Annotated in this window: 100 protein-coding genes and 1 pseudogene (2 of these 101 running past the window's edge); 66 read left to right on the forward strand and 35 right to left on the reverse strand. The window is 62.2% G+C overall.

Annotated features, from left to right (window positions below):
* A protein-coding gene (mexE, locus tag J3P79_RS12400) for a multidrug efflux RND transporter periplasmic adaptor subunit MexE (RefSeq protein ID WP_434610926.1) crosses the window boundary here: on the reverse strand, nt 1-239 show its 5' portion. The gene continues 1,015 nt to the left of window position 1, outside the view; 239 of the gene's 1,254 nt are visible here — the first part of the coding sequence; the start codon lies at nt 237-239; the stop codon falls past the left edge of the window.
* Between the two features lie 211 nt (nt 240-450).
* Nucleotides 451-1,212: a substrate-binding periplasmic protein gene (locus tag J3P79_RS12405; RefSeq protein ID WP_434610929.1), complete on the reverse strand. Its 762-nt coding sequence runs from the start codon at nt 1,210-1,212 to the stop codon at nt 451-453.
* A 655-nt stretch (nt 1,213-1,867) separates the two neighbouring features.
* Between J3P79_RS12405 and tssB the strand changes: the two genes are divergently transcribed.
* The 22 genes and pseudogenes from tssB to J3P79_RS12515 all read left to right on the forward strand — a co-directional run bounded on the left by tssB (nt 1,868) and on the right by J3P79_RS12515 (nt 29,319).
* Nucleotides 1,868-2,371 (forward strand): type VI secretion system contractile sheath small subunit, encoded by a 504-nt coding sequence (gene tssB, locus J3P79_RS12410; protein WP_434610931.1) that lies wholly within the window; start codon nt 1,868-1,870, stop codon nt 2,369-2,371.
* Between the two features lie 37 nt (nt 2,372-2,408).
* On the forward strand, nt 2,409-3,944 hold the full coding sequence (gene tssC / locus J3P79_RS12415) for a type VI secretion system contractile sheath large subunit (RefSeq protein ID WP_434610934.1): 1,536 nt from the start codon (nt 2,409-2,411) through the stop codon (nt 3,942-3,944).
* A 23-nt stretch (nt 3,945-3,967) separates the two neighbouring features.
* Nucleotides 3,968-5,320 carry a type VI secretion system baseplate subunit TssK gene (gene tssK, locus J3P79_RS12420; RefSeq protein ID WP_434610937.1) on the forward strand — a complete coding sequence of 451 codons (1,353 nt, stop codon included), beginning with the start codon at nt 3,968-3,970 and terminating at the stop codon, nt 5,318-5,320.
* Entirely contained in the window at nt 5,317-5,985 is a 669-nt protein-coding gene (gene tssL / locus J3P79_RS12425) for a type VI secretion system protein TssL, short form (RefSeq protein WP_434610938.1), read from the forward strand. The genes tssK and tssL overlap by 4 nt, the downstream gene beginning before the upstream one ends.
* Nucleotides 5,986-7,282: 1,297 nt before the next feature.
* Nucleotides 7,283-7,558, forward strand: a pseudogene (locus tag J3P79_RS12430) (OmpA family protein); the annotation flags it as partial.
* A gap of 174 nt (nt 7,559-7,732) precedes the next feature.
* Nucleotides 7,733-8,224: an Hcp family type VI secretion system effector gene (locus J3P79_RS12435; protein ID WP_434611446.1), complete on the forward strand. Its 492-nt coding sequence runs from the start codon at nt 7,733-7,735 to the stop codon at nt 8,222-8,224.
* A gap of 145 nt (nt 8,225-8,369) precedes the next feature.
* The gene (locus tag J3P79_RS12440) at nt 8,370-10,205 is read left to right on the forward strand and encodes an AAA family ATPase (RefSeq protein WP_434610941.1); all 1,836 of its coding nucleotides are present in this window, start codon (nt 8,370-8,372) and stop codon (nt 10,203-10,205) included.
* A gap of 11 nt (nt 10,206-10,216) precedes the next feature.
* A complete protein-coding gene (locus J3P79_RS12445; protein ID WP_434610943.1) occupies nt 10,217-11,032 on the forward strand; it encodes an AAA family ATPase in 816 nt (271 codons plus the stop codon).
* Nucleotides 11,029-13,407 (forward strand): type VI secretion system Vgr family protein, encoded by a 2,379-nt coding sequence (locus tag J3P79_RS12450; protein ID WP_434610946.1) that lies wholly within the window; start codon nt 11,029-11,031, stop codon nt 13,405-13,407. Before J3P79_RS12445 ends, J3P79_RS12450 begins: the two co-directional genes overlap by 4 nt.
* A gap of 32 nt (nt 13,408-13,439) precedes the next feature.
* Complete coding sequence (locus tag J3P79_RS12455; protein ID WP_434610948.1) at nt 13,440-15,683, forward strand: hypothetical protein; 2,244 nt, start codon at nt 13,440-13,442, stop codon at nt 15,681-15,683.
* Nucleotides 15,684-15,765: 82 nt separating this feature from the next.
* On the forward strand, nt 15,766-16,185 hold the full coding sequence (locus J3P79_RS12460; protein WP_434610950.1) for a glycoside hydrolase family 19 protein: 420 nt from the start codon (nt 15,766-15,768) through the stop codon (nt 16,183-16,185).
* Nucleotides 16,175-16,774 carry a hypothetical protein gene (locus J3P79_RS12465; RefSeq protein WP_434610952.1) on the forward strand — a complete coding sequence of 200 codons (600 nt, stop codon included), beginning with the start codon at nt 16,175-16,177 and terminating at the stop codon, nt 16,772-16,774. The genes J3P79_RS12460 and J3P79_RS12465 overlap by 11 nt, the downstream gene beginning before the upstream one ends.
* Before the next feature lie 48 nt (nt 16,775-16,822).
* Complete coding sequence (locus tag J3P79_RS12470) at nt 16,823-17,086, forward strand: PAAR domain-containing protein (protein ID WP_434610953.1); 264 nt, start codon at nt 16,823-16,825, stop codon at nt 17,084-17,086.
* 107 nt (nt 17,087-17,193) lie between these two features.
* A complete protein-coding gene (locus tag J3P79_RS12475; protein ID WP_434610954.1) occupies nt 17,194-18,321 on the forward strand; it encodes a hypothetical protein in 1,128 nt (375 codons plus the stop codon).
* A gap of 9 nt (nt 18,322-18,330) precedes the next feature.
* Complete coding sequence (locus J3P79_RS12480) at nt 18,331-21,666, forward strand: ImcF-related family protein (protein ID WP_434610956.1); 3,336 nt, start codon at nt 18,331-18,333, stop codon at nt 21,664-21,666.
* Nucleotides 21,667-21,789: 123 nt separating this feature from the next.
* Entirely contained in the window at nt 21,790-22,935 is a 1,146-nt protein-coding gene (locus J3P79_RS12485; protein ID WP_434610958.1) for a sterol desaturase family protein, read from the forward strand.
* Nucleotides 22,932-24,518 (forward strand): type VI secretion system protein TssA, encoded by a 1,587-nt coding sequence (gene tssA, locus J3P79_RS12490; protein ID WP_434610960.1) that lies wholly within the window; start codon nt 22,932-22,934, stop codon nt 24,516-24,518. Before J3P79_RS12485 ends, tssA begins: the two co-directional genes overlap by 4 nt.
* A gap of 22 nt (nt 24,519-24,540) precedes the next feature.
* Nucleotides 24,541-26,310: a type VI secretion system baseplate subunit TssF gene (gene tssF / locus J3P79_RS12495; RefSeq protein WP_434610962.1), complete on the forward strand. Its 1,770-nt coding sequence runs from the start codon at nt 24,541-24,543 to the stop codon at nt 26,308-26,310.
* Nucleotides 26,274-27,371, forward strand: coding sequence for a type VI secretion system baseplate subunit TssG (tssG, locus tag J3P79_RS12500; RefSeq protein WP_434610965.1), 1,098 nt, complete (start codon nt 26,274-26,276; stop codon nt 27,369-27,371). The genes tssF and tssG overlap by 37 nt, the downstream gene beginning before the upstream one ends.
* The gene (tssJ, locus tag J3P79_RS12505) at nt 27,352-27,888 is read left to right on the forward strand and encodes a type VI secretion system lipoprotein TssJ (RefSeq protein WP_434610967.1); all 537 of its coding nucleotides are present in this window, start codon (nt 27,352-27,354) and stop codon (nt 27,886-27,888) included. The genes tssG and tssJ overlap by 20 nt, the downstream gene beginning before the upstream one ends.
* Nucleotides 27,889-27,891: 3 nt before the next feature.
* Nucleotides 27,892-28,341, forward strand: a complete 450-nt coding sequence (tssE, locus tag J3P79_RS12510) for a type VI secretion system baseplate subunit TssE (protein WP_434610969.1) — start codon at nt 27,892-27,894, stop codon at nt 28,339-28,341.
* A gap of 165 nt (nt 28,342-28,506) precedes the next feature.
* Nucleotides 28,507-29,319: an oxidoreductase gene (locus tag J3P79_RS12515; protein ID WP_434610971.1), complete on the forward strand. Its 813-nt coding sequence runs from the start codon at nt 28,507-28,509 to the stop codon at nt 29,317-29,319.
* A gap of 9 nt (nt 29,320-29,328) precedes the next feature.
* Here the strand turns inward: J3P79_RS12515 and J3P79_RS12520 are convergent, their stop codons facing one another.
* The 6 genes from J3P79_RS12520 to J3P79_RS12545 all read right to left on the reverse strand — a co-directional run bounded on the left by J3P79_RS12520 (nt 29,329) and on the right by J3P79_RS12545 (nt 34,889).
* On the reverse strand, nt 29,329-30,585 hold the full coding sequence (locus J3P79_RS12520; protein ID WP_434610974.1) for an FAD-dependent oxidoreductase: 1,257 nt from the start codon (nt 30,583-30,585) through the stop codon (nt 29,329-29,331).
* Nucleotides 30,582-30,818: a 2Fe-2S iron-sulfur cluster-binding protein gene (locus J3P79_RS12525; RefSeq protein WP_434610977.1), complete on the reverse strand. Its 237-nt coding sequence runs from the start codon at nt 30,816-30,818 to the stop codon at nt 30,582-30,584. Before J3P79_RS12525 ends, J3P79_RS12520 begins: the two co-directional genes overlap by 4 nt.
* On the reverse strand, nt 30,811-31,926 hold the full coding sequence (locus J3P79_RS12530; RefSeq protein WP_434610980.1) for an NAD(P)/FAD-dependent oxidoreductase: 1,116 nt from the start codon (nt 31,924-31,926) through the stop codon (nt 30,811-30,813). The genes J3P79_RS12525 and J3P79_RS12530 overlap by 8 nt, the downstream gene beginning before the upstream one ends.
* Nucleotides 31,923-32,855, reverse strand: a complete 933-nt coding sequence (locus J3P79_RS12535) for a 4-hydroxyproline epimerase (RefSeq protein WP_434610983.1) — start codon at nt 32,853-32,855, stop codon at nt 31,923-31,925. The genes J3P79_RS12530 and J3P79_RS12535 overlap by 4 nt, the downstream gene beginning before the upstream one ends.
* A gap of 109 nt (nt 32,856-32,964) precedes the next feature.
* On the reverse strand, nt 32,965-33,636 hold the full coding sequence (locus J3P79_RS12540; protein WP_039588308.1) for a GntR family transcriptional regulator: 672 nt from the start codon (nt 33,634-33,636) through the stop codon (nt 32,965-32,967).
* Nucleotides 33,637-33,722: 86 nt separating this feature from the next.
* Nucleotides 33,723-34,889 (reverse strand): MFS transporter, encoded by a 1,167-nt coding sequence (locus J3P79_RS12545; protein ID WP_434610987.1) that lies wholly within the window; start codon nt 34,887-34,889, stop codon nt 33,723-33,725.
* Nucleotides 34,890-35,021: 132 nt separating this feature from the next.
* Here J3P79_RS12545 and J3P79_RS12550 point away from each other — a divergent pair, with 132 nt between their 5' ends.
* Both J3P79_RS12550 and J3P79_RS12555 read left to right on the forward strand, forming a co-directional pair.
* Nucleotides 35,022-36,437, forward strand: coding sequence for a PLP-dependent aminotransferase family protein (locus J3P79_RS12550; RefSeq protein ID WP_434610990.1), 1,416 nt, complete (start codon nt 35,022-35,024; stop codon nt 36,435-36,437).
* 80 nt (nt 36,438-36,517) lie between these two features.
* Nucleotides 36,518-38,659 carry a TonB-dependent siderophore receptor gene (locus J3P79_RS12555; RefSeq protein ID WP_434610993.1) on the forward strand — a complete coding sequence of 714 codons (2,142 nt, stop codon included), beginning with the start codon at nt 36,518-36,520 and terminating at the stop codon, nt 38,657-38,659.
* Between the two features lie 52 nt (nt 38,660-38,711).
* Here the strand turns inward: J3P79_RS12555 and J3P79_RS12560 are convergent, their stop codons facing one another.
* On the reverse strand, nt 38,712-39,446 hold the full coding sequence (locus J3P79_RS12560) for an SDR family NAD(P)-dependent oxidoreductase (RefSeq protein ID WP_434610997.1): 735 nt from the start codon (nt 39,444-39,446) through the stop codon (nt 38,712-38,714).
* Nucleotides 39,447-39,666: 220 nt separating this feature from the next.
* Complete coding sequence (locus J3P79_RS12565) at nt 39,667-39,873, reverse strand: tautomerase family protein (RefSeq protein WP_434610999.1); 207 nt, start codon at nt 39,871-39,873, stop codon at nt 39,667-39,669.
* A 125-nt stretch (nt 39,874-39,998) separates the two neighbouring features.
* Between J3P79_RS12565 and J3P79_RS12570 the strand changes: the two genes are divergently transcribed.
* Nucleotides 39,999-40,922 (forward strand): LysR substrate-binding domain-containing protein, encoded by a 924-nt coding sequence (locus tag J3P79_RS12570; protein ID WP_434611001.1) that lies wholly within the window; start codon nt 39,999-40,001, stop codon nt 40,920-40,922.
* A gap of 62 nt (nt 40,923-40,984) precedes the next feature.
* Here the strand turns inward: J3P79_RS12570 and J3P79_RS12575 are convergent, their stop codons facing one another.
* The gene (locus tag J3P79_RS12575; protein ID WP_434611004.1) at nt 40,985-41,416 is read right to left on the reverse strand and encodes a nuclear transport factor 2 family protein; all 432 of its coding nucleotides are present in this window, start codon (nt 41,414-41,416) and stop codon (nt 40,985-40,987) included.
* Nucleotides 41,417-41,672: 256 nt separating this feature from the next.
* Nucleotides 41,673-42,569 (reverse strand): LysR substrate-binding domain-containing protein, encoded by an 897-nt coding sequence (locus tag J3P79_RS12580; protein WP_434611006.1) that lies wholly within the window; start codon nt 42,567-42,569, stop codon nt 41,673-41,675.
* A 96-nt stretch (nt 42,570-42,665) separates the two neighbouring features.
* Here J3P79_RS12580 and J3P79_RS12585 point away from each other — a divergent pair, with 96 nt between their 5' ends.
* From J3P79_RS12585 to nahK, 4 genes are all read left to right on the forward strand, one after another.
* On the forward strand, nt 42,666-43,940 hold the full coding sequence (locus J3P79_RS12585) for a glucarate dehydratase family protein (protein ID WP_434611009.1): 1,275 nt from the start codon (nt 42,666-42,668) through the stop codon (nt 43,938-43,940).
* A gap of 353 nt (nt 43,941-44,293) precedes the next feature.
* Complete coding sequence (locus tag J3P79_RS12590) at nt 44,294-45,478, forward strand: porin (RefSeq protein WP_434611011.1); 1,185 nt, start codon at nt 44,294-44,296, stop codon at nt 45,476-45,478.
* A gap of 216 nt (nt 45,479-45,694) precedes the next feature.
* Nucleotides 45,695-46,858, forward strand: a complete 1,164-nt coding sequence (gene nosP, locus J3P79_RS12595; protein ID WP_434611013.1) for a nitric oxide-sensing protein NosP — start codon at nt 45,695-45,697, stop codon at nt 46,856-46,858.
* A complete protein-coding gene (gene nahK, locus J3P79_RS12600; RefSeq protein WP_434611015.1) occupies nt 46,788-49,430 on the forward strand; it encodes a hybrid sensor histidine kinase/response regulator NahK/ErcS' in 2,643 nt (880 codons plus the stop codon). Before nosP ends, nahK begins: the two co-directional genes overlap by 71 nt.
* A gap of 46 nt (nt 49,431-49,476) precedes the next feature.
* Here nahK and J3P79_RS12605 read toward each other — a convergent pair whose 3' ends face one another.
* From J3P79_RS12605 to J3P79_RS12630, 6 genes are all read right to left on the reverse strand, one after another.
* Nucleotides 49,477-50,142, reverse strand: a complete 666-nt coding sequence (locus J3P79_RS12605; RefSeq protein WP_039588789.1) for a response regulator transcription factor — start codon at nt 50,140-50,142, stop codon at nt 49,477-49,479.
* A 53-nt stretch (nt 50,143-50,195) separates the two neighbouring features.
* Complete coding sequence (locus J3P79_RS12610) at nt 50,196-50,729, reverse strand: PQQ-dependent catabolism-associated CXXCW motif protein (RefSeq protein ID WP_434611017.1); 534 nt, start codon at nt 50,727-50,729, stop codon at nt 50,196-50,198.
* A 96-nt stretch (nt 50,730-50,825) separates the two neighbouring features.
* Complete coding sequence (locus tag J3P79_RS12615) at nt 50,826-51,617, reverse strand: ABC transporter permease (protein WP_434611019.1); 792 nt, start codon at nt 51,615-51,617, stop codon at nt 50,826-50,828.
* Nucleotides 51,614-52,345, reverse strand: a complete 732-nt coding sequence (locus J3P79_RS12620) for an ABC transporter ATP-binding protein (protein WP_434611021.1) — start codon at nt 52,343-52,345, stop codon at nt 51,614-51,616. The genes J3P79_RS12615 and J3P79_RS12620 overlap by 4 nt, the downstream gene beginning before the upstream one ends.
* A complete protein-coding gene (locus J3P79_RS12625) occupies nt 52,342-53,331 on the reverse strand; it encodes a YVTN family beta-propeller repeat protein (protein WP_434611023.1) in 990 nt (329 codons plus the stop codon). The genes J3P79_RS12620 and J3P79_RS12625 overlap by 4 nt, the downstream gene beginning before the upstream one ends.
* Before the next feature lie 26 nt (nt 53,332-53,357).
* Complete coding sequence (locus J3P79_RS12630; RefSeq protein ID WP_434611025.1) at nt 53,358-54,524, reverse strand: ABC transporter substrate-binding protein; 1,167 nt, start codon at nt 54,522-54,524, stop codon at nt 53,358-53,360.
* 275 nt (nt 54,525-54,799) lie between these two features.
* Between J3P79_RS12630 and J3P79_RS12635 the strand changes: the two genes are divergently transcribed.
* Both J3P79_RS12635 and J3P79_RS12640 read left to right on the forward strand, forming a co-directional pair.
* On the forward strand, nt 54,800-56,056 hold the full coding sequence (locus J3P79_RS12635) for a HAMP domain-containing sensor histidine kinase (protein WP_434611027.1): 1,257 nt from the start codon (nt 54,800-54,802) through the stop codon (nt 56,054-56,056).
* Nucleotides 56,053-56,691: a response regulator gene (locus tag J3P79_RS12640; protein ID WP_198726615.1), complete on the forward strand. Its 639-nt coding sequence runs from the start codon at nt 56,053-56,055 to the stop codon at nt 56,689-56,691. Before J3P79_RS12635 ends, J3P79_RS12640 begins: the two co-directional genes overlap by 4 nt.
* Before the next feature lie 162 nt (nt 56,692-56,853).
* Here the strand turns inward: J3P79_RS12640 and J3P79_RS12645 are convergent, their stop codons facing one another.
* Together J3P79_RS12645 and exaA are read right to left on the reverse strand one after the other, a co-directional pair.
* On the reverse strand, nt 56,854-57,498 hold the full coding sequence (locus tag J3P79_RS12645; RefSeq protein WP_434611029.1) for a pentapeptide repeat-containing protein: 645 nt from the start codon (nt 57,496-57,498) through the stop codon (nt 56,854-56,856).
* 132 nt (nt 57,499-57,630) lie between these two features.
* Nucleotides 57,631-59,487 (reverse strand): quinoprotein ethanol dehydrogenase, encoded by a 1,857-nt coding sequence (gene exaA, locus J3P79_RS12650; RefSeq protein ID WP_434611031.1) that lies wholly within the window; start codon nt 59,485-59,487, stop codon nt 57,631-57,633.
* A 252-nt stretch (nt 59,488-59,739) separates the two neighbouring features.
* Between exaA and pedF the strand changes: the two genes are divergently transcribed.
* The 11 genes from pedF to mqo all read left to right on the forward strand — a co-directional run bounded on the left by pedF (nt 59,740) and on the right by mqo (nt 72,395).
* The gene (gene pedF, locus J3P79_RS12655; RefSeq protein WP_434611032.1) at nt 59,740-60,201 is read left to right on the forward strand and encodes a cytochrome c-550 PedF; all 462 of its coding nucleotides are present in this window, start codon (nt 59,740-59,742) and stop codon (nt 60,199-60,201) included.
* Between the two features lie 5 nt (nt 60,202-60,206).
* Entirely contained in the window at nt 60,207-61,082 is an 876-nt protein-coding gene (locus tag J3P79_RS12660; protein WP_434611034.1) for a substrate-binding periplasmic protein, read from the forward strand.
* A gap of 9 nt (nt 61,083-61,091) precedes the next feature.
* A complete protein-coding gene (locus tag J3P79_RS12665) occupies nt 61,092-61,847 on the forward strand; it encodes a quinoprotein dehydrogenase-associated SoxYZ-like carrier (RefSeq protein ID WP_434611036.1) in 756 nt (251 codons plus the stop codon).
* Nucleotides 61,848-61,863: 16 nt separating this feature from the next.
* The gene (locus J3P79_RS12670) at nt 61,864-62,799 is read left to right on the forward strand and encodes a quinoprotein relay system zinc metallohydrolase 1 (protein ID WP_434611038.1); all 936 of its coding nucleotides are present in this window, start codon (nt 61,864-61,866) and stop codon (nt 62,797-62,799) included.
* Between the two features lie 171 nt (nt 62,800-62,970).
* The gene (locus J3P79_RS12675; protein WP_434611040.1) at nt 62,971-63,834 is read left to right on the forward strand and encodes an alpha/beta fold hydrolase; all 864 of its coding nucleotides are present in this window, start codon (nt 62,971-62,973) and stop codon (nt 63,832-63,834) included.
* Nucleotides 63,835-64,033: 199 nt separating this feature from the next.
* Nucleotides 64,034-65,809 (forward strand): PQQ-dependent methanol/ethanol family dehydrogenase, encoded by a 1,776-nt coding sequence (locus J3P79_RS12680; RefSeq protein WP_434611042.1) that lies wholly within the window; start codon nt 64,034-64,036, stop codon nt 65,807-65,809.
* 176 nt (nt 65,810-65,985) lie between these two features.
* A complete protein-coding gene (gene exaC / locus J3P79_RS12685) occupies nt 65,986-67,506 on the forward strand; it encodes an acetaldehyde dehydrogenase ExaC (RefSeq protein ID WP_030138944.1) in 1,521 nt (506 codons plus the stop codon).
* A 183-nt stretch (nt 67,507-67,689) separates the two neighbouring features.
* Nucleotides 67,690-67,761 carry a pyrroloquinoline quinone precursor peptide PqqA gene (gene pqqA / locus J3P79_RS12690; RefSeq protein ID WP_003243383.1) on the forward strand — a complete coding sequence of 24 codons (72 nt, stop codon included), beginning with the start codon at nt 67,690-67,692 and terminating at the stop codon, nt 67,759-67,761.
* Nucleotides 67,762-67,890: 129 nt separating this feature from the next.
* Complete coding sequence (gene ercA, locus J3P79_RS12695; RefSeq protein ID WP_434611046.1) at nt 67,891-69,048, forward strand: alcohol dehydrogenase-like regulatory protein ErcA; 1,158 nt, start codon at nt 67,891-67,893, stop codon at nt 69,046-69,048.
* On the forward strand, nt 69,032-70,402 hold the full coding sequence (locus tag J3P79_RS12700) for an ATP-binding response regulator (protein ID WP_434611049.1): 1,371 nt from the start codon (nt 69,032-69,034) through the stop codon (nt 70,400-70,402). Before ercA ends, J3P79_RS12700 begins: the two co-directional genes overlap by 17 nt.
* A gap of 352 nt (nt 70,403-70,754) precedes the next feature.
* Nucleotides 70,755-72,395 carry a malate dehydrogenase (quinone) gene (gene mqo / locus J3P79_RS12705; protein WP_434611051.1) on the forward strand — a complete coding sequence of 547 codons (1,641 nt, stop codon included), beginning with the start codon at nt 70,755-70,757 and terminating at the stop codon, nt 72,393-72,395.
* Nucleotides 72,396-72,446: 51 nt separating this feature from the next.
* Here the strand turns inward: mqo and J3P79_RS12710 are convergent, their stop codons facing one another.
* Nucleotides 72,447-72,896 (reverse strand): Rrf2 family transcriptional regulator, encoded by a 450-nt coding sequence (locus tag J3P79_RS12710; protein ID WP_434611053.1) that lies wholly within the window; start codon nt 72,894-72,896, stop codon nt 72,447-72,449.
* 134 nt (nt 72,897-73,030) lie between these two features.
* Between J3P79_RS12710 and J3P79_RS12715 the strand changes: the two genes are divergently transcribed.
* Nucleotides 73,031-73,930 carry an NAD(P)/FAD-dependent oxidoreductase gene (locus J3P79_RS12715; protein WP_434611054.1) on the forward strand — a complete coding sequence of 300 codons (900 nt, stop codon included), beginning with the start codon at nt 73,031-73,033 and terminating at the stop codon, nt 73,928-73,930.
* A 3-nt stretch (nt 73,931-73,933) separates the two neighbouring features.
* Here the strand turns inward: J3P79_RS12715 and J3P79_RS12720 are convergent, their stop codons facing one another.
* From J3P79_RS12720 to J3P79_RS12730, 3 genes are read right to left on the reverse strand one after another with little or no spacing between them, the layout of a single operon-like run.
* Nucleotides 73,934-75,241 carry a CitMHS family transporter gene (locus J3P79_RS12720; RefSeq protein ID WP_434611055.1) on the reverse strand — a complete coding sequence of 436 codons (1,308 nt, stop codon included), beginning with the start codon at nt 75,239-75,241 and terminating at the stop codon, nt 73,934-73,936.
* A gap of 51 nt (nt 75,242-75,292) precedes the next feature.
* Complete coding sequence (locus J3P79_RS12725) at nt 75,293-75,616, reverse strand: AtuA-related protein (protein ID WP_434611057.1); 324 nt, start codon at nt 75,614-75,616, stop codon at nt 75,293-75,295.
* Entirely contained in the window at nt 75,616-76,965 is a 1,350-nt protein-coding gene (locus J3P79_RS12730; RefSeq protein ID WP_434611058.1) for an acyclic terpene utilization AtuA family protein, read from the reverse strand. Before J3P79_RS12730 ends, J3P79_RS12725 begins: the two co-directional genes overlap by 1 nt.
* Nucleotides 76,966-77,066: 101 nt before the next feature.
* On the opposite strand from J3P79_RS12730, the gene J3P79_RS12735 reads away from it, so the two are divergent.
* Nucleotides 77,067-77,933, forward strand: a complete 867-nt coding sequence (locus tag J3P79_RS12735) for a LysR family transcriptional regulator (RefSeq protein WP_434611059.1) — start codon at nt 77,067-77,069, stop codon at nt 77,931-77,933.
* Nucleotides 77,934-77,971: 38 nt separating this feature from the next.
* Here the strand turns inward: J3P79_RS12735 and J3P79_RS12740 are convergent, their stop codons facing one another.
* Nucleotides 77,972-78,823: a CAP domain-containing protein gene (locus tag J3P79_RS12740; RefSeq protein WP_434611061.1), complete on the reverse strand. Its 852-nt coding sequence runs from the start codon at nt 78,821-78,823 to the stop codon at nt 77,972-77,974.
* Between the two features lie 195 nt (nt 78,824-79,018).
* Nucleotides 79,019-79,792 carry an L-iditol 2-dehydrogenase gene (locus J3P79_RS12745; protein ID WP_434611062.1) on the reverse strand — a complete coding sequence of 258 codons (774 nt, stop codon included), beginning with the start codon at nt 79,790-79,792 and terminating at the stop codon, nt 79,019-79,021.
* A 214-nt stretch (nt 79,793-80,006) separates the two neighbouring features.
* Here J3P79_RS12745 and J3P79_RS12750 point away from each other — a divergent pair, with 214 nt between their 5' ends.
* A complete protein-coding gene (locus tag J3P79_RS12750) occupies nt 80,007-80,951 on the forward strand; it encodes an AraC family transcriptional regulator (protein WP_434611064.1) in 945 nt (314 codons plus the stop codon).
* 43 nt (nt 80,952-80,994) lie between these two features.
* Here the strand turns inward: J3P79_RS12750 and J3P79_RS12755 are convergent, their stop codons facing one another.
* Entirely contained in the window at nt 80,995-82,767 is a 1,773-nt protein-coding gene (locus J3P79_RS12755; protein ID WP_434611067.1) for a sigma 54-interacting transcriptional regulator, read from the reverse strand.
* Nucleotides 82,768-83,051: 284 nt separating this feature from the next.
* On the opposite strand from J3P79_RS12755, the gene J3P79_RS12760 reads away from it, so the two are divergent.
* The 6 genes from J3P79_RS12760 (at nt 83,052) to J3P79_RS12785 (ending at nt 92,083) form a co-directional block, all read left to right on the forward strand.
* Nucleotides 83,052-84,524, forward strand: coding sequence for a benzaldehyde dehydrogenase (locus J3P79_RS12760; RefSeq protein WP_434611069.1), 1,473 nt, complete (start codon nt 83,052-83,054; stop codon nt 84,522-84,524).
* A 71-nt stretch (nt 84,525-84,595) separates the two neighbouring features.
* A complete protein-coding gene (locus J3P79_RS12765) occupies nt 84,596-85,363 on the forward strand; it encodes a coniferyl-alcohol dehydrogenase (RefSeq protein WP_434611071.1) in 768 nt (255 codons plus the stop codon).
* A gap of 64 nt (nt 85,364-85,427) precedes the next feature.
* Nucleotides 85,428-87,077, forward strand: coding sequence for a DUF1302 domain-containing protein (locus tag J3P79_RS12770; protein WP_434611073.1), 1,650 nt, complete (start codon nt 85,428-85,430; stop codon nt 87,075-87,077).
* 15 nt (nt 87,078-87,092) lie between these two features.
* Complete coding sequence (locus J3P79_RS12775) at nt 87,093-88,454, forward strand: DUF1329 domain-containing protein (RefSeq protein WP_434611074.1); 1,362 nt, start codon at nt 87,093-87,095, stop codon at nt 88,452-88,454.
* 52 nt (nt 88,455-88,506) lie between these two features.
* Nucleotides 88,507-89,610, forward strand: a complete 1,104-nt coding sequence (locus tag J3P79_RS12780; protein WP_434611076.1) for a WD40/YVTN/BNR-like repeat-containing protein — start codon at nt 88,507-88,509, stop codon at nt 89,608-89,610.
* A gap of 52 nt (nt 89,611-89,662) precedes the next feature.
* Nucleotides 89,663-92,083 carry an efflux RND transporter permease subunit gene (locus J3P79_RS12785; RefSeq protein WP_434611077.1) on the forward strand — a complete coding sequence of 807 codons (2,421 nt, stop codon included), beginning with the start codon at nt 89,663-89,665 and terminating at the stop codon, nt 92,081-92,083.
* Nucleotides 92,084-92,127: 44 nt separating this feature from the next.
* On the opposite strand, the gene mhpT is transcribed toward J3P79_RS12785, so the two are convergent.
* Nucleotides 92,128-93,354 carry a 3-(3-hydroxy-phenyl)propionate transporter MhpT gene (mhpT, locus tag J3P79_RS12790; protein ID WP_434611079.1) on the reverse strand — a complete coding sequence of 409 codons (1,227 nt, stop codon included), beginning with the start codon at nt 93,352-93,354 and terminating at the stop codon, nt 92,128-92,130.
* A 312-nt stretch (nt 93,355-93,666) separates the two neighbouring features.
* On the opposite strand from mhpT, the gene J3P79_RS12795 reads away from it, so the two are divergent.
* The gene (locus J3P79_RS12795) at nt 93,667-94,971 is read left to right on the forward strand and encodes an OprD family porin (protein ID WP_434611081.1); all 1,305 of its coding nucleotides are present in this window, start codon (nt 93,667-93,669) and stop codon (nt 94,969-94,971) included.
* Nucleotides 94,972-95,047: 76 nt separating this feature from the next.
* Here the strand turns inward: J3P79_RS12795 and J3P79_RS12800 are convergent, their stop codons facing one another.
* Nucleotides 95,048-95,536 carry a MarR family winged helix-turn-helix transcriptional regulator gene (locus tag J3P79_RS12800; protein WP_434611082.1) on the reverse strand — a complete coding sequence of 163 codons (489 nt, stop codon included), beginning with the start codon at nt 95,534-95,536 and terminating at the stop codon, nt 95,048-95,050.
* Nucleotides 95,537-95,749: 213 nt separating this feature from the next.
* Here J3P79_RS12800 and J3P79_RS12805 point away from each other — a divergent pair, with 213 nt between their 5' ends.
* From J3P79_RS12805 to J3P79_RS12820, 4 genes are all read left to right on the forward strand, one after another.
* On the forward strand, nt 95,750-96,580 hold the full coding sequence (locus J3P79_RS12805) for a p-hydroxycinnamoyl CoA hydratase/lyase (protein WP_045156060.1): 831 nt from the start codon (nt 95,750-95,752) through the stop codon (nt 96,578-96,580).
* An 87-nt stretch (nt 96,581-96,667) separates the two neighbouring features.
* On the forward strand, nt 96,668-98,116 hold the full coding sequence (locus J3P79_RS12810) for an aldehyde dehydrogenase (protein WP_434611084.1): 1,449 nt from the start codon (nt 96,668-96,670) through the stop codon (nt 98,114-98,116).
* Nucleotides 98,117-98,260: 144 nt separating this feature from the next.
* Nucleotides 98,261-100,138 carry a feruloyl-CoA synthase gene (locus J3P79_RS12815; RefSeq protein ID WP_434611086.1) on the forward strand — a complete coding sequence of 626 codons (1,878 nt, stop codon included), beginning with the start codon at nt 98,261-98,263 and terminating at the stop codon, nt 100,136-100,138.
* Nucleotides 100,139-100,287: 149 nt separating this feature from the next.
* Nucleotides 100,288-101,001 (forward strand): GntR family transcriptional regulator, encoded by a 714-nt coding sequence (locus J3P79_RS12820; RefSeq protein WP_434611087.1) that lies wholly within the window; start codon nt 100,288-100,290, stop codon nt 100,999-101,001.
* A gap of 27 nt (nt 101,002-101,028) precedes the next feature.
* Here the strand turns inward: J3P79_RS12820 and J3P79_RS12825 are convergent, their stop codons facing one another.
* The 3 genes from J3P79_RS12825 to J3P79_RS12835 all read right to left on the reverse strand — a co-directional run bounded on the left by J3P79_RS12825 (nt 101,029) and on the right by J3P79_RS12835 (nt 104,093).
* The gene (locus J3P79_RS12825; RefSeq protein ID WP_434611089.1) at nt 101,029-101,979 is read right to left on the reverse strand and encodes a PDR/VanB family oxidoreductase; all 951 of its coding nucleotides are present in this window, start codon (nt 101,977-101,979) and stop codon (nt 101,029-101,031) included.
* The gene (locus J3P79_RS12830; RefSeq protein WP_434611091.1) at nt 101,976-103,061 is read right to left on the reverse strand and encodes a Rieske 2Fe-2S domain-containing protein; all 1,086 of its coding nucleotides are present in this window, start codon (nt 103,059-103,061) and stop codon (nt 101,976-101,978) included. Before J3P79_RS12830 ends, J3P79_RS12825 begins: the two co-directional genes overlap by 4 nt.
* A gap of 126 nt (nt 103,062-103,187) precedes the next feature.
* Complete coding sequence (locus J3P79_RS12835; protein ID WP_434611093.1) at nt 103,188-104,093, reverse strand: LysR substrate-binding domain-containing protein; 906 nt, start codon at nt 104,091-104,093, stop codon at nt 103,188-103,190.
* A gap of 156 nt (nt 104,094-104,249) precedes the next feature.
* Between J3P79_RS12835 and J3P79_RS12840 the strand changes: the two genes are divergently transcribed.
* The 9 genes from J3P79_RS12840 to J3P79_RS12880 all read left to right on the forward strand — a co-directional run bounded on the left by J3P79_RS12840 (nt 104,250) and on the right by J3P79_RS12880 (nt 110,891).
* Nucleotides 104,250-105,374, forward strand: a complete 1,125-nt coding sequence (locus J3P79_RS12840; RefSeq protein WP_434611096.1) for an NAD(P)/FAD-dependent oxidoreductase — start codon at nt 104,250-104,252, stop codon at nt 105,372-105,374.
* Nucleotides 105,364-105,693 carry a (2Fe-2S)-binding protein gene (locus J3P79_RS12845; RefSeq protein ID WP_434611097.1) on the forward strand — a complete coding sequence of 110 codons (330 nt, stop codon included), beginning with the start codon at nt 105,364-105,366 and terminating at the stop codon, nt 105,691-105,693. Before J3P79_RS12840 ends, J3P79_RS12845 begins: the two co-directional genes overlap by 11 nt.
* Nucleotides 105,686-107,059, forward strand: a complete 1,374-nt coding sequence (locus J3P79_RS12850) for an FAD-dependent oxidoreductase (RefSeq protein ID WP_434611099.1) — start codon at nt 105,686-105,688, stop codon at nt 107,057-107,059. The genes J3P79_RS12845 and J3P79_RS12850 overlap by 8 nt, the downstream gene beginning before the upstream one ends.
* Entirely contained in the window at nt 107,056-107,406 is a 351-nt protein-coding gene (locus J3P79_RS12855; RefSeq protein ID WP_434611100.1) for a RidA family protein, read from the forward strand. Before J3P79_RS12850 ends, J3P79_RS12855 begins: the two co-directional genes overlap by 4 nt.
* A gap of 147 nt (nt 107,407-107,553) precedes the next feature.
* Nucleotides 107,554-108,330 (forward strand): ABC transporter substrate-binding protein, encoded by a 777-nt coding sequence (locus J3P79_RS12860; protein WP_434611448.1) that lies wholly within the window; start codon nt 107,554-107,556, stop codon nt 108,328-108,330.
* 65 nt (nt 108,331-108,395) lie between these two features.
* Entirely contained in the window at nt 108,396-108,821 is a 426-nt protein-coding gene (locus J3P79_RS12865) for a GlcG/HbpS family heme-binding protein (protein WP_039588380.1), read from the forward strand.
* A gap of 98 nt (nt 108,822-108,919) precedes the next feature.
* On the forward strand, nt 108,920-109,756 hold the full coding sequence (locus J3P79_RS12870) for an AraC family transcriptional regulator (RefSeq protein WP_434611103.1): 837 nt from the start codon (nt 108,920-108,922) through the stop codon (nt 109,754-109,756).
* Nucleotides 109,757-109,810: 54 nt separating this feature from the next.
* Nucleotides 109,811-110,413 (forward strand): LysE family translocator, encoded by a 603-nt coding sequence (locus J3P79_RS12875; RefSeq protein ID WP_434611105.1) that lies wholly within the window; start codon nt 109,811-109,813, stop codon nt 110,411-110,413.
* Between the two features lie 151 nt (nt 110,414-110,564).
* On the forward strand, nt 110,565-110,891 hold the full coding sequence (locus tag J3P79_RS12880; RefSeq protein ID WP_039588383.1) for a four-helix bundle copper-binding protein: 327 nt from the start codon (nt 110,565-110,567) through the stop codon (nt 110,889-110,891).
* Between the two features lie 64 nt (nt 110,892-110,955).
* Here J3P79_RS12880 and J3P79_RS12885 read toward each other — a convergent pair whose 3' ends face one another.
* From J3P79_RS12885 to J3P79_RS12895, 3 genes are all read right to left on the reverse strand, one after another.
* Nucleotides 110,956-112,407 (reverse strand): MFS transporter, encoded by a 1,452-nt coding sequence (locus J3P79_RS12885; protein WP_434611107.1) that lies wholly within the window; start codon nt 112,405-112,407, stop codon nt 110,956-110,958.
* 147 nt (nt 112,408-112,554) lie between these two features.
* Nucleotides 112,555-113,508: a class I SAM-dependent methyltransferase gene (locus J3P79_RS12890; protein WP_434611109.1), complete on the reverse strand. Its 954-nt coding sequence runs from the start codon at nt 113,506-113,508 to the stop codon at nt 112,555-112,557.
* An 81-nt stretch (nt 113,509-113,589) separates the two neighbouring features.
* On the reverse strand, nt 113,590-114,270 hold the full coding sequence (locus tag J3P79_RS12895; protein WP_434611450.1) for a murein L,D-transpeptidase catalytic domain family protein: 681 nt from the start codon (nt 114,268-114,270) through the stop codon (nt 113,590-113,592).
* 162 nt (nt 114,271-114,432) lie between these two features.
* Here J3P79_RS12895 and J3P79_RS12900 point away from each other — a divergent pair, with 162 nt between their 5' ends.
* On the forward strand, nt 114,433-115,343 hold the 5' portion of the coding sequence (locus J3P79_RS12900) for a L,D-transpeptidase family protein (RefSeq protein WP_434611111.1). The gene runs 652 nt beyond the window's last position; only the first 911 of its 1,563 coding nucleotides appear in the window; its start codon is at nt 114,433-114,435; its stop codon lies off the right edge, out of view.

The following is a 115,343-nucleotide window of genomic DNA, read 5'->3' on the forward strand; positions in this document are numbered from 1 at the left end:
GTGAAAGCGACTTCATCGATCTGCCCCGAGACCCGCGGTCGGATCTCGACGGTTTCCGGTGCTTCCAGGCGTCCGGTGAATTCATCCCATTCGTTGACGGGTTGCTCCAGTACCTTGGCCACGCTGACTTTGGCCGCCGGCATGGAAGCTGCCGTGTCGGGGGTCTTGCCGCACGCGCTGATCACCAGCACTGCCAACAGTGCGAGGGGAAAGCGCAATTTAGAAAGTGAATGTTCCATGGATAGCATCCGCCAAGTGTATTGAGATGGGCGGATGATGCGTGTCGAGGCACAGAGGAACGAATCGAATGAAACAAAGGTAACTATCATTCGGAATGATATAAGCCATCGACGGCCCCTCTATTGCGGGGGCTTCGTTAGTGGGCTATCAATCCGCTTGATATCCCTTCAGGTGGGCTGCCGTCCAATTGCCATGGTGCACTCAAGGCGGTCAAGGCAGATAAATGTCATGGATACGCTCGATCTCTCCCTCCTTGCGCAACGCTTCCACGGCACCGCGCAAATCCTCGACGAGTTTCGCCGAGCATTGCCGGGAGCATGCCAGATAAAGGTCGGCACTGCTGCCAACAGGACTCATGAGCAATTTGCGCTTGGACACTTTCGGCCAGATATAACGGCTCTCGGGGACGCCGTTGAACCAGGCGTCGATACGCCCCATCAGCAGCAGTTGGGCGGGGTTGTCACCAATGGCCAATGGATAGATCTGCTCATCACTGAAGCCCTCGGCGCGCAGGATATCCTCTTGTGCGCTGCCAAGGCCGACGCCGATCTTGCGGTAGGTTTCCTTCGCTTGGGCGAAGCTGTTCACCCGCCGTTCGAGACTGAAGAAGGCTCGCTCCATGGGCAGGATCGAAGCGATCCAGGTAAAACGATCCTCACGAATGGGGATGCGCGAAAGGGGAGCGATCAGGTAATCGCGCTCCTCACTGACGTGCTTTTGTGCCCGAGCCCAAGGCAGCACATGGATCTTCACCGCGTAGCCGGCCTTGGTCATGGCCGCCACGGCGACATCGCCAACAACTCCGTAGCCCCTGGGATCGTTGACGAATGTCAGCGGAGGCGCATCGGGGATGTGCAGCTCCAGTTCCAGCGACTCAGCGTCCGCGTGAGCCAGCACCAGCGGCGGCATCAATAGACAAAGCCCCAATAGCGCCTTGCTGGACAGAATCGAAACGCGCTTGCTCGGGGTCATGATGGGTACTTCAGGCACTGAAAAATAATGTGTCCGTTCTACGGTAGGCGCCGTGAACAGATGCTGCAGGCCAGTCTTATAAAGGCAGCTCACCCGAAATGGCTTAGCCACACTCGTTTTATCTGGAGACGTCAGGCTCTGTACCAAATGTATCCGCACTCACCCATACTGCGTTGAAACGGGGCTCGGAATGCTCATGTACTCCAGTACACTGCGCTTCCTCGCCCCGTTTCGCCTTGTCTGGCTTTCGCGCGAACACATTTCGTACAGGCCCTAGTCGGTTGCATTTGGCCTGACTGCGTGTCCTTGAAGGTATAGATCATCCGGGCGACAAAAGCTTGGAACTTTGCGTCTTGTGGCCGGTTCCTGGAAACGGATGCCAAGAAGACGGGCTTAGCCATAAATAGCGTTGTTCCTTCTCGCGTCTGTAATTCTTTTCCTACATGCGTATTATTTTCGAGCAAATCGTAGGCCTGTTCTGTAGGGCCTTGACCTCCCTTTTGTGAGCCAATTCCTTTTTGTCCAGACGGGTGCTTTTAGCCTTTCCGGCCTTGCACTTCGCGCCTACATTCAGTCAGTGGAAAGCGCGGATGCAGGATGCAGAGCAACGATGATATTCAAATCATTGCCTTGACATTATTTCAAAGGAGGAAGTATGGCTTCATACAGTTTTCAAAATGAAGTGCCCAAGAGTCGGGTCAATATCAAACTCGACTTACACACCGGGGGCGCACAGAAGAAGGTTGAATTGCCTCTAAAGCTGATGGTGATGGGTGACTACAGTAACGGCCAGGAGCAGCGCCCATTATCCGAGAGGGCTAAGGTCAATATCGATAAACACAACGTTGATAGTGTCCTGGAGGAACTCTCCCCACGCCTGACGTTCGTTGCGCACAACACGCTGATGGATGATGAAGCGGATATAACCGTCGAACTGTGCTTCCAGCGCATGAAGGATTTTGAGCCGGAGCAGGTGGCACGCCAGATTCCTCAGCTGCGGGCGCTGTTGGCCATGCGCAATCTGCTGCGCGACCTGAAGTCGAACCTGCTGGACAACATGACCTTCCGTCATGAGTTGGAACGCATCCTTCAGGATGATGCACTCAGTGATGAACTCCGAACTGAATTGGCCGCATTGGCGCCAAAAGAAGCCCGCTAATTCATTTCGCCGCAAGGCCAGAAGAGTAACTAAATATATGTCTCTTGAAAGTTCTAACGTGCAATCGCGCGGCGCTACAGTGTTGGCTGAAGATAAGGGTGTTTATGCGGCTTTGTTCAGCAAGATCAACCTGAGCCCCGTTGCTGAGCTGGGCAGTATCGAAACGTTCCAGCACGCCGAGGCGTTGTCCGAGGCTTCGGTTGATGAGCGGGTCACGGCCGCTGTCAGTGTGTTTTTGAAGTTGCTCAAGGAGTCGTCGCAGAAAGTAGAGCGGTTGGACAAAGTCCTCCTCGACGAACACATCGCCTCGCTGGACATGCAGATCAGCCGTCAGCTCGACGCGGTCATGCACCACCCTGATTTTCAACGGGTCGAATCGACCTGGCGCGGCGTCAAGTCCCTGGTCGACCAGACGGATTTTCGCCAGAACGTGCGCATTGAATTGCTGGATATCCGCAAGGCTGACCTGGTGCGCGACTTCGAGGATGCCCCTGAAATCGCCCAGAGCGGTCTGTATTTGCATACCTATACGCGCGAATACGATACGCCGGGCGGGGAGCCGATTGCAGCCACCATCTCCAACTACGAATTCGACCGCAGCCCGCAGGACATCGCCTTGCTGCGCAATATCTCGAAAGTGGCCGCCGCGGCCCACATGCCCTTTATTGGCTCGGTGGGGCCGGCGTTCTTCGGCAAACAAACCATGGAAGAAGTGGCCGCTATCAAGGACATCGGCAACTACTTCGATCGGGCCGAGTACATCAAGTGGAAGGCGTTCCGTGACAGCGACGATGCGCGTTACATCGGCCTGACCATGCCACGGGTCTTGGGGCGTCTGCCCTATGGGCCGGACACCATTCCCGTGCGCAGCTTCAACTACATCGAAAACGTCAAGGGCCCCGATCACGACAAATATTTGTGGACCAACGCGTCCTTTGCCTTTGCCGCCAATATGGTCAAGAGCTTTATCGCCAATGGTTGGTGCGTGCAGATTCGTGGGCCTCAGTCGGGTGGCGCGGTCACGGACCTGCCGATCCACTTGTATGACCTGGGGACCGGTAATCAGGTCAAGATTCCTTCCGAGGTGATGATTCCAGAAACTCGCGAGTTCGAATTCGCCAATCTCGGCTTCATTCCCTTGTCGTATTACAAGAATCGCGACTACGCCTGCTTCTTCTCCGCCAGTTCGGCCCAGAAACCCGCGCTGTACGACACGCCGGACGCCACCGCCAACAGCCGCATCAATGCTCGCCTGCCCTATATCTTCCTGCTCTCACGTATTGCCCATTACCTGAAGTTGATCCAGCGCGAAAACATCGGGACCACCAAGGATCGTCGCTTCCTGGAGTTGGAGCTCAATAAGTGGATCGGCGGGCTGGTGACCGAAATGACCGATCCGGGCGATGCCCTGCAGGCCTCGCATCCCCTGCGTGATGCCAAGGTGACGGTGGAAGACATCGAGGACAACCCCGGTTTCTTCCGGGTCAAGTTGTACGCCGTGCCGCATTTCCAGGTCGAGGGCATGGACGTCAACCTATCGCTGGTTTCGCAAATGCCCAAGGCGAAAGCCTGACTTAATCCCGAGGATACGACGCCATGAAAATCGATCGTCCCTTGTGGACGTCCGGCACCCTATTGTCTGCGCAACAGTTTCAGCAACAGGCGCGCTGGAACGCCTGGGCCAACGAACAGCTCGCCAGCCTCGTCGCGGCCCATCCCTGGGGCGTGACGGCGGTTGAGTTCGACGCCGACGCATTGCGCCTGGGCAAGCTCAAGGCAACCCGCCTCAACGTGCGCATGCCCGACGGCAGCCTGATCGACAGCGACCGAGTTGATCGCCTGCCGCCGGGGCTGGAGTTGTCGCGGTTGATGACCGACGCCGCCGGGCAGGCGCTCGTGCTGCTGGCCTTGCCCTTGGAGCAGGCCAACGGCAACAACTGCTTGATGCAGGAGGGGCGGGCTGAGCGACCCACTCGCTATCGCCAGGACTGGCGCCCCGTACAGGATCTGTATACCGACGAAGTCCAGTCGATCGCTGTGCTGGAACACGCGCTGACACTGCGTCTGGACAAGGACGACAATGGCGATTACCTGACCTGTCCCATCGCGCGCCTGGTGCCCGAAGGGCAGGGCAGGTGGGGGCTCGACCCGGCCTACGTGCCGCCCTTGCTCAGTTTTTCCGCGCACCCGGGGCTCCTGGTCCAGTTGGAGAATCTGCTGACGCAGCTGTCGGCCAAGCGACAGCGCCTCATGGGCATGCGTCGGGAAAGCAACCAGCGCATGGCCGATTTCGCCGTCGCCGATGTGTCGTTGTTCTGGTTGCTCAACGCCTTGAACACCTATCAGCCGGTGTTGGCTGATCTCAAGGCCTATCCCCAACGCCACCCCGAGCAGGTCTACATGGAGCTGGCCAAGCTGGCCGGCAGCCTGCTGACGTTTTCGCTGGAACACGACATCGACCAGATCCCCGCCTATCGACATGAACATCTGGAAACGGTGTTCCCGCCGCTGATGCGCTGTATTGCAACGTTGCTGGAAGCCAGCCTGCCATCGCGCGTCATCGCGCTGGCGCTGGCGCAGAGCGCCAATCGCTGGCAAGTCACGCTCAATGATGCCCGGCTCTGTGAACCCGACGGCGCTGACTTTTACCTGTCGGTGCGTTGCCAGTTACCGGCGGCACAGCTTCAGGATCAGTTTCCCCGCCTGTGCAAGGTCGGCGCGCCAGCGGAGGTCGACGACTTGATCAATGCGGCGCTCGATGGCGTCCCGCTGAAGCCCCTGAGCCATGTGCCGGCGGCCATCCCGCTGCGCCTGGAAAACCAATACTTCGCCCTCGACCTCGGCCACCCCAAGGGCCAAGCCATGCTGGCTTCGGGGACTTTCGCTTGCTACGTGCCCAGCACTTTGTCGCAAGTCCAACTTGAACTGTTTGCGGTGCTACGCACATGACGCTGAACTTCTCGAAAAAACCAAGCGCAATGGTGCCTGATATCGATGCCTTGCTCCAGGACAGCTATTTGCTGGTGGTCCAGTTGCACCAGGGCCTGTCGGTGCCGGACACCAATGCACTGCAACAGCTTTGCCTGGCCCAGGTCCAGCAAGTTCGAGAGCAACTCGAACTGCAAGCCATGGATCCGCGCGACATCGAGCACATCAACCATGCCCAATGCGCGCTGCTAGATGAGGCGGTGCTCCTCTGTACCCGAGGCGAGGTACGGACTGAATGGACCCGTGAACCGCTGCAGGCCAAGTTGTTCAATCGCCACCAGGCCGGTGAGTTCCTCTACGAGGACATGCGCCTGGTGCTGCGCGAACCGTCCCCGGATCCTCGGGTGCTGACGGTGTTTCATCGGGTTCTCATGCTGGGTTTCAAGGGTCGTTACACAGACCTTGCCGACCCTGAGCGCGAGCAGGTACTGGAGGCCCTTGATGAACGGGTTCTCCCCCTGAACATCTGCGCAAACCTGGTGACTCGCAAGGGCAATCGCCTGGCCTGGTACCCATCCCCTTGGATACACGGCCTGACGGTGGCGCTGCTGCTCGCCGGCGTCTGGTGGACGATGGATCACTGGCTGGCCGGCGTGGTTGCTTCCCTCATGCCCGGCCAGGCGTGAGGGGCCTATGACAATCCAGTTGCAACGAGTCCTTTGGCTATGGGCCGGGATGCTTGTCCTGGCATTGCTGCTGATGCTCCCGCTTGCCGCGTGGATATGCGCGGTCGTCGTGGTGGGCATGGTGAGCGTCGCGGCGGTGGGGTGGGTCGTGGGCAACCGTCGTGCCGCCCGTTTGCGCGAGTCGGTGAAACTCGCCGCCAACGTGTCCATGCCCCCAGCCTCGTTTCGTCAGCCTGTGGTGTTGGTCTGCGGCGATGGCCTGGAGGGTTTGTTCGGCAGCATTGCCGACCATCAATTGGCCGTACGGGTGACCCACCAGGGTTGCTATGTACGCGTACCGGCCCTCGATCTGTTGCCGAACGTGACCGAGAGCATCCAGGCCTTGCGCCCGGGGTGGGGCCCTCAGCTTAGCGTTATGTTCATCATCAATCCTGCGGCGCACAGCGATGAAGCTGAACTGGCGGGGCGGATACGGACGTTTCGTCATCAAGCCACGCTGGCGGGCAGGCAAGGTGCGTCAATGCCGTTGACCCTGGTGAGCTATTTCCATGCGTCGCGGGGCGAGGCTCCGTGGTTCTGTTGGACCGGTGGGCAGCCGACGCCTCGCGTCCTTGATGCCGGAGCCTGCGCCGATCTGGCCGACTGGCTGCAGCAACCCACCGACTCATCATGGCGAGCGATGCGGATGCAGGCCGGCGTGCAGTTGGAAAACGCAGCTGCCTGGTTGCATAAGGTAGTGCTGCCGCACTTCAACGCATGTACTGCCGGCACTGATCAAGGCTCGACGGTGTGCTGGGCGGTCAGACCGGTACCGGAACTGCCTCAAGCCCTGGAAGGAAACCTTTGGGCGCAATGGCTACGCAAGAAGGTGGCGCTGGCCGACCCCAGGCCAGCCGTCACGAACGCGATGTTGCCGTTTCCGGACCCTCTTCTGAGCCTGATTCCCCTGCGCGGCCAACGTACATCGGTGCAGCGTGCCGGCATCATTGCGATATGGATGTTCGCACTCGCCGGTGCGGTCGCCCTGGCCAACTCAGCGTGGCAGAACACTTTGCTGGTGCGCCAAGTCACAGACGATCTGCGCCGTTACGCGCCGCGCCTGGTGGAATCGCAACCGCACCGAACATCCCGCTGGCACCAGGAAGCCGAGGCGATCCTCGGTGAGGCCGCGCATCGCCTGGACACCTATCACCGACATGGCGAGCCCCTGGCGCTGGGCCTGGGGCTGTACCGCGGCGCCCCTCTGCGTGAGCCGCTGCTGGCGGCACTTTCCCATCGCCGGGCGCCGTCCGGGCCTATGGCTTTGCCGGCGTCCGAGCCGTTGAGGCTGGACAGTTTGTCGTTGTTCAGTCCAGGCAGCGCGCGGCTGAAGCCGGACGCTACCAAGGTGTTGATCAAGGCCCTGGTGGGAATCAAGGCCCAACCCGGCTGGCTGATCGTCATCGCCGGGCACACCGATGCCACGGGCGATACCGCGCAAAACCTCCGGTTATCCCGCGAGCGTGCCGCCGCCGTGCATGAATGGATGCTGCGCATGGGCGGCGTTCCCGACAGCTGTTTTGCCGTGCAGGGGTTCGGCGCCAGCCAACCGATTGCCAGCAATGACACCGCGGCGGGGCGCGCAGCCAACCGTCGTGTCGATATCCGTCTGGTACCTGAAGCGGGTGCTTGTGCATTGCCCACGACAGGGACCGACAGGCAACCCCCGTCGCATCCCGCGACGTTCAACTATGAAAAGGAGCTTCACATGGCAATTCCCGTTTACCTCTGGCTGCAAGATGACGGCGGCGCGGAGATCAAGGGTTCGGTGGACGTGCAAAAGCGCGAGGGCAGCATCGAAGTCGTCGCCCAGGACCACAGCCTGTACATCCCGACCGATAACAACACCGGCAAGTTGACGGGCGCGCGGGTCCACACGCCGTTCCTGTTTTCCAAGGAAATCGACGCTTCCAGTCCCTACCTCTATAAGGCCGTGACCAAAGGCCAGACCCTCAAGAGCGCCGAGTTCAAGTGGTATCGCATCGATGATGCGGGGCAGGAAGTCGAGTATTTCATCACCAAGCTGGAGAGCGTCAAGGTGGTGAAGGTCGCGCCAAAAATGCACGACATCAAGGACCCGACCAAGGAGAAGTACAACCATTTGGAACAGGTTGAGTTGCGCTACGAAAAGATCACCTGGACCTACAAGGACGGCAACATCATCCATTCCGATTCCTGGAGCGAACGCCAAAGCGCCTGACGCGCGGGGCATCGACAGGCCGCCTGGCCTGTCGATTGCCGGTGTGTTGGGTTGAGCGTCCGTTCGCGGGCGCTCAGCCAAGCACATCCGCTTTTTGTCCGGCGCTTGCCCGACCACCACCGAAACCTGCACAAGGATGCCACCCATGGTACAGAGCCCCACGCGTCTGCTTCGTCGTCTGAATCCCTATTGTGCCCAAGCCCTGAGCGATGCGGCGTCGCTGTGCCAGAGCCGTGCCCATGGGCAGATCACCATCGAGCACTGGTTGCTCAAGTTGCTGGGGCAGGGCGAGGGCGACCTGACTGTCATCGCCCGCCGTCACGAATTGGACCTGGAGGCGCTTTGGTGCGGTTTGCTCAGTCACCTCGACACCTTGCCGCGTTGCGTCCAGGCCAAGCCGCAGCTGTCGGAACCGTTGCAGCAACTGATCAAGAATGCCTGGTTGCGCGCCTCGCTGGATGACGACAACGACCGGCTGCGCTCCGCCCATTTGCTAGGGGCGCTGATGGATGCGCCCGGCCTGCTGGCCTGCGACGCGGCCTGGCCTTTGCTCAGCCTTGGCGAGTCGCAATTGCAGCGGTTGTCCGGGTTGCTGGATCAAATATCCGATGAGCGTCCCAGCGAACAAGAGCTCGTCGTCGTGGGCGGGACGGACGGGGTATCGAGCGAGCCTGCCGCCGGTAGCGCCAGACCTGATGCACGGCAGGCGCTGCTGGACCGGTTCACCCAGGACCTCACTGCCCAGGCAGCGGAAGGACTGATCGATCCGGTGTTCGGTCGCGACGATGAAATACGCCAGGTCATCGACATCTTGAGTCGCCGACGCAAGAACAATCCGATCCTGGTCGGCGAGCCCGGCGTGGGCAAGACCGCGTTGGTCGAAGGGTTGGCGCTGCGCATCGCCCAAGGCGACGTGCCGGACAGCCTCAAGTCGGTCAGCGTGCGTGCGTTGGATCTCGGATTGTTGCAGGCCGGCGCTGGGGTCAAGGGCGAATTCGAGCAACGCCTCAAGAGCGTGATCGACGCGGTGCAGCACTTCGAAACCCCGATCCTGCTGTTTATCGACGAAGCCCACACACTGATCGGCGCCGGCAACCAGGCGGGAGGCACCGACGCGGCAAACCTGCTCAAGCCTGCCTTGGCCCGCGGCGAGTTGCGCACCATCGCCGCCACTACCTGGAGTGAGTACAAACAGTACTTCGAGCGTGATGCGGCATTGGAGCGACGCTTCCAGCAGGTCAAGGTCGACGAGCCGGATGACGCCAATGCCTGCCTCATGTTGCGCGGGCTCAAGGCCCGGTACGCCAGCCACCACGGTGTGCACATCCAGGATGCGGCGGTGCAGGCTGCCGTCAGCCTGTCGCGGCGCTACCTCACGGGGCGCCAATTGCCGGACAAAGCCGTCGACCTGCTGGACACCGCCAGCGCACGGGTGCGCATGAGTGTCGATTGCGAACCCCAGGCGCTGGTCCGGGTCAAGGCGCGGCAAGTCGCCCTGGAGCTGGAACGCCAGGCACTGGAGGCGGACCGGGGCCTGGGCGGTAGCGTCGACACCGAGCGGCTGATGCAAATCGCTGCGCAACACGGCGAGTTGGAGCATGCTCGGGTCGAACTGGAGCGCCAATACAGCCAGGTGCTCGATTTGTCCCAGCAGTTGCTCGACGCTCGTGAGGCGCAGCCCATGCAATGGGCTCAATGTACAAGGTTGCAGCGACAACTGGATGTAATCCAGGGCCAGCAACCGTTGCTTTCCCTGGACGTTGATGCGCGCAGCGTGGCTGAGGTGATTGCCGATTGGACCGGCGTGCCCCTGGGCAGCCTGCTCAAGGACGAACAAACCAACCTGCTGGAGCTGGAACAGCAACTGGCCGAGCGTGTCATCGGCCAGGCCCCGGCACTCACTGCATTGGCCCAGCGTCTGCGGGCAGCCAAGACAGGGCTCACCGATGACAAGGGCCCCTGGGCGTCTTCCTGCTGGTAGGCACCAGCGGGGTGGGCAAGACCGAAACCGCCCTGGCCCTGGCCGACAGCCTGTTCGGTGGAGAAAAAGCGCTCATCACGCTTAACCTTTCCGAATACCAGGAAGCCCATACCGTCAGCCAGCTCAAAGGCTCGCCGCCTGGTTACGTGGGTTACGGCCAGGGCGGTGTGCTGACCGAAGCCGTGCGCCAACGACCCTACAGCGTCGTGCTGCTCGACGAGGTGGAAAAAGCCCACCGCGACGTGCTCAACCTCTTTTACCAGGTTTTCGATCGCGGCTTCATGCGCGACGGGGAGGGGCGCGAGATCGACTTTCGCAACACCGTCATCCTCATGACCTCCAACCTTGGCAGCGATGCGTTGCAGACCTGCCTGCTGGAGCAACCCGACGCATCGGACAGCGCGCTGCATGAGCTCATGCGACCGATCCTGCGCGAACACTTCCAGCCGGCCCTGCTGGCGCGCTTCCAGACCCTCATCTATCGGCCGCTGCATGTCGATGCCCTGCAATGCATCGTCGCCATCAAGCTGGACCAGGTGGCCAATCGTTTGCAACGCCACTATGGCTTGGACTGCGAGATCGACGACGCCCTGAGCGAGGCCATGGTTGCCGCTTGCCTGCTGCCCGATACCGGGTCGCGCAACATCGACAGCCTGCTCAACGAACAAATCCTGCCGGTGCTGAGCCAACAGTTGCTGCAACGTCGGGCGGCGCAGCTGCGCACGCACGGGGTGCACCTGGGTTATTGCCAGGAGGAGGGGATTACCCTGCGTTTCGTCGATGGCGCGGACGCCACCGGGACTGTCGCCATGGAGGCCGCGCAATGAACATGCCCATGCCGACCTTCTTCGACCACAGCCGCCACACCCTGCGAGTCTCCGACCTCGACGCCCACCTCGACGTCCTGGCCTTCACCGGCGAGGAGCACCTGAGCCGTCCCTACCTCTACCGCATCGAGTTCACCTGCACCGAGCACGACCTGGCGGCCACCGACGTGCTCAACCGGTGGGCTCATTTCAACCTGTACCCCGTGCCGCCACCGCCGACGCCCAGGGGCTTCACACCGCCGGTGATCAAACCGTTGCGCTCGTTTCATGGCGTGATCTCAGGCTTCAGGCGCCTGTCCGGCTCCAACGACGAAGCTCGCTACGAAATCACCCTGCGACCGCGTTTCGCGCGGCTCGCACGGGGCAAGCAATTCAGGATCTACCAGCAGCAGTCGGTGCCCGAGATCGTCGAGCACATCCTGCGCACGCGCCATGATTTCCGGGGCGAGGAGTTCTATTTCAACCTGGTGCGCCAGTACCCCCGGCGCGAGCAGGTCATGCAGTACGACGAGAGCGACCTGGCCTTTGTCGAGCGCCTGCTGGCCGAGGTCGGCATCTGGTACCGCGTCACCAGCGACGATCGCCTGCACATCGACGTGGTGGAATTCCACGACGACCAGCGGCACTACCAGCGCGGCGTCAAGTTGCCGTGTCGCCCGCCGTCCGGCTTGACCGCCGATGGGCAGGACGCGGTCTGGAGCCTGCAGACCGCCCACCAGGTGGTGGAAAAGAACATCAACTTTCGCGCCTACCATCACCGCGAGGCCCATGCCTTTCTGGACGGCGAAGTCGACCACACCCGAGGCGCCAAGGGCACCTACGGCGAGGCCTATCACTACGCCGAACCCTACACGGTGCTGGGCGAGCGCTATGCCCTGGACGAAGACCTGCAAAGCGAAAGCGGTTTCTTCTACGCCCGCCTGCGCCACGAACGCTACCTCAACGACCAGACCCGACTCAGCGGCACCACCAGCAGCGCCACCCTGGCCCCGGCGCAGCGGCTCGAAATCACCGGCGGTGCGCCAAAGGCCTTCGAGCCCGGCGCGGTGATCGTCAGCCTGCGCACCGAAGCGGCCCGCGACCGCAGCTTCATCGCCACCTTCCAGGCCATTCCCTACTCGGAAACCGTGTGCTTTCGCCCGGCGCTGCTGCCCAAGCCGCGCATGAGCGGCACCATCCCCGCCCGCATCAGCCACCCGGTGGTCAACCCGCCGTACGCCGACCTCGACTTCGAAGGCCGCTACAAAGTGCGCTTCCTGTTCGACCGCGACACCTGGCAAGCCGGCCGCGAAAGCGCCTGGCTGCGCCTCGCCCGGCCCTACGGCGGCGACACCCACGGCCTGCACTTCCCGCTGCAGGCCGGCACCGAAGTGGCGATCGCCTTCGAACACGGCGACCCCGACCGCCCCTACATCGCCCACGCCCTGCACGATGACCGCCACCCGGACCCGGTCACCGCGCGCAACGAACGCCGCAACGTCCTGCGCACCCCGACCAACAACAAACTGCGCCTGGACGACACCCGCGGCCAGGAGCACATCAAGCTCAGCACCGAACACAGCGGCAAGAGCCAGTTGAACCTGGGGCACCTGGTGGATGCCGAGCGGAACAAGCGTGGCGAAGGGTTTGAACTGCGCACCGATGGCTGGGGGGCGATTCGCGGTGGCAAGGGGGTGTTTATCAGTGCGGATGAGCAGGCCAAGGCCAAGGGCGACGTGCTGGAAATGAGCGCGGCGACAGACCGGTTGCAGCAGGCCGTCGATCAGTTGGACAGCCTTTCCAGCGACGCGCAGGCGAGCCAGGCCGAACCCGCCGACGTGCAAGCGCAACTGGCGTTGCTCAGGCAAGACCTCGAACAGCTCAAGACCTCCGTCCTGCTGCTCAGCGCTCCCCAAGGCATCGCGCTGACCAGCGGCAAGCACCTGCAACTTGCCGCGCAACACAACCTGATGCTCAACGCCGGCGGCCAGGCCGACCTCAGCGTGGTCAAGCGCCTGTTCATCGGCGTGGGCCAGGGGATGAGCCTGTTCGTGCGCAAGCTGGGCCTCAAGCTGATCGTCAACCAGGGGCCGGTGATGGTGCAGGCGCAGAACGACCGATTGGAACTGATGGCCCGTCACGGGCTGGACATCAGCAGCACCGAGGACGAAATCCGCATCGTCGCGAAAAAGAAAATCACCCTCAATGCAGGCGGCAGCTACATCACGCTGGATGAGGGCCTCATCGAGTCGGGGACGCGGGGGGATTTTGTCGTGAAGTCGGCGAATTTCGAATATGTGCAAGAGGCTACCGAACAGGCCGCACCACTGAAAACACTGCCTGAGCTGGCTGAACACGACGCTAGATCCGCAGCGCTAACGGACTTCTCCGGTTGATCCCGCCCACGAAACCAAAGGCCAAATAAACCATGCTCAACTCACTGCTTCGCCTTTTCGAACGCTCCGACAATCGCAGGGGTTCAAGACCCGATCAAGCGGGTCCTCCCATCTGGCCGACGCCGGATACCAGGCCCATCAACGCCCCTTCGCCGCTTGAACATCAGGATGTCGGGCTGTCGCCAGTCAACACCTGGAGCCACCCCTTCAAGGACAGAAACCACCCATTGCTGCACTTGACTCAACTGGCCAAGGCCACGGCGGGTTACTTCCCACTGGGACGCAATGGCCTCTGGCATGGCGGCGTGCATTTCGACGGGGGCACCGCAAGCCAGTTCGATCAATCCAGCGTGCACTGCCTGGCCGACGGAGAAGTGGTGGCGTATCGCATCGATCAACACGCACCGACCACGGCCTACCAATTCAACACGCTCGTCGTGAACAAACCCTTCTCGCGAAATTTCGTGCTCGTGCGTCATCTTTTGCAGCCACCGAAAATCAAGGGCAGCCCGGACACACCGCCCAGCCTGATCGTCTACAGCCTGTACATGCATTTGCAGGACTGGGCGGCTTACCAGCAAGACCCAGCCCTGACGCGCCCGAGTTTCTGGCCTGAGGGGCAGACCCGTTGGGTGAAGGAAACGGTACAAGACATATTCTACGGTCGCTCCGAACAACGCGGCCTGAACGTGCGCAACATGGCCCGTCAAGGCAAGGTGCTGACATTCCTGCCTGCCGGCGCCGAGGTAACTGTCAGCGGCGACGGTGAATTCCGCAAACTGGAAAATACCCTTGGACCGGAGGTTTTGATCGATACCGAAGGTGCGCTGCGCGGCTACCTTTCTGTCTATTTCCTGGAGCTCATTTCTGCAAATCAGTATCGCGTCAGGAGCCGTAGCTCGCTGAATGTGCGTGCCGAAGCGAATCTCCTCAGTGAAATTCTTTTGGAATTGCCGTCGGGCACCGAAGTGACGATCAGTGGCGAAGGCGAATTCCGAAAGCTGGAGCGCGTCAACCAATACGTCCATTACCCCTCGTTGCGAGGGGAGCTGGAACCGCTGGCGAATGATCGAGTGGTGGTGCTGGACGAACCGGTGCCTATCAAGGCCGGAGATCTGATCGGCCACATCGGCGAGTACCAAAGCTACAACGCTGATCGCCCGGAAAACAAACTGCACCTGGAAGTATTCAGCGAACAAGACGTGCGCGCCTTCCTCAAAGCCAGTCGCGCCTGGGCCGAACGGTTGCCCAAGCGTGACAAGACTTGGCTGAAGCTCGCCAAGGGCACCCCCGTATTGGCGCATCAAGATGATTACAACACCACGCGCCCCCCACATTTAGCGAGAGCCAACCGCTTCAGCGACGCCGACCTGTTGGTTCCCAAAAGCCTGCTCGATGACTTACCGGACAAATACAAGATCGCCGTCTTCGACACGCCTGAACGAAAAGCACAAAACTGGTACCGCCTCGATGGCCTGCTGAACGATGGCGACAACGCTGCGCTGGACGGTTGGGTATGCGAAGAAGTTGGCGTGACGCCATGGGTCAATCCCTGGTCATGGGACGGCTACGAAGTGATCTTCGACTACTCGTCCCCCCGAGAACACCTGGCCTCCTTCCACCGCGCCGTGGACCGTTTCAGCGGCGCGCAACTGGAACGCTACGGCCCGATGGCCGACGCGGGCGACAAAGGGCCGGTCCAGCGCCGACTGTTCGACATCATCGACCGCAACCACGACGGCAAGATGACCGCCGAAGAGCTGCAAACAGCCCTCAACGTACCGGCCCACGCCCAATCGATCTCACAACTGATCGTGCTCAAGGAAAGCGAATGGTTCCACCGCCCGCAAAAGTGGGATGCCTTGGACGAACTGCTCGGCCATAGCGGCTCGACGCCGCATGTGAACTGGTTGGCGGAGAAAGAGCGGATCAAGGCGTTGTGTTGGTGGGATGAGGTGATGGAGAAGGTTGGGCTGCCGGAGGACGGGAAGGTTTATCACTTTCATCCGGTGGGGGTTGGGGGCAATTTCAAAGATGCTGGCTCTATTTTTACCCTGGAAATGCTGAACAAAATATATCCGGGGCTTGGCTTGAACAGAAATTTGGACTTAAAAGAAATCGTTAACGAGTTAAATGAGCATCTTGAATTTTATAAATTAGAGACCCCACTAAGAAAGGCTCATTTTTTTTGCGCAAATTCTCCAAGAGACCGGGCCAACCCTCGTAATAGAAGAGAATTTTGGCTATGCAGCAACATCGCTAGTACAGATATTTAGTTATTTTAGAAACAACCCGAACAAAGCTGATGAGCATGGCTACGAAATCAAGCTGGGAAAGAAAAAGGCAAACGGGGTGCGCATGACTCGAACCGATTATGAAGCTATAGCAAATGGAGCGTACGGATCACGAGCCGAACTAGGCAATCGAGGCATTTCAAGTGGTGACGGCTGGGCCTATCGTGGTCGAGGGCTTAAGCAACTAACAGGGCGTAATAACTATATGGAGTTTCAGAGATGGCACCGTCAAAACTCGGTTCAATGGCCGGATGATGATTTGGACTTCGTCGAGAACCCAGACTTGCTGACGACAATGAAATACGCAGTTAGATCTGCTGCAAGCTTTTGGATCAACAATAACCTATATAAGATCGCAGATAAAGGTCCCCACCCAGAAATTGTGGACAAAATCACTAAAATAGTAAACAGCAATACGGATAGCTATCTAGAGAGAAGAAAGCATTTTTCACAAATTTGGCGAGATATCTTTTATGCCGACTAAAGCCAGATGCGCCTCGCTAATACTCTCAGCCTTTTCTTCGGAGGCTTGGGCAAGCGACCCCAATGTTGAAATCAATACAACCCTGTGTCGAGAAGGCGAAACCATTTATATAAGCTGTGCATTTGATGGAGGTCTCGACCAAGACACCTACGAAGGTGAGGTAGCTTCCATTTGTGCTAAAAACAACACATCCCCCGACAAAGGCTATGTGCAATATCGTTATGGAACCCCGACGTATGGCTACAAACAAGAAAAACTAGAGCTGCAATATCCAGAGGAGCAGAGGCCGCCGAATGGTGTTTTTAATATTTATATATCTAGCCACCCAAAAAGTCTCGGCACGGCTATTGCCTTCCAACGAGGCGCATATACCTACTCATTCGAGAGCCTTGGTGTAACGGAGTACAGAGTTGTCGTCAGAAAAGGGAATGGAGTGATTTTTAACAAGCAATGCACTCTACCGGGAAAAAACTATTTAACAGATAAGGCATACCAAGGCATCGAGCAGACAAACACGGACCAAGACATGAAAAGCGCATTCGGATCGACACCACTGCCAAGGAGGTTTTATGTACAACCGCCGAATTAAAAAAATCGAAAGAGGATAGAAATCAGATTTTTAACAAGGAGAAACAACATGAAAAACATCATCCGAATCGGCGACAAAAACTCAGGAAACGGCACCGTCCGATCAGGTTCAACCGTCATGAAGTTCGGCGGTATCGGTGTCGCTCGGCAGGGCGATCCGGTGGATTGCCCGGTGCCGGGGCATGGGCGCACGGTCATTGCCGAAGGTCATCCGACGTTCAAGGACAATGGCGTGCCCGTCGCCTTTGCCGGGCATCTGTGCGCCTGTGGCTGTGCACTGATTTCATCGATGCCTGGCGTGGGGGCCCGTTAATCATGCCGGTGCGAATGGATGACATCCCGGTCTTGGCGCCTAGGCCGGTACGGCCACGGGCCAGGCTTTGGCTTGGGTTATTGGTGTTTTGTCTGTTGTTGGGAGCTGTGGGCGTTTTGTCGCTCGGCCCCGAAGCGTTGCACCAGAATCCTGAAGTTTCCTGGGGCCTGGCTTTGGGCGTGCCGTTGCTGGGGTGGTGTGCCCTGGGTTTCGGGCGGACGTTGCTGTATCTCGGCGAACAAGCGGTAGCCGATGGTTGGGATCAGGCACGACAGGCGGACCTTGTCCAAAAAAACCGTCAAGGAAGGCGATTGCTACAGGTGTTGAAAGTCGACTTGCATACCGCCCTGCGCGCCCCCGGCGACGAACCTGCAGTGCAGTTGAAGGCTTTGCAGAGTGGCATCAAGGCGCAAACGATGCAGCCTTCAAGGCTCGTTTCGTCATCGTCATGCCACAGTCGTTTACCGGGCGATGGGGCTGAAGATCTCGAACCGTTGTTGCTGCGAACGTTGCAACAGGTATTGGAGGAATTGGCCCCTACCCTGGCCCAGTTGCCTGACTATACGCGGCTGGGGCTGCTGTTGGACGTCGATAGCGGCTTGTCGCGTTCCGGGTGGGACCGGACGTGGGAGCAGGCATGGCAAGCGTCGGCTATCCGCCAGGCACCGGTTCTACTCGAAGGCAATGGCTTGGATGCGTTGGATCAATGGCTCGATCAGCGCTTTTATGAGGAAGCTGTGCTGCTGGTCATCGGATTGCAGTTTGCACCGAGACAACCCGAGGGCACGGCGGAAGTGATCGCCGGTTTGTTGCTCGGCAATCAGCTGGCGCAAACCAACGTGGCACCCGTGGCTTTGCTCCACCGCCCGGAGCAGGAGCACCAACCTTGTCCCGACGCGCTGCATGCTGCCGCGACGCAGGCAAGTGCCTGGGTACCGGTAGAGTTCAAGGCGATCCCGCAGGTCTGGCGGGCGGGTATTGATGCGCAACGTCATACAGCCGTGGACAGCGTATCCACCCAGTTATCGATACCGATGCAGCACGAGCATGGGCTCCATGACTTGGACGCAATGCTGGGGAGCCCAGGCAAAGCTTCGCCATGGCTGGCGATTGTAGCGGCGACGCAAGCCATTCAGGTTGGCGCGGGGCCGCAGTTCATTTTCAGCGGCAATGGCCGCGCTGACGCCAGGCTTTGGGGCATGGCATTGACGCCTGCGCCTTCCCTCCCGGAATAGGAAATTCGAATGCAGCTGCGAAGTTTTATACGTGTATGGACGGTGGCCAGCGGGATGTTGCTGATTTGCGCAGCCTTGGGCGCTGTGATGTGGCGATACCCTCAGTCGCTGGGCGTTCAGCCTGATAGTGACCTTCAGGCGCTCGGATTGCTGGGAATATCCACGATGGCGCTGGTATTGGTGTTGTTCCTGGGTGGATTCAATTTTCTAGGCAACGTCTTGGGCCGTTCGGCTTATCGAAAATATCAGACGGACACCAGCCCGCCACCGACGCTCAATAAGGTCGAGCCCCATTCGATGAATGAAAAATCGTTGATTGAGCTCCGCGAAACCCTCCGCCACCTATACGGCCCCCTCTGGCGCCACAAGGTCCGCCTCCTGCTCATCGTCGGCGAACCCACCGAGATCACCGCCATCGCCCCGCAGTTGGCGGATAAAAAATGGCTTGAAGGCCAGCGCACCGTGTTGCTGTGGGGCGGCAGCCTCCAAGAGAGTCTGGAAAATCCTGTGCTCGACCCATGGCTCAACCTACGCCGATGGCGTCCATTGGACGGCGTGGTCTGGGCACTGACCCCGGAGCAAGTCTGCGATGCAGTGGCGCTGGCCAAGGGCATGCGCCATTTGCAGGGGTTGGCGCGGCGGATGCGCCGGCAGTTGCCGTTGCACTTGTGGCAGGTGTGCGAGGCGACGTGGTCGCAGGAGGGTCGCGAGCGTCAGCCGGTGGGTTGTCTGCTGCCGGCGAAGGTCACGTCGGCAGCGCTGGTGGATTGCCTGGAGGAACTGGTCGAGCCTTTGCGTCGCCAGGGCATTGCGCAGATGAAGCTCAATAAGCAGATGCACCACGATTTCCTGCTGCGCTTGTCCCGGGATTTGCAGGCCGATGGCATCGCCCGCTGGCGTCAGGCGCTGGCGCCGTCGTTGAGTGGATTCAATCCGGGGGTGAGGCTGCGGGGGCTGTGGTTCAGCCAGCCGCTGCGCGGGACTGAAAATGCTGAAGGCGAGCATTTCTGGTGGCCGGATCCGGTGTGGCATGGCGTTCAGCGTGACAAGGCTGTCGGCGCGCGGCTGGGCTGGGGCGCGCCGCGAGTCGTTTCTGTGCTGTTCCTGGGGTTGGCGCTGGTGGGGGGCGCTGGGATGGTGATGTCGTTTGTCAGCAACCGGGCGCAGATCGTCCAGGTGCAGGCCGTGTCGACGGCGTGGCAGCAGGCATCGACCCCGGAGGCACAATTGCTGGCGCTCAATGAACTGGTCCACGTGCTGGCGCGCCTGGATCACCGCGTCGCATACGGGGCACCGTGGTATCAGCGCTTTGGCTTGAACCGCAACCAACAGTTGCTCGAAACGCTCTGGCCGCGTTATGTCGAGGCCAATAACCGCCTGGTGCGCGACCCGGCGGCGGCACGCTTGCGTGAGCAACTGGAGGCGTTGGTCAAGCTGGCGCCGGGCAGTCCCGAGCGCGTCGAGCGCTCGACGGTTGCCTACGATCAGCTCAAGGCGTACCTGATGATGGCGCGTCCGGAAAAAGCCGAGGCGCAGCTTCTGGTCAAGACGCTTGCCCAGGCTGATCCCACCCGAGAGGGCGAGTCAGCCGGGCTCTGGCGAACACTGGCGCCCGGCTTCTGGCAGTTCTACGCCGAGCAACTGGCCGCGCACCCCGACTGGCGCATCGAGGCCGACCCTCGGTTGGTGGCGCAGGTGCGCCAGGCCTTGCTCGACCAGTTGGGCCAGCGCAACGCCGAGGTCAGCCTGTACCAACAGGTCCTGGACGACGCCGCCCAGCATTATCCGGCCCTGGGCCTGGCGCAGATGGTCGGCGACACCGAGGCCGCCGGGCTGTTTTCCAGCAAGGCCCGCGTGCCGGGGGTGTTCACACGCCAGGCCTGGGAGGGCCAGGTGCGCCAGGCCATCGACGACATCGCCCAGGCGCGGCGCGAGGAAATCGATTGGGTGCTCAGCGACAGGCCCGGCGAGGCCGATCCCCGATTGACCCCCGATGTGCTGAAGAAGCGCCTGACCGAGCGCTATTTCCAGGATTACGCCAGCGCCTGGCTGGGGTTTCTCAACAGCCTGCGCACCCGCCAAGCGAAAAACCTGGATGGGGTGATCGACCAATTGACGCTGATGAGCGACGTGCGTCAATCGCCGCTGATCGCGCTGCTCAACACCCTGGCCTATCAAGGCCAGGCGGGCACTCGCGCACCGGCCCTGAGCGACTCGCTGATGAAGTCCGCGCACAAGCTGATCGGACCGGAGACGGCGCCGCTGATCGACCCACGGGTGGATTTGCCAGGTGGACCGCTGGACGCCACCTTCGGACCGCTGCTGGCCCTGGTCAAGGGCGGCACTGACAATTTGAGCCTGCAGGCCTACCTCACCCAAGTGACCCGCGTGCGCCTGAAACTGCAACAGATCAGCACCGCCAGCGACCCCATGGAAATGACCCAGGCATTGGCGCAGACCGTGTTCCAGGGCCGTGGCATCGACCTGACCGACACCCAGTCCTATGGCCGGTTGATGGCGGCGAGCCTGGGCGCGCAATGGGCCGGCGTTGGCGAAACGCTGTTCGTGCAGCCGCTGGAACAGGCTTGGCAGCGGGTGCTGCAACCGTCGGCGGCGGGCCTCAACAGCCAGTGGCAGCGCTCGATCGTCGAGCATTGGAACGCGGCCTTCGCCGGGCGCTATCCGTTCGCCGCAACGGCCAGCGACGCTTCGCTGCCGATGCTGGGGCAGATGATCCGCGCCGACACCGGGCGCATCGAACGCTTCCTGCACAGTCAGTTGAGCGGCGTGCTGCGCAAGGAGGGCAACCGCTGGGTGGCCGATCCACGCCATGGCCGTGGCTTGCGGATCAATCCGCAGTTCCTCGCGGCGGTCAATCAACTGAGCGACCTGGCCGACGTGCTCTACACCGACGGCGGCCTGGGCTTGAGCTTCGAGCTGAGCGGCAAAGGCGTGCGCGATGTGGTGCAGACCACGTTCATCCTCAACGGCGAAAAACACGAGTACTTCAACCAGAAGGAACGCTGGCAGCGCTTCGGCTGGCCGGGACGCAGCGATTATCCCGGGGTCAGCCTGACCTGGACCAGCGTCCACACCGGCGAGCGGCTGTTCGCCGACTACGCCGGCACCTGGGGGCTGATCCGCTTGCTGGAACAGGCCAGGTTCACGCCACTGGACGACGGCGACAGCCGCTATCGCATGGTGCTCAAGGCCCCCGATGGCCTGGGCCTGACCTGGCACCTGCGCACCGAGCTGGATGCCGGGCCGATGACCCTGCTGAAGTTGCGCGGGTTCAAGTTGCCGGGGCGGATATTTCTGGAAGGACGCGAGGCGGCGGAGGGCTAGGCCCGCGAGAGGAAAATGAGTCTGCTTGGATTGATCGTTGGAGGGATCCATTGGCGCCTGGCTCTCCGTCGCGCTGAAGCGACAGGAGAAATACCGCTCGGCTTCAAACAAAAAGGATAGGTAATGCACAAGATCAAAACTTATTTACAGAAACATGGACACGCTCCTTTCATATTTGGCGAAGGGCGCATCAGTGGCTACATCGGTGCCACCTTGGGATTGTTGAGCTTGCTCGCAGTGTTTTGCTTCCTGCTGCCGGAGTGGCTGACGACCAGTGAATTGCGCGAGGTTTACGACGAGCAATTCGCCCGGTCGCTGTTGCTGCTCGGGTTGATCCTGTCGTTCAGCTTGGGCACGTTGAATATAATGCTCAACGGCCATAAGCGCTTGGGTGTTACGGCTATTGTCGCTTCCGGTCTGGCCATGGTCCTCGGTGGGACTGACATACAGGTCGATGCCATCGGTAAGACACCTTACTCCTTGGGGCTGGATTGGTTCGTACTGGCGCTCCTGATATCTGCGGCGGTATTTATCCCGCTGGAAAAGTTGTATGCCAAGGATCCGGAGCAGAACATCCTGCGTCCCCATTGGCGCACGGACCTGGGCTATTTTTTCGTCAGCCATATGCTGGTGCAATTCATCCTGATTTTCATCACGGCTTCCTCAAACTTCATGGCGGGATGGGCGGTTTCCCCGAACCTTCAGGAGAACGTCCAGAGCCTGCCTATGGTCGTACAGTTTTTTCTCGCGGTATTGGTGGCTGATCTGGGGCAGTACTGGCTGCATCGCCTCTACCACGTGGTGCCTTGGTTATGGCGAGTCCATGCTGTCCATCATTCAAGTACCGCGATGGATTGGCTGGCCGGTTCGCGGGTCCACTTCGTTGAAATTTTATTAACGCGCACAGGTGTACTGGTGCCGTTGATGTTGCTGGGTTTCGCTGCGCCTGCATTGAATGCCTATGTGGTCCTGGTTGGCATTCAAGCCGTACTGGCCCACGCGAATATGCGAGTCAACGCGGGCTGGCTGGAATTCATTCTTGTACTTCCCCGATATCATCACTGGCACCACGCCCGTCATGCGGACTACATCTATAAAAACTACGCGATTCACCTGCCGCTGATAGATATGGTGTTTGGAACGTTCAAGTTACCTGTGAAGGATTGGCCGGCCCGCTACGGTGTATTCGGCAAGCCGTTGCCAGACGGCATCGTGCGGCAGCATGGATACCCGTTCCGGAAGCCCGTGTCCGAGAGCTCCAAGTCATGAGCCTGCAAAGCTTGATTACCCGTTGCCTGGGAGCGCGCGACGCGGTGGCCATTGCCCGTGAAGAGACCGCACGCTGGCAGCCCTGGTTACAACCGATCAGCGAAGCTTCACCCGTCGGCGACGACCCCGGCTATGACGATGACTTCCAGCGCATGCGCGAAGAGGTCGACAAGTTGTCCGGTGCCGATGCCGAGCGAGTGGCGAAGCTGGCCGAGAAGCTGCTGACCCAGACTTGCAAGGATCTGCGCGTGGCGACCTATTACGTGTGGGCGCGCTTGCACAGGGACGGTGAAGCGGGGCTGGCCGATGGGCTGGGTCTGCTGGCGGCTTTGCTGGAGCGGTTCGCCGACAGCCTGCTGCCGGCGCGTCCCAACAGTCGCAAGGTGGCGCTGCAATGGCTGGCCGGCGGCAAGGTGCTGGATACCCTGTCGTTGTATCCAGAGGTGGTCAGGGCCGAGGCCGAGCGCACGGCCGCGGCGTTGGCCTGGCTGGAGCAGGGCCTGGCGGCGTGGCCGGAGGATCAACGCCCTTGCCTTGGGGCATTGCATGCGGCGCTGTCTGTCCGTCTGGCTCAATCGGGCGGCGTTGCGGCCGTGGTCCCGCAGAATGCGGCCAACCAGGACTCGAATGCCCAGGCAGGCGCGCCGACAGTGCTCGCGATCAAGTCCGGCCGGGATCTGTTGGACCATGGCCGGGCCTTGGCCGGCTATTTGCGCGACCAGCCCCACGGTTGGCTCGCGGCCCATCGGCTGATGAAAAGCCTGCGCTGGGACACCGTGCATCAAGCGCCGCCCGAGGACGCCGATGGCAATACCCGGCTGACGCCGCCGAGGGCGGATTATCGGGCGCAGCTCAAGCGTCTATACCTGCAGCAGGGCTGGCGCCAGTTACTCGATCAGGTGGAGCGGATCTATGCCGAAGGCGTGAATCACTTCTGGCTGGACTTGCAGTGGTACGCGTACCAAGCCTTGAGTAAACAACCCGCGCCACAGGATGGCTGGGCCGATGTCATCCAGCGTGACCTGGGCATGTTGCTCGATCGGTTGCCGGGGTTGGAGCTGCTGCGCTGGAGTGACGGCACGCGCTTCGCCGATGAGACCACCCTCGAATGGATTGCCCAACACGTCAGCCGCAATCGCCCTGGACAATGGCAGCCTGCTGCATGCCCGGTGCAGGGCATCGGCGATGCCGACATCTTGTCATGGGAAGGCGAAGCCCTGGCGCAGGCCGACAGGGCAGGGGTCGAGCCCGCGCTCGCCTGGCTGGCGTCGCGCCCGGAGATTCATGGCGGGCGGCAACGTTGGCTGCTGCGGTTGCTGATGGCCCGGGTGGCCGAACAGTTCGGCAAGACTGATCTGGCCATCCATCTGCTGGGGGAACTGGACGCCGCCGCCCAACACCACGACCTGCGCGTGTGGGAGCCCGAGCTGTATTTCGAGGTCAAGGCTCGCCTGCTCAAGCTGCTGCGCTTGAAAGCCCAGCGCAATGACACCGACAAACCTGCCCTGGCCCGCCGCATGGAAGCCTTGCTGGCGGCGCTCGTAGCCATCGATCCAATACGTGCCGCAGTGCTGTGCGGCTGACCCTCATTGATCAGGATTCTTTATGGACATGGACAATCTGACACTGCGCTATTTCGACGCCGAAATGCGCTACCTGCGCGAGGCCGGCAAGGAATTCGCCGAAGCATTCCCGGACCGGGCGGCGCACCTTAACCTGGACAAGCCGGGGGCTCGGGACCCCTATGTGGAACGACTGTTCGAAGGCTTTGCGTTCCTGATGGGGCGACTGCGAGAGAAGCTCGACGATGACCTGCCGGAGCTGACCGAAGGCTTGGTGAGTCTGTTGTGGCCTCATTATCTGCGGACCATTCCGTCACTGTCGATCATCGAACTGATGCCCGATCTTGCGCAGATACAGCGCAGCGAACGGATCGCCCGAGGGTTCGAGATCCTGTCGCAACCCATCGGGCCGCAGCGCACCCGTTGTCGCTACACCACCACGCAAGACGTGACGCTACAGCCGCTGGCGTTGGTGTCCGTGGAGCGCGACCAGGAACCGGACGGCCGCTCGCTGCTGCGCTTGCGTTTTGCCCGTAGCGCGTCCGTCCCTTGGGCAGAGATCGACCTGAGTCGCCTGCCGTTGTACTTGAATGCCGATGCGCCGCTGGCCAGCGCGCTGCACCAAGCCCTGACCCTGAACAGGCAGGCGATGTACGTGCGCGTGGCAGGGCAGCCTGGCCGCACATCCGTGGACGGCTACTTCGCGGCCAAGGGGTTTGCCGACGAGGACCGGCTGTGGCCCAAGGGCGACAGTGCCTTCAGTGGCTACCAGTTGCTGCTGGAGTACTTCACGTTCCGGGAAAAATTCATGTTCGTCACCCTTTGCGGGTTGGATCAACGGGTGATTGAATCCGCCGCGCCCTGGTTCGACCTCGAAGTGGTGCTGCGCGAACCCTGGCCTCATGCCTTTGACCTGGGCGCCGAACACATCCGCCTGCACGCCGTGCCGGTGATCAATCTGTTTGTGCTGGAGGCCGACCCGCTGGAGCTCGACCCGTTGCAGACCGATTACCTGCTGCGTCCGATGCGTTTGCAGGATGGTCATCTTGAAATCTATTCGGTGGACGAAGTCACCGCATCGAAGGACGACCAGCGCCTGGACTACGTGCCATTCACCAGCTTCCGCCACAAGGGTGGCATGCTGCGCGACGAAGCCCCGGAACGTTATTTCCACACCCGCTTGAAGCGGGCCGCCAATGGCTTGCATGACACCTGGCTGATCCTGGGCGGCGAAGGCTTCGACGAGGATCGCCTGCAGACCCCTGAACGCCTTTCGTTAAGCCTGACCGGTACCCATGGCCAACTGCCGCGCAAGGCGTTGCAGGGCACCGTACTCGATACGACGGTGCAGTCGACCCAGTTCGGCCTGCGGGTGCGTAATCTGTGTGCCCCGACGTTGCCATGCTATCCGCCCAATCGCGACCGCTTTCATTGGCGCATCCTCAGCCACCTGGGCTCCAACTTCCTGCCGATGCTCGACAGCGCCGAGGTGTTGCGCGGGACGTTGGCGTTGTACGACTGGACGGGCAGCGAGCTCAACCGGCGCAGGCTGGCGGCGATTGTCGAGGTGAGTCATCACCTGGTCCAGCGCTTCGAAAAGGGCTTCCTGCTACGAGGGGTGGATATCGAAATCACCCTGGACGCCAACGGATTTTCGGGGGAGGGCGATATCAGTCTCTTCGGCGAAATGCTCAACCGCTTCTTTGCGCTCTACGCGGACATCCATTTGTACACCCAGCTCACGCTGGTTCTTCAACCTACTGGAGCGTGCCTGCGATGGAGCGAGAACCACAGCCAGCGAATTCCCGGTTGAACGCCGACGGTTTGCTGGATACGTTGCAGGAGCGGGTGGCCGAGGCCAGCGTGTACCGTCTTTGCCAGTTGCTGGAACAAGCGTTGCCCAACCAACCGCTGCTGGGCAGCACCGCGCGCCCGGCGGACGACCCGGTGCGTTTTCGACCCGATCCCGGCATGGGCTTTCCAGCGGGCGAGCTGAAAGGGATCGAGTTCGATCAGCAAAACCCGCGGCGTCCGGCGACGGTACGCACTCGCGTGCTGGGATTGTATGGCGTCGACTCGCCGATGCCGACGGCGTTCGTGGATGACATCGCGCAACGCCGGGAAGGCCATGAAGCGCTGGAAGCTTTCCTGGACATTTTCAATCACCGGATCTTCACCCAGTTCTACCGGATCTGGCGCAAGTATTCCTACCCGGCGACCTTCGCAGCAGGCGGCACCGATGCGACATCGCAATGCCTGCTGGGCCTGATCGGATTGGGCATTCCCGGCACCGCGCGGCACGTCCCTACGCCAATGTCGCGTTTTCTCGCGTTGCTCAGCGTCATGCGCCTGCCGACCCGCAACGCAGAAGGCATCGAGGCGCTGGTCAAGCTGCTGGCGACCCACACCCAAGCGCGAGTCAGCCCGCATTGGCCGCAGAAGATTGCATTGCCGCAGCCGGCGAGTCTTCACCCGTCCCGCCCGGTAAGTTTGTCTGTGGGTACGCCGCTGGGTGGTGTCGGGCGAGACGTCAACAGCCAGTTGCGCCTGGTGCTGTCCACCGATGACGCTCGGGAGGCCAACGATTGGTTGCCCGGCTCAACGCTGCACCGCGACTTGCTGGTACTGCTGCGCGTGTACCTGGGGTGGCGTTGCAGTGCGACGCTTCACTTGACGGTCGCGGTGGGCAGCCTGCCGCCGGCAGTCTTGGGGAATCCCCGAATACGTCTAAGCATGACCGGTGTGCTGGGTTTGGGAACAGACAGCTGGCAGGTGAAAGAACACGACAGGATCACGATCAATCTGGGCCGCTACCAAGGCCTCTCGACCCATTCTCGGAACAGGGAAACACAGCATGTCTCGTACTCTTTTTAATGTTTTGACACTGATGGCGATGGCCTTGGCGCTGGGCGGGTGTGGATTGACCCAGACCGTCACGCACGGCACCGCGTCCGCCGCCGAGACTGTCTTTCATAGGCAGGTGAAAACCCTGCATCTGGATTTCAATGCGCGCGCGACACTGAACACCGACACTGCGGACATGAGCGTCTTGTCGCTGCCGACCCTGGTCCGGGTGTATCAGTTGCGCGACAGCAAAGCGCTGGACTTGGCCACCTACGAGGGCTTGGTGAGCGGTGACGAGGGGCTGCTCGACGGTGCATTGCTGGACAAGCGTGCCGTGGTGGTGAAACCCGGGGCAGGAGCGCAGTTGAGCGTACCGATGGACCCGCAGGCGCGGGTGGTTGCGCTTGTGGGCTTGTTTCGCAGTCCCGACGCCCAATCGGATACCTGGCGCTTGATGCTGACGCGCGATGACCTGGACCCGGATCGGGCCCGGCTCATCGAGATGGGGGACAACCAACTGACCTTGCGTCCCTTGGCGAAGGAGTGAGCCATGACCGAGCCCAACCCGTCACTTTACGAAATGCTCCTGCAAAACTTCACCGGTGAGCTGGATTTGCATCGAGTCAGCGAACAGGACCAGCACACGCTGTCGGTCCTGGACAATCTGCAACGCATCCTCAATTGCAGGGCGGGCACGCTCAGTCATTTGCCTGACTACGGGCTGCCCGATATGGGGACGGTTTTGCAAGGGTTGCCCGCGACGGCCCATACCTTGATGAGGACGATGACCAATACCTTGCTCAAATATGAACCACGGCTGGCGGAACTTGCCATCGAGCTGCTGCCGCAGGCCATGCCGGGGCATCTGGAGTGTGCCTTGGACGGACGATTGAAAGGAGGGCAGCGGGTGGTTTTCGGGACGACCGTGGGGCCGGAGGGCAAAGTCCTGGTGCGTCATCTGGCGCGACAGAATTACCTGTCGATGCCTCGGAATGGATAACACAAGGGCAGCGAGATGAGCGCGGAGGCAGCCCATTTATCGGCTGCCTCTTAATTAGATGTCGATCAAAATCAAAACTGTTGACGTCTATGATTATGCTAATCATCATAGAGCTTCCCGACACGCATCGATGCCGGGTCCGACCCAACTGCCGAGGAAAATTTCATGACAACCCACAAGCCTGTAGCGTTGGTCACCGGCGCTTCGTCCGGTATCGGCGAAGCGATCGCCAAGACACTCGTGGCGGCCGGTTATCAGGTATACGGCACCAGCCGGCGCGGGACCCGGGCCGATCACCAGACGTATGCGATGCTGGCGCTTGACGTGACCGATGACGCCTCCGTCGAGGCCGCCGTCGCGCAATTGTTGCGGTTGGAAGGGCGTATCGACTTGCTGGTCAACAATGCAGGTTTCGGGCTTGCTCCGGCCGCGGCGGAAGAAAGCTCGATCGAGCAGGCGAAGGCGATCTTCGATACCAATTTCCTCGGTATTGTGCGAATGACGCGCGCCGTTGTGCCTTACATGCGGCGCCAGGGCGTGGGCCGCATCATCAATATCGGTTCGATCCTGGGTGTCGTTTCCGTGCCCTATGTGGCGCTCTACGTGGCGAGCAAACACGCGGTGGGTGGGTATTCCCAGGCCTTGGACCATGAGCTGCGGACCCATGGCGTCAGGGTGGTCGTCATCGAGCCTGGCTATACCAAGACAGCCTTCGAGAGCAACAGCCTTGAGGCTGATGCCAAGTTGGACCTGTACGAAGAGATTCGTGTGAAGGTCACCAAGGTCGTCAATCAAGCGATGGCGACAGCCGAGGGCCCGGATGTCGTCGCTGACGTGGTGCTCAAGGCCGCTCGCGCCGACCGTCCGAAGTTGCGTTACACCGCGGGAAAGGCCGCAGCCCAATTGCAGTTCATGCGCCGCTTCGCGCCCGCGGGTGTCTTGGATACGGGTATCCGCAAGGCGATGCAACTCGCATGAGCCCGCCCATCAGCGATCCGAGACGTCTCCCAGGCTCAGCAACGTCTCGATCCGCGCCGGACTGAAGGGGGGGCGAGGAGCGGGCGGCGTCCAGCCAAACAAGTGTTCCAACGCAGCACCGCAGACCCGGCCTTGGCAGGCGCCCATCCCGCAGCGGCTGGCGAGCTTAGCCTCGCGCCAGTCGGCATGGCCACTCAGTGCCTCGTAGGCCACGTCCTCGCAACGACAAACCACCGTATCGCCCCGGGGCAGGCCTTTCAAACGAGCGTCGAGGACGAAGGCGTCGTTCAGCGCCCGGGCAAACCCCTGCCATCGCCCGCGACGAGGCCACAGGCGCTCGGCTGTCGCTGTATCGCCGACGGCTGCGTGGCCGGCGATGGCGCCTTCCACCAAGGCCAATTCACTGCCGCCGAAACCGGTGCATTCACCCGCAGCGTAATGATCGCGGCGAGTGGTCGCCTGCCAGACGTCGACTGCCAGGGCCTGGCCAGCGAGCTCGCAACCCAACGCCTGGCCCAGCTGGCTATTGGGAATGAGTCCGAAGCCGCAGGCCAACCGGTCGCAAGCCAGTTCCACCGTCTGGCCTTGCTGCAGCAGGCGCACGCCTTCGAGCGTGTCCCGTCCCAGGGCCTCCAATACATGTGTGCCGGTGCGGTAACGGGCATCGAACAGGCTGAGCGACTGCCATAACTTGCCCGGCCAGCGTGGCAGTTGCATGGCGAAACCCATAACGGCGGCGCGGCTGGCTTGTTCGGCGATGCGCAGCACTTGCGCACCGTGGTGTTTAGCCGTGGCTGCGCTGGCGAGCAGCAGCGGGCCGCTGCCGGCAATCACCAAGCGTTCGTCGCGCACCGGCAGGCCGCCCTTGATCAGCGCTTGCAAGCCGCCGGCACCGGTGACGCCGGGCAGCGTCCAGCCGGGGAAGGGCAGCAGCAGTTCCCGGGCGCCGGTGCACAGGATCAAGCGGTCGTAAGCGATCAGCCAACCCTGTTCGGCGTTCTCCACCAGCAAGGTCTTGTCGGCAGCGCTGGCAATTACTCGGGTTTGAGCGTGACAGCGCACGTTGGCGCAGGCGCGCAAACGCTCGCGCATTCGTCGCGCCTCGACAGGCAAGTGGGCCTGTGGTCCGTCGCGCCAGATCTGCCCGCCGGGATTCGGGTTGTCATCCAGCAGCACGATGCGCACGCCGCTGTTTGCTGCGGCCAGGGCGGCGGCCATGCCGGCTGGGCCGGCGCCGATGATGAGGAGGTCGGCGAATTCGGTCATGGTCGGGTGTCCACGTGCATGCCATCGCGGCACAAGGTCTGGCAGGCCAGGCGCCGTCGCCCGTCGATCATCACCCGGCATTCCTGGCAGACACCCATGCCGCATAAAGGCGCGCGGCGCTGGCCGGTCACCGAGGTGCGGCTGCAGCCATCGGCCCCCATGGCCAATGCCGCCGCTACGCTGGTGCCATTGGCGACAGACAGCGCGCGGCCATCGACAAACAAATCAGGCATGGACCGATGCTCCCAAGAAACGCTGCGGCAGGTAGGGTTGGGCGGCCAGCGGCGCGGTTTCGTTGAACAGTTGCGCGACCAGCAGGTCGGCCGTCGCCGGCGCGGTCGTGACGCCGAGCCCTTCATGACCCACCGCCAGCCACAAGCCCTTGCGCTGCGGGTGTTGCCCCACCAGCGGCAAGCCGTCGGGACTCGCCGCGCGAAAACCGGTCCACGCGCGAATGCCGTTGAGGTGCGCCAGCCCTGGCATGTAATCCACGGCGCGCTTGAGCATTTTCGCCAACATCCAGCCTTCCACTTGCGGATCGACGTTGCCGAACTGCCGCGAAGCGCCGATGAACAACTGTCCGGTCGGGCGCGGTTGGATGTTGCACGCCACCGACGGTCCGCTGGCGTTATGAGCGCTGGTGACGTAACCCAGCTCAACCAGTGTGTGGACGACAGCGGCGGGGTAGCGATCGGTGATCAACAGGTGGCCCTTCTTGGGCTCTATCGGCAGCTCCGGGCACAGCTCGGTGGCTTGGATGCCATTGGCGAGTACCACCGCTCCGGCGCTGAGCCAACGGCCATCGGCGAGGCGTACGCGGTGGCCGTCCACTTCGCTGACCTCGGCACGTTGTTGGCGAATGTTCGTGTGATCGAGCATCCAGCGGGCGGCCGCTGGCGCGTAGAGAATACCGTCGCCCTTGATCAGCAGCCCACCTTCCAGGCCTGCCCGCAATTCCGGTTCGCGCTGGTGCAAGGTGGCGCGGCCAATCAGTTCGCAGGGCTCGTCATGGGCCATCAGGTTCAGGTATTTACTATGGGCTACAGCCATTTCCTCGGCGTTGGCCGCCAGCCATAAAGTGCCGTTGTTGCGCCAGGCACAAGCATCGGGCAGCACAGGCGCCAATTCCCGCCAGCGCCGCAGAGAATATTGACTCAGCGCCAGCTCTGCCGGATTGTCGTCGAGCACCAGCAAATGGCCCATGCCCGCCGCCGTGGCCCCGTGCCATCCAGCGTCCAGCGCCAGCACGCGCAAGCCACGCTGAGCCAGGGCCTGGGCGCAGGCCGCGCCAACGATGCCGGCGCCGATGATGATCACGTCTGCGGCATGGCCTTCGTTCACGGGCGAATGCCCCAGGCGAACGGATCGTCCGGCTCGATGATCAGTGTGCTCTCGGCGCTGATATAGGCCCGGCCGCGAATGGTCGGCACGATGCGCTCGCCCGATCGCTCATACGACCCTTCGAACTCACTGCCGATGACACTGGCCTGGCGCCAGACTTCCCCTGGTTGCAACTTACCATCGGCCGCCAGGCACGCCAGTTTGGCGCTGGTCCCGGTGCCACAAGGAGAGCGGTCATAGGCCTTGCCGGGGCAGAGCACGAAATTACGGCTGTCGGCCTGGGGATCATCGGCGAACAGCTCGATATGATCGATCAGCCCGCCGTCCTCGCCGCGAACGCCTTGCTGCTCCAAGGCCTGCTGTACAGCGAAGGTATAGGCGGTCAATGCGTCGAGGTTGTCGCCCGCCACGCGCTGGCCGTGATCGGCGATCAGGAAGAACCAATTGCCGCCCCACGCCACATCGCCAATCACCGGGCCGATGCCCGGCACATCCAGGCGCAGGGCCTGGCGATATCGGTAGGCCGGCACGTTGCGCACACTGACCGAGCGATCTTCATGCAGCGTCGCCTGTACCGTGCCCACCGGCGTCTCGATGCTATGCACGCCGGGGCCGATTCGTCCCAGATGAGCCAACGATGCCACCAGGCCGATGGTGCCGTGGCCGCACATGCCCAGGTAGCCGCTGTTATTGAAAAAGATCACCCCGGCACAGGCGGCCGGGTCCACCGGTTCGCACAGCAACGCGCCCACCAGCACGTCGCTGCCGCGAGGCTCCAACACGCTCGCGGTGCGCCAGGCGTCGTGTTGTTCGGCCAGGCGCTGCCTGCGCTCGGCCATGCTGCCCTGGCCCAGGTCGGGGAACCCTTCGGTCACCAGCCGGGTCGGTTCGCCGCCGGTGTGGGAGTCGATCACGGTGATGCGTTTCATGGCGCCACGTCCGTTCAGATGAGTGGACACAAGCGTGGCGCGCGCCGGGGGCTGTCGGCTTGATGGATTTAGCTGCCGTCGGTGACGAAATCAGCACAGCGCCATGGCATCACCGGCTCGTCGGCAAGAACTCGAACAGCGTCTTGCAGACCCCGGCGATATGCTCGTCCAACAGTTTCACCGCACGCTCCACGTCGCCGGCGCGGCAGGCGTCGAGGATTTCACGGTGTTCATGATCGGCGCGCTCCTTGCCGGCCGACAGGCTCATTTGCATGCGCAGGTAACGCTCGAGTTTGTCGTGGACCGAGCGGATCAGGCTCACCATGAAGGGCCGTTGTGCAGGTTCGTAGAGGCAGGCATGCAACTGCCAGTTCAGCTCGGCCCAGCGACCGACGTCGTCCTCGCCGATGAATTCCCGGCAAATGCTGTCGGCGCGGGTGAAGGTCGCTTCGGTCATGTTGGGAATTGCCAGGCGCAGCACCTTGTCTTCCAGCAGCATCCGCACCTCGAACATCTGCGCCAGCTCCGCCTCGGAGATCCGTGTGACCATCGCCCCGCGATTGCGCTGGAACATCACCAGGCCCTCGGCCTCCAGGCGCTTGAGCGCTTCGCGAACCGGGATCTTACTGACGTTGAACTGTCGGGCGATATCGTCCTGGCGAATCGGCTCGTCCTCGGCGAAATGTCCTGCGACGATAGCGTCGCGCAGGTGCCGCGTGATGATTTCCGAAGTAGAGGGGGTGTTGCCCAGGTCAGGCAGGTTGAACTTGGATAAAGTCACGGCGGCAGTCGTTTGGCTGAGGTGGGGATATGGTATACGACCTGCCTGCCGTGATGTCGAGCGGTCCTCGCCACGAAGTGTTTTGTTCAGCCGTGGGATGGCTGGGTGATGAACGCCTGTGTCCGAACGATGAGCAGCCCGGTAGTCATTGCGCCTGCCAACAGCGCCAGGCCAAACACCATCAGCGCCACGTCAGCGCCGAAATGGTCGGCCAACCACCCGGTCACGACGACCGGGATACTGAACCCAACATAGGCGAACAGGAAGAACCCGGCGCTGACCCGGGCTTTTTGCGCACCGGCCATGGCCGTAATCGCTGACAGTCCGCCCAGGTACAGGAAGCCGTAGCATGCACTGCTGGCGCCCAGCGCCCCGAGTAGCACGGCGGGCAGCGAACCCCGGCTCGCGCCCCAGGCGAGCAACGCATAGCTCAAAGGCAAGACGAGCAGCCCCAATCCCGTCGCCCTGGCCGGTTGCATGCGTTTCACCCAGGGCTGGAAGATCAATCCGCAACTGATGACGGTAAATGTCGACAGGCCGGACCAGCGCTGCAGGTCATGGGCGGCAAGTACCGAAGGCAGGATGGCGATGACCAGTCCCGACGTCGCCCAGGCAAGCAACATGGAGAAGCTGTAGGGCAGGCTGCCAGCGGGAAACAACGGCAGGCGCAACAGCGGCGCGTGCCTGATTCTCGTGGCCGGGTCCGGAAGCCGCGCCACCACGATCATCGCCAGGGCAGCCAACCCCAGCTGCAACCAGAAACTGCCTGGCGTAACGCTGTGATGGGCGAACAGGAAGAGGCTAGTCAGCGCCGCGCCCAGGCCAAACCCCAGGGAGGTGCTGGCCGTGACCCGGTTGGCCGGTGCCCGTGCGTCGCCGGTCGGCATCAGTTCCACCATGTAGGCGGTGGATGTCGCCGAGGCCAACCCGGTGCCGACGCCCATCATCAGGCGCGCCACGCCCAGCGCCACGAGGTTCGGCCAAACCACCGTGATCACCGTCGCCAGCATCGACAGGCAGAGCGCCGCCAGGATCAGCGGTTTGCGACCCACGCGGTCGGCCAGTCCGCCGAACGCCAGCAACACTGGCAACACGCCCAGTACATAACCGGAAAACGCCACCGCCGTGGCGCCCGCGCCGTAACCGGAAAGCTGCGCATAGGTGGTGTAAAGCGGCGCCTGGAGGTTGACCGCCAAAGTGATCAGGCAAAGACCGAAGGCCAGTCCCCATGAATGTCGCTGCTGTGCGTCCAAGAGTGTTCCTTGAAAATGAGAGCCTGGGCGGACTATCAATGCCGCACCGCAGGCAAACAAGGAACAGAGCGGGGTCTTTTATGGTTAACTGTTCGCTCGAAATTCGAGAACACTTAGCCGAGATCCCGCGCCATGGACCTGAACATCGATCGAAACGCCACGGGATCCCTGGTTCGGCAACTGGTCGCCAGTGTCACCGACTGGATCCACAGCCATGGCATTCGCGCGGGTGCGCGCATGCCTTCGATCCGCCAACTGGCGACGGAAAACGGCTTGAGCCTGTCGAGCGTGATCAAGGCGTATGACCAGTTGGTCGCCAGCGGCGTCCTGGAGTCCCGGCATGGCTCGGGCTTTTTCGTGGCACAGCAGATGTCCCGGACGCTGGCACCGCAGGCCGAGGATGAAGCAACCGCCTGGCCCTTGTTCGATAACGCATCGACCCAACTCAAGCTGGGGTGCGGCTGGCTGCCGGACGCGTGGCGCGACGATACCGACCTGGGCCAGGCGATCCGCCAAGTGGTACGCAGCGACAATCAGGCCCTGTTCAACTACAGCACGCCGTTGGGCTCGGCTGATCTGCGCTCGCAGATCCAGAAACGCCTGGGCCTGATCGACATTCATGTCGAACCGCGCCAGATCATCACCACCCAGGGCGCCAGCCATGGCCTGGACCTGCTGGTGCGCACGCTGCTCAAGCCGGGCGACTTGGTTTTGGTCGAGAGCCCGGGCTATTACAACCTGTTCAACCTGCTGAAGCTGCATGGGGTCAAGACCCTGGCCGTGCCGAGGACTGCGCAAGGCCCTGACATCGCCCACTTGGAACGACTGCTCGATGGGCACAAACCGGCGTATTTCTTCATTAACAGCATGTACCAGAACCCCACTGGCACCAGCCTCGCGCCGAGCGTTGCCTATCGCCTGCTGCAACTGGCGACGTTGCACGACTTTCGCCTCATCGAAGACGATATCTACGCCGATTTCCAGAACGGCCCGACGTCGCGGCTGGCGTCACTCGACGCGTTGGACCGAGTGATCTACCTGGCGAGTTTTTCCAAGACCTTGTCCAGCTCGTTGCGTATCGGTTATGTCGTTGCGCAACCGGAAATCATCAAGCGGCTGGCGCAAATCAAGATGGTCACCGGCATCGGTTGTTCGCTGCTGGCGGAGAACGTCGTGGCAACCTTGCTGGCGAACGGCGCGTATCGCAAGCTGATCCAACGCCTGCGCGGGCGCTTGAACAAGCAGATGGCGAGCACGTTGCGCCTGCTTGATCCCCTCCACTGGGAAGTGTTTGCCGAGCCCAGCGGAGGTTTGTTCGTGTGGGCGCGGCCTCGGCACGTAGCGGCCGAACGGGTCCGGCAGATCGCCGAGCAGTTGCAAATCCAGTTGTCCCAGGGCTCGACGTTCTTGCCGGAGGGGGAGGCGTGTGACTGGTTGCGGCTAAACGTGGCGTACATCATGGACGTCCGCGCCCAGGCATTCTTCAGGCAAATCGAGCAAGAATCCAAAGTTGGAACGGCGGCACTAATGGGAATCTATGTCAAATAGGAATGAGTTGCTGTATCTTTCGCGACACATTCTTGCCAGCCCTCCAAGGGATGGCGTTCTTTCGTTAGGATTGTGTGTCGATGCGTCGGATAATCGTTTCACTCTGTGTGCTCCAGGCTTACTCCATTCCCACTTGGGCAGAAGAGCCCAGTTCCACGGACAAGGCTCCGCTGGAGTTGCAAGCCACCGATATCGTTGGGACCTCGGACTTCGAGACGGCACAGGGTCCGGTGAAGGGCTACCACGCCACCCGCTCCGCCAGCGCCACGCGTACCGACACCGCCATCCATGAAACGCCGCAATCGATCTCGGTCGTGTCCCGCGATGTGGTCGAAGACCTCAGCGCCACGCGCCTGCAAGATGCCCTGGATTATGCCGGCGGCGTCGGCAGGGGTAACAATTTCGGCGGCCAGGGCCTGACCACGTTTACCGTGCGCGGCTTCACCACCGGAGAGTTCTACCGCAACGGCTTCCCGATCAACCGCGGCTATCCGAACATGCCTGATGCCAACACCATCGAGCGCCTGGAGGTCTTGCGTGGGCCGGCAACCATGCTCTATGGCCGTGGTGACCCGGGCGGCACCTTCAACGTGGTGTCCAAGCAGCCGTTGGCCGAGCGCACGGTGACCCTGGGCAGCCAGGTCAGCGACCAAGGGATGCGTCGCGGCACCCTGGATGCGTCTGGCCCGTTGGATGATGAAGGCCGCCTGGCTTATCGCTTGAATGTGGTGGGCGAGGGCGGCGACACGTTTCGTGATCATGTCGAGACCGAACGTTATGGCGTCGCCCCTGTGGTCACCTGGCAGGTCAACGACACCACGCGCCTGACGTTCGAGGGCGATTTCATGCGCAACAATGCGCCCCTGGACCGTGGCCTGACGCATTACGCCGGCCAACGTGGCACCGCGTCGCGCGATACGTTCTTCGGCGAAAAAGACGCCGGCAAGCTGCACAACGACAACAACATGCTGCAGGTGCGTTTCGAGCACATGCTCAACGATGACTGGACCCTGGCCGGTGGTACCCAGTGGCTCGACGGCACCTTGCAGGGCAACGCGGTGGAAGGCAACGGCATCGCCGCCGATGGGCGCACCCTGGGCCGTAACTTCAACTACCGCAAGCTGGAATGGACAGACCGTGATACCCAGCTCAACCTCACCGGGCATTTCTCCACGGGCGGGTTCGAGCACACGCTGCTGACTGGCGTGGAGTACGAAGATTACGACTACAAGTCCATCATCCGGCGTTCCGCCGCCGGCACCGGCGCCTATCCGATCGACATCTTCGATCCGGTGTATGGCCAGCCGCGCCCGGCGTTGACCCGCACGCCGACCCATGACGAGGAAAACCTCAAGACCTTCGGCGTGTTCGTCCAGGACCAGGTGGCGCTGACCGAGCGGCTGAAGGTGCTGGCAGGCGCGCGTTTCGAGCGGTTCGAGCATGAGTACGAGACCTTCGTCCCCCAGGCGCGGCCCGGCAGCCGGAACTGGGACGTTACCGACAACGCGGTCACCCCGCGCTTGGGCGTGATCTACGACCTGACCGACACCGTGGCCGTCTACGCCAACACCGCCCGTTCGTTCAAACCGAACAACGGCGCCAGCCGCGAAGGCGGGGGATTCAAGCCGGAAGAAGGCAAATCCTACGAAGTGGGCGTCAAGTGGGAAGCGCCGGATCGCCAGTTGAGCGTCGATGCGGCGGTCTACCAGATCGAAAAACGCAACGTATTGACCCCCGATCCGCTGGACTCGACCTTCAACGTCGCCGCTGGCGAAGTGCGCAGTCGTGGTTTCGACTTGAACGTGGCGGGCAACCTGACGCCGGAGTGGCGTGTCATCGGCGGCTACGCCTATGTGGATGCCGAAGTGACCAAGGACGCCAATATCCCCACCGGCACTCGCTTGCTCAACGTGCCAAAGAACACCATCAGCCTGCTGAACGTCTACGAGTTCCAGGATGGCGGCCTCAAGGGGCTAGGCGTAGGCCTGGGCGCCAGGTACGTGGATGAGCGGGCCGGAAACACCGCAGCCACCACCTTCACCATGGACGACTACACCGTGGTCGACTTGCTCGGCTACTACAAGGTCAACGAGCGCATTCGCCTCAACCTTGACCTGAAGAACCTGTTCGACGCCGATTACGAAGAAGGCGCGTTTGGTGGCGTCTACGCTTATCCGGGCGCACCGCGGACGGTGCAGGCGGGCATCTCCTACACGCTGTAGATTCAAGGCTGCATAAAGAACCCCGAAGGTCCTGCCTTCGGGGTTTTGTTTTTTACCACTTGCCGGTGCTCATGCCACCGTCCACCGGCAGGATTGCCCCCGTGGTGAAGTCGGCTGCCGCCAGGTACAACACGGCGTCGGCGATCTCATCGATGGTGCCCACCCGACCGGCCGGGGCCAGGTTGTTGAGAAAGTCTCGGTGCGCCGGGTCATGCATTGGCGTGTCGATGATGCCGGGTGCCACGGCGTTGACCTTGATGTTGTGGGGCGACAGTTCCAGTGCCAAGGCGCGGGTCATCTGGTTGACGCCGCCCTTGATCAATACGGGCAGCGCCGCCGGCACCTGGATGTTCGGTTGCAGGGCCACCGAGGCGGAAATGTTGATGATGAAACCCTGCTGGCGACTGATCATGTGCGCAGCAGCGGCCTGGCTGGCATAGACGAGGCCCTTGAGGTTGGTATCGAGCAGCGACTCCAGGTCCTGGGGGCTGTATTCGACAAAGGGTTTGGGCAGGAAGAAACCGGCGTTATTGACCAGCCCATCCACCGCGCCGAACGCCTCGATGGCCTTGCCGACAAGGGCGCTAGAGGTCGCTGGATCGGCAATGTCGCCGGCCACGCCGATGAAACTCGTGGGATGGCCCAACTGCCCGGCGGCATCGTCCAGGCCGGATTGGGAGCGGGCATTGCCCACCACGTTATAACCGCGGGCCAGGAACGCCTTGACCAAGCCTAGGCCGATCCCGCTGGAAGCGCCGGTGATGATGACGGTTTTCTGATTGCTCATGATGTTGACTCCTGATCACGTTGAGTTGGAACCGCTGCGCCTGTGTGGGCGTTGGTTGTGATCAGGGTATTGATGCGCTTGGGTTTGATAAATGGGGGTTCTGGTACTTGAGTTGATACTTGGTGTAATCAATGAGTCGAATCCCCACAAGTCCTTGCGGGAACGGGTTGGCAGGCAGAAAAAAGCCCGGTCATTCGGACCGGGCTCGGCAGGTGAAGCCTTACTCCTTGGGCTTACTTCGATACTCAGTCGTCGTCATACCCGCATAACCCCAGTTATCGGTGTCGACTTCCTCGATCACGATATGGGTCAGGTGAGGGTCCTTGCCCAACACGCGCTGCAAGGTTTCGGTGATTTCGCAAATGACCTGGGCTTTCTGCTCGCGGGTAACGCCGTCGCGGGTAATACGCACATTGACGAAAGGCATGCTGCACTCCGGTGGGTGACATTTGCGCAGGAGAAGCCCGCGCAATCGAGGACCACTGTATTTATACGCCACGGCCTGATAAACAGGCATCGGGAATCTACAGTTGATACGCGGTGTAATGAATCATGAAGCGTCACTTCGAAGACTTGCAGTTAGGCAGTATCGAACTGTTCTGCCTGGCGGCCGAGGCGGGCGGTTTCACGGCGGCGGCGCAGGTAGCGGGCGTTACCCCGGCGGCGGTGAGCCGCTCGATCTTTCGCTTGGAAGAGCGCCTTGGTTCGCGGCTGTTTGTGCGCACCACCCGCAGCATCCGCCTGACCGACGCCGGCAGGACCTTTTTCGAGCAATGTCGCCAAGCGTTGACGCAACTGGTCGAGGCGCAGCAGGAAGTCATGGGCGCGCAATCGGTGCCGTCCGGGCAACTGCGCATCAGCTTGCCCACCACCTACGGCCACCATCGCATCCTGCCCTTGTTGCCGGCTTTTCGGGCGCTGTACCCGCAAGTGACGGTGGATCTGCATCTGAGCAATCGAAACATAGACTTCGTTGCCGAAGGTTATGACCTGGCGATACGGGTGCGAGCCCAGCCGGATTCGTCGATGATCGCCCGGTTGCTCGAAGACGCGAAACTGGCGGTGGTCGCGTCCCCGGATTACCTGCGCAGGGTCGGCACGCCGCAAACCCTGGAAGACCTCAATCTGCACGAGTGCATCCAATTCGAGCTGCCCAGCAGTGGTCGTCGTATCTCTTGGTTGTTCAATGTCGAAGGCAAGGAGAAAGAGGTGTTCGGGCAGGGCGGGTATTGCTGCTCCGACGATGTGCTGGGCGGGGTGACGCTGGCCAAGCATGGCGCCGGGCTGTTCCAGACCTACCGATTCATTGTCGAACAGGAATTGGCGGACGGGCGATTGGTGGAAGTGCTGGCGCCGTTCGCGGGGCGCTCGCGTCCGTTTACGCTGCTGTATCCCCATGGGCGGTATGTGCCGCAGAGGGTGAGGGCGTTTGTGGACTTTCTGTTGGAGCACCGACAGCAGTGGGCGTCGGATTGACGGCCCGCCATCCCCGTGGCGAGGGAGCTTGCTCCCTCGCCACACAGGTTTATGTCCGACTGTTAGAACCTAAACGCCTGACGCCCGATCAACAACCACTTGCCGTTCTGCTTCTGCCAGATCTGGAAGTTCTCGATTTCGGTCGGGACCACCTCGGTCCCCTTGAGCGCCTGGGCGGAAAAGTGGTTGCGTACCAGAGCCACGTCGCCCGACAGGGTGATTTTCTGATTCTTCATTTCCAAGGTCTTGAACGCGCTCTTGCCGGTTTCGATGTCGGCGATGAAGGCTTTCTTGTCCTGGATATTGCCGCTGGAATGACCGTAGGTCAGGTTCTCCGCGGCCAGGGCCTGGAGCTGGGGAATGTCCTTGTGCAGCATGGCTTGGGTCAGGTGGTCTACCGCCTCGGCCACTTCTTTTTCGGCCGGCGCGGGGGCGGCTGCGACGTAGCCGCTGAAGAGACAAACGAAACCGATCAGCAACGATGCTTTTTTCATGGGTTTTTCCTTGTTTTTGTAGGTATCAGGATCGCGAGCAATGTGTGCTCGTCGGTCATCGTACAACTTGTCAGGGGAGACTGGAATAGGGCGCGATCGATGTGGCGGGGGAGTTGCTCCCGCTGGGCTGCGCAGCGGCCCTGGAGCGGTTTAGAAGGTTATCTCAGGCTTGAGGCAGTTTTTGGGGCCGCTTCGCGACCCAGCGGGAGCAAGCTCCCTCGCCACAAGGGCAAACTGTGATAGATCCGCGAGTTGTCTATAGTCCCTCCCGAACCGCCCCGCGAATCCCCTCCAGCAACATCGAAAACGCCGGGTTGTCGTTGTCCTGACGCCATACCAGGTGCAACTCGCTCTGCACCCCTTCACCCAAATCAATCTCACGAAATACCACCTGCCTGAACGCCACGCTGGTCGCGCAACGCGGCACCAGCGCCAACCCCATGCCGGCGTTGACCAACGCCAGGATGGTCAGCGACGACCCCAGCCATTGTACGAACTGCGGGGCGACCCGGGCCGAGCGCAGCATGCCGGTGAGCAGTTCGTTGAAGGGCGGGTAGGCGGAGTGGGCATACATCAGGAACGGCTGCCCATCCAGGTCCTGCACACTGACGGTCTCCGCGTTGGCCAGCGGATGGTCTGCAGGCACGGCCAGGACAAACGGTTCGCGCACCAGGCATTCGGTGGCGTAGCCGGTTTCCAGCAGGGGCGAGCGGACGATGCCCAGGTCGATTCGCCGGGCGCGCAGGGCTTCGTGTTGCTGGTAGGTGTTCATTTCCGACAGGACAATTTTGACTTGCGGTTGCTTGAGCCGTGCCTCGGCGATGACCTTGGGCAAGAACTCATACACTGCGCTGCCGACGAAGCTGATAGTCACCGAACCGATGTCGCCCTGGGCAAAACGCTTGGCGGCGACGGCGGCCTGCTGCGCCTGTTGCAGCAGATTCTGCGCCTCGACGAAAAACGCCCGCCCGGCGGCGGTGAGGGCGACGCTGCGGGTGCTGCGGGTGAACAGTTCGACGCCCAGATGATGCTCCAGCAATTGGATCTGCCGGCTCAAGGGTGGTTGGGTCATGTTCAGGCGTTCGGCGGCGCGACGGAAGTTGAGTTCAGTCGCCACGGTGGTGAAGCAGCGCAGTTGGGCCAGCTCAAACATTGATTCAATCCCGGTATCAATCAAGTGCCAAGTTAGATTAGACGGTAACAATCGACGGCGTCCATCATCGGTGCGCAAACCTTCAGGAGCCCTTGCATGAAGATCAAACGCGTCACCGTGACCCCCATCGCTTTCCGCGACCCACCGCTGCTTAACGCCAGCGGCATTCATGAGCCCTTTGCACTGCGCTCGATCATCGAAATCGAAAGCGACAACGGCTACATCGGCCTCGGCGAGAGCTACGGCGATGCGCCGGCCCTGGCGATCCAACAGCAGGTCAAGGATCAGTTGGTCGGTATGGATCCGTTCAACCTCAATCAATTGCGGTCCATCGTCCAGGCCACCGTGGCGGCCCATAAGCCGGCCAGCGTTGCCGGTGCCGAATTGGCGCCGGGCTCACACGCAAGTAAAGCTGTCAGCAATGCCTATTCGGCCTTTGAAGTGGCCTGCCTGGACCTGCAGGCGCATTACCTGAACGTACCGCTGGTGGATCTGCTGGGCGGTGCGATTCGTGATGAAGTGCCATTTAGTGCCTATCTGTTTTTCAAGTACGCCGAGCACATCGATTCGCCGTACCCGGCGGACAGTTGGGGCGAAGCGCTGAACGAACAACAGATCGTCGCCCAGGCGCGGCGGATGATCGAGGAGTACGGGTTCAAGAGTATCAAGCTCAAGGCCGGCACCCTCGAACCGGAGCATGAGGTGGCCTGCATCAAGGCGTTGAAGCAGGCTTTTCCTGGCTTCCCACTGCGTATCGATCCCAATGGCAACTGGTCGTTGGAAACTTCGATCCGCATGGCCGAGCTGCTCGGGGATGACCTGCAGTATTACGAAGACCCGACGCCTGGGCTGGAAGGCATGGCCGAGCTGCACAAACGCACGGGCCTGCCACTGGCGACCAATATGGTGGTCACCGATTTCGACGAGTTCCGCCGCAGCGTCGCCCAGGACAGCGTGCAGATTGTCCTGGCCGACCACCATTATTGGGGCGGGCTGCGGGACACCCAGGTGTTGGCGAAAATGTGCGACACCTTTGGCCTTGGCGTGTCGATGCATTCCAATTCGCACTTGGGCATCAGCCTCATGGCCATGGCCCACGTGGCGGCGTCGGTGCCGAACCTGGATTACGCCTGCGACACCCATTACCCCTGGCAGGAGCCGGATGAAGAAGTGATCAAGGGCGGCAAGCTGCCATTTGTCGACGGCTGCGTGAAGATCACCCGGGCGCCGGGCCTGGGGCTGGAGCTGGACCGCGATCAGTTGGGCAAATTGCATGAGCAGTTCCTCAGTTGCGGCATTCGCCAGCGCGATGATGTGCGGCAAATGCGGCGCTACAAGCCGGATTGGAAGACGGTCAAGCCGAGGTTCTGACCCGAAGGCGAGGGGGCCGTTGTGGCGAGGGGATTGATCCCCGCTGGGCAGCGCAGCAGCCCCTTGGATTGTCCTGATGTACCGAGTTGTCAGGTTTTAGGGCCGCTTCGCGCCCCAGCGGGGATCAATCCCCTCGCCACAAGTTGGTAATACTCAGCACCCCCCCCCAGGCCACCCCACCGGCCCACACCCAAAGTACCGCGCCCGGCGGCATCGAGGTCTTAGGTCAAAACTGCCGCGCCGGGCCTGCGCTGCCAAAGCAGCCGGCAATCACCTCCAAGGCAGCGTATGACGCGCCCGGGTGCCTTTCGATAATCGCCTCCGACATCCCGTCCCCTGTTGCGGAGCGCGCCATGCACAACAATAAAAATACCTGCCTGCGTTTTTTGCCTGCGTTCATCGCCGGCCTCTCGACCCTCGGTTCGATGCCTTGGGCCCAAGCCGAAATCATGCTGTACGACAAGGACCAGACGACTTTTTCCACCGACGGCTACATCAACGCTTTCTACGTCAACAGTGACGTCGACCGCGCCGGGGAACAGTTCGATCGGCGCCAGTCGCGCGTCAAGATGGGGTTCTTGCCCAACTACCTGGGCTTCAACATGGGCAAGCAGGTCGATGACCTCAAGCTCGGCGCCCGTGCCTCGTTCTGGGTGACCATCAACGACAGCGAAACCAACGGTACGGACACCGCGATCGACGTACGGCAGTTCTACGGCACCGTTGCCAACCCGGAGTGGGGCGAGGTGCTGATCGGCAAGGACTTCGGCTTGTTCGCCCGCTCCAACATCCTGCTCGATGAGTTGCTGGCCGGTTATGGCCAGGTCAGCGACACCCTGGGGCTGGTGGACGGTGGCGGCGTGTCGTTCGGCAATATCGGCAGCGGTTATCCGTACCCGTTCCCAACATCGCAGATCACTTATCGCACCCCTGTCATGGACGGGTTGCGCGTGGCAGTGGGCATCATGGACCCGGTGGACACCAACGACAGCAGCGCCACCGGCAAGGCCTACCAGGAGAACCCGCGCACCGAGAGCGAAGTCACCTACCAGTTCGACCTGGGCGGGGCGAAGATCTACAGCTGGCTGAACGGCAGCTACCAGACCTCCGACAACACAGACTCCAGCGTCGAGTCGGTCACATCCAAAGGGCTGGGTTATGGGGTGCAGGCGAAGATGGGCGGGCTGTCGCTCACCGGCTCCGGTTTCCAGGCCAAGGGCATCAACCCGTTCTTCACCAACAATGCCGGCGAAGCCACGTTGCGCAACGTCGACAGCACGGGCTATCTGCTGCAGGGCTCCTACAAACTGGGCAAAAATCGCCTGGCGCTGTCCTACGGCAAGACCGAGGACGACGGCAACGGCTTGGTCGGCAGCGGCGCCGACTATGAGACGCGCGGAGTCGCGCTGTTCCATGACATCAACGACAACCTCAAGCTCGTGGCCGAATACAACCAGTTCGAAATCAACGGCCACGACACCAGCGCGCAGGATGAAGACACCGACACCTTCGCAGTGGGGGCGGTGTTGACCTGGTAAGGGCTACTTCATCCTGTGGCGAGGGAACTTGCTCCCTCGCCACAGAAGCGATCCATGCCAGGAAGGGTTTCGTGGCGGCCCCAACCGTGCGCATCGCGGTTGGGGCCGCCACGGTTCTCATCCCATGGAAGCGTCCACCCGCTACCCAAGTAGCATTCGTCGGCCGGGCGCGGGTTCGTACACTCAAGGCTCTATCACGCACCGTCGGAGGCGCAGATGCAGCAGGCCCAGAGCGAGGGCGTGGTCAGCGCCATGTCCCAGGCGACAGATGTGGAGCAGGTCGCCCGGGAACTGGCACGACAGTTGTTGCACCCGTACCTGGGGTTCGTGCTGTTTTTCTGTTCCGCCGAATACGATTTGCCTGCCCTGGCCAAGGCGCTGTCCCAGAGCTTCGGCGGGATTCGCCTGGTGGGCTGCACCAGCGCCGGGGAAATCACCCCGCAAGGGTATGGCCGCAATTGCGTGACGGCGGTGGGTTTCGATCACCGGCATTTTTCCATCGCTGCCGAGCTGATCGGCGAGATGGAGCACTTCTGCCTGATCGATGCCCAGCAGATGGTCGAGCGCTTGGCGAGCGGCTGTCGCAGCAACGCCTTGGCACCGATCAAGGGCCACAGTTTCGCCTTGACCCTGCTCGATGGCTTGTCCAGCCGCGAGGAAATGGTGCTCGCGGCGTTGAGCGCGGCACTGGGCGACATTCCGCATTTCGGCGGCTCGGCCGGCGATGACAATTACCTGACCCACACCCACGTCTACTTCGAAGGCCAGTTCCACAGCGGTGCCGCCGTGGTGGTGCTGATCAACACTTGGTTGGAATTCGAGGTGTTCACCACCCATCACATTTTGCCCCGACAAGAGAAATTGGTGGTGACTGGCGCAGATAGCGCCTCGCGGCGGGTCTACGAGCTCAACGCCGAGCCTGCCGCCGAGGAGTACGCGCGACACATCGGCGTCCCCGTGAGTGCGCTGGATTATCGGGTATTCGCCGCGCACCCATTGGCCGTGCGGATCAACGACCAGTATTACGTGCGGGCCATCCAGCAGGTCCACCCGGACCTGAGCCTGAGTTTTTATTGCGCGGTAGAGAACGGCATCGTCCTCACCGCCATGACCCCGGGGCCGTTGCTGCATAACCTGCAAGACCTGTTCGACGGCTTGCAGGCCCGCCTCGGGGATTTGTTGCTGACCCTCGGCTGCGACTGTTTCCTGCGGCGCCTTGAGCTGGAAGGGCGTGACGGCCTGGAACAGATTGGCCAGTTCCTGCGGGAGCATCGGGTGATGGGGTTCAACACCTATGGAGAACAGTTCAATGGCATGCACATCAACCAGACGTTCACCGGAGTTGCCATTGCCCGCCATCGCGTCCCCGGCCATCGCTGAGCTGCAGGCGCAGCTCGCCGCCCTGCAGCATGAGAACCACAAACTGCGGCGCATCAACGACGCGTTGATCGAACGGGTCGAATCCGGTGTGACCCGCGGCAACGACCCTTACGCGGCGTTCCAGCATTCGGTGGTGCTGGCCGAGCAGGTGCGTGAGCGTACCGATGCGTTGAACCAGGCCATGGCCGAACTCAAGGCCGGCAACCATTTGCTCGGCGAAGCACGGTTGCGGGCGGAGACGGCCCATCGGCACTTGATCGATGCGATCGAGAGCATTTCCGATGCCTTCGTGCTGTTTGACGAACAGCAACGGATTGTCTTGTTCAACAGCCGTTTCAAGGCGTTCTGGGCCCATAGCCGGGTGCGGATCATCGCGGGGATGCGCCTTGCCGAGGTCAAGCGCCTGATGACCGCCAACGGTTTGTTCAGCGAAGAAACCCGCGGCCAGCCTGACGAGCCGGTGCTGTATCGCTTGCAGAATGGGCGCTGGCTGCAGGTCAGCGAGCGGCCGACCCAGGAAGGCGGGCGGGTGATCCTGTTCACCGACATCACTGACGTCAAGCTCAGCGAAACCGTGCGCCGCGAGCAGGCTGTCGCGCAGAAATCCCATCTGTTGCAGCGCGCCGTGGACAACCTGTCCCAGGGCGTGGCGATGGTCAACGCCCAGGGTGTGCTGGAGCTGTGGAACCGGCGCTTCCTGGAACTCAGCGGACTGGCGCCGGTGGCGGCCCATCGGCCATTCAACGAGGTGATCGCCGACAGCGAATTGCGCCTGCTGACGCCGGCCAGTCGCGATGGCAATGGCCGGCTGATCCAGGAATGCGAGCAGCGCCTCAGCGATGGCCGGGTCCTGGAAATCCGCACCCATCCGTTGCCTACCGGCGGCTACGTCAACACCTTCACCGACATCACCGAGCGCTACCAGCACGCCGAGGCGCTGAGCGAAAGCGAGCGCTGGATCCGGCTGATCACCGACCACGTGCCGGCGCTGATCGCCTACCTCAATGCCGATCTGGTCTACGAGTTCACCAACAAGGTCTACGAGCAGTGGTATTGCTGGCCCCGTGGCGTGATGCTCGGCCAGAGCCTGCGCGAAGCCCACAGCGAACAGCATTACCAGCGCCTGGAAGCGTACGTGGCACGGGCGTTGGCGGGTGAGAGCGTGACCTTCGAGTTCGCCGAGACCAACATCAACAACCAGGAGCGCTACATGTTGCGCTCCTATGTGCCGAACCGCTTGGCCAACGGCGAAGTGGTGGGGATCTTCGTGCTGATCCGCGACATCACCGAACGTCGACGCACCGCCGAGGCGCTCCACCAGGCCTATCAGAACCTGGAACATCGGGTGCAGGAGCGCACCGCCGAACTGACCACCCTCAACGACCAGCTGCTGCGTGAGATCGACGAGCGCAGCCGGGTGGAGTTGCGCCTGCGCGAAGCCAAGCGCGAGGCCGAACGCGCGAATCTGTCGAAAACCAAGTTCCTCGCGGCGGTCAGCCATGACCTGCTGCAACCGTTGAACGCGGCGCGACTGTTCACCAGCGCCTTGCTCGAACGCCGCGAGCCGGTGGCGAACGCGCAGCTGGTGCGCAACGTAAGCAATTCCCTGCATGACGTGGAAAATCTGTTAGGCACATTGGTGGACATTTCCAAGCTCGATGCCGGCGTGATCAAGGCCGATGTCGCGCCGTTCGCCTTGTGCGAATTGCTCGACAACCTGGCGGCCGAATATTGCCAAGTGGCGCGCAGCGAGGGCCTGGAGTTGCGATTTGTACCTTGCTCGGTGCTGGTGCGCAGCGACATCCAACTGTTGGCGCGGATCCTTCGCAACCTGCTAAGTAACGCGCTGCGCTACACGCCGCAAGGGCGGGTCCTGCTGGGATGCCGACGCCACGGCAATTGTGTCTCGATCGAAGTCTGGGACTCCGGCATCGGCATCGCCCAGGATCGTCTCGAAGAGATTTTCCAGGAGTTCAAGCGCGGTGACGTCCAGCGTCCGGATCAGGACCGTGGCTTGGGCCTGGGGCTGGCAATTGTCGAGAAAATCGCCGGGATCCTCGGACACCGGATCCAGGTTCGTTCATGGCCGGGCAGAGGCTCGGTGTTCGCCATCGAAGTCCCCCTCAGCGCCACCGCGCCCAAGCCACTGCCTTGCCTGGAGATGAGCGAGCCGATGCTCGAACGCCTGCGCGGGGCACGGGTCTGGGTGCTGGATAACGATGCGGCGATCTGCGCCGGCATGCGCACCTTGCTGGAAGGCTGGGGTTGCCGGGTGGTGACGGCACTGTCGGAACAGGACCTGGCGCGCCAGGTGGATGACTACCGCGCCGACGCCGACCTGCTGATCGCCGACTACCACCTGGACCACGACCAGAACGGCGTGGACGCCGTGGCGCGGATCAACGCCTGTCGCCCCTCACCGATCCCGGCCCTGATGATCACCGCCAACTACAGCAACGAGCTCAAGCAGCAGATCCGCGAACGTGGGCATACGCTCATGCACAAGCCGGTGCGGCCGATGAAGCTGAAGATTGCGATGAGTCATTTGCTGGGCCAAACAACCAGCCGATGAGTCGAACCGCTTTTGTGGCGAGGGAGCAAGCTCCCTCGCCACGGGATTAGCGGCGCAGGTACGCCCCGAAATCAATATCCCCGGCACTGAGAATCGCCTGCACCCGGTTATGCACGTTGAGCTTGCGCAGGATCGCCGAGACGTGGGCCTTGACCGTGGTTTCGGCGATGTCCAGCGTGTAGGCGATCTGCTTGTTCGATTCGCCCTTGGTCATGCGTTCGAGCACCAGCAGTTGCTTGCGGGTCAGGGCCTGGAGCAGTTCGGGCGGGAACGCGGGGGTTTCGTTCAGGCGCCGGCCCGTCGGGCTTTTCTGGGTGCGGATGATGTCCGGCGGCAGGTACACGTTGCCATTGAGGATCTGCTCGATGGCGTCGGTCATCTGCGAGCGCGGCGACGACTTGGTGATGAAGCCCACCGCGCCATAGGTGATGGCCTGCAAAACGATTTGCTTGTCCTGTTCGGCGGAAACGATCACCACCGGGATGGTCGGCGCTTCGTTGCGCAGGTTGATCAGGCCATTGAGGCCGTGCATGCCGGGCATGTTCAGGTCCAGCAGGATCAGGTCCAGGTCGTCGTGTTCGCGGGTCAGCGCCAAGGCACTGTCAAGGTCGGCGGTCTCCATCACTTCGCTACCGGCGAAACCGTCGCTGATGACGTTGTGGATGGCTTCGCGAAACAGTGGGTGATCGTCGGCTATCAGGATTTTATACATGGCCATTCACCTCGTTATTGTCGTGTTGGGGCAGGTGCACGCAAATCGTTGCATCAGGGAAAAGGTTCGGGGCGGGCGGCTTGCAGGGGCAGGTTGGCCGCCTCCCAGGCGTCGAGGCCGTCGCGGTACCAATACACTTGTTTATAGCCCATGGACGCGGCGCGTTTTACCGCGTTCCAGCTCAACCAGCAATCGGAGCGGCAGTAAAAGACCAATGGTTGATCCGGACGTCCGGCGCTGGCCTTGCGCAGGTGAAAAGTGAAGTAATCCTGCCAGGTCGGTTCCAGCTCGCCATCGCCCGTATTGGCCAGCCACAGGCTGCCGGGAAGGTTGGCGTGGGGCTCGGTGTCGATGAAACGTCCCTGGACCCAGGGACGCCGATAAACGTCGATCAACACCGGGGCGGGAGTTTGTCCGAGCAGGCGCTGCAAGGCTTCGGTGTCGAGGGTTTGTGCGCCGTCGGCGGAGGCGGGCGTCGGGCTGCGGTATTGGGTAATGCGATAGCCCTGCGCAGAAAACAGCGCTGTGTCGGCCTGCGCGACATTCAGCGACAGGCCCAGCAAGACGATCGCCAGCAAACGGGGCATGGGATTTATCCTTTTTGTTATGCGCCCATTACATGCCAGGGTGGAAGTCTTGTGAATGCGACCATAGACAGGAAAACCAGTACTAAAGTCGTAATTTCAGGTGGCCTTGCGCAACGCCGCATGCTGCGGATTGAACGTCCACACCGCCAGCAGCGCGAACACCAGCGTCAACCCCACGCACACGGTCATCGCCAGCAGATTGAATTGCCCATACAACGCGAACCGCAGCAGTTCCACGGCATGGGTGAACGGATTCACCGCGCAGAGCCAATACAACCAGGGGCTGGCTTCGAGCATTTTCCACAGTGGGTACAATGCCGAAGACAGGAAAAACATCGGGAAGATGACGAAGTTCATCACCCCGGCGAAGTTTTCCAACTGCCGGATCGCATTGGACAACAACAGGCCCAGGGCGCTGAGCATCAACGCCACCAACAGCAGGGCCGGCAATGCCAGCAGCAGGCCCATGGCCGGCGGCTGGACGCCGTAGAGCCAGGCGATGGCGAGAAAGGCGTAGACCTGCAACAACGAGATCAGCGAGGTCGCAAGCAGTTTGCTCGCCAGCAGGAAGGCCCGGGGCAGGGGGCTGGTCAGGAGCACGCGCATGCTGCCCATTTCCCGGTCGTAGACCATCGACAGGGAGCCCTGCATACCGTTGAACAACAGAATCATGCAGGCCAGCCCCGGCACGATGTACACCTCGTAGGGGATGTAGGTGTCGTAGGGTGCGATGATGGCGATGCCCAGCGCCGCCCGGAACCCGGCGGCGAACACCAGCAGCCACAGCAGCGGTCGGACCAGGGCGCTGAGCAACCGCGTGCGCTGCAAGACGAAGCGCAGCCATTCGCGCATCACGATGCCGCTGAAACAATGCCAATACGCGCTCATGCCGCAACTCCCGAGGCGGTCAAACGATGGAAGGCCGAGCCGAGGCTGCCGCCGTGTTCCAGGCTGACCTCTTCTGCGCGACCGCTCGCGACCAGTCGCCCCTGATGCACGATCAGCAAGTCATCGCTGGGCTGCACTTCATCCAGCAGATGAGTGGTCCAGAACACGCTGATCCCCTGTTCCCGGCACAGTTGCCGGATGTGCTGGCCCAAGGCTTGGCGGCTGGCCGGGTCGAGGCCGACGCTCGGCTCGTCCAGCAGCAGCAGGCGCGGTTCGTGGAGCAGCGCTCGGGCGATTTCCACCCGGCGCCGATGCCCACCATTGAGGTTGCGCACCGGCTCGTGGCGCCTTTGCGTCAACTGCTGGCGGGCCAGCTCGGCGTCGATCCGCACGCTGCCCTGGCGCCGTGACATGCCATGCAGGGCGAGGTGATAACGCAGGTTTTGCTCGATGCTGAGGTCAAGGTCGAGGGTGCTTTGCTGGAACACCACGCCCAACTGGCGCAAGGCCTGGCGCGGTGACGTGCGCAGCGACTGGCCGCCGACCCGGATCTCGCCGCGCTGCACGTCATACAGGCGTGTCAGCAGGGCGATCAGCGTGGACTTGCCAGCGCCGTTCGGTCCGAGGAGTGCGGCGAAGTGTCCGGCGGGCACGCTGAAGTTGATCCGGCGCAGGGCTTCCCGGGCACCGTAGGCGAAGCTCAGGTCACTGACCTCCAAGGCGTTCATGGCGTCACCACCACGCCCCATGGATAACGTCCCACTTTCACCGACTTCAGCACCTTGCGGCTCTGCACGTCGATCACCGAGACATCGCCGCTCACACCGTTGGTCGCCAGCAATTGTTTCTGGTCCGGGGTGAACGCCAGTTGCCAGACGCGCCGGCCCACCAGCAGGTAATCCAGCACTTCGAAGGTCTTGGCGTCGATGACCGCTACATGGTTGGCCGGGCCAAGCGCGACAAACGCAAGCTTGCCGTCGGCGCTGAGCTTGATCCCCACAGGCTGGACTTTGTCCGGGTGCACGCCCTTGATCTGGAACGTCAGCGTCTTCAAGACTTGGCGGGTGGCGACATCGAGAATCGTCAACGTCCCGCCGATTTCCGCCGAGGCCCAGAGCTGCGTGCCGTCGCGATTGAATTCGACGAAGCGCGGCCGTTGGTCCACCAAGGTGTTGTCCGCCAAAGTCTGGGTACTGGTGTCGATCCAGTGCAGCATGTTGGTGGTTTCACTCGTATTGACCGCCCACTTGCCATCGGGGCTGACCGCCATCCCTTCGGGCTCGACGCCGACGCCGATCTGGCCGAGTACTTCGGAGGTCTGGGTGTCGATCACCGTGACCAAGGCATCGTCCTCATTGGACACGTAGAGCCAGCGATCATTGGGGTGGAGGGCGAATTGCTCAGGGTCCTTGCCGGAAGGCAGCTCCTTGATGATCTTGCGGGTGGCGACGTCCATCACCTGGACGCGGTCCGAATCGCTGGCGCAGATGTACAGCAGGCGGCTGTCATGGGACAGCAACAGGCCTCGCGGGCGTTGGCCTACCGGCAAGGTGTCGACGACTTCCAGGCTCTGCAGGTCGATCAGGCTGAGGCTGTTGTCTTTTTCGTTGGAGACCCAGGCGATGCTGGCGGAAGCGGGACCGGTAAGGAGCAGCGAGGCGCCCAGGGCGAGGGCTTGGCACAGCAGAGCCGGTTGGAGCAGGGGGCGGCGCATGGCGTTTTCCTTATTGTTGTTATCGATCAGGGGTAGCGACAGCTCACTTCGGGTCGGTCGAAGCCCAGGCTGTCCATTTCGTTGGAGGGATGCAGGAAGCCATCCTGGGGCGAGGTGCTGACCAGGGCTCGCGGCTGGACCAGGGGAATCGGTTGGCGCAATTGGCCGTTCCAGGGCCGGTAGCTGAGCTTGCGGCCCTTGAATCCGTCCAGTGGCAGCTGGTCGCCGAGGGCGAGTTGGCGGATGGCAAACGGGTTGTCCTCGCGCAGTTTGCTGACGGCGGCGGCGATGCTGCGCACAGCGATCCAGGCGGCGAAGTCGCGGTCGTTCATCCAGCGTCCGGCCAAGTCTTCGAAGCGTTTCTGCAATTGCGCAGCGCCGTAGGTCTCGACAGTCTTGTGCCAACCGGTGGGCGTCAGTCCTTGGGTGCCGGCCACCGGGCGCGGAAACCAGGTCTGGTAGGGCACGTATTCGCCGAAGTCGCCGCGCTCGTCGGCCACCAGCACCACATCGTATTCGGCGGTCTGGGTGAACAGCGGCATTTCGGCCTGGGCGCTGCGCCGCTGGTCGTTGTCGAACTGCCAGGCCTTCTCGGCAACGATCTTCAGGCCGAAGCGCTTCATGGCCCGGCGCAATGCGGCGGCGTATGCCTGGTCTTCAGCTGTCTGGCCGACGATCAGCAAGGCCCGCTGCCATTTGCGCACGATACTGAACTGCACCAGGGCATCGGCGAGGGTCGCGCGGTCGGGCAGGGTGTGCAGCACGTTGCCCAGGCAGTCGCTGGTGCGCAGGCTGTCGTCGGGGCTGCCGGCATTGAACAACAGGCTGTCGGGGAGAGCGGCGCTGAGTTGGCGCAGGCTTTCGCCCGGCGCATTCACCACGAACAGACGCAGACCTTGCTCATGCTGAGCGCGGGCGGCGTGGAGCAGCGCTTCGGGGCTGTCGACGGTGGCGCTGTCGAGGCGGTAGTCGTGCTTGAGGAAGCGTCCGGTGCTGTTGCTGTCGATGATTGCCAGCTCGGCCCCGCGTAGCCCGGCATCGGTGGGCTCGGCGATGACATTGGACAACAGGGGGCCTGGATCGGGACGGTAACCGAGGTAGCCGATGCGCACTTGCAATGGCACGGTCTCGCCTGCCTGGGCGGTTGCCGCGGCCAACAGATAAACCAGGGCGTAACTGACAAGCCGGCGCATGACGTCCTCCATTGCAGGTAGCGCCAGCATAGGAAGGCCAAGGCCGCGGGGAAATATGCAGAAAGTACCGCCGGGGCAGTACCAAGGTAGTAGCTCGGTCCGGGCGCCGGGGTTTTAGGATGCCTGTATCGTCATTCATCAGGGAGCGGACAGGTCATGCGGGTTTTAAAGACGCTGCTGTTGCCTTTATTGCTGATCCTGAGTTTGATTGGGGTGGATCGGCGTGCCCCGGCCCCACAGGGGATCGGTGTGAGTCAGGGTGCGGAGCGCTAGCCATGTCAGCCCTCTGGCGAATCAACCTCTGGGTCACGGCGTTCTTCTCCCTGGTCACCCTGGCCTGTGCAACGCTGCTGTTGCACCAGGCCACGGCCGATGTGACGCGCGAGCTGCGATCGGCCGAGTCGGTGGTGCATTACCTGCGCGAGACCGCCCAGCGTGATCCGGCCAGCCTTCAATCGCGGCTCACCGGCAGCCTGCGTCACGTGCGGGTGCGTTGGTTGGCCGCCGGGGAAAATTCGCCGACTCAAGAGCCCGGCTTGAATGCCTGGCTGGGGCGTCGGCTTCTGCGCGACGGTCCTGCCGCCCAGGTTGTTGAGCTGCAGGACGGTCGTCGAGCCTGGATCGCTGTTGATCCCCGGGACGAGGTGGATGAAATCCTCGATTCCCTGATGCAACTGCTCGGTGTTTGCGCAATGGCCTGGCTGTTCAGCCTGCTGGCAACCCGTTGGGCGGTGCGCCGGGCCATGCGTTTGCTGGACGATTTGCTGCGGGCGCTGCAGCAAGTATCCGCGGGCGACCTGCACGTGAACCTGCGGCCCGAAGGCCTCTCGGAAGCCCAGCAACTGGCGGAGCATTTCAATCGCATGACCGCCGCCCTGGCCCAGACCCGGGCGGACAATGCCCGGCTGACCCAGGCGTTGCTGGCGGTGCAAGAGCAGGAGCGCAGATCCCTTGCGCAAACCTTGCACGACGATCTGGGCCAATATGTGGCGGGCATTCGCGCGCGGGCCTGTCTGCTGCGGCTGGTGATCCATCAGCCACCTGCGCTGGAGCAGACCGCCGGCGAGTTGGAAGAACACTGTGACCATTTGCAGCAAGGCTTTCGCGCCTTGGTCAACGACTTGTACCCCGTCGTGCTCCAGCATTTGCCGTTGGGCGAGGCCATCGAGTTGTTGGCCCGGCAATGGCAGGACAACCACGGCATCGCCTGCCAGTTGCGGGTCGATGGCGCGATACCGCCATTGGCCGGGTCGGACAAAGCCCACCTGTACCGCCTGTTGCAGGAAGCGCTGACCAACATCGCCCGGCATGCCGATGCCAGCCAGGTGCGGATCCGTATGCAGCACCGCGCCGGTCGCCTGCGGCTTTGGGTGCGCGATAACGGACGCGGTGCCAAACAGCCCGCCCGGGCCGGCGTGGGCTTGCATTCGATGGCGGAACGGGCTCGCAGCCTCGGCGGTGAGCTGCGAGTCATGAGCCGGCCCGGCGCGGGGTGGGCGCTGGACTTGAACATTCCCCTGGAGGCGTCATGAATATTTTGTTGGTGGATGACCACGCCGTGGTCCGGCAAGGCTACGCCAGCCTGTTGCGGGCACTGATGCCGGAGCTGCAGGTTCGCGAAGCCGCTTCGGGCGAGGAGGCGTTGAGCCAGGTGCAGGAGCAAGTGCCAAACCTGGTGATCATGGACTTCGGCCTGCCGGGCATCAGCGGGCTGGAAACCACCCGGCGCCTGCGTCAACGCTTGCCACAACTGCGGGTGCTGTTCTTCAGCATGCACGACGAATTGCCGTTGGTGCGCCAGGCGCTGGAGGCGGGCGCGGCGGGCTATCTGACCAAGAACTCGGCACCGCAGGTGTTGGTGGAGGCGGTGCGGCGGGTGCTGGCCGGCCATGCCTACATCGAGCAGGCCCTGGCCACTCAGTTGGCCTGCGCCACCAACCGCCACGACAGCGATCCGCGCCTGCAATCGATGACCCAACGAGAGTTGGAAATATTCGTCATGCTCGCCAAGGGCACCCCCGCGCGGACCATTGCCGAACAGCTGTGCATCAGCGCCAAGACCGTGTCCAACCACCTGACGTTGCTCAAGAGCAAGTTGCAGGTCAGCTCCCACGCCGAGTTGGTGCATTTGGGAATTGATATGGGGGTGGTGCGGGTGGCGGGGTGAGTCCCTGACTTGAAATGCCAACCAATTGTGGCGAGGGAGCTTGCTCCCGCTGGGGTGCGAAGCGCCCCCAAGGCCGGCGCCTCGGTGTGTCAGGTTAATTGAGTCGTACAAATTGGGGCTGCTTCGCAGCCCAGCGGGAGCAAGCTCCCTCGCCACGGGGCTTCATTGTTCCCAAGACGTTGGGCACCCGACACACCCCTGCATATTCGCATCCTGGAAATTTCCGTAGTGCTGCCGCGAACCCGTCAGGTTGGCCTGTTCCAGATTGCTTTCGCCGAGTTTGACCTCTTGCAGATTGGCATCGCGCAAATCGGCGCCCTTGAGGTCGGCCTTGCTCAGCCAGGCCATTTCCAGGTTGGCGGCTTGCAGGTTGGCGTTGTGCAGACGGGCGCCGGACAAGCGGGCGAACTCAAGATAGGCCGCCGTCAGGTCGGCCCGCTGAAACTGCGTGCCCTGGGCAAACAGGCCCCAACCCTGGATCGCCTTGAGCTTGGCGTCGCTGAAGTCCGCCAGGCGCAGGTTGCTTTGTTGCAGGCTGGCGCGACTCAGGTTGGCACCCTGTAGCTGGGCTTTTTCCAGATTGGCCAGGTCCAGGCGGGCGTGACGCAGGTCGGCGTCGCGCAGATCCGCGCCGGCGAGGTTCATCTTGCGCAGGTCCTGGTTGGCGAGGTTGGCGCCCCGCAGGTTGGCGCCGGGGCATTGGCTGGATTCGGCGATGGTGCAGCCGTTGATTGTCAGAGGGATGTCGGGGTCATCGGCATGGGCAATGGCGCCGATGAACAGAAGCAGTAATGGCAAAAATTTCATGGCAGGTACTCGGTGTTAACTGTGGGAGCGGGATTGCTCGCGAAGGCGTAGTGTCAGTCAATACCAAGGCTGGCTGGACCACCGCTTTCGCGAGCAAGCCCGCTCCCACAGGGGACTGGGGATTGCTTCGGGTTATTTCTGCGCTGTCGCCTTATCCCAACTCGGGATCTTGAACACCCAGAACGATCCGCCCTGGGCCACCGGCTTGGTCAGTTCGGCCATGTCGCCGCCCCACAACGGCACCGCGCCGCCATAGCCGACGGTCACACCGATGTACTGCTCGCCGTCCTGCTCCCACGTAACGGGCGGGGAGACGATGCCGCTGCCGGTCTGGAACTTCCACAGCTCCTTGCCGGTTTTCGCATCGAAGGCCTTGAAGAAGCCGTCGCCGGTGCCGGTGAACACCAGGTTGCCCTTGGTCGCCAGCACGCCGGCCCACAGCGGCAGGGGTTCCTTGTGCTCCCACACCACTTTGCCGGTGGTGGGGTTCATCGCCCGCAGGCTGCCGACGTGATCGTCATACATACGCTTGATGCGGAAACCCATGCCCAGGTAGGCCGAGCCTTTCTTGTAACTGACTTCCTCGGTCCAGTATTCCTCTTTCCACTGGTTGCCCGGTACGTAGAACAGCCCGGTGTCCTGGCTGTAGGCCATGGGATTCCAGTTCTTGCCACCGAGGAATGGCGGCGAGACCTCCACCGGTTTGCCCTTGGTTTCACCTGGCAATGGCTTGGCCGGACGCTGGCCAGGGTTCTCCACCGGGCGACCGGTCTTCAAGTCGATATGGCTGGCCCAGGTGATGTTATCGACGAAGGGAAAAGCGTTCTGCAGCTTGCCGTTGTTGCGGTCCACCACATAGAAGAAACCGTTGCGGTCGGCGTGGGCGGTGGCCTTGACCACCTTGCCGTCCTTATCTTTGTAGTCGAACAGCACCAGCTCGTTGTTGCCGGAGAAGTCCCAGGCATCGTTGGGGGTGTGCTGGTAGAACCATTTCACTTCACCCGTGCTTGGATCGACACCCACTTGGCCCGAGGTGTAGAGGCTGTCGTAGTCATGGGGATTGCCGTCCTTGGCCGTGCGCGCCCAGGTGTTCCAAGGGCCGGGATTGCCCGCCCCGACGATGATGGTGTTGGTCTCTGGATCGAAGCTGGCGCTCTGCCAAGGCGCGCCGCCGCCGTGGCTCCAGGCCTCGACCTTGCCGGTCTCGGTGGTCTTGTCGTCGGGCCAGGAGGGCGCCTTGACGTCACCGGTCGGCGTGCTGTCCTTGCCATTGAGACGGCCCATGTGGCCTTCGACGAAGGGGCGCATCCAGACTTCCTCGCCGGTGTCCGGGTCACGGGCGAACAACTGCCCGACGACACCGAACTCGTCGCCGGAACTGCCGTGGATCAGCAGGACCTTGCCGCTGGTCTTGTCCTTGATCAGCACCGGGGCGCCGGTCATGGTGTAGCCGCCGGCGTGGTCACCGAACTTCTTGTTCCACACCACTTTGCCGGTGTTCTTGTCCAGGGCGACCACCCGGGCGTCGAGCGTGCCGAAATAGATCTTGTCGCCATAGATGGCCGCGCCCCGGTTGACCACGTCGCAGCACGGGCGAATGTTGTCCGGCAGCCGGTGGTTGTAGGTCCACAAGCGCCTGCCGGTCTTGGCGTCGAGGGCGAACACCCGCGAGTACGAGCCGGTGACGTAGACCACGCCGTCGCTGACGATGGCTTGGGATTCCTGGCCGCGCTGCTTCTCGTCGCCGAATGAATAGGACCAGGCCGGGGTCAGCTTGAACACGTTCTTGTCATTGACCTGGGCCAGTGGGCTCCAGCGCTGGGCGTTGGTGCCCATGCCGTATTGCAGCACGTCCTGGGTGGTCAGGTGGTCGTTGGCGATGTCTTCCCAGCTGACGGCGGCCTTGGCCTGTGGGCTCAGGGACAGGCTGCCGGCCAGCAGCAAGGCAACAGTCAGGGACGAGAGGGCAGGGAGCGTTTTTATTGTCATGGTGGGATTTCCCAGTGAGGTTTTGGCCTGACTAGGGTCGGGTCTCACCACCCACGACCGATACGGAAAAAGTCCCGCCCTTGCCGGGAAGACTTCCCAAGCCGCTTGTCTTTGCGACTTGCGTCGGATGGCCTGCTACCAAGGAACTAGACCCCGGCCACCAAAGCAGCATTCGGCTGGTGGCAAGCGGTTCCTAAGATGACGGCACGGCCTCTGCGAAGAGGTCTTGCGTGCAATTTCGAGGGCATAACAATGACAACAAAACGCAACGCCATCATCGCTACCGCATTGCTGATAGGGCTGACCGGCGCAGGCTCCGCGTGGGCCCATGGCAACGTAGTGCCCCAGGCAGTGGAAACCAAGGGACTGACGCCCATCAAGGACACCAACCTGCCGTTGGATGCCGATGGCTGGGCCGCACAAAATCCCTATCGCAATTCTCCTGAACGGGACAAAGCCGTGGAAATCGGCGCCTCGGCCTATAACCAGAACTGCGCGGCCTGCCATGGCCTGGAGGCCAAGTCCGGCGGGATCGCCCCGGACCTGCGCAAGCTCGACGCCGCCGAAGTCGGAGACGAATGGTTCGTCGAACGCGTGCGCCACGGCGCGGTGCGCGACGGCCGGGTCTACATGCCGAAGATGGCCGACTACCTGAGCCAGGAAGCGCTTTGGGCGGTGCGGACCTATCTGGACAGCGTGCACGTCGAGGAGTGATTGCCATGCGCCTGTTCGCGTGGGTGATGTGCAGCCTGTTGCTGTGTGGCCAGGCGGTGCAGGCGCAGGTCCGCAGTTACGACCAGATGATCGCCGACGGCGAGTTGAAGGTGGCGGTCTACAAGGATTTTGCCCCGTACAGTTTTGAAGACCAGGGCCAGCCCCGGGGCGTCGATGTGGAACTGGCGCAGGCCCTGGCCAAGGCCATGGACGTGCGGCTGAAGTTGATGTGGGCACCACCCGGTGAAAAACTCGACGATGACCTGCGCGACTACATCTGGCGCAGCAGTCCGCTGCACGACCGGCAACTGGCCGACCTGATGATGCGCGTTCCTTACGATCACGACTATGTGCAACGGCGCAACGACATCGGTGAGCTGGAAAATGCCCAGGTCGTGATGTTCGGGCCGTATCAGCAGGAGTGCTGGCAGGTGGCGTATGACCACCGCCGACTGGATTCGGTGGGCAGTGTCGCGGTGTTCCAGCAACACCCCATTGGGGTGGAAGTCGACAGCGTGCCGTCCTTCTACCTGACCTCGGTCTTCAACGGCATGCTCAGTGCCAAGACCCGCCATTACCCCACCGTCGCCAAAGCCTTCGGGGCCATGCAGGCCGGCGAAGTCGATGCTGTCATGGCGATGCGCGGGGAAATCGATTGGCAGGTCCATCAAGCCGCTGACCCGCAGTTGGCCCTCGCTGAAAACGCCTACCCCAATATGGGCAAGCAACGCTGGGACATCGGCATGGCGGTGCATGAAAGCAACCGTCAGTTAGCCTATGCCGTGGAAGAGGCGTTGGAGGGAATGATCCGCGATGGCAGCCTCAAGGCGCTGTATGCCCGCTATGGCCTGCGCTACGAAGTACCTGAAATGTACCAATAGGAGCGCGGGATGAACTGGCGAGCGTTTGGCCTGCTGTTGGGGTGCCTGCCGTTGATGGCGAGTGCAGTCGAGCCGGGAAAGGACCCGGTGCCGTCGGTGATGTGGGCCTTTTATCACAAACAGTTGCTGGCGGACGCGCCGTTCGTGTTCGACGAGAGGGTGCGTCTGTTGGCGCCACCGTTCGCCGAAGACGCGCGCCAGGTGCCGCTGGAAATCGATGCCCGGGCGTTCGCCGGCGATGTCGTGCGGATGCTGGCCTGGGCCGAACTCAACCCGCTGCCCAAGATTGTTGATTTCCAACCCTCGGAGCGGGTGCTGCCGTGGTTGTCGATCCGCATTCGTATCGAACAGGCCACGCCGTTGCGCGCCGCCGTGCAGACTCGCGACGGCCTGTGGCACGTTGGCTCGACCGTGATCGACGCGGCAGGTGGCGGTTGCACCGCGCCCAGCGTGGTGCGTACCCAAGCGGGTTGGGAGGAGCACCTGGGGGAAGTGCTGGGCGGGCGTTACCCGCGTGGGGATTCGAATCGCCTGCGCTTGCAGATTGCCCATCCCATGGACAACGGCCTGGTAAGCGGCATCCCGGAATTCTTCATCAACCAGGCGCAACTGTTCGACGCCGACGGCAAGCAACTGGCGCGCCTGGAGCTGTTTCCGGCGGTGAGCGAAAACCCCAACCTGGGCTTCGACATCCGAGGCTCGGGCCAGACCCGCCTGGTGCTGCGCGACAACAGCGGCAACCAGTTCGACGCGGCCATTCCCTGACCACAAGGAGCGCGCCATGCGCTGGTTGTTGCTGATCTGTCTTGGGCTGTGCCTGCCGGCGTGGTCCGCCACCGATTATTCCCTAAAGCCGCGGCAGCTCGCCGAGGGTATCTGGTTGCTGGAAGGCAGCACCGATAATTTCGCCAAGGCCAACGGTGGCAATATCGTCAACACGGCGTTCATCGTTACCGACGCCGGTGTGGTAGTCATCGACACCGGGCCGTCGAAGCGTTATGGCGAAGCGTTGCGCCAAGCCATCGCAGCGACGACCGACAAACCGGTGGTCCAGGTGCTGCTGACCCATCATCATCCCGATCATGTATTGGGCAACCAGGCATTCAGTGGCGTGCCCATCGGGGCGTTGCCCGGCACCGCCGATCTGCTGCGACAGCAGGGCGATGCGCTGGCGGAAAACATGTACCGACTGGTAGGCGATTGGATGCGCGGCACCGAGGTGGTGTTGCCGACCCAGGCGCTGAGCCCCAGGACGTTGAAGGTGGGCAACCATTCGCTGCGCCTGCTGGCGTTGGCCGGCCATACCGGCGCGGACCTGGCGATCTTGGACGAAACCACCGGCGTGCTGTTTGCCGGCGACCTGGTGTTTTATGAACGCGCCCTGACGACCCCGAACAGCCCTGGTCTGGAGGTCTGGCTCAAGGACTTGGACACCCTCCAGGCGCTGCCCTGGAAGCAAATCGTCCCCGGCCACGGCCCGGTCGCGACCGACGCCCGGCCGTTCCTGCAAATGCGCGACTACCTGGGTTGGCTCGACCAACTGATGCGCGACGGCGCCGCCCGCGGCGACGACATGGCCGAGATGATCCGCAGCCCCATCCCCGAGCGCTTCGCCGGGATCAGCTTGAGCCGGTATGAGTTGATTCGCAGTGTCAGTCATCTTTATCCGCGTTATGAGCGGATGGGGATGAGGCGGGTGGATGCCAAGCCTCAATAGTCCCCGGTAAGTCGTGGTAACTGAAAGTGAAAAAACACTCGACAGGGACTACAGTGCTACGACGGACACAGCAGAGGTGTAGTGCCTGAAAAATAGCTGATGTCGCGGTGTTAAAGATGTTCAGACCGCAGAGCACCCTCGATACAAGGCTGGCTCTGGAGCGTCAATGAGATGAATAGCGCAGCAATCCAACACGACAAAATTCGCGCCAACGGCATGGAGATGCATTATCGGTTCACAGGCCAGGGAGAACCGATCGTGCTTCTCCACGGCTGGCCGCAGCATTCGCTGATGTGGAATCGGGTCATGGCGGAACTCGCTGATCAGTACCTCCTGATTGCCCCTGATATGCGTGGGGCCGGAGGGTCTTCGATTACTGCTGGGGGTTACGATAAGCGAACCATGGCGCGCGATCTGCGCGCTTTCCTCGAAAAGCTCAACCCAGGACCGATCTTCCTTGTTGGTTACGATCACGGTGTCGGTGTCGCTTACCAATACGCCGGCGCGCACCCGAGCGATGTACGAAGGCTCGCCCTCGCCGAATATGCGCTGCCGGGTTTCGGCTACGAAGCCAAGCTGACGCCATCTCGAGATTGGGACGTCTCCAGTAGCTGGCAACTCAGTTTCTTTACCCAGCCCGATGTTGCGGAACTTTTCATTCGCGGAAAAGAGCGCGAGTTACTGTCCTGGTTCTTCTGGAAGATGTCCGCCAACCCTGAGGGCGTGAGTGGCGATGATTTCGAGGAATATGTCCGGCAGATCATTAAACCAGGCGCACTGCGAGCGGGCCTCAATTACTACGCGGCAGTTTGGCAGGACATGGATGACCACGCCGAGACCGCCCGGCTTGGCAAGCTGATGATGCCCGTCATGGGCATAGGTGGCCGTTGGGGTTTTGCGGAAAAGACTGCCGAACACCTCAAGGCATTGGCAGAGAACGTGAGCGAAACCGTGATCGAGAGAGCAGGCCATTGGCCCGCTGATGAATCCCCCAAAGAGTTTGCCCGCGTTTTGCGGGATTTTTTCATAAAATAATGGGCCTCAACGCAGAGTTGGATCAGGAGGGCATTTCGTGGGTGGGACCGGTTTGTTTGCACGCAACGGCGCCCGCATGTACCAAGGAACTAGAAAACTCAACACTGCGGGCAATTGTTGGCGGCGGCCCCTGGCCCAAGAATCTGTGGCAGACCGGGAAAATTTCCCGGGTATAACAATAACCGCAGAGGTAGCCGCCATGATTCATCCCGCACGTCGCCAGCCCTTCGTCGTGAACCTGCTGCTCAGTGCCATGCTGCTGTCCGGTTCGGCCTTGGCCGCCGTGACCGATCAGGAAATTCTCCAAGACCCGAAGAATCCGCAACAGATCGTGACCAACGGCCTGGGCGTGCAGGGCCAGCGCTACAGCCCGCTCGATGCCCTCAATGTCGATAACGTCAAGGACCTGCGACCGGTCTGGGCGTTTTCCTTCGGCGGTGAGAAGCAGCGCGGCCAGCAGGCGCAGCCGATGATCAAGGACGGGGTGATGTACCTCACCGGGTCCTATTCGCGAGTGTTCGCGGTGGACGCACGCACCGGCAAGAAACTCTGGCAGTACGATGCGCGACTGCCCGACGACATTCGCCCTTGCTGCGACGTGATCAACCGGGGCGTGGCCTTGTATGGCGACCTGGTGTTCTTCGGCACCCTCGACGCCAAGCTGGTGGCGTTGAACAAGGACACCGGCAAAGTGGTGTGGAGCAAGAAAGTCGCCGACCACAAGGAAGGCTACTCCATCAGTGCCGCGCCCATGGTCGTGAATGGCAAGCTCATTACCGGGGTGGCCGGGGGCGAGTTTGGCGTGGTCGGCCAGATCAGCGCGTTCGATCCAAAAAATGGCGCGTTGCTGTGGACCCGGCCAACCGTGGAAGGCCACATGGGCTACGTCTACAAGGACGGCAAGGCGGTGGAGAACGGCATTTCCGGCGGCGAAGCCGGCAAGACCTGGCCGGGTGACCTCTGGAAAACCGGCGGCGCGGCGCCTTGGCTGGGCGGCTACTATGACCCGGAAACCAACCTGCTGCTGTTCGGCACCGGCAACCCCGCCCCGTGGAACTCCCACCTGCGTCCTGGCGACAACCTCTACTCCTCGTCGCGCCTGGCCCTGAACCCGGACGACGGCACGATCAAGTGGCACTTCCAGAGCACGCCCCACGACGGTTGGGATTATGACGGTGTCAACGAGCTGATCTCGTTCAACTACAAGGAAGGCGGCAAGGACATCAAGGCCGCAGCGACCGCCGACCGTAACGGCTTTTTCTACGTGCTCGACCGCACCAACGGCAAGTTCATCCGCGGCTTCCCATTCGTCGACAAGATCACTTGGGCCAGCGGCCTGGACAAGGACGGGCGGCCAATCTATGTCGACTCCAGCCGTCCGGGGGCGCCGGGCAGCGAAGCCAAGGGCAGCTCGGTATTCGTCGCCCCGGCGTTCCTCGGTGCGAAGAACTGGATGCCGATGGCCTACAACCAGGACACCGGCCTGTTCTACGTGCCGTCGAACGAGTGGGGCATGGACATCTGGAACGAAGGCATCGCCTACAAGAAAGGTGCGGCGTTCCTCGGCGCCGGGTTCACCATCAAGCCGTTGAACGAGGACTACATCGGCGTGCTGCGGGCCATCGACCCCAAGACCGGCAAGGAAGTCTGGCGCCACAAGAACTTCGCGCCGCTGTGGGGCGGGGTGCTGACCACCAAGGGCAACCTGGTATTCACCGGTACGCCTGAAGGGTTCCTGCAGGCGTTCAACGCCAAGACCGGGGAAAAGGTCTGGGAATTCCAGACTGGCTCCGGCGTGCTCGGCTCGCCGATTACCTGGGAAATGGACGGCGAGCAGTACGTCTCGGTGGTGTCCGGCTGGGGCGGTGCGGTGCCGCTGTGGGGCGGTGAGGTGGCCAAGCGCGTGAAGGACTTCAACCAGGGCGGCATGCTCTGGACCTTCAAGTTGCCGAAGGAGCTTGTGGCCAAGCGCTGAAACCTCCCTCGCCACAAGGGCCTGCGCTGGCCTTGAACTTGCGCCTATCGCTTGAAACCTACGACCAAATAACGAGAGAGCCCCCTGCCAATGACGCATTCGTCCACCGCACGGGGCTCTCTACCATCGGCCTATCGCCTGTCCCGCGACAGGCATCGACCAGGCAGAGGCCCATCATGATCTACGCACAACCCGGAACCCCAGGCGCCGTCGTTTCCTTCAAGCCGCGCTATGGCAATTTCATTGGCGGCGAGTTCGTCGCGCCGGTCAACGGCGAATACTTCACCAACACGTCGCCGGTCAATGGCGAAGTCATCGGCGAATTCCCGCGCTCCAGCGCCGCCGACATCGACAAGGCCCTGGACGCGGCCCATGCCGCCGCCGATGCGTGGGGCAAGACGTCGGTGCAGGACCGTTCCCTGGTGTTGCTGAAAATCGCCGACCGCATCGAACAGAACCTGGAAATCCTCGCGGTCAGCGAGACCTGGGACAACGGCAAGGCCGTGCGCGAAACCCTGAACGCCGACGTGCCGCTGTCAGCCGACCATTTCCGCTACTTCGCCGGCTGCATCCGCGCGCAAGAGGGCGGGGCTGCCGAGATCAACGAGTTGACCACGGCCTACCATTTCCACGAGCCGCTGGGCGTGGTCGGCCAGATCATCCCGTGGAACTTCCCGCTGCTGATGGCCGCCTGGAAACTGGCCCCGGCCCTGGCCGCCGGCAACTGCATCGTGCTCAAGCCGGCGGAACAGACGCCGCTGTCGATCACGGTATTCATCGAGCTGATCGCCGATCTGCTGCCAGCCGGCGTGTTGAACATCGTCCACGGCTTTGGCCGCGAGGCCGGTGAAGCCCTGGCCACCAGCAAACGCATCGCCAAGATCGCCTTCACCGGCTCGACCCCGGTGGGCTCGCACATCATGAAATGCGCCGCCGAGAACATCATCCCGTCCACCGTGGAACTGGGCGGCAAGTCGCCGAACATCTTCTTCGAAGACATCATGCAAGCCGAGCCGGCATTCATCGAAAAGGCCGCCGAGGGCCTGGTGCTCGCGTTTTTCAACCAGGGCGAAGTCTGCACCTGCCCATCCCGTGCCTTGGTCCAGGAATCGATCTACGCGCCGTTCATGGCCGAAGTCATGAAGAAGATCGCCAAGATCAAGCGCGGCAATCCACTGGACACCGAGACCATGGTTGGCGCCCAGGCGTCCCAGCAGCAGTACGACAAGATTCTTTCGTACCTGGACATCGCCCGGGAAGAGGGCGCCGAGCTGCTCACCGGCGGTGCGGCGGAGCGCCTGGAAGGGGATCTGTCGAGCGGCTATTACATCCAGCCAACCCTGCTCAAGGGCCACAACAAGATGCGCGTGTTCCAGGAAGAAATCTTTGGGCCGGTGGTAGGCGTGACCACCTTCAAGGACGAAGCCGAAGCCCTGGCGATCGCCAACGACACCGAGTTCGGCCTTGGTGCCGGCCTCTGGACCCGCGACATCAACCGCGCCTACCGCATGGGCCGGGCGATCAAGGCCGGTCGCGTGTGGACCAACTGCTACCACCTGTACCCGGCCCACGCTGCGTTCGGTGGCTACAAGAAGTCCGGCGTCGGTCGCGAGACGCACAAGATGATGCTCGATCATTACCAGCAGACCAAGAATCTGCTGGTGAGCTATGACGTGAATCCGTTGGGGTTCTTCTGACCCCCGAAGCATTCACCGAGTGACTCCTGTGGCGAGGGAGCAAGCTCCCTCGCCACAAGTGCTCGCTGCTCCAGTAGTACCAACGCACCCCACCCACCGCTTCGAAAGTAGCATTCGGGTCCTGATCGACCCGTGCATTAATGAACCTGCCGGAATCGCCCGGTACAAGAAGAGGAAAGACCCATGTGGACTAAACCCGCGTACACCGACCTGCGTATCGGCTTTGAAGTGACGATGTACTTCGCCAATCGATGAGTGCCGGCCCGGCCTGATGCGTTCGGGCCGGGCTACCCATTGGTCGGATTGCATTCACGGCGGGATGCTTTAGGCTCAACGTATCCCACGACAATAACAACAGGCTTACCGATGAGCCCCCCTGGAAAAATGAGCCTTAGTCCGCTGCGCAAGTTCGTCTCCCCTGAAATCATGTTCGGTGCCGGCTGTCGGCACAATGTTGGCAATTACGCCAAGACCTTCGGCGCCCGCAAGGTGCTGGTGGTGACCGATCCCGGGGTCATCGCCGCCGGTTGGGTCGGCGATGTCGAAGCCAGCCTGCAAGCCCAAGGCATCGATTACTGCGTCTACAGCGACGTGTCGCCCAACCCGCGGGTCGAGGAAGTCATGCTCGGTGCCGAGACCTACCGCGAGAACCATTGCGACGTGATCGTCGCCGTCGGTGGCGGTAGCCCCATGGATTGCGGCAAGGCGATCGGGATCGTGGTCGCCCATGGTCGCAGCATTCTTGAGTTCGAAGGCGTGGACACGCTGAAAGTACCCAGCCCGCCGTTGATCCTGATTCCCACTACCGCTGGCACGTCGGCGGACGTCTCCCAGTTTGTCATCATCTCGAACCAGCAAGAGCGCATGAAGTTCTCCATCGTCAGCAAGGCTGCGGTGCCGGACGTGTCGTTGATCGACCCGGAAACCACCCTGAGCATGGACCCGTTCCTATCCGCCTGTACCGGCATCGACGCGCTGGTGCATGCGATCGAGGCGTTCGTCTCCACCGGCCACGGGCCGTTGACCGATCCCCATGCGCTGGAGGCGATGCGCCTGATCAACAACAACCTGGTGCAGATGATCGCCAACCCGGCGGACGTCGCGTTGCGGGAAAAGATCATGCTCGGCAGCATGCAGGCCGGGTTGGCATTCTCCAACGCGATCCTTGGCGCGGTGCATGCGATGTCCCACAGCTTGGGCGGCTTCCTCGACCTGCCCCATGGCTTGTGCAACGCGGTGCTGGTGGAGCATGTGGTGGCGTTCAACTACACTTCGGCGCCCGATCGCTTCAAAGTCATCGCCGAGACCCTGGGCATCGATTGCCGTGGGCTCAACCATCGGCAGATCCGCACCCGGCTGGTGGAACACCTGATCGCTCTCAAGCGCACCATCGGTTTCCACGAAACCCTCGGGCTGCATGGCGTCAGCACCTCGGATATTCCGTTCCTGTCGCAACACGCGATGCACGACCCGTGCATTCTTACCAACCCTCGGGAGTCGAGCCAGCGGGATGTCGAGGTCGTCTATGGCGAAGCCCTCTGAGGAGCAACAAAAAGCCCTGGCCGGCTTGCTGGGGTTGGGCAATCACTCGACACGCAAGAGCCATTACCCGGAGTTGGCGGCGCGCCTCGATGAACTGGAGCAGGCCCGACAGCACCTGCAACAGCTCAACGATCAACTGGAGCAGCGGGTGGCCGAACGCACCGATGCGCTGCTGGAAGCCAACCACAACCTGCAACAGCAGATCGCCCAGCGCGAGTTGATCGAACAACAGTTGCGCGATGCCCGTGACGCCGCCCAGGCCGCCAACCGCAGCAAGGACAAATACCTGGCCGCCGCCAGCCATGACCTGTTGCAACCGCTGAACGCCGCACGCCTGCTGATCGCGACCTTGCGCGAGCGGCAGCTGCCCAGCTCAGAGCATGTGCTTGTGGAGCGGACTCACCAGGCACTCGAAGGCGCCGAAGATTTACTCACCGATCTCTTGGACATCTCGCGCCTGGATCAAGCCGCTGTCAGGCCGGACCTGGCACCTTATCGGGTGGATGAGCTATTGGCGCCGCTGGTGTCCGAATTCCAGTCAGTGGCCGGTGCCGCGGGCCTGGACTTGCGCGTGCGGTTTGCCGATGACGCGGTACTGACAGATCTGCGATTGCTCACCCGGATCCTGCGCAACCTGCTCAGCAATGCCTGTCGCTACACCGACCAGGGCGGCATCCTGCTGGCGGCCCGGCGTCGGGGAGGGCGGTTGCGCCTGGAAGTCTGGGACACGGGACGCGGCATTGCTGCCGATAGCCTGGAGTCGATTTTCCTGGAGTTCAACCAGCTGGACGTCGGCCGGGCGGCGGATCGCAAGGGCGTGGGCCTGGGGTTGGCAATCGTTGAGCGCATCGCCCATATCCTCGGCTATCGGGTGCAGGTGCGCTCGCGACCGGGACGCGGTTCGGTGTTCAGCATCGAGGTGCCGCTGTCCGCCGAACGGCCACTGCCCATGTCCCAGGTTCCGGTGCAGGCAGTGACCGGCAATCCGCTGCCGGGGCGACGGCTGCTGGTGATCGACAACGAAGTGAGCATCCTGCAGAGCATGGCGGCGCTGCTGGAGCAGTGGGGCTGCGAGGTGCTGACCGCCACCGACGAAGCGGCCGCCCTCGACGTCCTGCAAGGCCGTGCCCCGGAACTGGTCCTGGCGGATTTCCACCTTGACCATGGTGTGGTCGGCTGCGAAGTGGTCAGGCATCTACGCGAGCATTTCCAACAGGCGATTCCCGCCGTGATCATCACTGCCGACCGCAGCGACCAATGCCGCCGGGCGTTGCGCAAGCTGAACGCGCCGCTGCTGAACAAACCGGTGAAGCCTGGCAAGTTGCGAGCGGTGTTGAGCCAGTTGCTCGGCTAGCCAAGTTTCACACAGCCCCCACAAGGTTCATTTGTCGGCGTTTTCGCCTGGAATGAAAAAATACGCTTCGGTCTGTTTAGTTCATTCTGTAAACTCCCCCCGCTGCGACAATCGGGCACGGTCACGCCGGGCCCGCTCCAGACCGTTTTGCAGTGTCCCTCACCCAGCTGAAGCCAAGACCTACAAGAAGTCAGCGCCGGAGAGACATAAATGTGAGGCCGATATGCTCGGCCCTGTAGGTCCATCCTCCAGTCCACTCGATACCCGCCCGTCGGCAAAGCCGGAATGGGGTGCGGTTCATGCTTGAACGGAATTGGAGGACGGAATGGCGTTCCATCCTAGGGATACACAAATGTTGAAGAAAACACACACGGCGCTCTTGGGCCTGGCGATGGCGATGGGTCTTGCGACCACGCACGCCGCCGAGCCGAAAAAAGTGGATGTCTTGCTCATTGGTGGCGGCATCATGAGTTCGACCCTCGGTATCTGGCTCAATGAGCTGGAGCCGGGCTGGACCATGGAAATGGTCGAGCGCCTGGACGGTGTTGCCGAAGAAAGCTCCAATGGCTGGAACAACGCCGGTACCGGTCACTCTGCGCTGGCCGAGCTGAACTACACGCCGGAAAAAGACGGCAAGGTGGATATCTCCAAGGCCATCGAAATCAACGAAGCCTTCCAGATTTCCCGTCAGTTCTGGTCCTGGCAGGTCAAGAACGGTGTGCTGAAGAACCCGCGCTCGTTCATCAACTCCACGCCGCACATGAGTTTCCTGTGGGGCGACGACAATATCGCGTTCCTGAAGAAGCGCTACGACGCACTCCAGGCCAGCCCGCTGTTCGCCGGCATGCAGTACTCCGAGGACCCGGCGCAGATCAGCAAGTGGGTTCCGCTGATGATGCAAGGGCGTGACCCGAGCCAGAAAGTCGCGGCGACCTGGAGCTCGCTGGGTACCGACGTGAACTTCGGCGAGATCACTCGTCAGTTCGCAGCTTACCTGCAGTCCAAGCCGAACTTCTCCCTCAAGCTGTCCAGCGAAGTGGAAGACATCACCCGCAACGAAGACGGCACCTGGCGCGTTTCGTACAAGAACCTCAAAGACGGTACCGAAACCGAGACCGACGCCAAGTTCGTGTTCATCGGCGCCGGTGGCGGTGCCTTGCACCTGCTGCAGAAGTCCGACATTCCGGAAGCCCGTGAATACGCAGGTTTCCCGGTGGGTGGTTCGTTCCTCGTGACCGAAAACCCGACCATCGCCCAACTGCACCTGGCCAAGGCCTACGGCAAGGCTTCGGTGGGCGCACCGCCGATGTCGGTTCCACACCTGGACACTCGCGTGCTCGACGGCAAGCGCGTGATCCTGTTTGGCCCGTTCGCCACGTTCTCCACCAAGTTCCTGAAGAACGGTTCGTACTTTGACCTGCTGACCAGCACCACGACCCACAACGTGTGGCCGATGACCAAGGTCGGTATCGAACAGTACCCGCTGGTGGAATACCTCGCCGGTCAACTGATGCTGTCGGACGAAGACCGCTTCAACGCTCTGAAGGAATACTTCCCGGACGCCAAGCAGGAAGACTGGCGCCTGTGGCAAGCCGGCCAGCGTGTGCAGATCATCAAGCGTGACGAAGAGAAGGGCGGCGTGCTGAAACTCGGCACCGAAGTCGTCGCTTCCCAGGACGGCAGCATTGCCGGTCTGCTGGGCGCCTCGCCAGGTGCTTCGACTGCCGCGCCGATCATGCTGACCGTGCTTGAGAAAGTCTTCAAGGACAAGGTAGCCACCCCGGCCTGGCAGGAAAAACTGCGCCAGATCGTACCGAGCTACGGCACCAAGCTGAACGAAAGCCCTGAGCGTGTTGCGCAGGAATGGGCCTATACCAGTGAAGTGCTGCAACTGGATCCGCCACCGGCCGTCGGCAAGGCTGGGACCGCTGTAGCGCCGGCACAACCGGCTGCAGCTCGGGAAGCCAATCCAGCGGCCGACATGGCGCTGTAAACCGGACGCTGTCTGGTCAGGTAAAAAAACGCCGCTCATTGAGCGGCGTTTTTATGTGTGACGCTCGGCCTTGGGCTCACCCCGAAACCGCACATCAAAATCCTCCGCCAGTTGCGCCAACGTAATGCTCCCCAAACGCTTGAGCAACAACGCCTGGGCCTCATCGAACGCATCCGTCAGCGCCGCATTCACCGCCTGTTCCACCAGGCATTGCGGATGATCAGTGGACAGGCCGATGGCAAAGATCGACGTGCTGCCCAACGCCTGATGAATGTCCAGCAGCGTCATCTGCGCCAACGGTTTAGCCAGGCTCCAGCCACCCCGATGGCCTTTTTCCGAAGTGACGTAACCCTGTTCCTTGAGCAACGCCATGGTTCGGCGCACCACTACCGGGTTGGTGCCCAACATCTGGGCGAGGGTATCTGACGTGGCCGATTGCTGGTGGCGATCCATATGAATCAAGACGTGCAGCATGCGCGATAGGCGGGTGTCGTTTCTCATGGGCGGGTCCGAAGGTGACTCTGCGTCGAGTATCGCCTGTAATTGCAAAAGTTACGAGACTGTTGACAGGTGCTTTTCAAGAAACTTACGATGTTTCGAGAAAGCCCCACGCCTTCCAACATGGAGATCGCCCCATGGAACACGACATCATCATCGCTGGCGGCAGTTACGCTGGATTGTCCGCAGGTCTGCAATTGGCCCGTGCCCGCCAAAAGGTGCTGGTGATCGACGCAGGCCAGCGTCGTAACCGGTTTGCCGCGACTTCCCATGGTTTTCTCGGGCAGGACGGTCGTGCCCCAGGTGACATTGCCAATGACGCCCGCGCTCAACTCATGGCTTACCGAACCGTGGAATGGCTATCGGATAGCGCGATCCACGCCACCCGCGACGCGGACGGCTTCGTCGTCGAGACGGCCCGCGGACAACGCTACCGTGCCAAACGCCTGCTGCTGGCCACCGGCGTGATCGATGAGTTGCCCGATGTGCCAGGGCTGACGGAGCGCTGGGGGAAAAGTGTTTTTCATTGCCCGTATTGCCACGGCTATGAATTGGAGCAAGGGCCGATTGGCGTGCTGGCGACGTCGCCGATGTCGCTGCACCATGCGTTGATGCTGCCCGACTGGGGCCCGACCACTTTTTTCACCAATGGCGTGTTCGAGCCCGACCTTGAGCAACAGCAAAGCCTGGCGCAACGTGGCGTAGCCCTGGTGCCGGAACGCGTCGAACGTATTGAAGGCGAACGGGCCAACGTGGTGTTGGTGGACGGGCGAGTGATCGCCGTTGACGGACTTTTTGTCTTGCCGCATACCCGCGTTGCCAGTTCACTCGCCAGCTCCCTGGGTTGCAACTTTGAAGAGGGCCCGCTCGGCGCGTTCATCCAGGCCGACCCGATGACTCGTGAAACCAGCGTTCCCGGGGTATTCGCCTGCGGCGACGCGGCGATGCCGTTTGGCTCGGTCGCGCTGGCCGTTGGCGATGGGGTGAGGGCGGGCTCGGGGGTGCATCGGTCGTTGATCTTCCAGGCCCACCCTTGACGCTCAGACTTGTACCGCGCCCGTTGCCACGGCGAAAGCGAGCATCACCAGACTGACGCCCCAGGCCCAGAAAAACGTATAGGCCATGTGCTTGCGCAGTTCCACGCCGGACAGCGCAAGTGCCAGGTAAACGCTGGGCACTACGGGGCTGATGGAGAATCCGGTGTTTTCACCGATCAACATGGCCCGGGCGACGGCTTCAAGGGGAACGCCGGCCGCGGCGGCCACATCCTTGATCACCGGCAGGAGCGCGAAGTAATAGGCGTCCGGTGAAAAGATCATGCCCAGGGGCACGCCGAAGAAACCGACGATCACATGCAGGTATTGGGCAGAACCCGCGGGCAGGATATCGATCAGCGCCAACGCCATGCCATCGGACATCTTCGCGCCGGAGAGCACGCCCAGCAGGACGGCGGCAGCCATCATCACCAGGACCATTTGCAACGCATCGGACGCGTGGGCCTTGAGGCGCTCGGCCTGGGCGTCCAGTGAGGGGAAGTTCAGCGGCAGGGCAATGCCCAGTCCCACCATGAAACAGGCGTACAAGGGGAAAATGCCCGTGAACAGGCACACCAGGATCGCCGCGGTGAGCCCGACGTTCAGCCAATAGCGCAGCTCCCGGGGGGAGAGGCTGAATTCGCGGTTTTGGGTTTGCAGATCGTCCATGTCACACGTCGCGGCGGCGCCCAGCGACATCGGTTGGCGACGTTGGGCGCGCAGGCCCAGGATCGTCGCCACTCCGAGCATGCACACCAGGCCCACCATCTGCACTGGCAGCAAGCCCAGCCACAGCTCGGTGGCGTCCAGGCCAGACACTGCGGCGGCGCGGGCGGTCGTGCCGCCCCAAGGCACCATGTTGATGACGCCAGCCGTGGTGCCGACCAGGCACAGCAGCATGGCCGGGCTCATGTTCAGGCGTTTGTACAAGGGCAGCAACGCTGGGATGGTCAGCAGGAACGTGGCGGCGCCGACGCCGTCGAGGTGCACCACCGATGTGACCAGTACCGTCACCACCGCCACGGCCAGCGGCTTGCCGCCCGTGCTGCGGATCAGCAGGTTGACCAGAGGATCGAACAGCCCTCGGTCACGCATGATGCCAAAGAACAGGATGGCAAACAGAAACAGCGCGGCGGTCGGGGCAACCGTGATCAGGCCGGCCTTGATGAACTCGCCGATCTGACCAGGATTGAAGCCGGCGAGCAGGCAAACGACCACGGGGAGGGTGGTGAACGCCACCACCGGGCTGATCCTGCGCAGCAATATCAGTCCGATGATGGCCAACATCATCAGGAAACCCAGGGTTGTAATCATGTTGCAGCCTCTCTTTTTATTGTTGTCGGTGACTTTGGGGCGATGGATCGGTCAGTCCCGCGGACCTGGCAGGCGCAAGGCCAATAGCAGGTAACTCAGGCTCTTGCCGTGGCGGTCCAGCCCGCAACTGCGGTTCACGCCGCCCTCCAGGGCATCCTCGAGGACGAAATTCAGCGCGTTCAGGTTCGGCAGTTCATAGCGGTGCACCTTGGAGGGGCTTCGCGTGGCGAATTGCTCGGCGACCCGGTCGCAGGTCAGCGCCTGTAGCATCCAGGCGTAGTGGGCCGCGTCGTGCGGAAATACCGCAATGCTGAGAATGTTGCCCTTGTCGCCGGCACGGGCGTGAGCGAAATCGGCGAGGGTGACGAGGCTCATCAGTACCACTCCAGGGTTGTGTGGATTTCATCGCGTGGCAACAGGAAACTTCGCGTAGTGACGGCCTCGACGAGGTGTCGGCGCACACCACCGCCACCTGCCGGACCGTTGGTGTAGAGCGATTCCACCTCGGCCAACAGCGCTTCTACCAGCGGTCGGTCGGTGTGGGTCAGGCCGATGCGCACGCGTACGTCTTCAAGGGCCGGTGCCTTGGCCAATTGCTGTTTCAGGTAGCGACCGCCTTGGTCGTTGAACAGACTGGCGACGCCGGAAAGGTCGATCCAAGGCTGCACCCCTGGCGCCAATCGGTCGAAACGTTCCAGCAGGATTTCTCGCGCCAGTGCCGCCCGCGCCAAGGCGCCGGGGCCGGCATAGGATATTTCCGCTTCGCCAAACCAGAGGCCGCGTACACCCGCCAAGCCCTTGAGCGTATCGGGGTGTGGATGGCCTAGCAGGCCGCTGATCTCGACGCGGTCTTCGCCCAAGTCCTGCACGCGCGCTTCGCCCAGATCCAGTACAACGTCGGGCGTCAGGTAGCGTCGAGGATCGTGTACTTCGTAAAGAAGCTGTTCCTTCACGGTTTGCTCGCTGACCCGGCCTCCGCTGTGGCGGCTCTTGCCGATGATCAAGCGGCCGTCCTCGTGGATCTCGGCAATCGGACAGCCGAGATTGGCCGGGTCTGGAATGTCTTTCATGCCGGGGTGGGCAAAATAGCCACCGGTGACCTGGGTACAGCACTCCAGCAAGTGTCCAGCCGCCGTCGCTACCGCGATTTTCTGCCAATCATCGGCTTTCCAACCCAGCCCATGGCGAATCGCACCGACGGCCAGCGAGGGGTCGGCGACACGGCCGCACAGGACGATGCCGGCACCGTCGGTCAACGCCTGGACGATACCGTCGGCGCCGGTGTAGACGTTTACGGATACCGGCTGTTCCTGTGGATCGGACGACAGCCATCGTGCGTAGCGCGCAGGTGTTTCGTCCAAGAGGTCGTCACCCAGCACGCAAGCGATCTTCAGCCCAGGGAAACGACCCGCCAGGGCGTGGCGCAATCGCTGGGCGGCAGCCCTCGGATTGGCGGCGCCGCCGTTGGTGATGATCGGGATGCCGGCTTCGATGCACAGGTCCAGCATGGGCTCGAGAAAATCGAACAATCGGGCGGAATAACCGGCCTGTGGGTCGAGACGCTTGCGCAATTGCGCCTCGGCCAGGGTCCGTTCCGCCAACAGCTCCAGCATGATGTAGCGTTGGCCGCTGCGTTGTGCCAGGTCCTGGGCCAGGCGCAGGGCGGCGTCAGGCCGGTCATTGGCGAAACCGGCGCCACACCCGACGAGAATTGTTTTTGTCATGTCCGTTTTCCACTGAAGGGTTGCCCTATAGTGGAGACGCTGGATTGTTCTGTGAATTTTAAAGGTAGAATCAATTGATCCAATAATTTTATGAGCGGGCCATGAACGTCTCCTTCCGCCAGCTTCGCGCCTTCATCCTGATCGCTGAAACCTCCAGTTTTACCCGCACGGCCGAACAACTGCACCTGTCCCAACCGGCGCTGAGCTACAGCATCCGCAAACTGGAAGAGAGCATGGGTTTGCAGTTGCTCGCGCGTAACACCCGCAGCGTCGAGTTGACGCCCGCCGGCGAGCACTTCCTGCCCCAGGCCCGGCGCATGCTGCGGGACATGGACGACGCCGTTCGCGATGCCCGCGACACCCTCAGTTTGAGCCGTGGCACGCTCCGGCTGGCGGCGCTGCCGACAGCTGCCGCGTCATTCCTGCCAGTGGTTATCGCCTCGTTCCAGCGTGAGCACCCAGGCGTGAATGTGCATCTGCTGGATGGGCGCGCCGGGGAAATCATGGGGTGGGTGCAGGGCGGCGAGGTGGACGCCGGCATCAGTTCGTTGCCGGACGACTTGTCTGGCCTGAGCTTCGAGCGCCTGCTGGACGACAACCTGGTCCTGCTCAGCCACAAGGATCATCACGGCGACTGGAAACAGCAGCCCTATATCGCCCTGACGCCGGACACCAGCATCCGGCCGTTGGCTGATGCGGCGTTGCGCTATTTAAATGTTGAGCCTGCGCCAGCCTGGGAAGTGGCGCACATGAGCACCGCCACGGCGCTGGTCCGCGAGGGGCTGGGGTTTTCCTTGTTGCCGGCCAGTTGCACGGCGGTGTTCAACATCGGTGAGCAGTGTGCGGTCACCGCCATCGACCAACCTGCAAAACGCTCGATTGGCTTGCTGCAGCGCAAGCCAGTGGCCCCGTCGCCGTCGTTAAGCCAGTTCATGGGGCATGTGCGACGGGTATTGCGCCAAGAATGAGGGCCAATGCGCGGCCTTCGCAAGTCCAACCAGCACCGTCACTGGGTGCCAAACATCGCTGTCCAATAAATCCCCGCATCGCTCTTCGGGTCCACCGCATACCCAGCCCCCAGTTCGCGAAATTGCGGATTCATCAGGTTGGCGCAGTGGCCCGGGCTCGCCAGCCAGCCGTCCACCACCTTCAGCGCCGTGTCCTGCCCGGCGGCGATGTTTTCGCCAATGGCCTGTCCGAGATAGCCCGCCAGTTCAGCGCGGTCGCCCGGCATGCGTCCGTCACGGTCCCTGTGGTCGAAGAAGTTGTTATTGGCCATGGCGCGGGTGTGATTGACAGCGGCCAGGGCCAGGGTGGCGTTCCAGGCCAGTGGCGTCGTGGCGGTGAAGGCTTCGGTGCCGCAGCGGCGCGGCTGCGCACGGGCGCTGTTGATCAGCTTGAGCAGTTTCTGGCCTTCGGCCTGCCAGTCACCGAGGCGCGCGGACAACAGTGGGCGGGCGAGCACAATGCGCCATTCCCGGTCCAGGCGGCTGACACCGATGTCGACAAACTGCGGGTCCAGCACGACCTGGCAGAAGCTTTCTTGTACGGCTTTCATCGCGGCCTGGGCGTCGCGAGGCCCGGAGAGGCTGATGGCTTGCACATTGACCATCGGATAAGCCGCCCGCGCCAAGGCCTGTTGCAGATCGCCGATGCCATTGGCCGACAGGATCAACCGCGAATCCATCGCCAGCGGAGGCAATTCCAGGGACGCCTGGCCGGCGCAGCTTTGGGACTGGCTGCGGTAGAGATTGATGGACTCGACCAGTTGCGTCTCTTCGGTGGCTGCGGCGCTGGCGGCAAAAGCCAGCCCCAGCGACAGCGCGGCAAGGCGCATGACGGAAAAAATGGCACGCATGTAAATCTCCCTTGAGCGGACGGCGCCTATGATGCGCAATTTTTGCCCCGCTGGGGCAACGGTATTCACGCTCTCTTGAAATCCCGTGCAACGGCACCGTTTGGTACCGTTTGGGATGATCCTCAAGTAGTCGGATCAATTTTCAAGCGAATAGGTCCATTTTCGTCGTCTCAAGGCCATAAAACTTCGTGCGCGTCAGCTCATCCAGTTGCCTCCGTCGACATTATAAGTCTGGGCCACCACGTATTCGCTTTCCGCCGAGGCCAGGAAAATCGCCATGCCGACCAGGTCCTGCGCCGTGCCCATCCGGCCATACGGGACCTGTTGTCCGACGAGACGTTTCTTTTCCCCCAATGGCAGGTTCTCGTGACGGGCGAACAGCGCGTCGACGCCGTCCCAGTGTTCGCCATCCACCACGCCGGGTGCGATGGCGTTGACGTTGATCCGATGCTTGATCAAATCCAGCCCGGCGGACTGGGTCAGGCTGATCACGGCGGCCTTGGATGCACAATAGACCGCCACCAACGCCTCGCCACGCCGGCCGGCCTGGCTCGCCATGTTGATGATCTTGCCGCCATGGCCCTGGGCAATCATCTGCCGCGCGGCAGCCTGCAAGGTGAACAGGGTGCCGGCGACGTTGATGGAAAAAAGCCGCTCGAAGCTTTGGCGCGTGATTTCGACAATGGGCGCCAGGTCGAACAAGGCCGCGTTATTGATCAGGATATCCAGCTTGCCCGCACGGGCCACGATTGCCTCGATGGCGCTGTCGATCGAAGCCTGGTCAGTCACGTCCATCCTGATCGCGTAGGCCCTGTCGCCCAGTTCCGCGGCGGTGGCTTGGGCACGCTCGAGGTCGATATCGGCAATGGCAACCATCGCGCCTTCATGAATGTAGGCCTCGGCGAACGTTCGGCCGATACCGCGGGCAGCGCCGGTCACCAGGGCGCTTTTTCCTACCAGTCGTTTCATGGGGCTATTCCTGTTGTTGTGGGGGCAAAATCGATTACAGCAGCGCCCCTGAAGGCTTACAAACGCAGGGAGGATGGCGAGCTGATACTTTTTTAACGCGGTGGAGAACGGCAGGCGCGTGTTAAAAAAGTACCGGTGGGCGGCCGGCACCAAGGCTGGCGAACCGCCGCGTGCTCGGCGTAAGGTGCCCGCAGTCACGATAAAGAGGCGCGACATGCCTGATCACCGAACACTCCTGTACGACCATCGACCCGCCGAGCTGGAAGTCATCCTGCCCGAGCCCGAGCACAGTTTTCGCTGGTACGAGCACGACTATCCCTATTCGCTGGCGCGTTGGAACCATCATCCCGAGTTTGAAATCCACCTGATTCGGCAGGGCAGCGGCCGGTTGCTGGTCGGTGACTACATGGGCTCATTCGGGCCCGGTCATGTGGCGATGGTTGGACCGGACCTGCCCCACGACTGGATCGGCGACGTTGCCCCCGGCGAACATCTGGCGGGGCGCGATGTGGTGTTGCAGTTCGACGGTGCCGTGCTGTTGTCGTTGCGCCGGACGCTGCCGGAACTGGGGGATTTGCAGCGATTGTTCGAGCGGGCCCGACGTGGCCTGGCTTTTAGCGGCGGCACCGCGCGACGTGCCGCGCAATTGCTCGAAGCGATCGGGCCGGCCCGGGGCCTGGCGCGACTGGCGCTGTTTCTCCAACTGCTCGACACGCTTGGCCGCGCCAGCGACAGCGAGGCCTCGTGCCTGGCAAGCCCTTGCTACGCGCCAGCCCTCGATGCGCGAAGCTCGGAACGCATCCAGAAAGCCTTCGACTACCTGCATGCCGAACTCACCGGCGACTTGCGCGTGTCGATGATCGCCCGGCAACTGGGCATGAGTGAACCTGGGTTCTCGCGCTTCTTCAAACGCATCACCGGGCATGGATTTATCGACCTGATGCGCAAGCTCCGGGTCCAGCGCGCCTGCCGGTTGTTGTCCCAAAGCGAAATGGCGGTGACTGACATCTGTTTTGAAGTCGGCTACAACAACCTGTCCAACTTCAATCGGCATTTTCGCGTCGAAATGAATCAGACGCCCAGCGACTACCGCCGCAGCCTCAGTGCCGGCTCGCCTACGGACAGTGTTCCTGCCATGCAAGAGAAAACGCTGCCGTGATAGGCAAAATATCTATGTAATACAAATAGAAACGGTTTTTTGTCTAGTCAGTCAGATCGTGCCGGTGCTTTTTCAACCGATACGCAAACTGCGCTCGGCTCAGCCCCAGCGAGCGGGCGGCTGCCGCGAGGTTGCCGCTGCTGAGCTGCAACGCTTCGTTGATCAGCCGGGACTCCAGGCCGTCGATGCTGAAATCCGCATCGGCCTGGCTCAAGGACAGCAGCAGCGGCGCGGTGGACGCTCCATCGCTTTGCGCCACGGCCGATGGCGAGAGTCCGCCATTGCCGTCGAGGGAATAGGCATCGGCAGGCAGTCGTTCATCGCGAAACAGGTGCATCAAGTCGATGGCCTGGCCTTCTTCGCTGGCGATCAAGCCCCGTTCGACGATGTTTTGCAGTTCTCTGACATTGCCCGGGAAGTCGTAGCGCAGCAGGACTTTCAAGGCGCGCATGGTAAGGCCCACCGACGTGCGGCCATATTCCAGGCAAAACCGCCTGAGGAAGGCATTGATCAGCAGCGGTATGTCATCGCGGCGCTCGCGCAGGGGCGGAAGGGCGATGGGGTAGACGTTGAGCCGGTAGAACAGGTCTTCGCGAAAATCACCTTGCGCCACGGCTTTGCGCAGGTCGAGGTTGGTGGCCGCGACGACTCGCACATCGACCTTGATGCCGTGGCCGCCACCGACCCGCTCGATTTCCCGCTCCTGCAATGCGCGTAGCAGCTTGCCTTGGCCGGCCAGGCTGAGGCAGGTGATTTCGTCGAGAAACAGGGTGCCGCCATGAGCCCGCTCGAAGCGGCCGGGACGTGAATGAGTAGCACCGGTATAGGCGCCGCGCTCGACGCCGAACAGCTCGGCTTCGATCAGGTTATCCGGTATGGCTGCGCAATTGAGTGCAATAAAAGGCCCTTCGCGGCGGCGGCTCAGTTGATGCAACTGGCGGGCGAACATTTCCTTGCCCACGCCAGACTCGCCGGTGACCAGTACGGTGGCCGGCGTCAGGGCGACCCGCTGCAAAGCCAGTGTCGCCGCGTTGAATGCCGCGCTGGCGCCGATCAGCGGTTGTTCGCTGTCAGGCAGCGCATCGCTGGCAGCCATAGGGTTGGGCCTAGGGCTAGAAGGCAAGGCCGCCGGCGGCTGTGAGGCATTGAGGTAGCTCAAATCACGCTCGATATCGCCCCATTGCTCGGCGGTCTTGCCGACGACACGGCAGCGCTCATGCCCCATGCCCCGGCATTCCACTTCGCGAAAGACCACCAGTTGCCCGAACAACCCGCTGACGAAGCCGATCGCATAGCCCAGCTCGGTCCAGCACACCGGATCCTGCCCGGTGCCATAGGCGGCGACATGCTCGTCCGCTTCGCAGGAGTGATGCCAGAGAAATTCCCCTTCGTAGAACCCCGATTCCGCATCGAACTTGAAGTGCAGCGGCTCGACCTTGGTCATGCCTTCGAGGGTATGCAGGTGCGTGCCTGCGCGAAATACCGCAGCGGCGTCGGCGTTGGGCCAGCGTTCACGAATCAGCCGCGCGTCCCGGGCGCCGGAGCAATAGCCGGTGCGGGTGAGCATGCCCCGGGCCTGTTCCAGCCCCTGGCGTTCGATGATTTCCCGGCGCAACGCGCCGAAGGATGAGCTGTGCAGCAGCAACATGCGCTGGTCGTTGAGCCAGATACGCCCATCGTCCGGAGAGAAAAACAGGCAATTCGTCAGTTCCGCCGGGGTGGGCGAGCTGCTGTCGCTCAGTTCCTTGCTGTCGCCGCGTGGACGAAAAGGCTCGGTCGTAAACCGCTCCGGCAGCGGACAGTGGGGATTATTCATTGTTATTGCCCCTGATGGCGGTAGTCGAAATGAGCACCTGGTCAGATAGTTATTAAGCATAACTTTATCAAATGAACAAGTGGCGATCGGCCAGCGGTCAGGCCGGCGAAAACGGCACAGGCGCCTGGTCAGTCGAAGAACATTGACCCAGAGCCTTGGACCATGTTTGTGCTTGCCGCCGGGCGAAACCGGCACACGGCTTGCTCAGCCACTCCTACGGCGTTTGCGCCAGCGCCGGCAAGGCGTGGCAAACGATGACAACAACAACGAGCCGGGAGCTTTAAATGTCTGCATCCGAAAACCACCTGCTAGCCCAGGTGACCGCGTGCGAATGTGTCTTCAATGGGGATTGGGTGCCTGCCTCGGGCCCGTTGCGGTCGATCATCGAGCCGGCCACGGGTGAGGTGTTGATGCGCAGTGCCACGGCCGACGCCGCCGATATCGCCAAGGCCAGTCGCGATGCGGCCCTGGCGCAGCCCGCCTGGGCCGCCCTCGGTCCACGGGAACGGGCCGCCATCTTTCGCAAGGCGGCCGATGTCGCCGAGCGCTCCTTCGCGGAACTGGCGTTGTATGTCGCCCGTGAAACCGGTGCGGCGCTGTTCAAGGGCCAGCATGAGGTGCGCGAGGCGATCGTGCTGCTGCATCAAGCGGCGGGCATGCTGTCCCAGGCCCACGGGGTGGTGCTGCCCAGCGCGGCGGGGCGTTTGTCTTATGCGCGGCGCCTGCCGCACGGCGTGATTGGGGTGATCTCGCCCTTTAATTTCCCCCTGGTGCTGTCCATGCGTTCCGTGGCGCCGGCCCTGGCGGCGGGTAACGCGGTAGTGCTCAAGCCGGATCCGCAGACTCCGGTCAGTGGTGGTTTTCTCATTGCCCGGCTGTTCGAGGTGGCGGGCTTGCCCAAGGGCCTGTTGCAGGTGTTGCCAGGCGCGGCGGACGCGGGTGAAGCCCTGTGCCGCGATCCCAACGTGAAGATGATTGCTTTCACCGGATCGACCGGTGCCGGCCGCAAAGTCGCTGAAGTGGCGGGGCGAAACCTGAAAAAGGTCGCGTTGGAACTGGGCGGCAAGAACCCGCTGATCGTCCTTGAGGACGCCGACCTGGACCTCGCTGCACGGAACGCTGCCTGGGGCGCGTGGCTGCACCAAGGGCAGATCTGCATGGCCACCGGATTGATTCTCGCCCATGAGTCTATCGCCCCGGCGCTGACCCGCAAATTGGTTGAGAAGGCCCGCGACTTGAGCGTGGGCAACGCCGCCCGCGAGGAGGCGGCGCTCGGGCCACTGATCAATCAGCGGCAATTGCAACGGGTGCACGAGATCGTCAGCGACAGCGTACGCGCCGGCGCGACCCTTGAAGCGGGCGGTGAATACGACCGTTTGTTCTATCAGCCGACTGTACTCAGCGGCGTGAAGCCGGGCATGCGTGCCTTCGAGGATGAGGTCTTCGGTCCCGTGGCAACCGTCGTCAGTTTTGCCAGTGACGAGGAAGCCATCGAACTGGCCAATCGCTCCGAATACGGCCTGTCGGCGGCAATTATTTCGCCGTCGGTGGGAAGGGCCATGGCCATGGGGGAGCGGCTTGAGTGCGGCATGTTGCACATCAATGACCAGACCGTCGCCGACGAGTGCATCAACCCGTTCGGCGGGCGTGGCGCCTCGGGCAATGGCGGCAGCGTCGGCGGTCCGGCGGATTGGGATGAATACACCCAGTGGCAGTGGGTGACGGTCAAGGATACCGCGCCGATCTACCCGTTCTGAAAGGCAGGTTTTTACAGGGACCCATGAGCTGAGGCCCCTGCGAGCGGACAAAAATAATAAGAGGACTCAACATGAAACTCGACAACAAGATTGTGTTGGTGACCGGCGTCTCGTCGGGCATCGGCGCCGCCACGGCGAGTCTGCTGCGTGCCCACGGTGCCCAGGTGATCGGTGTGGACCTCAAGGCACCGCACATGACCCTGGACGGATTTGTCCAGGGCGATCTGAGCAGCGCGGAGAACATCGACCGGCTGCTGCCGCAGCTACCCGCGCGGTTCGACAGCCTGTGCAACATTGCCGGAGTGCCGGGCACCGCAAACCCGCAACTGCTGGCGCGGGTCAACTACTTCGGGTTGCGCCACTTGAGCCAGGCGTTGCTGCCACGCATCAATGCAGGCGGCAGTATCGTCAATATCGCCTCGATCCTGGGAGCCGAGTGGCCGTTGCGCCTGGAGCAGCACAAGGCGCTGGCAGGCATCGACGGTTTTGCCGCCGGCCAAGCCTGGCTGGCCGAACACCCCGTACCGGACCCGACCTGCTACCAATATTTCAAGGAGGCCTTGATCGTCTGGACCTACGTCCAGGCCCAACCCTGGTTCCTGGAACATTCGGTGCGCATGAACAGCGTCGCGCCAGGCCCGGTCTTTACACCCATCCTCGACGATTTCGTGAACATGCTCGGCGAGGCCCGGACCCAGGCCGATGCCCATCGCATGAAACGTCCGGCGTATGCCGATGAGGTGGCGGCGGTGATCGCTTTCCTGTGCGCCGACGAGTCGCGCTGGATCAACGGCGTCAACCTGCCGGTGGATGGTGGATTGGCGTCCACCTACGTCTGAAGGGCTTATCCGTAGAACGCGGCGCAACCCGCTATCCGAAAAATAACAATAAAGAGAAACCGCCATGGATAACCTCAAAGATTGCTTTGGTTTCAAGCAGTGCGCCCTGTTCCTGGCGTTATGCAGCACCGGTGCGATGGTCGAGACGGTCGAGGCCATGCAAATTGACCTGGGCGATTCCGACTGGAAACTGCGCTGGGACAACACCATCAAGTACAGCCAGGCCTGGCGCCTGCACGGCCAGGACAGCCGCTTGACCAACGCGCCCACCGCCAACGGCCTGTACCCCTCGATCCAGAGCCAAGGCGATAAAAACTTCAGCAGCGGCCTGGTCTCCAACCGCCTGGACCTGTTCTCCGAAATGGACCTCAGCCGGCAAAACTACGGGCTGCGGGTCAGCGGCGCCGCCTGGTACGACGATATCTACAACCAGGACACCGACAGCAGCGAACAACCGCACTTTCTCAGCAAAACCCGCGAGCTCCACGGTCGCGACGCGGAGATTCTCGATGCCTTCGTGTTCTTGCGCGGTGACCTCGGTGATGACTCCCAAGGCGTCGCGCGGCTGGGGCGGCACAGCCTGATCTATGGCGAAAGCCTGTTCTACGGCGGCAATGGCATCGCCAATGCCCAGGGTCCGACCGATGTCGTCAAGCTGCTGAGCGTGCCGGGCACTCAATTCAAGGAAATCCTGCGCCCGGTCAATCAGATCTCCGGGCAGTTGCAGATCAACCCACAGCTGTCGGTGGGCGCCTACTATCAGTTCGAGTGGGAGCGTTCCAACCTGCCTGGCGCCGGCAGCTACCTGAGCGATGCCGATGCCATCGGCTACGGCAGTGGTCCGCTGCGCGAAGTGTTCGGCAACGACACGGTGAATGGCGGCGACCTTAAACCGCGCAATTCGGGGCAGGGCGGTATGCAGATCCGCTTCAAACCGAGCGGCACCGAGCTGGAGCTGGGGTTCTACGCGGCCCAATATCACGATAAGGCGCCGATCGGGCTGTACGCCTACCTCGACGGCCCGGCCGCCGCGGCCAGCGGGTTGCCGATCCTGGGTTCCTATCGTCAGGTCTACGCCGAAGACATCAAGACCGCCGGCGTCAGTTTCTCCACCGCCTATGGCCCGTTCAACTTTGCCGGTGAAACGTCGTTGCGCTGGAACGCGCCGCTGGTGAGCAACCTGCAAGTGGTGGCCCCCGGCGTGGAGGCCGATGGTGGCGACAATGAATTGTTCGCCAGGGGCAAGACCGCCCACGCCAACCTGTCGGCGATTTACTTGCTGTCGCCCAACGCGTTCTGGGACGGCGGCTCGGCCCTGGCCGAACTGGCCTGGAACCGCACTTTGAGCGTGACCAAGAACGCGGCCGCGCTGGATTCCAACACCACCCGCGACGCCACGGCGCTACGGGTACTGATGGAACCCGCGTACTTCCAGATCATCGACGGGATCGACCTGACCGTGCCCATCGGCATGGGGATCGTGCTCGATGGGCGCTCATCGGCGGTCAACAAATCCGGCTTCGGCAATACCCATTCCGGCGATTGGAGCGTCGGGCTCAAAGCCACCTATCTACAGCGCTGGGATGTCGGCCTCAACTACGTGAATTTCTTCGGCGCCCCGAAAGCCGGGCTGCGCGAGGACGGCAATTTCAGTTACGGACAGTCGCTGGCCGACCGCGACTTCGTCTCGCTCTACCTGAAAACCTCATTCTAATAAGGTGGATTCGCCATGCAGAACACAGCTTTCCTGAACACCTGTCTCCTGACCCTCGCCCTGACCGGCATGGGCCTGGCGCAAGCGGCGGTATCGCCTGAACAGGCCGCACGCTTGAAAACCGACCTTACTCCCCTGGGTGGCGAGCGCGCCGCTAACGCCGATGGCAGTATCCCGGCGTGGCAGGGCGGTTATACCCAGGTCGCGCCCGGCTATAAGCCGGGTGAAAAGCGTCCTGACCCATTCGCCGGTGAGAAACCGCTGTATTCGATCAAGGCATCGAACATGGAGCAGTACGCCGGCGAGCTGGCCGAAGGCACCAAGCTGCTGCTCAAGAAATACCCGGACTATCGCCTGGATGTGTACCCGACCCATCGCTCGGCGGCCGCGCCGCAATGGGTCTATGACAACACCAGCAAGAACGCCACCCGCGCTACGCTGGACGTGGACAGCGAGAAGGTCTCCAACGCCTATGGCGGTATCCCATTCCCGATTCCGGAAAACGGTGCGCAGGTGCTGTGGAACTATCGGTTGTCCTGGCAGGGCGGCGACACCATCAGCTCGCCTTTCGACACCTGGCTGATGACCGCCGGCGGCAAGAAAGTCCAGGCGACCCGGGCCCAGTACACCTACCAGTTTCCGTACTACGTCGAGGGCGGCAGCCTGGAAAATTACTCGGGCAAGTACCTGTTGGGCAAGCTGTTCACCGAGTTGCCGTCATCCAAAGCTGGCGAAGGCCTGATGACCCACTGGGACCTGGACCCGGCCAATCGGGCGGCCTGGCAGTATCTGGTCGGTCAGCGCCGGGTTCGTCGGGCGCCGAACATTGCCTATGACACGCCAGACTTCGTGACTTCCGGCGTTGGCCTGTTCGACGAAGCTTTCATGCTGTTCGGGCCGACCGATCGTTATGACCTCAAGCTGGTGGGCAAGAAGGAACTGCTCGTCGCCTACAACAACAACCGCGCCGCCCTGGCCAAGAGCGACGACCTGGTCAAGGCGAACTTCCTCAATCCTGATCTGGTGCGCTGGGAAAAACATCGGGTCTGGGTGGTCGAGGCCACGCTCAAATCCGGCAAGCGTCATGTCGTGCCGCGTCGCACTTACTACGTCGACGAGGATTCCTGGCAGATTCTGATGGCCGACGGTTATGACGCCCAGGGCAAGCTCGGTCGGCAGATGTATTCGTTGACGCTGCTGGCACCGGATCTGCCGGCCCTTACCGCGCAGGTGATGTGGGGCAGCTACAACCTCGACACCGGCGCCTATTTCCTCAACTCATCGAGCAACGACCTGACGGTCCAGTACCAGAAAGTCGCGAAGCCTTCGTCGTCCTATTTCACGCCGGATGCCATGGCCAACGAAAACATGCGCTGAACCCGTGCCGGCCGCGTCGCGGCCGCTCACGATCTCCAGGTGGGATAACGATATGAACGTTGAAAATCTTTTTGCGTTTCGCGCTCCGCTAAGGGCCGTGTGCGCCTTGGCGTTGTGCCTGTTGGCAAGCGTGTCCTTGCCTGCGCAGGCGACGACATTGGCGGTGCTGCAGCAGCCGGCACTGTCGACCACGAAGGCCCAGCGTGCGGTATTGCTTGGGCTGGCCCGGGCCGGCGAGCGCCTGGTGGCGGTTGGCGAGCGCGGGATCGTGCTGCTTTCCGATGACGCTGGCACGAGTTGGCGCCAGGCCAAGGTGCCGGTCAGCGTCAGCCTGACGGCGGTGCAATTCGTCGATGCCGAGCAGGGCTGGGCGGTCGGTCACCTGGGCGTGGTGCTGCATACGCAGGACGGCGGCGAAACCTGGCAAAAGCAACTCGACGGCGAACGTGCCATTGCCCTGGCGGTGCAGATCGCCGAGCGTGATGCCCAGCTACCTGGCGGTGCCACCCACCTGGAGCAGGCAAGACGCATGCTGGCTGATGGGCCGGACAAACCGTTTCTCGACCTGTATTTCAGGGATCGCCTGCACGGCTACGTCGTCGGCGCCTACAACCAGATCTACCGTACCGACGATGGCGGGCGGAGCTGGCAGCCGTGGATGCAGCACCTGGACAACCCCCAGGGCTTGAACCTGTATGGCATTCGCGCCGTGGGCAACGATCTGCTGTTGGTGGGGGAGCGCGGCCTGCTGTTGCGTTCGACCGATGCCGGGCAGGCGTTCCAGGCCTTGAAGTCACCTTATGAAGGCAGCTTTTTTGGCCTGCTCGGCACCCGCGACGGGGCCTTGGTTGCCTATGGCCTGCGTGGAAACGCCTGGTGGTCCGACGACCGTGGCGACAATTGGCGCCGCCTTGACACCGGGATCGAATCGACGCTGGCGAGCGCCCTGGAACTGCGCGACGGCGGCCTGCTGTTGGCCAGCCAGAGCGGCGAGCTTCTCTTCAGTCATGACCACGGTCGCAGCTTCGACAAACGCCAGAGCCGCAGCGGCGGGACTGTCGCTGCCGTGCAACAGGCGGTCGACGGCAGCCTGGCCAGTGTCGGCTTGAGCGGCGTGGCGGCTGATCAGGATCCGCGCGCCTCGGGCAAACCATGAAACTTCACGGTGTAGCGCTATCGGGCCACGGCTCGCGCAACAGGAGTCAAACTTGAAAGACGACAAAACCCAAACCGTGATCGGCCGCCAGGAAGACTTCGACCGGGCGTCAGGCAACTTCGCAGAGCGAGCGATTTTCAATCATCGACCGCTGGTGATCCTGCTGTGCCTGTTGGTGACCTTGGTGCTCGGTTGGCAAGCCACGCGCATCGGCATCAATGCCAGTTATGAGAAAACCATTCCCACCGGCCATCCCTACGTCGCCAACTTCCTGGAAAACCGCAGTGAGTTGAGCGGCCTGGGCAACTCGCTGCGCATCGCCGTGGAGGTCAAGCAGGGCAGTATCTTCGCCAAGGATTACCTCGACACCCTGGCCAAGCTCAATGACGAGCTCTATCTGCTGCCAGGTGTCGACCGCCCTTATATGAAGTCGCTGTGGACGCCGACTACGCGCTGGACCGCCGTGACCGAAGAAGGTCTGGACGGCGGCACGGTGATCCCTGACGACTACGATGGCTCGGCCGCCACTATCGAGCAGGTGCGGACCAACGTCGCCCGCTCCGGGGAGGTCGGTCAATTGGTGGCCGGCAACTTCAAGTCCAGCGTGATCTTCGTGCCGCTGCTGGAAATCAATCCGCAGACGGGCAAGGCGCTGGACTATGGCGCGTTTTCCCGGCAATTGGAGGCGTTGCGGGACAAGTACCAGACCGACGACCTGCGCATCCATATCACCGGTTTTACCAAGATCGTCGGCGACCTGATCGGGGGGATGACCCAGGTCCTGCTGTTCTTCGTCGTGGCGGTACTGGTGACGGTACTGGTGCTCTTCGTCTATACCCGTTGTGCGCGCAGTACCCTGGTGGTGGTGGTTTGTTCGCTGGCGGCGGTGCTTTGGCAACTGGGTCTGCTGGCCTTGCTCGATTATGAGTTGGACCCGTACTCGGCGCTGGTGCCGTTCCTGGTGTTCGCCATCGGCATGAGCCATGGTGCGCAAAAGATGAACGGCATCATGCAGGACATCGGTCGCGGCACCCATCGGGTGGTCGCTGCGCGCTATACCTTTCGCCGATTGTTCGCCGCCGGCATCACCGCCTTGCTGTGTGATGCGGTGGGCTTCGCCGTGCTGCTGCTGATCGACATCCGGGTGATCCAGGACCTGGCAGTCACCGCCAGCCTCGGTGTCGCCGTGCTGATCTTCACCAACCTGATCCTGCTGCCGATCCTGCTCAGCTACATCGGCGTCAGCCCCGCGGCGGCGCAACGCAGCCTGAGTGCGGAAACCACCGAACAGCAGGCGCAGATCAAGCATCCGCTGTGGCGTGCGCTCGATCTGTTCACCCAGCGGCGCTGGGCCATTGGCGCCATGTTGACGGGCTTGCTGCTGGCCGCGTTTGGGTTTGCCGTGAGCCTGCACCTGAAGATCGGCGATCTGGACCCCGGCGCTCCGGAGTTGCGAGCCGACTCGCGCTACAACCGCGATGCGCTGTTCATGACGCAAAACTATGCGGCGAGCTCGGACATCTTCGTGGTCATGATCAAGACCCCGGAAGACCAATGCACCCGTTACGCCAGTCTGTCGGCGGTGGATGCGCTGGCGTGGCGACTGGAGCAATTACCCGGCGTTGAATCGACCACCTCGATGGCGGCACTGAGCAAGATCGCCACGGCCGGTTATAACGAGGGCAACTTCAAATGGTATGAACTGATCCCCAATGACGGCGCCCTGGGGGCCGTGCAGACCCGCGCGCCGCGAGAGCTGTTCAACCAGGGTTGTTCGATGCTGTCGCTGTACGTCTACCTGGCCGATCACAAGGCCGACACCTTGAACCGGGTGGTGGAGGCCAGCGAGCAATTTATCGCCGGGCATCAGTTGCCGGAGGTCAAGTTCATGCTGGCGGCCGGCAGCGCGGGAATCGAAGCGGCGACTAACATCGTCGTGAAGAAATCCATGGGCGAGATGCTGTTCTGGGTCTACGGGGCGGTCAGCCTGTTGTGCCTGCTGACTTTCCGCAGTTGGCGCGCGACCCTGTGTGCGATGCTGCCGCTGATGCTCACCTCGATCCTGTGCGAGGCGCTGATGGTGGGGTTGGGAATGGGCGTGAAAGTTGCCACGCTACCGGTCATTGCGCTGGGTGTAGGCATTGGCGTTGACTACGCGCTGTATGTGCTGAGCGTGATCCTGGCTCGGATGCGCGCCGGCGACACGCTGGCCCAGGCGTATTACCAGTCGCTGCTGTTCACCGGCAAAGTGGTGTTGCTGACGGGCATGACGCTGGCTGTGGCGGTGTCGACCTGGGCTTTCTCGCCGATCAAGTTCCAGGCCGATATGGGGATCTTGCTGGCCTTCATGTTCCTGGTGAACATGCTCGGCGCGCTGATCCTGCTGCCCGCCCTGGCGTGGTGGTTGCTGCCGCAGGAGGTCTTCGCAAAAAAGCCTGAGCTGAGCCGGCGGGAACGGTGGGTGAGGGGATGAAAGAGCAGGCCCTGTGGGAGCGAGCCTGCTTGCAAGAATCTCCGTCAGGATTTTTGCGCAACCGGTCCTGCCGTGCTCATCCGCGGCACGGCCGAACGGCGAATCACACTGAGAATGGCCAATGTCGCAACCACCAATCCAGGGGACGTCGCCAGCAGTACCGCCGTGGTACCGCCCCCGGCCGCAAGGATCTGGCCGGCCGCCAAGGGGCCGGCCACCGAGCCCAGGCGTCCAATGGCCACGGCGGCGCCGACACCGGTCGCACGCACAGCCGTAGGGTAGGAGGGCGGCGCCGAGGCATAGAGCACCAGTTGCGCAGCCATGACAAACAACCCGGCGGCGAACCCGGCAAGGCCCATCGGCACGATGCCCACCGACAAACCGACCCCGGCCAGCGCGCTCAACAGCCCTGCATAGACAAACAGCACGACTTTGATGGGGTTGTAACGGTCAAGCAGCAGGCCACCGATCAACGAACCCAAGGCGCCGCCGATGTTGAACAGCATCTGCACCAGGCCGGCCTGGGGTTTGCTGAAGCCCTGTTCCAGCAGCAACGAAGGCAGCCAGTTGAGCAGCATGTACATCACCGTAAGGGTGAAAAAATAGCTCAGCCACAGGCCCAGCGTAGTCAGGCCCCGGCCTTCACCGAACAGCGCCTGGCCGGTCGAGCCGCGGGCTTCACCACCCACTTGCTGGACTTGCTTGAAGGCGCTGGACTCCGGCAGCCACAACAACATCAGCGGTACCACCAGCAAGGGCGCCAGGCCGCCGATGAAAAACGTCATCTGCCAATGCTCGCCAAAGGCCATCGCAACCACCGCCGCCAACGCGCCTCCCAGCGGAACACCGGCATACATCACGCTGATGGCGGTGCCCCGGCGTTGCTCGCCCACCGCTTCGGCACACAGCGCAATGAGGTTGGGCAGGGCGGCGCCCAGGCCGAGCCCGGTCATGAAACGCACCAACAACAGGCTGGAAAACTGTTCGACATAAGCAGTACCGAGGGAAAACACGCCGAACAGCAGGACGGCGGCGATCAGGATCTTCTTGCGGCCGATGCGATCGGCGATCCAGCCGCCGAAGAACGCACCCGGCAGCAGGCCGATGATCCCGGCGCTGAAGACCCAACCCATCATTTTCGGGTCCAGGGCAAACGTCTGCCGCAGGCCGGCAGCGGCGGTCCCGGCGGATTGGAGATCAAACCCCTCGATCAGCGCGACGATGAAACACAAGGCGATGGTCAGCGTCGCTCGGCGCGGCGGATGGTTCATGGCGAATCCTCTTATTGTTTTTGTCAGGACTGCGGTTCAGGAGAAAACCTGCAGGTGCAATTAAGATTAACAAAGCTAACTAAAAAATGAATCGCGGCTCGTTCGCAAATAAATTCTGTCAGTTCGCTATTAAAATCAGTTGCTTGCCTGTCAAAAGCCGAATATCTGGAAAACTGGTTAAAGATATTAACGTTCGATTATCGGTCACTTCGCATTGACGAAGCCCCCTGGCCATTTCCATTCTCTGTCCGCGCGGCCCGTCATCCGGGACCCGCCTCGATAGAAAACAACAACAAAAAATGGAAATCGAACATGCCGAACGTTATCCGGGACGTCCATGCCCCCGTTGCTTTGCCGATCATCCAGCTCTTCGCCTGGGTCGGGCTAAGTTTGTGTTCCACCGCGTCATGGGCCGAAGGCTTCGTCGAAGACAGCCACGGCACGCTGACCCTGCGCAACTACTACATGGACCGTGACTACAAGGACGGCGGCGCCAAGACCGCCGCCAGGGAGTGGGCCCAGGGTGTATTCATGAACGTGGAGTCGGGGTTCACCGCGGGGACGGTCGGGTTCGGCCTTGATGCGAGGGGGTTGCTCGGCATCAAGCTCGACTCATCGCCTGACCGCAGCGGCACCGAACTGCTGCCCGTGTCCAGTAGCGACAAGCGCGCGGCGGATGAATACTCGCGTCTGGGCCTGACCGGCAAACTGCGTATCGCCCAGACGACGGTGAAAACCGGCGACGTGTCGATTTTCCTGCCGTTTGCCTTCGCCAGCCCGTCGCGCCTGCTGCCCCAGACGTTTCGCGGGACGACGCTCAGTTCCAAGGACATCGAGGGCCTGACGCTCAACACCGGTTATATCGACCGTATCGCCCGGCGCGATTCCACCGATTACCAACCCATGGCCATCGCCTCGCCCAATCGCCGTTTCAACGGCGCGGCGACCACGTCCCATATGGCGTATGTGGGAGGCGATTATCAGGTCAACAAGGACCTCAGTCTGCGCGTCTACCACGCCGAGGTGGCTGACCTGTACCAACAGAACACCTTCGCACTGCTGCACAACGTGGCATTGGGCGGTGGCGTGCTGACCACCGACCTGCGCAGTTTCTTCAGCGACGACGACGGCGCCGCCAAGGCAGGGAAGGTGGACAATCGCAACGTCTCGGCACTGGTGGGTTACCGCTTCGGCGGCCATCGCGTGAGCCTCGGCTACATGCATTCCAGCGGTGATACCGCGACGCCGTATGTGTCCGGCACCGAGCTGATGGGCTTGAGCGAAATGACCATGAGTTCGGATTTCCTCAACGCCAAGGAGCGTACCTGGCAAGCGATTCACGACTATGACTTCGCGGCGGTAGGCGTGCCTGGCCTGCGAACCCGGTTGCGCTACGTGCGGGGCGATCACATCGAGCTGGCGGCGCTCAACGCCGAAGATCGCAAGGAACGGGAGTTCCAGATGGAGCTGGGCTATGTGATCCAGAGCGGTCCGCTGAAGAACGTTGGGCTGCTGGCGCGCAAATCGATCTACCGCAATGACTTCCCCGGCACGGCGGCGTTTCGCGACGAGAACCAGACGCGGTTCCTGGTGACGTACAGCGTGCCGATTTGGTGATGACAGGAAACCGGGCTGTTTGAAGGGCTGTTGTGGCGAAGGAGCAAGCTCCCTCGCCACGGGAGAGCGGTGTCGTCTATTGATAAACCTTCTTCAACAACCGCAGCAGGTCCTCGCGCTCGGCGGCGGAAAGCGCAGCGGTGGAATCAAGATCACTCTCTATGGCGATCTGCTTGAGTTCCTTGAGCAGTGTCTCGCCGGTCTTGCTCAGGAAAATCCCATAGGAGCGTTTGTCCGGCTTGCAGCGCACCCGCACGGCCAAGGCACGGCTTTCCAGTTTGTTCAACAACGGCACCACTTGCGGAGGCTCGATGGCCAGCGCCTTGGCCAGGTCGGCCTGCATCAGGCCGGGGTTCTGGTCGATGATCGCCAAGGCCGAGAACTGGGCGGGCCGCAGGTCGTGGATGGCGAGACGGCCGATCAGGTTCTGGAACAGTTTCAACTGGGCGCGACGCAGGGCGTAACCGATCAGGTCATCCAGGGCGGAATCCAACGGTGCCTGCGTGTCGTTACCGTCGGCAGGTGTCTGGGCGGCGGTTTCGGCACGCTTGGAAGACTTGGCCATCGAAAGGAGCATCCTCAAGGTCAGTGATTAACAAGGCTATCCAGTTTGCCGAGGTTGCGCGGCGATGGCTACGTCCCTTCGCACATTTGTTGTCTGGGAGCGTTTGCAGAGGCTCTGAAAATACTAGATAAATCGATTAATAGTTAATTGACATAACTAATATTCAGGGTTAGTTTTTGATCATCTTCAGCCAAGAACAAGAGAGCACGCGCCATGAGCAATTACGAAGGTCGCTGGACAACGGTCAAGGTCGAGATCGACGACGGCATCGCCTGGGTCATCCTAAATCGCCCGGAAAAACGCAACGCCATGAGCCCGACCCTCAACCGCGAGATGGTTGATGTGCTGGAAACCCTGGAACAGGATCCTGCGGCCGGCGTGCTGGTGCTCACTGGCGCCGGGGAAGCGTGGACTGCTGGCATGGACCTCAAGGAATACTTTCGGGAAGTGGACGCCGGGCCGGAAATCCTTCAGGAGAAAATTCGCCGCGAAGCCTCGCAATGGCAGTGGAAACTGCTGCGCATGTACGCCAAGCCGACCATCGCCATGGTCAATGGCTGGTGTTTCGGTGGCGGGTTCAGCCCGCTGGTGGCGTGCGACCTGGCGATCTGCGCTGACGAAGCCACCTTCGGGCTCTCGGAAATCAACTGGGGCATTCCGCCTGGCAACCTGGTCAGCAAAGCCATGGCCGACACCGTGGGCCACCGCCAATCGCTGTATTACATCATGACTGGCAAGACCTTCGGCGGGCAGAAAGCCGCCGAGATGGGCTTGGTCAACGAAAGCGTACCCTTGGCGCAGCTGCGCGAAGTCACCGTGGAGCTGGCGCGCAACCTGCTCGAGAAGAACCCCGTGGTGTTGCGTGCGGCCAAGCATGGTTTCAAGCGCTGCCGCGAGCTGACCTGGGAGCAGAACGAGGATTACCTCTACGCCAAGCTGGACCAGTCGCGCCTGCTCGACACCGAAGGGGGCCGGGAGCAGGGGATGAAGCAGTTCCTCGACGACAAGAGCATCAAGCCGGGCCTGCAAGCCTACAAGCGTTGAGAAAACAGGGCACCCGGGAGCTGTTCGCCCACGGCGCCCGGCGCTACTGTGAATGCATTCCAATAAAGACAATAAAGAGGAATCACCATGCTGGACGTGCCCCTGTTGATCGGCGGCCAGTCGTGCCCGGCCCGTGACGGCCGGACCTTCGAACGCTGCAACCCGGTGACCGGTGAAGCGGTGTCTCGCGTGGCCGCCGCCACGTTGGAAGATGCCGACGCCGCTGTGGCGGCCGCACAAGCCGCTTTCCCTGCCTGGGCCGCGCTGGCGCCCAACGAACGTCGCACCCGCCTGCTACGCGCCGCCGAGCAATTGCAGGCCCGCAACGGCGAATTCATTGCCGCTGCCGGCGAAACCGGTGCCATGGCCAACTGGTACGGTTTCAATGTGCATCTGGCCGCGAACATGCTGCGCGAAGCCGCGTCCATGACCACTCAAATCAATGGCGAAGTCATTCCTTCGGACGTGCCGGGTAGTTTCGCCATGGCCTTGCGTCAGCCGTGCGGTGTGGTGTTGGGAATCGCGCCGTGGAATGCTCCGGTGATCCTCGCCACTCGCGCCATTGCCATGCCGCTGGCCTGCGGCAACACGGTCGTGCTCAAGGCGTCGGAAATCAGCCCGGCGGTGCACCGTTTGATTGGCCAGGTGTTACAGGACGCCGGCCTGGGTGACGGCGTCGTGAACGTCATTTGCAACGCCCCGGCGGATGCCGCCGCGATCGTCGAACGGCTGATCGCCAATCCGGCGGTGCGGCGGGTCAATTTCACCGGCTCGACCCATGTTGGCCGGATTGTCGGCGAACTGTCGGCCCGTCACCTCAAGCCGGCATTGCTGGAGTTGGGCGGCAAGGCACCGTTGCTGGTGCTGGACGATGCCGATCTGGATGCGGCGGTGCAAGCGGCGGCGTTCGGCGCTTACTTCAACCAGGGCCAGATCTGCATGTCCACCGAGCGCTTGATCGTCGACGCGAGCATCGCCGATGCCTTCATCGAGCGGCTCACGAAGAAGATCGCCACCTTGCGCGCCGGTGATCCCGGGGCCAGTGATTCGGTGCTGGGTTCGTTGGTGGACGCCAGCGCCGGCCAGCGCATCAAGGGCCTGATCGACGATGCCCTGGCCAAAGGCGCGAAGCTGGTCGCGGGCGGCCAGTTGGACGGCAGCATCTTGCAGCCGACCTTGCTCGATGGGGTTACCCCGGACATGCGCCTGTACCGTGAAGAATCCTTCGGGCCGGTGGCAGTGCTAGTGCGCGGCGAGGGTGACGAAGAACTGCTGCGCCTGGCCAATGATTCGGAGTTCGGTTTGTCGGCGGCGATCTTCAGTCGCGACACCAGCCGTGCGCTGGCCTTGGCCCAACGAGTCGAGTCCGGCATCTGCCACATCAACGGCCCGACCGTGCACGACGAAGCGCAAATGCCCTTTGGCGGCTTCAAGTCCAGCGGTTACGGCAGCTTTGGCGGCAAGGCGTCCATCGAGCATTTCACCCAGTTGCGCTGGGTGACGATGCAGAACGGCCCCCGGCATTACCCGATCTGAAAATCCGTCGCATTGTCGGCGGTGCGCCGCGAAGGCCACCGCCCGATGCAGGCCAGACATAACAATGACAAGGCCGCAGCCAGGTGCTGCCACGTTCTGCTCGCCCTGCGCGACCCGAGCGTGCCTTGATGGAGGAGATGTACCGTGAGTTCCGAGTTCAGTTCATCCTCCCGGGCCGAGCCTGTGCGTTATCGCCAGGTGTCGATCGGTCACCCCGCCGTTGAAGTGAAGGAAGAGCAGGGCATCCTGCACATGCGCTCCCTGGAGCCCCTGGCCCCGTTGCCGTCACGCCTGCTGGATCGCCTCGTGCACTGGGCCGAGGTCCGGCCGAACCAGACCTTTGTCGCTGCGCGGGAAAACGACGGCGATTGGCGTCATGTCAGTTACGCCGAGATGCTCGCCAGCGTGCGGGCTATCGCCCAAGGTTTGTTGAGCTATGGATTATCGGCGGAGAAACCCTTGGCGCTGTTGTCGGGTAACGACATCGAGCATTTGCAGATGGCCTTGGGCGCGATGTACGCCGGGATTCCCTACTGTCCGGTGTCGCCGGCCTATTCGTTGTTGTCCCAGGACTTCGCCAAGCTTCGGCATGTCTGTGATCTGTTGAGGCCAGGGCTGGTGTTCGTCAGCGATGCCGCGCCGTTCGAACGGGCAGTCAATGCCGTGTTGCCTGCGGATGTTCCCTTGGTCACCGTGCGTGGAGAAATACCTGGTCGGGCCAGGACAAGCTTCGCCAGCCTGCTCGCACAGCCGGCTGGTGTCGAGGCCGACCGCGCGTTCGCTGCGACCGGGCCGGACAGCATTGCCAAGTTTCTCTTCACCTCCGGTTCCACCAAGTTGCCCAAGGCGGTGATCACCACCCAGCGGATGCTCTGCGCCAACCAACAGATGCTGTTGCAAACCTTCCCGGTCTTCGGCGAAGAGCCGCCGGTGCTGGTGGATTGGCTGCCGTGGAACCACACCTTTGGTGGCAGCCACAACGTCGGCATCGTGCTGTACAACGGCGGCACGTTTTATCTGGACGATGGCAAGCCCACCGTCCAGGGCTTCGCTGAAACCTTGCGCAACCTCAAGGAAATTTCCCCGACGGCCTACCTGACCGTGCCCAAGGGCTGGGAAGAACTGGTGAGCGCCCTGGAACAGGACGCCGATTTGCGCGAACGCTTTTTCAAGCGCATCAGTCTGTTTTTCTTCGCCGCGGCGGGCCTTTCCCAAAGCACTTGGGATCGGCTAGACAAAGTCGCCGAGCAACATTGCGGTGAACGAATCCGCATGATGGCCGGCCTGGGCATGACTGAAGCGTCGCCATCCTGCACCTTCACCACCGGACCGCTGTCCATGGCGGGCTACATCGGTTTGCCGGCGCCCGGTTGCGAAGTGCGGCTGGTGCCGGTGGACGGCAAGTTCGAAGGACGCTTTCGCGGGCCGCACATCATGCCAGGCTACTGGCGCTCGCCGCAGCAGACCGCCGAGGTGTTCGACGACGCGGGCTTCTATTGCTCGGGCGATGCCATCAAGCTCGCCGATCCCGCCAACCCGCAACTGGGGTTGATGTTCGATGGGCGCATCGCCGAGGATTTCAAGCTGTCCTCCGGGGTATTCGTCAGTGTCGGGCCATTGCGCAACCGCGCCGTCCTCGAGGGCACGCCTTACGTCCAGGACCTGGTGGTGACCGCGCCGGATCGCCCGCACCTGGGCGCACTGGTGTTCCCGCGCCTGCATGATTGCCGTCGACTCTCGGGCCTGGGCCCGGACGCCAGCGACGCCGAGGTACTGGCGAGCCCGCCGGTACGCCAATGGTTTGCCGATTGGTTGCGGCGGCTGAACCGCGATGCGAACGGCAACGCCAGTCGTGTGGAATGGATCGCACTGTTGGACGAACCGGCCTCCATCGACCGTGGCGAGATCACCGACAAAGGCTCGATCAACCAGCGCGCGGTATTGCAATGGCGCGCGGCCAAGGTCGAGGCCCTGTATCGGGGAGAAGACCCAGCGGTCCTGCGTGCTGGATCGGCCGGCTGATAGCGTTTTTTGTGGGAGCGAGCCTGCTCGCGAAGGCGTCGTCATGGGCAATATGATCGTCGACTGACCCTCCGCTTTCGCAAGCACGCTCGCTCCCACATTTGATTGCAATTACTATGGCGGCTCTCTCTTCCCTGGATATCCCCTGAATGAGTAAGCCCGGCCAAACGGTGCTGGTCGCGTTGCGTCGAATGATCGCTTCAGGCGAACTGGCGGCCGGCGAGCGCTTGATGGAGATTCCCACGGCGCAATTGTTCGGTGTCTCTCGCATGCCGGTGCGCATGGCGTTTCGCACCCTGGAGCAGGAAGGGCTGCTGGTGCGGTTTGGCGGGCGTGGTTTCCAGGTGCGCTCCGTCAGCGCCGATGACATTGCCGGTGCGGTGGAAGTCCGTGGGGTGCTCGAAGGCCTGGCGGCGCGGCAAACGGCCGAACGCGGGTTGTCCGAAGAGGCTCGTCGCGCGCTCGAACGGTGCCTGGTGCAAGGCGATGAACTGTTCGCCAAGGGCTATGTGACCGAAGAAGACCTGGAGGTCTACCACGACCTCAACATGCGCTTTCACCAAGTGATCGTCGAAGGCAGCCACAACCCGGCCATTGCCGACGCCCTGGCGCGCAACGATCATCTGCCATTCGCCTCTGTCACCGCCCTGGCGGTCGATCGCCAGAACATGGCCGGCGAGTACCGCCGTTTCAACTACGCCCACATGCAGCATCACTCGGTGTTCGATGCACTGGTCAATCGCCAGGGCGCCCGTGCCGAGGCAATCATGCGTGAGCATGCCAACGCCACCCTGCGCTACGCCGAGGTGTTTGGCTCGACGCTGGCGGATGAGCGGATGAAGGTGATCCTTAAATCCGAATGAGGCTCTACTGCTGGTAATTGTGGTGTCTTAAAGATCCAGCACCAACAACGGCGTCCTGGACCTCGAACAGCACGGCGTGAACTGGTCGTTGCAGGCTTGCTCGGCCTCGGTCAGGAACATGTCCCGGTGGTCCGGCACGCCATCCAGCACACGGGTCAGGCACGTGCCGCAGACGCCTTGCTCGCACGAAATCGGAACCTCGACGCCGTGACTTTCCAGCACTTGGACCACGCTCATGTCCGCCGGTATTTCGAAGACCTGACCGCTGCGGGCAAGCTTCACCGAAAAGCGGCCATCGGCGCTGGTGTCGGTGGGGGCGGCGGCGAAGTATTCCCGGTGCAGGTTGGATTCCTGCCAGCCTTGGGCCTTGGCGGTGTCGAGGATGTGTTGCATGAAACCACCGGGTCCACACACGTATAAATGCTGATCCTGATCGGACGAAGCCAATACCCGCGCGGCATCCAGCGCCGTGGCGGGGTCTTCATCGAAGTGCAAGAACACCCGGTCGGCATAAGGCGATTGCTGCAAACGGTCCACAAAAGCCGCGCGATCCCTGGACCGGGCGCAGTAATGCAAGGCAAACGCAGCGCCGCTCTGGGCCAGGTGTTCGGCCATGCACAGGATCGGCGTGATGCCGATACCGCCCGCAAACAGCAGGCTGCGGCTAGCCTGCGGGGCGAGCGTAAACAGGTTGCGTGGTTCGCTGATGAGTAGGCGCATGCCCGGCTGGATCTGCTCATGCAGGCTGCGCGAGCCCCCCCGTGAAGCGGGATCCTTGAGCACGCCGATGAGGTAGCGATGCCGCTCCTCGGGATGATTGCACAGTGAGTACTGGCGGATCAGCCCGTCGGGCAAATGCACATCGATATGGGCGCCGGCGGTAAAGGCCGGGAGTGGTTGGCCATCGACCGTCGTCAGCTCGTAGCTGCAGATGTCCAGGGCTTCGTTGTTGCGCGCCGCGACGTGGACTTCGATCATGGCCGTTGCTCCGCGTGTTGCGGCTGGCGCGTGCTGGCGATCAACGCTGCCTCTTGTTCGCGTTCCCGGGCGATCCAGCGTTCCAGCACCCGCCGCGATTGCACGCCGCCGGCGTCGATATTGAGCTTGAGCAGGTTGCGTTGCGGATGGTCCAGCAGGTTGCGCTGCTGGCGTTCGAGCATTTCGAGGTCTTCGCTGAAAATCTTGCCCTGGCCTTCGCGAATGTTGGCGGTCAGCGCTTCGTCCTGGGGCTGGAAGTGCCGGGCCATGCCCCAGAAGTACCAGATGGACGTCTCGGTTTCCGGGGTGATGAAATCGACCACGATGCTCGACGCCTTGTACTGCGGCGCGGCGTGATAACCGCCGTGGCCGGCATGGGCCACGCCGACTTCAATCAGTACGTGGCTGGGCGGGGTGAAGCGGCAGATCTGCCAGCGATCCACCGGCACATCATCGGCCAGGTTGTTGCCCCGCAGCGCCATGCGCCAGAACGGCGGGGCCATGATGTTTTCCATGTGCCGGGCGGTGACGACTTCGTCGCCTTCGACCGTGGTCACCGGGGGCGCCTCGTCAATTTCCTTCTGGCCGATGCTCGACGCATGCACATAGGTTTCGTGGGTCAAGTCCATCAGGTTGTCGATCATCAGGCGATAGTCGCAGTGGATGTGGAACAAGCCGCCGCCATACGCCCATTCGTCACTTTCCGCCCATTCCAAATGCGGGATCAGCGCCGGGTCGGCCTGCGCCTGTTCACCCGGCCAGACCCAGATAAAGCCGTGGCGTTCCTGCACGGCGAAGGTCTTGTTGCAGGGAAACCCCCGCACTCGTTGGCCGGGCATCTCGACGGTCCTGCCATCGCCGCCCATCACCAGGCCGTGATAGCCACACACCAGATTGCCGTTCTCGACGTAACCCAGCGAGAGCGGGGCGCCACGGTGCGGGCAGAAATCCTCGACCGCCGCGACCTTGCCTTCATGCCCGCGGTAGAAAACCATTTTTTCACCGCAGATCTGCCGACCCAGCGGCTTGTCGGCAATTTCGTCAGGCGTGCAGGCGACGTACCAAGTGTTCTTGGGGTACATGAACGGATCTCCAGGCTGGTTTTGTTTTTGTCTGTGGATCCATTAACTCTCTTAACTAATTTGCTTGTCAACGATTTTGGTGGGTCGGCTGATGACTGGCTGCAGTCAATGGATCCATTAGGTGAGCTAAAAGCGATAAGCCGCCGGGACCTGCACTTCGATGAACCGCTGCATGTGCTCCAGGAAACAGGCCTGCAATTTCGACAAGGGTCCCTGGATCGGCAGCAGCATGCTGAAGTCCATTTCAATCGCCGGCTCGAAGGCGCGAAAGACGATGCCGTCGCCCCGGTATTCGACCGCGCTGATGGCGTCCACCAGGGCAACGCCAAGGCCCTGCTCGACGAAGGTGCACATGGGCTGCGAGAGCTGAGTCTCCAGCCGCAGCTCACGCTCCACGCCATGGGCGGCAAAGATCGCGTCGATGTGTTGGCGAGAGCCGATGGACTGCGGATAGGAAATGAACCGCTCGCCTTGCAGGTCTTCCGGGAAGACCGTCGCGCGATCCACCAGGCGATGGCCGGCGGGCAGGGCGCAGAGCATCCGCGTCGCCAGCAGTTTTTCGGCGCGGGGGCTCGGATAGGTGTTGGGCAGGACGATCAAGCCCAGGTCGCAGCGCTGGCCCACCACCAGGTCCACCACTTCCCGCGATGACTGCACCATCAGGGTGATCTGCACCCGGTCATGCTCGGCCATGAACGCGGCGATGGCTCGCGGCAGGAACGACAAGCCCATCGCCGGCGCGCAGGCGATGTGCAACGAACCCCGCTTCAAGTTGCGGATGTCTTGGGCCGTGCGGGCGATCCGCTCGACGCCCAGCAGTGAGCGCTGCACTTCTTGATACAGCGTCATGGCTTCGGCGGTGGGTTGCAGTCGACCCTTGATGCGGTCGAACAGGCTGAAACCGATGTCTTCTTCCAGGCTGGCGATCAGCCGGGTCGCGGCGGGCTGGGAGATGTGCAGCATCTCGGCGGCGCGGGTCACCGTCTGTCCCAGGATCACTGCGCGGAAGGCTTCCAGCTGGCGAAGGTTCATAAGCTTATCTATCCATAACAAAAAGACATGAGCTATCCAAAATAAAGCATTTTTCATGGGCTTGGCAGCGTCCTAGGATTTCCGTCATCAATTCATAAGGCCGAAAACTCAGCGTTTCTAACGAAACAGAACGGCTATACACAGCGCAGAACAGCCATGCATAAAACTGATGTCATCATCGTGGGCGGTGGCCTGGTGGGTATGTCCATCGCTTATGGCCTGGCCTTGCTCGGAGGCCAGGTAAGCGTGCTCGACGAGGGCGACGACGCCATGCGTGCCGCCCGGGGCAACTTCGGTCTGCTTTGGGTTCAGGGCAAGGGCTACGGCATGAGCCCTTATGCGCAATGGACCCGCGATTCGGTGGCGCTGTGGCCACGGTTTGCTGCCGCGCTGCAAGCCGATACCGGGATCGATATCCATCTGCGCCAGGCGGGTGGTTTCCAACTGTGCCTGAGCGATGCGGAAATGGCCGAGGAAGCCGCGCGCCTGGGCTGGCTGCGCGAAGCCCTTGACGGTGATTACCCCTACGAGCTGCTGGATCCGGTGCAACTGCGCAATCGCCTGCCCGGCATCGGGCCCGATGTCGTGGGCGGTTGCTTCTCGCCCATGGACGGCCATGTGAACCCGTTGAAGCTGCTGCGCTCCCTTTACGCGGCATGCCTGGCCCGTGGTGTGAAGGTGATCAATGGTCACCGCGTCGAGGCGATCGAACCCGATGCGAGCGGGTTTCGATTACGTGCCGGGGATCAGTGCTGGTCGGCCCGGCAGGTGGTCCTGGCCGCGGGCCTGGGCAATCAACGCTTGGGCGAACAGGTTGGCCTGGATGTGCCGGTGCAGCCGAACCGCGGACAGATCCTGGTGACCGAACGCCTCAAGCCTTTCCTGGATTACCCCACCACCTACGTGCGCCAGACCGATGAAGGCACGGTGCAGTTGGGCGATTCCCATGAATCAGCCGGCTTCGACGATGGCACCGGCAGCCAGGTCATGGCCGCCATTGCCCGGCGGGCCGTGCAGTGTTTTCCACTGCTGGGTGACGTGCGGCTGGTGCGGGCCTGGGGCGCGTTGCGGGTGATGAGCGCCGACGGGTTTCCGATCTACGAAATGTCCCAGGGCTGCCCGGGGCTGTCGGTCGTCAGCTGCCACAGCGGTGTGACGTTGGCTGCCGTTCATGCCCTGCGCCTGGCCCCTTGGATCGCTGGTGATTTCGATGACCCCGCTGTGAAGCCATTCGGCCTGCACCGCTTCAATTCATCCATGGAGATGCGCCATGTCGGCTGACCGCCTTTTCCGGCCCCTGGCCGTCGCGCAGCACAACGTATCGATCGAATTCGAAGGCCAGCCGTTGAGCGTTCCGGACAAGGTGTCCCTGGCGGCGGCCTTGCTCGCCAGCGGCGTGCGCCATACCCGTGAAAGTGCGGTCAGCGGCCGGCCCGCGGCGCCGTATTGCATGATGGGTGTGTGCTTCGAATGCCTGGTGCAGGTCGACGACCAGGCCAACGTCCAATCCTGCCTGGTGCCCGTGCGTGCGGGTATGCGCGTGCGCCGTCAGTGTGGCGCTGCCGCCCTGGTGCCGGTTGGGGAGGCGAATGATGAGTAACGTCGCGATCGACCTGATCATCATCGGTGCCGGCCCGGCCGGCATGAGCGCGGCGCTCCAAGCCCGGTCCCATGGATTGTCCGTGGTGGTACTGGATGAACAGGCCAGTCCCGGCGGGCAGATTTATCGCCAGGTCCTTCAAACCGATAGTCGCAGCCGAGCCGTGCTGGGCGAGGACTACTGCGCGGGCGCTGAACTGGCGGCGGATTTCATGGCATGTGGCGCACGCTATCTGCCCAACGCGGCGATCTGGCAGGTGACGCGAGAGCGTGAGGTTCACTACCTGGTCGACGGCCAGGCACGCATCCTCCAAGGGCGACATTTGTTGATCGCCACGGGCGCCCTCGAACGTCCAATGCCGATCCCTGGCTGGACCTTGCCCGGCGTCATGACCGCCGGCGCGGGGCAAATCCTGCTTAAAAGCGCGGCCATGGTACCGGCAGGACCTGTGGTCCTGGCAGGCTGCGGTCCGCTGTTGTATCTGCTGGCGGTGCAGTACCTGCGGGCAGGCATCGTCATCGACGCGCTCGTCGATACCAGCCACCGACGTGACCTGCTCAAGGCCTGGCGTGCGATTCCTGGCGCGTTGCAGGGTTGGCGCGACTTGCTCAAGGGCGCGATGCTCTTGGTTGAATTGAAGCGTGCCGGCATCCGCCATTTTCGCGGTGCCGCTCACCTGCGCATCGAGGGCGAGGATCGCGCGACTGCCTTGAGCTTCGACAGCGGCGGGCAGCATCACCGGGTGCCCGCCGAGTTGATTTTGTTGCATCAGGGCGTGGTCCCGCATACGCAGATCAGCCGGTCGCTGCGCCTGGAACATGACTGGAGCGAGTCGCAGCTGTGCTGGGTCCCGCGGCGAAATGGTTTCGGTGAAAGCAGCGCCGCTGGGATCTTCATCGCCGGTGACGGTGGGGCCATTGGTGGCGCCCAGGTTGCGCGGCTCGAAGGGCAACTCGCGGCGCTGGCCATCGCCAGACGTCATGGGCAGGCACGTGGCGTCCAGAAGGCGCTGCGCCGCGCTCGCGCCGCTCGGCCGTTGATCGATGCCCTTTATCGGCCTCCGGCAGGGCACTGCGTTCCCGCCGATGACGTCATGGTCTGTCGCTGCGAAGAGGTCAGCGCCGGTGATATCCGCCGCTATGTCGACCTGGGCTGCCTGGGGCCCAACCAGACCAAGGCCTTCGGCCGCTGCGGCATGGGCCCGTGCCAGGGCCGCCAGTGCGGCTTGAGCGTTACCCAGATCATCGCCGCCCATCGTCGCGTGCCGCCCGCCGAGGTGGGCTACTACCGCATTCGCCCGCCCCTCAAACCCATCACGCTGGCCCAACTGGCCGGCGAAAGCCACTCACTGGAGGAACTGTCATGAGCATCCAACGTATTGAAAGCAATCCGCGCCTGAGCCGCAGCGTCGTGCACAACGGCGTGGCCTGGCTCAGCGGCATCGTCGCCGCCGATTGCAGCCAGGACATCGAGGGCCAGACGCGTCAGGTGCTGCAGCGGATCGATGAGTTGCTCGCCGCGTCCGGCAGCGACAAACGTCGCCTGCTCAGCGTGCAGATCTGGATGAAGGACATGGGTCGCGATTTCGCCGCGATGAACGCGCTGTGGAGCGACTGGATCGACGCCGAGAACACCCCCGCGCGGGCCACCGCCCAAGTGGCGTTCGACGATCCGCAAATCCTCCTGGAGCTGATCGTCACGGCAGCGGTGTAGCACGCCGGCCCGCCGTTCTGCCGTTACCGGGCGAGACGACCACCAGAGCCGTCGCCCGCGCTTGTTCACGTTGCTGCTGCCATAACGGACGACTTTTCGCCGAGCGTCCGAACTCAATAACATCGCATCCGGAGCTAATGAATGAACATCAAACGCATCGCACTCAAGCTGGGTTTCGTCTCGTTGCTGGCGGTCGGCGCCAACCTGCACGCTGCGCAAAACTCGTTGCGCATCGGCATCGAAGCGGCGTATCCGCCGTTCGCCTCGAAAACCCCGGACAACGCCATCGTTGGATTTGACTACGACATCGGCCAGGCCCTGTGCGCCGAGATGAAGGTTCGCTGCGACTGGATAGAGCAAGAGTTCGACGGTTTGATCCCCGCGCTCAAGGTGAAGAAGGTCGACGCGGTGATTTCCTCCATGTCGATCACCCCGGAGCGGATGAAATCGGTCGACTTTACCGACCGCTACTATCGGATCCCGGCGCGCCTGGTGTTTCGCAAGGGCAGCGGCGTCAGCGAGATTCCAGCACAGCTCAAGGGCAAGCGGATCGGCGTGCAGCGGGCGACCAACTTCGATCGCTACGTCACTGAAAAATTTGCCCCGGCAGGCGCCGAGGTAATCCGCTATGGTTCGCAGAATGAGATCTTTCTCGACTTGTTGGGCGGCCGGCTGGACGCGACGATGGCCAGCTCCGTGGTGATCGACGAAAGCTTGCTCAAGCGCCCGGAAGGCAAGGATTTTGAATTTGTCGGGCCCAATTTCGTCGAAGAACAATACTTCGGCACGGGAATTGGCATCGCGGTGCGCAAGAACGATCCGTTGGCGAACCGCTTCAACCAGGCCCTGGCAACCCTTCGCGCCAATGGCACCTACGACCGGATTCGCCAGAAGTATTTCGATTTCGATATCTACGGCGAATAATCAGGCACTTTCCATGGCCAGCGGGTGCTGCCCCTGGCCTCATGTTCCATGACACGGAGTGATTCATGAAAACCAAAGCGGTACTCACGGAGCAGGACGTTGCCCAACTGCTGGTCGCGGCCAAGGAGCTGGCTCACCAGCGCCAATGGGCCGTATCGATCTGCGTGGTAGACGATGGCGGCCATCCCTTGGGGCTGTTGCGCCTGGACGATGCCTCGCCGTTGTCGACCTACATCGCCACCGAAAAAGCCCGCACCGCGGCCATGGGACGGCGTGACAGCAAGGCCTTCGAAGACATGATCAACGGCGGTCGCCTGGCTTTCCTGAGCGCTCCGCACTTGCAGGGCATGCTCGAGGGCGGCGTGACGATCCGCCACGATGGCCAGTGCATCGGCGCCATCGGGGTTTCCGGCGTGAAGGCTGAAGAGGATGCGGAACTGGCGCGGTTGGCGGTAGAGACTGTGCTGCCGGTGATTACGCCGGATGCTTGATGCAGGCATTTGATGAGCCCTCAATTTGCACAAATCTTCCAGACAGGCACTTGAGCAGCCGTTAATCTGCCAGGGCACATCGACTAGACGGGTAAGACATGACAGCGCGCAACTGGATCGATCTCAAGCAGGACGCCTCGTCCGGCATCGAGACCGTGCGCGCGCATTTCGAGGGGCATGCCTACGACCCGCATTGGCACGACGCCTACCTGGTGGGCGTGACGGAGCAGGGCGTGCAGCAGTTCCATTGCCGCCGTCAGCAACATAACAGCACCCCCGGCAAAGTGTTCCTGCTCGAGCCCGGCGAGCTGCATGACGGAAACGCACCTCACGAACAGGGCTTTACCTACCGCACCTTGTATCTCGAACCACAATGGCTTGAGCGCGAACTGCGCTCGCTGTTCGAAGACGCACCGGACAACGCCCAATTGGGTTTCGCCGCCACACTCAATGACGACGCACAACTGGCGCGCGCCACCGCCACGGCCTTCCAGAGCCTGCATGAGCAGGACATCCTGATCGTCCGCCAGACCGCCCTTGACACGCTGCTGTCCAACCTCACCCAACACCTGCACTGGCGTGCGCGGATCAATCCCGACCCGCGCCTGCCCCTGGTTGCACAGCAGGCCCGCGACTACCTGCACAGCCACCTGAGCGAAGACATCGGCCTGGACGATCTGGCGCGGGCTACCGGTGTCGATCGCTTCCGCCTGAGCCGCGCATTCAAGGCGGCTTTCGGCCTGGCGCCCCATGCTTACTTGATCCAACTGCGCCTGGCCCGGGCGCGGCGCTTGCTGGCCCGTGGCGAAAGTCCCGTGACGGTCGCCGCCATGCTGGGTTTTGCCGACCAGAGTCACCTGGGCCGCTGGTTCCAGCGTGCCTATCGCATGAGCCCCGCGGACTACCGCAAGCGCTGCTCAATTGTTCCAGACTGAGCACGGCAGTATCGGGATGATCGGTCCTACGATCACCCACCGAGAAATTGCTCCATGGACCAGTTGCTGCCGTTTGCCCTGTTTGCCTTTGTCGCGTCCATCACCCCCGGACCCACCAATATCCTGGTGCTGAGCCACAGCTCGCGCTTCGGACTGGCGACCACCTGGCCGATTATCCTCGGCGCTTGCGCGGCCGCCGCGTTGTTGGTGCTGTTGGTGGGCACCGGGCTGGGGGATGTATTGGCCCGGCATGCTACGATCCAAACGGCATTGTCCTGGGCCGGTATCGCCTGGCTGAGCTGGATGGCCTGGCAGATTTTCAGCGCGCCGGCCGAAGCCATCGACCCGGACCGACCGGTTGAAGGCCCGCGGCTTGGCCTGGCGGGTGCCGCCGGGTTGCAACTGGTGAACCCGAAGACGTGGATGATGGCCTTGGCGGTGGTCAGCGTATTCGCCGGCGCCGAGGTGGACCGTACGGCGCGGGTGCTCTGGCTGTCCCTTGCTTTCTTCGCGATTTCCATTCCTTGCATGACCGCCTGGGCTTATCTGGGGCGCGGTGCCGCAAGGTTCTGCCGTTCCGCCGTGGCGATGGGGCGCTTCAATCGCGTCATGGCGGTATTGCTGCTGGTGTCGGCGTGGTTGACGCTGCTGGTGTAGATGAACCGCAGCAGGAGTCGCGGTATGTCCTGGCTGACGAAAATGTAATTTTTCTTTCGAAACCCCAGGCTCGTGCGGCGAGTCGCACTCTTATACCTGCCCTGAAAAGGCGGTATGCCGTTTTTCCCGACCTTCGAAAAAGGAGAGTGCCATGAACCAGCGTTATCAAGCCTGCATCGACGAATGCCTGGCCTGCGCCATGACCTGTGAGGCATGCGCCAGCGCTTGCCTGCAAGAAGAAAACGTCCAGATGATGGCGCGTTGCATCGAGCTGGACCGCGACTGCGCCGACCTGTGCCGCCTGGCGGCGACATTAATGCAGCGCGACAGTCGGGTCGCCGCCGATCTTTGTATTGTCTGCGCGAGCATCTGCCGAGCCTGTGGAGAGGAGTGTGCCGGGCACGAGGCGGGTCATTGCCAGGATTGTGCCAAGGCATGCCGGTCCTGCGCCGAGGCGTGTGAACGGATGGCTGCCTGAGATTCAACTGGACCGGCTACAACGACAGGCATCGTTTAATGCCTGTCGTGGCAGCCCTGGGTTGTCAAGGCGCCGGATGGGCGGCGGAGTCGACTTTGGCCTGCTGTCCCATCGCGGTGCTTTGTAGCAGCAGTCGCGCCAGTACCGCTGCAGCCAGCGCAAACATCGCACCGATCAGGAACGCCACCTGATACCCGTCATTGAGTGCCACCAGCGGCGCGAGATCAGACGCAGCCGTCTTGGTCCGGTACGCGGCTATGCTTGCCAGCACCGCCAGGCCCACCGATCCGCCCATCATGAACGAGGTGTTGACCACGCCTGACGCCAGGCCGGAGTCCTTGGGTTCCACTTCGCTCATTGCGGCGAGCAACATCGGGTTGAACGCCATTCCCGCCCCCAAGCCAAGTAGCAACATGCCCGGCAGGATGTCGCCGATGAATTGGCCGTCCAGAGGTGCCCGTGCAAACAGCGCCAGGCCGATGGCGGCGAGTAACAGGCCCAGCGCCAGCGGCGTCCGGATGCCGTAGCGCATCACCAGGCGCGCCGACAGGCCCAGGGAGAAAATCGCCATGATCACGTTGGCCGGCAGGAAAGATAATCCCACCTGCATCGGCGTATAGCCCAGCACTAGCTGCATGTAGAGCGCCGACAGGAAAAACCAGGCAAACATCGACGCAGCCCAGAGCACCGCGAGCAGGTTGGCGGTGCGCAGGTTGTGCAGGCGAAACAGGCCCATCGGGATCAAGGGATGGGTAATCCGGCGTTCGATGACGATGAAGCCCAGCATCAACAAGGCCGAGGCAGCCAGCAGGCCCAGCGTGTGGATAGACGTCCAGCCTTGTTCGTTGCCGTTGACCACGGCATACACCGCGACCATCAGCGAAACCGTCGCGGTCACCGCGCCGGCAACATCCAGTTGCCCACTGCCTTCGGCGCGCACGGCAGGCAACAATTTCAGCGACAAGGCCAAGACGATCAGGCCGACAGGCAGGTTGACCAGGAAGATCCAATGCCAGCTCAGCAGGTCAGTGAGCAAACCGCCCAGCAACACGCCGATGCTGCCACCCGCCGCGCAGACGAAACTGTACACGCCCATCGCTCGTGCGCGCTCCCCGGCCTCGGTGAACAGGTCCATGATCAACGACAAGGCCACCGCCGTGACCACCGCTCCGCCAAGCCCCTGGATGGCCCGGGCAATGATGAGCCAGGCTTGCGATGGCGCCATGCCGCAGGCCAGGGATGCGAGCGTGAACGCCGCCAAACCCAGGGTGAACAGGCGCCGATGGCCAAACAGGTCGCCCAGGCGTCCGCCCAGCAGCAGGAAACCGCCAAAGGTCAATAAGTAGGCATTGACGACCCAGGCCAGGTCGGCGTCGTCGAATTGCAAGCTGTCCTTGATCGAGGGCAGGGCGACGTTGACCACCGTACCGTCGAGCACGATCATCAGCACGCCCAGGCATAGGATGGTCAAGGCACGCCAGCGCTGGCCCGGGTCAGAGGGAGGTGATTGCGACATGGTTCTTCAATCCTTGAACAGTCCGGTTTCGGGGCTGCCGCAAGCGCGACCCAAGCGGTTCGCGTTGCTGGCGCCGGAAAACAGTCTAGTCGCGAGAAGATTCGCCAAGTAGAGGAAATTTGTAATTCTCAGGGAGCGCGCGCAAGGCTACCCAACGGACGGGTCCTGGCGTTGGAACACCAGGGCCTTGAGGCCACAGGCCGGATCGGCGTCTGGGAACTCCGGAGGATTTTCCAACCGTGCTTCGAATATCAGCCCAGGCGCTTCACGCATGACGCCGTCGATGAGGAAGTCCGGTCCGGTCGCCGGGTCGTTGCTGCAAGCCAGGACCGTGCCGTGGGCGCTCAGCAGCTCCGGCAGGCGGCGCAGTACGCGCTGATAATCCTTGGTCAGCAGGAAACTGCCTTTCTGGAAAGTGGGCGGGTCGATGATGACAAGATCGTAGGGGCCGCTGTTGATGACCTTGCCCCAGGACTTGAACAAGTCGTGGCCCAGGAAACTCACTTGGCCCAGGTCATGGCCATTCAAACGATGATTGTCGCGCCCACGGCTCAACGCCGCTCGGGACATGTCCAGGTTGACCACGTGCTGCGCTCCGCCGGCGATGGCGGCCACGGAAAAGCCGCAGGTGTAGGCGAACAGGTTCAGCACGCGCTTGCCACCGGCATTGGCCCGCACCCAGTCGCGTCCGTAGCGCATGTCGAGGAACAGGCCGTTGTTCTGCTTTTTGCCCAGGTCGATCCGGTAGCGCAGGCCACCTTCGGTCAGCGTCCACTCATCAATCGGCTCGCCCACCAGCCATTGGGTGAGACTGTCGGGCAGGTATCGATGCTGCAAGGCCAGGGTCTGTGCACCGCAGTGTTGCCAGGTGGGCGAGGCGGCCAGGGCTTGCAGCATCGACAGTAGGTCGTCCAACTGCGCCGCCTCGGGCTCCTTGAACAGCGAGACCAGCACCACACCTTGCAGCCAGTCGACGGTGACCTGTTCCAGGCCCGGCCAGCAGCGCCCGCGCCCGTGGAAGAGGCGACGGGTTTCGTCGGGTGCCGATGCCAGCGCCGTCAACAAATGGCTGTGCAAGGTTTGAAGGGCTTGAGGGTTCATCAGGAAAAAACACCAGCGACTCGAAAGGCCGGCATTTTAACCACCGGCGGACCAGGTGCAATCCCTGTGGCGAGGGAGCTGTCAGCCGCCGCTGGTTGCCAGGATGCTCGCTACCTGTTGCGGTTGGCAATTGAGATAGGCCGAGCGCTTGAGCCACGCTGGGTCGGGGTACCAGGAAAACATGAATTGCCCGCCCTTGAGCTTGTCGATCACTTGCCGTGCCACTTGCGGGCGGACGGCGGGACAACCCAGGCTACGGCCGATACGACCCTGGCGCACACTCCACAGCGGATTCACGTAATCGGCGGCGTGGATCACGATCGCTCGGTCCCGGGCCAGGTCGTTGAACCCAGGTTCCAAGCCATCCATGCGCAGCGAATAGCCGTGGGCGCCCTGGTAGCTTTCCTGGGTGCGGAACAAGCCCAGGCTGGACTGATAGCTGCCCAGGCGATTGGAGAACTGCGTGGCGAAGTTTTCGCCGGATTTCTGCCCATGGGCCACCAGATCGCGCAAGACCAGCTTCTTTTGACGCAGGTCGAAGATCCACAGCCGACGGGCCGTGGACGGTTGCGAATAGTCGATGACCGCCAGGTGGCGGGCTTGTCGAGCGCCGTTGGCAACTGCGCACTGCATCGCACTCAGGGCACTTTTCAGCGCTTGGGGATTGAGTTCCGGCGCGGCGTGGGCGAGGCTGTTGTAAAGAGGCTGGGACTTGAGTTTTTCGGCCAACGCGGGGCTGCACAGAATGCCAAGGCCCGTCATGACCAGGCAGAATCGGCGCAAGAAGGCCGATACAGGTGAAGGCAGCTTGCGATGGCGTTCGTTTGCGGCATCCCGTCCGGTTTTGTTTGTCTGCATGATGGCGGGTCGTACCTGTCGCAAAATTCACCGTCAACGAGACGGCCATGGATTGGAGTAAAGCAGTTGTTTAAAAAGCCCGCATGTTACCTGAGCCTTTTATTGCTCGTTGCGCCATTGGTCGCTACGGCCGAGGACGGCGATCCGGGGCAGGCGCAAACCACGCTGGCGCAGTTGTCCGTCAACTGCCCTGAACTGGCTGCGAGCGTCGATTTTCCGACGGTCATGAGCCTGCAGTCGCTGTACCAGCAAAACGCAGGCCAGGCGATCTGGGCGGACGATGAGCGGTTGCAGGCCTTGCTGCTCCAATTGCAACAATTGGCGGATGACGGGCTGGATCCGAACCGCTACCCGCTGCCGGGTGAAGGTGCTTTTGCCAATGCCGCCTGTACCGACATCGCCATCAGCCAACGCTACCTGCATGCCCTGCACGATTTGCGTTTCGGCTATTTGCCACAGAAACGCCTGGAGCCGATCTGGAAAGCCAGTCCCCAGTTGCCGGACCGTCAAGCCATGGTGCTGCATTTCGCCGTCGCGGGCCTGCAAGACCCGGCCGAGGCTTTCGAACTGGCTCGGCCGAGCCTGACGCTCTATCGCAACCTGCGCGAGCTCTACGCCCGGCAGCGGCAGCAACCCCTGGCGGACTGGCAGTCGGTGCCCGGTGGCCCGCTTTTGCAACCCGACAAGCGCGACGCCCGCGTACCAGCGCTCGCTCGGCGCTTGTTCAACGAAGGCTACCTGAGCGTGCCACCACTCGACGCCGATGAGCATTACAGTCCGAGCCTCGTGGAGGCGATGAAGAATTTCCAACTTCACCATTCGCTGCAAGCCGATGGGGTAGTGGGGCCCTGGACCGTCACCGAACTCAACATTAGCCCAGCCACGCGCCGCGAGCAGTTGCGCATCAACCTTGAACGCATGCGCTGGCTGGCCCAGGACCTGGAGCCCGACAGCGTCCTGGTCAACGTGGCCGCGGC

The organism is Pseudomonas sp. R1-7 (assembly GCF_051132105.1).
In the GTDB taxonomy this organism is placed as follows: Bacteria; Pseudomonadota; Gammaproteobacteria; order Pseudomonadales; family Pseudomonadaceae; genus Aquipseudomonas.

Coding starts and splice junctions, on each gene's coding strand:
- J3P79_RS12405 (WP_434610929.1), bottom strand. CDS start 1,212: ATGACCCCGAGCAAGCGCGTTTCGATTCTGTCCAGCAAGGCGCTATTG.
- tssB (WP_434610931.1), top strand. CDS start 1,868: ATGGCTTCATACAGTTTTCAAAATGAAGTGCCCAAGAGTCGGGTCAAT.
- tssC (WP_434610934.1), top strand. CDS start 2,409: ATGTCTCTTGAAAGTTCTAACGTGCAATCGCGCGGCGCTACAGTGTTG.
- tssK (WP_434610937.1), top strand. CDS start 3,968: ATGAAAATCGATCGTCCCTTGTGGACGTCCGGCACCCTATTGTCTGCG.
- tssL (WP_434610938.1), top strand. CDS start 5,317: ATGACGCTGAACTTCTCGAAAAAACCAAGCGCAATGGTGCCTGATATC.
- J3P79_RS12435 (WP_434611446.1), top strand. CDS start 7,733: ATGGCAATTCCCGTTTACCTCTGGCTGCAAGATGACGGCGGCGCGGAG.
- J3P79_RS12440 (WP_434610941.1), top strand. CDS start 8,370: ATGGTACAGAGCCCCACGCGTCTGCTTCGTCGTCTGAATCCCTATTGT.
- J3P79_RS12450 (WP_434610946.1), top strand. CDS start 11,029: ATGAACATGCCCATGCCGACCTTCTTCGACCACAGCCGCCACACCCTG.
- J3P79_RS12455 (WP_434610948.1), top strand. CDS start 13,440: ATGCTCAACTCACTGCTTCGCCTTTTCGAACGCTCCGACAATCGCAGG.
- J3P79_RS12460 (WP_434610950.1), top strand. CDS start 15,766: ATGACTCGAACCGATTATGAAGCTATAGCAAATGGAGCGTACGGATCA.
- J3P79_RS12465 (WP_434610952.1), top strand. CDS start 16,175: ATGCCGACTAAAGCCAGATGCGCCTCGCTAATACTCTCAGCCTTTTCT.
- J3P79_RS12470 (WP_434610953.1), top strand. CDS start 16,823: ATGAAAAACATCATCCGAATCGGCGACAAAAACTCAGGAAACGGCACC.
- J3P79_RS12480 (WP_434610956.1), top strand. CDS start 18,331: ATGCAGCTGCGAAGTTTTATACGTGTATGGACGGTGGCCAGCGGGATG.
- J3P79_RS12485 (WP_434610958.1), top strand. CDS start 21,790: ATGCACAAGATCAAAACTTATTTACAGAAACATGGACACGCTCCTTTC.
- tssA (WP_434610960.1), top strand. CDS start 22,932: ATGAGCCTGCAAAGCTTGATTACCCGTTGCCTGGGAGCGCGCGACGCG.
- tssF (WP_434610962.1), top strand. CDS start 24,541: ATGGACATGGACAATCTGACACTGCGCTATTTCGACGCCGAAATGCGC.
- tssG (WP_434610965.1), top strand. CDS start 26,274: ATGGAGCGAGAACCACAGCCAGCGAATTCCCGGTTGAACGCCGACGGT.
- tssJ (WP_434610967.1), top strand. CDS start 27,352: ATGTCTCGTACTCTTTTTAATGTTTTGACACTGATGGCGATGGCCTTG.
- tssE (WP_434610969.1), top strand. CDS start 27,892: ATGACCGAGCCCAACCCGTCACTTTACGAAATGCTCCTGCAAAACTTC.
- J3P79_RS12515 (WP_434610971.1), top strand. CDS start 28,507: ATGACAACCCACAAGCCTGTAGCGTTGGTCACCGGCGCTTCGTCCGGT.
- J3P79_RS12520 (WP_434610974.1), bottom strand. CDS start 30,585: ATGACCGAATTCGCCGACCTCCTCATCATCGGCGCCGGCCCAGCCGGC.
- J3P79_RS12525 (WP_434610977.1), bottom strand. CDS start 30,818: ATGCCTGATTTGTTTGTCGATGGCCGCGCGCTGTCTGTCGCCAATGGC.
- J3P79_RS12535 (WP_434610983.1), bottom strand. CDS start 32,855: ATGAAACGCATCACCGTGATCGACTCCCACACCGGCGGCGAACCGACC.
- J3P79_RS12550 (WP_434610990.1), top strand. CDS start 35,022: ATGGACCTGAACATCGATCGAAACGCCACGGGATCCCTGGTTCGGCAA.
- J3P79_RS12555 (WP_434610993.1), top strand. CDS start 36,518: ATGCGTCGGATAATCGTTTCACTCTGTGTGCTCCAGGCTTACTCCATT.
- J3P79_RS12560 (WP_434610997.1), bottom strand. CDS start 39,446: ATGAGCAATCAGAAAACCGTCATCATCACCGGCGCTTCCAGCGGGATC.
- J3P79_RS12565 (WP_434610999.1), bottom strand. CDS start 39,873: ATGCCTTTCGTCAATGTGCGTATTACCCGCGACGGCGTTACCCGCGAG.
- J3P79_RS12570 (WP_434611001.1), top strand. CDS start 39,999: ATGAAGCGTCACTTCGAAGACTTGCAGTTAGGCAGTATCGAACTGTTC.
- J3P79_RS12575 (WP_434611004.1), bottom strand. CDS start 41,416: ATGAAAAAAGCATCGTTGCTGATCGGTTTCGTTTGTCTCTTCAGCGGC.
- J3P79_RS12580 (WP_434611006.1), bottom strand. CDS start 42,569: ATGTTTGAGCTGGCCCAACTGCGCTGCTTCACCACCGTGGCGACTGAA.
- J3P79_RS12585 (WP_434611009.1), top strand. CDS start 42,666: ATGAAGATCAAACGCGTCACCGTGACCCCCATCGCTTTCCGCGACCCA.
- J3P79_RS12590 (WP_434611011.1), top strand. CDS start 44,294: ATGCACAACAATAAAAATACCTGCCTGCGTTTTTTGCCTGCGTTCATC.
- nosP (WP_434611013.1), top strand. CDS start 45,695: ATGCAGCAGGCCCAGAGCGAGGGCGTGGTCAGCGCCATGTCCCAGGCG.
- nahK (WP_434611015.1), top strand. CDS start 46,788: ATGGCATGCACATCAACCAGACGTTCACCGGAGTTGCCATTGCCCGCC.
- J3P79_RS12605 (WP_039588789.1), bottom strand. CDS start 50,142: ATGTATAAAATCCTGATAGCCGACGATCACCCACTGTTTCGCGAAGCC.
- J3P79_RS12610 (WP_434611017.1), bottom strand. CDS start 50,729: ATGCCCCGTTTGCTGGCGATCGTCTTGCTGGGCCTGTCGCTGAATGTC.
- J3P79_RS12615 (WP_434611019.1), bottom strand. CDS start 51,617: ATGAGCGCGTATTGGCATTGTTTCAGCGGCATCGTGATGCGCGAATGG.
- J3P79_RS12620 (WP_434611021.1), bottom strand. CDS start 52,345: ATGAACGCCTTGGAGGTCAGTGACCTGAGCTTCGCCTACGGTGCCCGG.
- J3P79_RS12625 (WP_434611023.1), bottom strand. CDS start 53,331: ATGCGCCGCCCCCTGCTCCAACCGGCTCTGCTGTGCCAAGCCCTCGCC.
- J3P79_RS12630 (WP_434611025.1), bottom strand. CDS start 54,524: ATGCGCCGGCTTGTCAGTTACGCCCTGGTTTATCTGTTGGCCGCGGCA.
- J3P79_RS12635 (WP_434611027.1), top strand. CDS start 54,800: ATGTCAGCCCTCTGGCGAATCAACCTCTGGGTCACGGCGTTCTTCTCC.
- J3P79_RS12640 (WP_198726615.1), top strand. CDS start 56,053: ATGAATATTTTGTTGGTGGATGACCACGCCGTGGTCCGGCAAGGCTAC.
- J3P79_RS12645 (WP_434611029.1), bottom strand. CDS start 57,498: ATGAAATTTTTGCCATTACTGCTTCTGTTCATCGGCGCCATTGCCCAT.
- exaA (WP_434611031.1), bottom strand. CDS start 59,487: ATGACAATAAAAACGCTCCCTGCCCTCTCGTCCCTGACTGTTGCCTTG.
- pedF (WP_434611032.1), top strand. CDS start 59,740: ATGACAACAAAACGCAACGCCATCATCGCTACCGCATTGCTGATAGGG.
- J3P79_RS12660 (WP_434611034.1), top strand. CDS start 60,207: ATGCGCCTGTTCGCGTGGGTGATGTGCAGCCTGTTGCTGTGTGGCCAG.
- J3P79_RS12665 (WP_434611036.1), top strand. CDS start 61,092: ATGAACTGGCGAGCGTTTGGCCTGCTGTTGGGGTGCCTGCCGTTGATG.
- J3P79_RS12670 (WP_434611038.1), top strand. CDS start 61,864: ATGCGCTGGTTGTTGCTGATCTGTCTTGGGCTGTGCCTGCCGGCGTGG.
- J3P79_RS12675 (WP_434611040.1), top strand. CDS start 62,971: ATGAATAGCGCAGCAATCCAACACGACAAAATTCGCGCCAACGGCATG.
- J3P79_RS12680 (WP_434611042.1), top strand. CDS start 64,034: ATGATTCATCCCGCACGTCGCCAGCCCTTCGTCGTGAACCTGCTGCTC.
- exaC (WP_030138944.1), top strand. CDS start 65,986: ATGATCTACGCACAACCCGGAACCCCAGGCGCCGTCGTTTCCTTCAAG.
- ercA (WP_434611046.1), top strand. CDS start 67,891: ATGAGCCTTAGTCCGCTGCGCAAGTTCGTCTCCCCTGAAATCATGTTC.
- J3P79_RS12700 (WP_434611049.1), top strand. CDS start 69,032: ATGGCGAAGCCCTCTGAGGAGCAACAAAAAGCCCTGGCCGGCTTGCTG.
- mqo (WP_434611051.1), top strand. CDS start 70,755: ATGTTGAAGAAAACACACACGGCGCTCTTGGGCCTGGCGATGGCGATG.
- J3P79_RS12710 (WP_434611053.1), bottom strand. CDS start 72,896: ATGAGAAACGACACCCGCCTATCGCGCATGCTGCACGTCTTGATTCAT.
- J3P79_RS12715 (WP_434611054.1), top strand. CDS start 73,031: ATGGAACACGACATCATCATCGCTGGCGGCAGTTACGCTGGATTGTCC.
- J3P79_RS12720 (WP_434611055.1), bottom strand. CDS start 75,241: ATGATTACAACCCTGGGTTTCCTGATGATGTTGGCCATCATCGGACTG.
- J3P79_RS12725 (WP_434611057.1), bottom strand. CDS start 75,616: ATGAGCCTCGTCACCCTCGCCGATTTCGCTCACGCCCGTGCCGGCGAC.
- J3P79_RS12730 (WP_434611058.1), bottom strand. CDS start 76,965: ATGACAAAAACAATTCTCGTCGGGTGTGGCGCCGGTTTCGCCAATGAC.
- J3P79_RS12735 (WP_434611059.1), top strand. CDS start 77,067: ATGAACGTCTCCTTCCGCCAGCTTCGCGCCTTCATCCTGATCGCTGAA.
- J3P79_RS12740 (WP_434611061.1), bottom strand. CDS start 78,823: ATGCGTGCCATTTTTTCCGTCATGCGCCTTGCCGCGCTGTCGCTGGGG.
- J3P79_RS12745 (WP_434611062.1), bottom strand. CDS start 79,792: ATGAAACGACTGGTAGGAAAAAGCGCCCTGGTGACCGGCGCTGCCCGC.
- J3P79_RS12750 (WP_434611064.1), top strand. CDS start 80,007: ATGCCTGATCACCGAACACTCCTGTACGACCATCGACCCGCCGAGCTG.
- J3P79_RS12755 (WP_434611067.1), bottom strand. CDS start 82,767: ATGAATAATCCCCACTGTCCGCTGCCGGAGCGGTTTACGACCGAGCCT.
- J3P79_RS12760 (WP_434611069.1), top strand. CDS start 83,052: ATGTCTGCATCCGAAAACCACCTGCTAGCCCAGGTGACCGCGTGCGAA.
- J3P79_RS12765 (WP_434611071.1), top strand. CDS start 84,596: ATGAAACTCGACAACAAGATTGTGTTGGTGACCGGCGTCTCGTCGGGC.
- J3P79_RS12770 (WP_434611073.1), top strand. CDS start 85,428: ATGGATAACCTCAAAGATTGCTTTGGTTTCAAGCAGTGCGCCCTGTTC.
- J3P79_RS12775 (WP_434611074.1), top strand. CDS start 87,093: ATGCAGAACACAGCTTTCCTGAACACCTGTCTCCTGACCCTCGCCCTG.
- J3P79_RS12780 (WP_434611076.1), top strand. CDS start 88,507: ATGAACGTTGAAAATCTTTTTGCGTTTCGCGCTCCGCTAAGGGCCGTG.
- mhpT (WP_434611079.1), bottom strand. CDS start 93,354: ATGAACCATCCGCCGCGCCGAGCGACGCTGACCATCGCCTTGTGTTTC.
- J3P79_RS12795 (WP_434611081.1), top strand. CDS start 93,667: ATGCCGAACGTTATCCGGGACGTCCATGCCCCCGTTGCTTTGCCGATC.
- J3P79_RS12800 (WP_434611082.1), bottom strand. CDS start 95,536: ATGGCCAAGTCTTCCAAGCGTGCCGAAACCGCCGCCCAGACACCTGCC.
- J3P79_RS12805 (WP_045156060.1), top strand. CDS start 95,750: ATGAGCAATTACGAAGGTCGCTGGACAACGGTCAAGGTCGAGATCGAC.
- J3P79_RS12810 (WP_434611084.1), top strand. CDS start 96,668: ATGCTGGACGTGCCCCTGTTGATCGGCGGCCAGTCGTGCCCGGCCCGT.
- J3P79_RS12820 (WP_434611087.1), top strand. CDS start 100,288: ATGAGTAAGCCCGGCCAAACGGTGCTGGTCGCGTTGCGTCGAATGATC.
- J3P79_RS12825 (WP_434611089.1), bottom strand. CDS start 101,979: ATGATCGAAGTCCACGTCGCGGCGCGCAACAACGAAGCCCTGGACATC.
- J3P79_RS12830 (WP_434611091.1), bottom strand. CDS start 103,061: ATGTACCCCAAGAACACTTGGTACGTCGCCTGCACGCCTGACGAAATT.
- J3P79_RS12835 (WP_434611093.1), bottom strand. CDS start 104,093: ATGAACCTTCGCCAGCTGGAAGCCTTCCGCGCAGTGATCCTGGGACAG.
- J3P79_RS12840 (WP_434611096.1), top strand. CDS start 104,250: ATGCATAAAACTGATGTCATCATCGTGGGCGGTGGCCTGGTGGGTATG.
- J3P79_RS12845 (WP_434611097.1), top strand. CDS start 105,364: ATGTCGGCTGACCGCCTTTTCCGGCCCCTGGCCGTCGCGCAGCACAAC.
- J3P79_RS12850 (WP_434611099.1), top strand. CDS start 105,686: ATGAGTAACGTCGCGATCGACCTGATCATCATCGGTGCCGGCCCGGCC.
- J3P79_RS12855 (WP_434611100.1), top strand. CDS start 107,056: ATGAGCATCCAACGTATTGAAAGCAATCCGCGCCTGAGCCGCAGCGTC.
- J3P79_RS12865 (WP_039588380.1), top strand. CDS start 108,396: ATGAAAACCAAAGCGGTACTCACGGAGCAGGACGTTGCCCAACTGCTG.
- J3P79_RS12870 (WP_434611103.1), top strand. CDS start 108,920: ATGACAGCGCGCAACTGGATCGATCTCAAGCAGGACGCCTCGTCCGGC.
- J3P79_RS12875 (WP_434611105.1), top strand. CDS start 109,811: ATGGACCAGTTGCTGCCGTTTGCCCTGTTTGCCTTTGTCGCGTCCATC.
- J3P79_RS12880 (WP_039588383.1), top strand. CDS start 110,565: ATGAACCAGCGTTATCAAGCCTGCATCGACGAATGCCTGGCCTGCGCC.
- J3P79_RS12885 (WP_434611107.1), bottom strand. CDS start 112,407: ATGTCGCAATCACCTCCCTCTGACCCGGGCCAGCGCTGGCGTGCCTTG.
- J3P79_RS12890 (WP_434611109.1), bottom strand. CDS start 113,508: ATGAACCCTCAAGCCCTTCAAACCTTGCACAGCCATTTGTTGACGGCG.
- J3P79_RS12895 (WP_434611450.1), bottom strand. CDS start 114,270: ATGACGGGCCTTGGCATTCTGTGCAGCCCCGCGTTGGCCGAAAAACTC.